This is a genomic window from Pedobacter suwonensis, assembly GCF_007833675.1.
GTDB lineage: Bacteria > Bacteroidota > Bacteroidia > Sphingobacteriales > Sphingobacteriaceae > Pedobacter > Pedobacter suwonensis.
Genome location: NZ_CP031708.1, coordinates 1,787,583 through 1,902,925 on the forward strand (window position 1 = coordinate 1,787,583; position 115,343 = coordinate 1,902,925).

The window sequence follows — 115,343 nt, forward strand, 5'->3', positions numbered from 1 at the left end:
GTCGGCACCTAATTTTCTGGCCATATCCAATTTATCGTTAGAAACATCAATCGCAGCAACCTGTAAACCCATGGCTTTTGCATATTGAACCCCTAAATGGCCTAATCCGCCAATGCCTGATATAGCAACCCATTCACCTGCTTTCACCTCAGTTTCTTTCAAACCTTTGTAAACGGTAACCCCTGCACAGATAATCGGCGCCATTTCTGCAAAATTTACGTGCGAAGGAAAATGGGCAACGTACCTGGAATCGGCGATTACATATTCTGCGAACCCACCATCAACACTATAACCGCCATTTTGTTGTTCGTAGCATAATGTTTCCCAACCTGTTAGGCAAAATTCGCAACAACCACAGGCACTATATAACCACGGAACGCCAACTACATCTCCTTCTTTAACAGTTTTAACATCATGCCCCATTGCGGCTACCAAACCGATGGCTTCGTGACCAGGTACCAACGGCATTTTCGATTTTACCGGCCAGTCCCCGTTACAGGCGTGCAGGTCGGTATGGCATACACCGCATGAAATTACTTTTACCAGAACCTCGTATTGATTGAGCGGTCTGACTGGCAGTTCTTCTATGGCCAGTGGTCCCCCATACTGGTGGACAACCGCGGCTTTCATTGTTTTAGGATACATATTTTTTTGTTTAGAATAGATTTCACAATTAAGTTTCAGAAAATCAAAAGGCTTTACATCGGAATGCGGTGTTCGGGTGGTAAAACCAGGAGCGGGATCTGAATATGATCAGACATGGTTAATGTATAGCTACCATTGAACAAGCGATAAAAAAATCCTTGTTTCCGATGTACCATCACCAGCATATCGATCTGACCATTTTCCACGATCCAGTCCAGGCCATCTTTAACCCGCTCGCTGTTTACATGCCTGTGATAGATATTTTTGTAGTTGACCCTATCGGCTACCCGATTTAAAAAATCTTCGGTTTTCTGTTTATAACCTGCCGGTTCCGATGCTGGATGACCGGTATGCATGATGAGTATATCAGCATTAAAAGGTTTTGCAAATTCGGCAAGTGAACATAAAACGGGGATATCGGTATGACTGAAATCGGTAGCGAAGGCAATTTTTTTTAGTTTCTTAAACTGATAACCACCAGGTATGAGCAAAAGCGGTATTTCGCGCTCAATCATTTTTCTGGCATTACTACCGACCAGAATTTTGGAGAGCTTACTTGCACTGTTCAAGCCGATTACAACGAGATTCATTTTACATTCAGTAAAATACTTACCGACCTCATCATCCACTTCGCCATAAACCAGTTTCGAATACACTTCTGGTTTAAGGCTGTAATCCTTATAGGCAGCTTCGTACCTCTTTTCGATCTTATGAAGCAATTTCTCCAGGGCTTTTTTAGCATCGTCTTCCATATGGCTGTATTCTTCAGATGGCCAAACCATCGACGTTGCTAAGGGTGGTACGATAGGAAGCTGAAAAACATGGATTAGTTCTAACCTTGCCCCAATATTGTAGGCCAGGTCAGTTGCATAATTTGCTGCATTCTCTGCTGTTGGAGAGAAATCAACGGGTACCAGGATTTTTTTCATATCGTGAGCTGTTTATTAAGCATAAATTTTGAAAGAAATCCATGTTAAAAATGTGAGCAGCATCAGCTATTTAAATGATTTTCAACGAAATGCAGTTAAGACTAGGCTTCCTATTGCTTGGCTTCAATAAAGATGGATTTATAATAGAAGATATAATGGCATGGTTATTCCCCGTAATCAAAAGATCTTTAGGAATTTTATTTTTAGTCCAATATTGAACAATCAATAAGCTTAACAAAAGCACAAGCCAGGCTTTGTACCAACTAAGTATATACCTTGCGCCAGATAGATAGAGACATGTAGACTATAGATAAAAATTTATAGGCTATGAATGTTAAATTCAATGAAACATTTTGCAATATCTTTGCATCATGAAAATCCATATCCTTGGTGCATCCTGTGCAGGCTCTACCACTCTGGGCAACGCTTTATCTGTGCAGCTCAACATCCCTTATTTTGATACCGATAGCTTTTTCTGGGAAAAATCTGCCGTTCCGTACACCGTAAAAAGAGACCCTTTATTACGCAATGAGTTGCTTAAAGCTGAATTAAGTCTATTAGATAGCTATATCGTTGGCGGCTCGCTGATAAGCTGGGGCGAGGAATGGAAACAACAATTCGACCTTGCTGTTTTCCTTTACCTGCCAAAGGAAATCAGGATGGAACGCCTCGTGCAAAGAGAAATAGAACGTTATGGAAATGCCATTTATGACGACCCGCAACGGCAACAGTTATTTCTTGATTTTATAGAATGGGCATCGCAATATGAAAACCGTTCTTTTACAGGTAGAAATATCGGAATCCACGAAAGTTGGCTGGAAAGCCTGAACTGCCCTGTAATTAAAATTGAAGGAGATACCACTGTAGCAGAACGGTTAAGGCGTATTCTTGAAGCTGTTAACCGTAGGTAACTGAAAGCAGAAATGCAAATCTTTAAAATTCGTGTAACCCTAACAAATAGCTATGTATCGCAGGTTACATCATCCCATTCGGCGTCTGAATACCGGATAAGCCAATTTAATGCATAATGCCGCTCATAAACCACACCGGGCTCAACAGTAGCCATAACCCGACCATTCAGCCGTGCATCTACGCAAGCCCAATCCAGCCGGTAATATAAATCATTGGCATCAAGTAGTTCTTTTACCGTTTTGCTCTTATTGGCTCCAAGGATAAAAAGATTAGGATCTTTATCTCCACCTACCGGGTATTCATCAAGAGGAATATCGTTAAGATTACACAGCTCCTGAGGGAAGCCAAGTTCATCTACCTTATCCAAAGCCCACAAGAGTGTCCAGATGCATTCACTTTTCCATGTTTCGGCAATTCGCTTTTCGGGAGTTGGGTTTAACAGAAAATCTTTTTCATTTGGGGTGGTATCATCCCAAAGTTTATATTCTTTCAAATAATCAATGGCACTTTCTGGGGAAATAACCTCAAAAGCCACAAAATTGGTAACAGCAAGGATGCAAACACGGGTAGCAATCTCTTGGGGTGTTCTGACGGTGATTTCGGCCTCAGATTCAATACAGGGCAAATAATTGTTAACTTTTATTTTCTTCTCTACAAGAAAGGCTTCGCTCGCTGCTTTCCGTTCAAGCTGTTCAGATGACACACCACTTTGATCAACATCATAATATTTGCTTTCAATCTGAACATCTAGTTTTTCAACCTCGGAACAGCCATCTGCGTCCAAAATCAGATTTAAATATTTATCAACAAAATGCTGGCTATCAGACCTGCTGATTAAAGTACCCGGTTGAGTAAAAATTATGGCATCGAAGGATAGTGCTAACCGTTCAATCAATGGTTTAAGTTTTTTGGTATCTCCCTCCTCCTGCCACAATGAATATTCACAGTTAATGGTCTCGATTTTACGGAGCAACAGATTCTTCACCTCTGGTTTCTCGGCCGGTAAAGATGATACATAATTATAGAGTCCATTTAAATTAACCGCTAATGCACTATTATCTTCGTTAGAAAAACGGTAGGAAATTTTTGCTTTTTCGCGATATGAAATGTTGATTTTCTGGTCGGCACGAAACAAACCACCTTTAATAATCAGTTCAGCATATTGGTTTTCGCCATCCTGACTTACGGATAAAATTCCTTTTGGATAAACTTCTTTTAAGATGTTGGTAATTTTATTGAAACCAATATGATGTGAGTAAAAAGTAGCGCTCATGCCGAAAGCTAATTATTCTTACACATTAATGCAAATAGACTCTTCAAAAAATCTCAAAAATTAGTTTAGATGCGCAGAAGGTAATTTAAAAAGATAATTTAGTAGAGAGATCTACTTTAATTGATCTCTCTACGTTGCATCTTCCAGACTAACTTTAGTCGGTAAAAACAGTATTAATTAACAGCCATTTGCTGATGGAATGGGCATTTACTGATATCTCCCCCACTCTTATCGGCTATTGCAGGCGCAGCAACGGCAGGCGTAGAAACCGGTCTTCTGCGGTGCTGATCCTGTGTAAGTGGGAACACCGAGGTAAAGAAGTTAGACCAACCGCCTGTACGTACACGCAACAGATCGAATTGCTCTGGCGAACCTACGGCCTGGCCATAGGTATCCGGGCTGGCTACGGTAATGGTCAATATGTTTGATGAATGACCTTGTGCAAATTGTTGCATAACCGCTACAATCTTGTCGGCAGGATAATTCTCATTGATATTATAATCTGTTGGCGCACCATCGGTCATCATATCAGTGCCTTTACCTTCAAAACCGGCAATCGAGGTTTCGAAACCTGCATATTGGTGGTCAATTGGTAAATCCATCGGACTTGGTGCCGAACTCAAATCTGAAGCTACGGCAGTGCCCAATCTGCGTCCATCGGCACTGGCACCGTTCCATGCACCCATTTCTACATGATTTTCAAAAGTACCCACCCCTGGCTGGATCTGGATCCCGAAAGGATATTCTTCGGTACCGTAACGTGCGGCAAGGTTTTGTAAAGCACTGTACATCTGTGGTAGCGGTTTGGTAAAGGTTTCTACCGAAATCCTGGCGATACCTTCGACAATGGTGTTACCAAAAGTATCAATTTCGTGGTGACCGCGGCCATAACGGGGCAAACTTAAGGCAATATCCCTTAAACGTTTAAAGCGATCAGAACGACTGGCAATGCGCGATTCGCCCGCCAAAGTACTGATAAAAGGTTCGGTCATTTTATAACCCCAATCGCAGCATAAACATTCCAACAGTTCCGGCAATGTGGTTACGGCATTTTTATCATCAAAAACCATGGTTTTAATGGCATATAAAGAGTTGATGGCCGAACTCAGGGAAATATAACACGGACCGTAAATATTATATTTGGTACCACCGCTGTAAAAATCGAGCCCACGACCTAAACAATCATCCATCAATACGTTTAGTATGGGTGAAGGACAAAATTTGGTATTGGCGCCAAAGCCCATTAGCTGACCATTAAACGCTTTTCGGTTTAACAGTTCAAAATGCTGGAAATAGATTTTAACCAGTTCATCAAAATTTTTGATCTGATCAGCAGGTTTCGAATTAAGGGAAACATTTTGACCAAAAAGATATGATTGCCCAGCTGAAGAATAAGTTCTGCCTTGGTTTAAAGCACACTCTAAAGGCTGCAGAGTAGAAAAACCACCTAATGAAAACCAGTTCTCGCCCGGAAATTGGGGTTCATAGCAGCCATCGCAGGCATAATTTTGCGCCGATTGCATGCTTACGTTAGAATACCATTTTTTATTATCCTGCGCAAGGCTTCCACCTACACCATCGCCACTGTGGTACAATCCCTCTATAATTTTTTCATCATTAAGCAATATTGGATGTGCGCCACCCGAAAGGATCGCATGCGCTGCTTTCTTCTAAAATATCTTTAGGAATATCTTTACGGGTACGCAAAGATAAACATGGTGCATTTAATGGCAGCCTGCCAGATGCGCGGATAAAAAGTTTTGTAACATGGTTATAAGCCGGTTTTGATTGCTCAAAATCTTCCGTTCCATCTGCTACAGTTCCACCTACGGTAATCTGCTGAATCCATTGCCCTAACGATGCCCCCTGTGGGTAAGGCCCAGAAGCGCCACCCATGGCCAGGTTACCAAAAGGCTGATGATCTTCCATAAAAATCCTGTTCTGTTGTACTTTTTCATCGAGTTTAATGTAAAAAGCATCAATAATTTCCTGGGCTTCATCTTCTGCAACATCGCCTTTTTTGTAGAAAGGATCCAGTAGCTGATCCATTCGTCCAATGGCGGTAGGTTCACCATTTAAGTGCAGGCAGGAATGCAAAGTGAATATAAACTGAACTGCTTCCACAAAAGTTTCGGGTTTATCGGTAGCGAGTTTTTTCATACGCGCTGCAATGGCCAGCAGATTGGCTTTTTCCCAGGCCTGTCCTTCGGCCATTTTATCGGCAGTTTCCCGCGCCAATTTTTCGTAATTGAGGATGTATTCGGTAATACCTAACAAAGAAAGATAAGAAGAACGGTAAAAATCCTGAAGTTCTTTTGTAGTTGCCTTTTGCTCGTAGGCCAATACCTCATCCATCATCTGCTTTAAACCCTTTTGTATGGCTTTTTCATAATGTGGTATCACGTGGCCAACGCCTGAGGCTTCGCTTAAATTGCTTAAAAAGCCATCCATACGTTCGGTTTCAGAAAGATATTTCATTACATAACGGCCTTCACCCAGCGATAGGTTTGGCATGGCACCAACAATAATTTCCTCCGGAGAAATCCGATAAGTGTCAGATCCGTATACACATTCGCCCTTCGACTCGATAAAGGCCGAATAGGCGTGCAAACTTCCATCAGGAAAGCGGATTTTACGTCCACGGAAACCATATTCAGGAGAGCTGAACAATTGCAGACTCATGCGTACCGCCCAGCCCTTCCTGATCATGATCGATTCTTTCATGATATCAGCGGGTTTATCGCTGCCATGGTAAGCATTGATATAATATTGGAGATCTTCTTTAATCTCTTCCTGTTTACGATTAAAGTACCAGTTATCCTGCCATAATGAGAAAATATTTTCCATTAAGCTCAATATCCGATTGCTGGGTACCTTAAAATACTGGTTATGCCTGTTGATACCGGTGGCCATGGTAAAAAGGTAATTTTGATGATTGTAATACATCAATCCATTTTCAGACGCGTTCTGGTAATGGCGGTCTAAACGCGACCAATCTACGCCCGGAAATCTCGACCAATCACCTTTATCAACATAAGTAAAATTGTTACTGTAATCCGGATGTTTCTCCAGCTCAAGATCTTCAATACTCGGGATGTAGAAAAAACCACCGAGATCGGATTTAAGGTGATTAAACAAACGGTCGTTCATAAATCCCTTATCGCCACCGATCTGGTTGCTCATAATATTCTCAAGAATAGAAGCCTCTTTGGCAAAACCGGCAAAATAAATGCCTTCTTCATCAGAAACAGTAACCGATTTCGGCGCCCTGAAACCTGCAGATGATTGTTTGGCACGGCCAAACGGTAAACCTAACCTCAATATTGGTGTAGTATTGCCATGTTCATCCTGTAATCTTGCCGATTTGATGTGACTTCGCGAATCGCGGTCAGGGATAATGGTATCGTCTGTTTTACGTCCGATCAGGTCTTCAATCTGATCTTCAGTCATCATATTGATCTGGTTCCAGTTAATCAAAAAACGTTGTGCCAATACAAATGAACCACCAAAATGATCCATGTCTTCGCCACCGATTAAGGTATGTTTGGCAATGGTAATTGGATCGGAAGGATTGTTGAGGTTCTCAGAGAAACGACAGCCCAGCACTTTGCCTTTATTGCCATCCTTACTGTTTGATTTTGAAGCCGCATCCTGAGCAAAATAATGTTTGGTTATTTCTTTAAGTGAATTTACTATCAGATCTAACACCAGTTCACAGGCGTTTTTGCTATCGCTCTTGATGTGAAACCAAAGGTCGCCCGCAGTATCATCAAATACACCTTTTGATGCATCAAAAACATCAGAAGTATAAGGATCGGCTGCGGTTGGAAAATTGAGGCGCATGCCCTTAGGCAAAGGCAACTTATCGTTATTGCAGATGGCGGCCCAGTTTTTAAAAGAAACACCTAGTACTACAGAGGTATTACGGTCTTTAAGTTCGGGGTGGGTATTGATTTCTTTCCTTACAGAAGCCATCAGAGCAGCCAATTGTTGGCGGCTAACCTGTGTTTTGGCCCAAAAGGTTGTAAAGATGGCGAATGGCGAAGGATAAACTAATCCCCGCTGACAGTGTTTCCATACTTCATCTAATCTTTCTTCCAGTTTTAGTGTAATCATTTTTCGAGCAATTTATATTTGTAGATGGTTAATTATGTCCATTGAAGGAATTGGACATTTATAGCTGGAAGTAACTAAATTTTTGTGGATTAAAATACCGTATAATCACCCTTATTTGTATAATCAGATAAACCCATTAAGCCAGGGGAAATAAAGACTTCTTCATCCGCACCGCGGTTCAGAAACCAGAATAGTCATTTACAAAAAACTTAACCTGATAAATCTTACGTTTTTTAGGATCATAATTGTTTAGTTAAAAAATAATTTGCGGTAAGAATGTAGTCTTTTTAAACAGACTAAAAGATAGCTACTTATAAATATTATAAGCGCACTAAGTTTTGCGGCAGAAAACAGAAAATTATTTGTGGGATATAAATATAATTACCTCAACTGTTGTAAAAACAAATTCAGATCTTCTTCTTTACCCAAACCTAACTTTTGTTTAATGCGGTAACGGCTCATACGGACACTTTTGGGCTCGATACCCAAACGAACAGAAACCTCTTTATTGCTCAACCCCATCAACATATAAGAACAATATTTTAAATCGAGCCGGGTAAGTGCGTGATTCGCTTTTTCTTGCAGGCGTTCAAAAAAAGCAGGATTGGTTTCAAAAAAATCTGTTTTATGTTCCTCAAACACTTTATCCATCTTTTTCTGCTGATTCACAATCCGTTTAATCTGCTCATCGAGCGAAAGGTGGCTTTCAGGATTTACCTTTTCAGTGATCAGCTCCAGCAGTTCATTTTTTTCCTCAATCTGTAAATTACCCGCCAATACTTCCTTCTCTAATCGCTCCTGACGCTCTTTAAGCAAAACCTGCTCGGTTTGAAGCTGCATAGCTTCTGCCTCTTTGAGCTGCGCCCTCAATTCTACCGCTTTTTTTTCCTGATCAATCAGCTCCTGTTTCCTGATCGATGCTTTGAGCTTATAATTATAAGACATCAGCAATAAAAGCAATGCGGCAATGCCTGTTAATCCCGAAATAATATAAAAAACGTTCAATTTTTTGGTATACTTGGTTTGCTGCTGCAAATAGGCAATCTCCTGCTCTTTTTTTTGAGATTGATACTGCGCCTCTATCCTAACGGTGCTGTTTATTTTTTCCTCATCAAAAGCTTTTTTATAATAATTGAAATACTGCTTTAAATAATTTAAGGCTGCCTGCTGATTACCCTTTTTTTCGGCAATATTAGCAAGCCCCTGATATATTCTGGCCTGCGTTAGCGGCATTTTTACCACCACACCAGAAATTTTATCCAGTCCCGTGAGGAGTATTTTTTCTGCTTCGTCGTAATTACCGTCACGCAATGCATATTCGCTCTTTAATCCATAGCAGTTTAACAAAACCTCCAGTAAATTCGTTTTTACTGCAATTCCCATGGCGATATCAACATATTTTTCAGCACTATCGCGATATGATGCCGGAAAATACTGGAAATAGATGTTGGCGGTATTTAAAGATGCTGCTGCCGTATTGCTATAGGTGAGCATACGGCCCGCCTGATCTTTCGAGAGCAGAAGTGACTTTTTATACATTAATAAAGCCGAGTCGAGCAAATTACGTTTTAATGTATCTACCTTAAAACGGTCGAAATAACTTTGTCCTATGGTAAAATACGCGTTATTCAACAGGTCAACCTGTTTGCTTTTCAACGCACTTAAGTAACATAATCTGGCATATTTCTGCTGCTTTGATGGATCATTGCCATAGCCATAAAAACTGGCCAGATAGTGATATATGGTACTTTCGTAATCATCAGCATGCTGATCTTTAAAAAAATCGAGGGCTTTGAGCAGTTTGGGCACCGATTTATCATTCTCGTCATTTACCAGGTCTAACCAACCGCTTCTAAACCAAACAAAGCCCAATGCAATGGGATTTTTTGTTTTTTGAGCATAATGTTGTGCACTATCCAAACTTGAATAAGCGCTTTTAAGGTCTTTTTTCCATACGTATAAATGTACCAGTGTAGCATAGGCGATGGCTTTACTTTTCCCATCTTTTAACCCTTCAGCAATTTTCAATGCTTTGTTAGCCTGTTGAAAGGAAAGCGGAAGATTTTGTTCAAAATTAGCCTTCGCTAGTCTGCAGTATATATTTGCTTTTTCTTCTTTTGAAATGCTATTCTGCGACAGCAGATGATTTAACGAATCAATATAGATCTTTTGTGCTTCAGCACTTTTAAAAAAAAGTAGAAGACAAAGTAAAATAATGGGTAATTTTTTCAGAGGTAGCGGCATAATCAAAAATAGAAAAGAAACATTTACAAGAACAGAATTACAACAATTAATTGAAAATAAGCGATTTTAAAGGCTTTTGTAGTCTCCTTGTAGACGGAATTTGATAAAATGGTAGTCGTAGTGTAGGTTCTCATTTCTTGGTTGAACATAAAGGCACAGATAACTTTGTATTGTTCAATTTATTAAATGATAAACTTATGAAACAGAAAACAATTGCAGTAGTTGCCTACATTACGCTCATCGGATGGATTATTTCTTATCTTGAATTTAAAAAATCGAAAGAAAAAAGTGCATTGGCCAATTACCATTTGGGGCAGTCGCTGGGCATTATTATTACCGCTATACTTTTAAGTATCTTAAGTAGTATTATCCTGGCCATAATTCCGTCGTTGGGCTTTGTATTTTACCTTATTTTATTACTCCCATTTATATTGATGCTATTGGGAATTGTAACGGCCAATAATGGTTTAGAAAAACCAGTTCCTTTAATCGGACGCCTATTTGAAAGGAAATTCAATTTCTCTAATTGAGTTTGTTATAGTTGTACAGATGTGAAAATGTAATAACTCACATTGTAAAATGGCAGAATCTTTGAAAGCATTTTAAACTTAATTAACCTGATCATGACAAGTGAGCAATATAAACAACAGTTTAAACCAGATGATAGCCCCGGATGGCAGGCGATAGATGATCAACTGGAAAAAATTTATGGCACCACCGAAGCCCGCCATTATCCACCATTGTGCGGAATCCATTATATAGCTGGCGGAACAGACCCAATAGATGGTGCCAGTATTTATGATAGTAACCACCAAAGCTTTCATCGGCACATTGTAAGCTATGGCATGAGCGAACTTTATTACGATGAAGAAAAAGCCGGCGGAGAATTTAGCAAGTGGGGTTTTGAATTTACCTTTAGGTTAGCACCATTTAAGGACGATGAAAAAGATCCTATCTGGGCCATTCAGGTCATGAATAATTTAGCGAGGTATGTATTTTCGAGTGGTAAATGGTTCGAGGAAAACCACTTTATCCCGGCTAATGGACCAATAAGACTGAATACCGATACGCAGATCACAGGTTTTGTATTTGCATTAGATCCGGAACTGGGAAAAATTGAAACCCCTCATGGCGAACTTAGTTTCCTTCAGTTAGTGGGCATTACCGATACCGAAGTAGAAGAACTGAAGAAAAATCCCTCCATTGGAGCTGTTGAATCATTGATCGAAAACCTAAAAAAGGATAACCCTTTATTGATTACCGACCTGAACAGGAAATAAAAAAGCTATGCGAAATATTCTTTTTATACTACTCATTTTTGGTTTAACCTCTTGCCAGTCAAGAAAAGCAACTCATCTAAATACAGTCCTTGTACGTGCAGAAAGGACTGTATTTAATATAATGGTGGGTAAAAACGGGCCTAATGAAAGGAAACTCCAATGCCTAATCGATGGCAATTTTAAATGCGCCATGCAGGCGATTGATGATAAGGAACAGGCCTTTAATGCGGTAATAAATGAGATAAGCTCGGTGGAAATAAATGATATAAAATATGGAAATGCTTTAAAGAAAGCTGCAATTAGCTATTATGATGCAGTTAAACAGGTGGAAATTTCAGACAGACAGGAAATCGTCCTGCAGCAGCTAAGCCAAGATAAAACAAATACCGTAAAGGTGCGCGATAGCGCGATGGCAAAACAGTATCAATTACTGAATAAAAAACAGGAAATGCGTCAGCTCATTAGTAAAAAGGAAAGCAAATTCGCCGAAATACAAAAACAGTTTAACTCAGTTAACCACCTGAATTAAGGTGAACATACTATCCCATATCCTGTAAAAACAGTTTCAGGTCTTCATCCTTACCCAAGCCCAATTTTTGCTTTATCCGGTAACGGCTCATGCGTACACTTTTGGCTTCAATATGCATCAACTGCGCAATTTTTTTGGTATCCATTTTTAAATGAAGGTAGGCACAGAGTTTTAAATCAAGAGGGGTAAGCTTCTGCTGCGCTTTTTGATTTAACAAAGAAAAAAACTCCGGATGAACTTGCTGAATCTGGAATTTAGCTTCCTCGAAATCATTATCCAACAGCAATTCTTCATTCCAGATTTTATTGATGTTGAGCTTTTGGTTATCACTAAGTTTTTCCTTAAGCTGAAACAGCACTTCCTTTTTATGCGCCAGCTGTAACTGACTGGCCATTACCTCCTTCTGCAATTGCTGCTGCTGGCTTTCCAGCAAAAGCTGCTCCGCTTTTAATCTGGCCTGCTCTTCTTTTTCGAATTTCATCTGCAGTTCGGCGTCCTGTTTTTCTAAATGCAATTGCTTTTCGCGCTGCAAAGAGTACCTTAACCTGAAGTGGTAAGAACGGAACATAAATATAAGGCCTAAAATGGAGGCAATAGCAATACCGATGTAGAGATACTTTTGTTGTCGAGCATATTGTTCGCGCTGCTTTAATAACTTTACCTCATTGTTTCTTTTTTCGGCCTCGTACTGTACCTCTAATTTTTGAGCATTTAAAGTCCGTTTTTCATCAAAATATTTGCTATTATATTCGGTTACCCGTTTCTGAAATTCCAAGGCCTTTTCATAGTTTCCCTGTTGTTCATAAACCTTAGCCAGAGCGGTTACAATATTGATTAAAGTGTAATAGGAAGGTACTTTTTGAGTTTTTAATATGCTATAGGCTTCTTGCAGATAGGCTTCAGTCATCACAAAATTTTTATTTCTCTTCGCATACTCACTTAAAATCCCCAAACTACTTGCCCTGATTTCTTCACCGTTAATGGCACCTTTCATAACTTCATTGGCTAAGCCAGCATAGCGGATGGCATTGGCTTTCGCAACCTCATCCGTATCAGAAAAATAACGCAGGTAATAATCTGCGCTATTGATACAGGCAATACCATAAGTTTTGCGGGCAACGTATTTAGGATATTGCTGATAAAGGTTTTGGGCTTTATTTAAATAGTAAATGATACTGTCCCGAAACACTGGGTTTTTAGTGCTGGCATAATTATAATCTGCAGCAACAGATAATGCAGTATAACAATTACCCAACAGATTATAATCAGTAGTTTTTAGGGCATTTTCGGTAGCAGCCTTCGCATATTTATTTACATTTTTAACATCATCCCAATGGGTGTTGATCATATAAAGCAGGTAATATATTTTGGCGCTAAGGTAAGGGTCGGCTGTTTTTTCCAACAACTTTAGCGCAAGTCCACAATATTTGGTAATCTGCTCTGAATTATCAATCGCATTATAGAACAAAGCCTGTGCATAATAAGCGTAGGCCATTGCGATGGACTGCCGAGATTGCTGCGCTATAAACAATGCACTATCACTAGCTTTTTTTGATAGAACAAAAGCTTTGGTTGTGGCGTATATGCTCGCCTGTATGGCATAGGCTTTTGTAACCTCTGTTAAATTTTTAAATTTTAAAGCTAAAGCTGCGCTCTGTTGAGCCTTTCGTATCGCTGCTTTATAATCGCCATTAATTCTATTTCGCTCGGCAAGTTGCGTTAGCAATGCCGGCTTATCTTTATCGCTCAACTGATTGAGTACAGTACTATCCAATAAAGTTTGGGCACTTGTCATAAAATAACTGGTGCAAATGCTAATTAATAGAAATATCTTTTTAGCATGTTGATGTTTCATAGGGTAAAATTAACATAAAGATTGATTTGGGTGATAATTGTAGACAAAATCGGAAAAACAAAAAACAAATAAAATACTGAAATACAGAATATTAAGATTATTTGTAGATGTATTGTAGACGTTTTTCAAAACGTTGTAGATGCTCTGTAGGCGTCAGATTCTTTTAGATGAAGATAGTTTATCTCAAATTTGATCTAAATAATTTTCAACCTAAAAAAACAGAAATCATGGACAACAAAACCCTTTCAATCGTTTCTTACATCACCCTTATTGGTTGGTTAGTCGCTTATTTTGTCGGAAAAGATAAAGCTGATACTTTACTTAAATATCACTTAAGACAATCGTTAGGACTTGCTATTGTAAGTATTATTTTCAACATAGCCTTTACTATCATTGCTGGCATAGTACCCAGTTTATTTTTTTTAGGATTTGTGGGTTATGCATTTATTATTCTTTGGATCATTGGAATCATCAATGCGGCCAATGGTGCATTAAAGCCTGTTCCATTTATTGGTAAATGGTTCGAAGACAAGTCTTCATTTGTTGGCAAATACTAAGCTGAAGTTATGCGCCTCAAAATTTAAAATGTCATGCAAATGGTGATGGCAAATGCCATCACCGCATGTTTTTGACGGTAGCCAAAGATTAAAATTCAAGTTATAACAAAAAGCACATGTGATCGTGATGAAGCACATTTCATAATGTAGATACCATAAAAAATGCAAACATTTAAATATTTTGAACAAGAAGGAAATACTTATAACCTAAAAGTACAAAAGGGACTATTATATATCCTAGCTGTTGGCTGTGTTGCAGCCATAGTAGCCATATTGATGTATAGCAACAGTAAGGCGACATTTTTCTATGTAGCTTTATTTGCTTTTATAGGCCTAATGTGCATCCTGCGTACCACAGGTACGATCACTTTCAACAGTCAAAACCGTGAGATAGAGCGTAAGCGCTTTTTCTTCAGTGCTCCGGCATACTATAGCTTTAATGATTTTGACCATTTTCTTATCGCAAAACAAAAAAGCTATTTCGTCACCGTAATGGTTCAGGCGATAATGGTCATGAGAAAAGATAATAAAACCAGGCATATTTTATTGGCACAAACCTTATTTACCACAAAACCTCTTCAACGACTTAGTGAAGAGATTAGTTTGATCATGGGCCTGCCACAAAATTAGAAACCAACAGATATGCCAGCATATAATGTAAAAATAGAAAATGGAAAACTCAGTTTTCAGCCTGAACGGGATTATAAAAGCAAAATTTTATTTTTTTGCTTCCTCGCGGTAGTAATATTTGTGGTAACGCCTATGCTTCACCTCTATCGGGATACATACTGGAGTGTAATGGCCATTGGGTTGGTATCGGTGCTAACAGCACTTTATGATTTTATCTTCCATTTTAACGTTACCTATATTTTCGACCAGTACACAGGTCAGGTATATAAAAAGATCCCTGGGTTATTTACCCGCAAAATTATGGCTTTTGAGGATGTATACATTCTTCATGTACAAGAAGATGGGCTATTGCATTATGCCTTATCACACAAACAGAATAAATATGGCAAAAGCTTTGCCATTAGCCAACCCTTTGGCAGCAACCGCAAAAGCCAGATCAGGCAAGCCACATTTGAAACAGAGATTTTGTCGGAAATTGAAAAAATTATCCATGCAAGCAGGTAAGCCAAGAACATCAAACATCATTATTAAATACGATTAAAACATTAACCTGGCCAATCTAAAAACATGAACAAAGGACTTTCGATATTCTGGATAATTTACATGCTGTTTTTTGCTATTCCGTTCCCTATGTTCATCTATTACAATACCAAAGACGACAGCATACCTAACCTAGTGAGCGACAATCCATGGTATTCGCTTTCTATACTTGTAATATCCATACTATTTTGGAGCATATTATTAATAGGTTATTACCAGAAATGGGTGGTCCGCACTTTTTCAATCAAACGTAATATAGAAAAACTTAAAACCGCTGGTGAACGCCGAGAAGCTAAAATATTTGAATCGACAAGAATACATCAAAAAGGCGCTGCTTACGATACCTATGAACTTACCTTGCAGTTTAAAAATCTATCGGGTAGCATGGTTATGCAAAAAGCCATGGTAAATGATTCAAAACCTTATGAACGCCGTTACGAAGGGGGTAAAACGGTTGGCATTTTGCTCGATAAAGAAGTAAAAAAAGTTCCTTATTTTATTTTTGCCTCTACAGAAGTAAGCATTAAAAAAATGACCATATTTCTGACTAACCTGGCCTGGCTTGCCTTTGCCTCCCTTGTTGTTTGGTATTATATTTATTCTTATAATGCAGAAAGCAACGGCATGGGCTGGCGTTTTATGGGTATTGGCCATCCTTTATTAACCTGTGCTTTTATGCTGCTTCTTTATCGCACTTTCGTCGCTTTTATAGCCAAAAAGTTTATAGGCAAACCTGATCAATTATTTCTGATTAAATTTAAAGGTACGCAGACTACTGCCCGCCTGATCAAAGCCAGCCAGACCGGTACGTATATCAACGAACAACCAATGATCGATTTTGAACTCGAATTTACTGATCAGTTTAATCAAAAGCATCGGGCAAACATCAGAAAAATTGTAGATCTGCTTGACCTGGATAGTGTTAGACAGGAATATTTTTCTATTTTTTACCTTAAAGAAAATCCACAAAAAATTGCCTTTGAAAGTGATCTTAACGAACTTAAAGGAGAATTTTGATGAAAAATTTCGGAAAGATCTGCTAAAATTAAGTAGCTGCTCCGTAGCATTTGCATGATGAACGCCCGAAAGTTCGAAGATAAGTTGTTTTTTAAAGAACGATCGGATGAGAAAGGTTTTTCCAAACTTCGTCTGCCAAAGATGGCTAAAATTTCTGATGAAGATGATTCGAGTACTTCTCCGAGTATTTTTCTTTCAGCAATTCTTCCGATGAGCAATTCCTTTTTCCTTTTATAAGTTAGCGAATAGATAAATCATTCGCAGCCAAAAAATAGTTAAAAATATAATTTTGGCTGCGGATCAAAAATAGTCAGTTTAAATATAACTGCGAAAAATTAAACGGTAACTCGTAACTCTGTGCCCCCGTGCTCTCTCTTCGTGTCCTCTCTGGTTAAATAATTTGCAGCTTTTTTTTTCGACGAACACACTGAAACCACAGAACATTCTTAAACATCCACCCAACTTAGTGCCCTTTGCGTTTGCTCTTTGCATCCTTTGCAGTTAAAAACTACAACAAACCCTTCAACACCACCCAAACATTTTCTGCTAAAATCTTATCCCCTTCTGCTGTAGGGTGAATCCCATCGGCCTGGTTTAATTCTGGAACGCCTCCAACTTTATCCAATAAAAAAGGGATCAGGGCCATTTGGTTTTTCTTTGCCAGATCAGGAAACATGTTTTTAAAATCGGCAGCATATTTTGCCCCCATATTCGGTGGAACCTGCATACCCGCCAATACCATTTTAGCATCCGGGTATTTAGCTTTTACCCGATCGATAATAGCCTGAAGATTTTTAGAGGTTTGCGCAACAGGCAATCCCCTAAGCCCATCATTAGCGCCAAGTTCAAGCACAAAAATATCTACCCGCTGTTTAAGTAACCAGTCAATCCGCGCTTTTCCACCAGCAGAAGTTTCGCCACTTAAACCACCGTTAATTACGTTATAAGGCATTTTTAAAGAATCAATCCGATTTTGGATCAATGCCGGATAAGCTTCAGTTGGGTCGAGCCCATAACCTGCAGTTAAACTGGTACCAAAAAAAAGAATATTCTTTTGCCCCGTTGTCACAGCAGCCTGCTTTTGGTCAGTTGAATCTAAAGTTTTATCTGCATTGTTTTTACTTTTCGGGTTTCCGCAGCTTATCACCACAAGGCTCAAAACAAATAGCCCCATTAATCGTTTTCGTAACATATCTAATTAATCTGTATCTAATTATCTTAACAGGCAGTGCCTCGTTATGTTTGGCAAAACCTATACGCAAACCCTAAAAATTCAGCTATTGGAAAGCATATTGAACATCCGAAATGTAAGCAAAATTTACCAAAGTGCCGGACGGCAACTCACCGTTCTGGATCATATTAATTTCTCGATAACAGCGGGTTCAACGGTAGCCATTACAGGGCCATCGGGGAGCGGAAAAACTACCCTGCTAGGTTTATGCGCAGGGTTGGACAGGGCCAGCAGCGGAACAGTTGAACTGAACGGAATTGCACTCGAAAAATTAAACGCAGATCAGCGCGCCGCCGTTAGAAATCAATATATAGGGTTTATTTTTCAGAATTTTCAGTTGCTACCTACTTTAACCGCCTTAGAAAATGTAATGGTTCCTTTAGAATTAAGAGGTGCAAAAAATATCCGTTCACATGCCTTAGAACTACTGGATAAAGTTGGGCTGGCCGATCGTTCGCATCATTATCCTATCCAGTTATCTGGCGGAGAACAGCAGCGCATTTCGTTAGCGAGGGCATTTTCGAACCAACCCGCCGTGCTCTTCGCAGATGAACCTACCGGAAACCTCGATGCCGAAACCAGTGAAAAAGTAATCAAATTGCTTTTTGATTTAAACAAAGACGCGGGAACCACTTTGATCATCGTAACGCATGACCTTGAGTTGGCTGCCAGAACGGAAAGAAACATTAAAATTAAAGGTGGCATCATCATTTCAGACGAAAATTCTACTTATGTCCAATAGCCTTCCAAAACAATCTGTTCCGTTTTCCTGGCTGTTTAAAATGGCCTGGCGCGATAGCCGGAAAAACCGCGCACGTTTGTTTCTTTTCATCTCATCAATCATTTTGGGCATTGCGGCTCTTGTTGCCGTTTATTCGTTTAAAGATAATCTGCAAAAAGATATTGATGCGCAGGCGAAAGAACTTACAGGAGCTGATCTGGTTTTAGACAGCCGTAAGGGGGTAAGCAAAGCCATGCAAAAAATGCTCGATACGCTTGGCGATGAGCGATCTCAGGAGAAAACTTTTGCCTCCATGATTTATTTTCAGAAAGGTGGGGGCAGCCGTTTGGTACAAATGAAAGCTCTGGAGGGAAATTACCCTTACTATGGCACCATAGAAACCATTCCGCTGGCAGCTGCAAAAAACTTTCAAACCGGAAGAAATGCCCTAGTTGATCAAACCCTGATGCTGCAGTTTAACGCAAAAGTTGGCGATTCGGTAAAAATAGGAGACCTTAATTTTAACATATTGGGTACTTTAACCAAAGCACCAGGTCAAACCGGTATTGGTGCCAGTATAGCCCCTACTGTTTATATTCCCTTGCAAATACTCGACAAAACCAACCTGATCAAAACCGGAAGCCGGATCAATAACAAATTTTATTTCAGGTACAATGATCCGTCCGGAATAGATGAGTGGGTAAAAAAGAATGATAGCAAATTAGAGCAGGAAGGCTTTGATGCCGATACCGTAGAATCACGAAAAGAACAGACCGGAAGATCGTTTAAGGATGTAAACCGTTTTCTGGCCTTATCTGGTTTTATCGCTTTACTGCTAGGTTGTGTTGGTGTAGGTAGTGCTATCCATGTATATATCCAGGAAAAATTAAGTGCCATTGCCACGCTAAGGTGTTTAGGATTAAAATCCCGTCATGCCTTTTTAATATACCTGATACAGGTATTTTTTATTGGTTTAATTGCGGCGGTATTAGGGGCAGCTTTAGGTACGGGCATACAGTTTTTGCTTCCATTGGTATTAAAAGATTTTCTACCGATCGAGATTACCATGCAAGTTTCGTGGCCTGCCGTAGGCCAGGGTATTTTGTTGGGGCTGATCATCTCGGTACTCTTCGCTCTTCCCTCACTTTTATCCGTTAGAAAAATTTCGCCATTAAATGCCATCCGGATATCTTTCGAAAAAGCAGGCGGAAAAAGAGATCCGCTAATCTGGGTAGTGTATCTGCTGATGGCGGCCTTTATTATGGCTTTTACCCATTTGCAGATGAAAACATGGCTGCAGACACTGGTATTTGCCGCCAGTATTGCCGTTGCTTTTTTACTGTTGATTTTACTGTCTAAAATCCTGATGTTTCTGGTGCGAAAGCTTTTGCCCAACTCATCCGGTTATTTATGGCGACAGGGATTTGCCAACCTTTATCGTCCGAATAACCAAACCTTAATGCTTACCGTTTCTATAGGTTTATCAACTGCATTTATCTGCACCCTGTTTTTTGTTCAGGGCATATTAATGAGTCGTGTTACACTGTCATCCGGTAATAACCAGCCCAACATGGTGATGTTCGATATCCAGAACACGCAGAAGGAAGGATTGGATAGTTTAACCAAAGCTTTTAAACTACCTTTAATGAACCAGGTGCCGGTAATTACCATGCGCATTGAGGAGATTAACGGAAAGAAAGCCAGTGCAGACACTACTAACAGGAGAGCTTACCGCAACGAAATTAGAGCGACTTACCAGGATACTTTAACGGCAGCAGAGAAAATTACAGCAGGCAAATGGACCGGAAAAATAAAACCTAATGAAACGGTTTATATTTCGCTGGATCAGCGTTATGCCCAATCTATTCATGTTGGCCTGAATGATAAAATCCTTTTTAACGTTCAGGGCATGATGACCCCTACAGTTGTTGGAAGTTTAAGGGAAGTAAATTGGAGCAGGATGCAGACCAATTTCAGGGTCGTTTTTCCTGCCGGAGTGCTAGAAGAGGCACCACAGTTTCACGTATTGATGACCAGAGTGCCATCGGGCGAAGTTTCGGCCCGTTTTCAGGGAGAAGTGGTTCAAAAATTTCCGAATGTATCGGTTATCGATTTAGACCTGGTTTTGAAACTTCTGGATGAATTGTTAAGCAAAATCGGCTTTGTAATCCAGTTTATGGCTGGCTTTAGCATGGTAACCGGATGGATTGTTTTAATATCTTCGGTATTAACCAGTAAAAACCAGCGGATAAAGGAAAGCATTTTATTGCGAACCATGGGTGCAAGCAGAAAGCAGATTTTAGCAATAAATGCGATCGAATATTTTTTTTTAGGTGCTTTTGCGGCAGGTGCCGGTTTAATTCTGGCCATAGGCGGGAGCTGGGCATTGGCTAATTATACTTTCGATGCGGCCTTTATACCTCCTCTTGTGCCAACCCTATTGTTGTTCGGTTCAATTGTATTGCTCGTAGTGGTTACAGGTGTGTTAAGTACAAGAAGTATTTTGAACCAGCCACCATTAAAGATTTTAAGAACCGAAAGTTAATTCAACCTAAACTATATCATAGTAACTTTTTTCCGTGAGATGATACTGCTATTGGTTTGTACCAAACAAGATTAACACAAATTTTAAATATCAATTAACCAAAACTTACCAGATTTTAGCGAGATAAAAAAAATGCACCTAGATAAATACTGTTATAAAAATCCGTATTTATCTAGGCGCATCTGTGGTTAAAAACCTTTACTTCATGAACCTGGCCTATGCAGCATCAATTGCCTCGCGAAGTGCTTTCGCAGCTGCAGCCGGATCTTCAGCGCCATAAATGGCAGCACCTGCTACGGCTACGATTGCTCCTGCTTTTATAACAGCAGCAACGTTATCAATATTTACCCCACCTGCAATTGAAACCGGAACACCAGCCCTTGCAGCCTCATCAATTAAAACCTGGATAGAATAACCAGCCGTCCACTGTTCATCTAAACCAGCGTGCAGTTCTACAAATTCTACACCTAATGCGGTCACTTCCTGTGCTCTTTTAACCCGGTCAGGGTAACCGATTGTATCTACAACCACACCTTTACCGTGCGCTTTTGCAGCTTTAACGGCTCCAATAATGGTTGCATTTCCTGCAGCACCCATTACGGTTACTAAATCAGCACCTGCTTTAAATGCGATATCAGCTTCCAGTTCACCCGCATCAGCAGTTTTTAAATCTGCAAATACCAGTTTGTCAGGATGTGCTGCTTTCATTGCGGTAATCACCGTCGAACCCATATTTTTGATCAAAGGAGTTCCCAATTCAATAATATCTACATAAGGCGCAACTTTTGCTGCTAATGCCAGTGCTTCTTCCGTTGTTAATAAATCTATTGCTACTTGTAATTTTGCCATGATGGTATTGATATATAATAATTAACTAAATTGTTATTCGAGATTGGCGTGTCTTTTCCAGAGTTCTTCTGCAGGTTGACCGCTTAATTTCCAAAGTGACTGAAAAACGGCATCATTAAGCAGGAGCAGAAATTGTTCGAAAAGGCTTCCGGCATATTGGGTAGATACCTTTTTACTGTGATCTTCTTTCTCTGCGGCCGGAACCAAAACCAGGTGATTGCATAATTTCGCCAAAGCCGATTCTGCATTGGTAGTAATGCCCACTACATTTGCGCCTGCTCCAATTGCTTTTTCTACAGCCCGCACAATAGAGCCGGTTGTTCCGGAACCCGATTCTGCAATCAATAAATCGCCGGTGCCAATGGCCGGACTGGTGGTATCGCCAACATAATATACGGTTAGCCCAAGGTGCATCAAACGCATAGCGGCCGATTGCATCGCAAAACCCGAACGGCCTGCAGCTGTAATAAAAACTCGTTTCGCATGCTGGATATGGTATATAAAAGGAATAAGCTGATCTAACTGTACTTTTTTAGCCAATTGAGTATTCTCTTCTATAATCTTATCCAGGTTCATTTGCAGATCCCAGGCCAATTGCTGATTATCCAGCTCATCTGTCAAAACTTCATTATTGATCATTTCTACTGATTCTTTTGATTCCATTCTGCTTTACATTAATGGCTCAAAGGTATGGTAGCCAGCTAAAACGAAGATTATACATTCCGCCATTTATATGGGACAATTTGGAAACGCTGATAAAATAAAGTCATGCATTAGCCATAATTAATGCACCTTTTCCGAATAGTCCACCACAATTATCATTTAATCCAATCGCAAAGAATTTAAGTTTTTAACTTTAACCATCATGAGTTTATCAACAGAAAGCACGCATCTGGAAAGGGCTATTATTTACATCCGCGATTTAAGCAATTGCCCGCCCAGCTACCTCAACGATCCGGGTAGAAAAGAATTCTTTGAAATTGTATGGCTTAAAAATGAAGAGCCTTTACATGCCCTGCAACAATCTGAATTTGACAGCAAAGGTGATTGGATTTATCTAATTCCGCCTTACCGTGTACATCAGCTAAATAAAGCAGGCAAAAATGGGGTATTAATCTCATTTAAAAGATCAGTATTGGAAGGGGAAGAAAAAGAATTTTTGCTTGATCTGTTCAAGATCTTTAATGTTCAGGGTGAATTTTCGTGCCTGAGGCTCAATACAGAAACAGCAGCAGAGCTGAGCAGCATTTACAGATTAATTGAAGATGAATACCAGAAAGCAGGCAACAACTTTATTATTACGAAAGCATTGTTAAAGGTGTTTTTATTAAAACTGATACAGGTTAAAGAACACGAATTTACCAGCCATGATGTACAGCGAAAAAGGGTTTATGAATTTTTGATGTTGCTCGAAAGCAATTACCAACAGGTTAGAAATACTGATTTTTATGCGGGCAAAATCGGAATCAGTTCTAAACGACTGAACCAGATTTTAAAAGAAAAACTAAACAAAACTGGCATGCAGATCATTCACGACCGCATTATACTGGAAGCTAAACGAAAAATTATCCATAGTGAGCAAACCATCAAAGAGATTGCCTACGAACTGGGTTTTTCAGACAGGCCCTACTTCAGCCGTTTCTTTAAAAAACAGACGCAACAAACACCCGAAGAGTTTCAAAAACAAGCCAGAAACCATATAGAATCAAAATTTAACACACTGGTTTAAAAAAACTGACATGTTTTGCGAATAATCGATACTTTTACTTTTATGATCAGATTAAACAGCGATACCCCTAACGATATTCTTCAGGATGTGAAAATCGGAGATATGGTTACTGATACTTTCAGCAAAACCGGCCTCGTAGAAAGCATAGAAATAAAAGATGACGGCCTGTACCGCATTTACGAATTTAACCTCGTTACCGGAAGAACCATCACAGTTAAAAAATAGCTGGGGTTAAAAAGCCTATATTTAATCACATTTACCAATATTTCTAGCCAAATGTCATTATTGATCCTGCTTTTCGGTATTCTATTGCTTTTCGTATTGATCTTAAAAAAGATTAATCCTATGATTGCCTTACTAGCTGTGGCAATTATTACAGGTCTTTTATTAGGAATGCCCGCTACTAAAGTGATGAATTCCATTAGCAATGGAATTGGTAGCACCTTAGGCAGCATGGTAATGGTTTTGGCCCTTGGCGCCATGATGGGGAAATTGATTGAAGATAGCGGATCGGCAAAAAAGATTGTTTTCATTTTGATCGGCGCTTTTGGAAAAAAGAACATTCAATGGGCTGTGCTGTTAACTGGCTTATTGGTTGGGATTCCATTATTTTACAATGCTGGTTTCGTGGTGTTAATCCCCTTAGTTTTTGCCATTTCAGCGGCAACAGGGTTATCAAAATTATATATTGGCATCCCCATGGCCACAGCACTTTCCGTTACACATGGTTTTTTGCCCCCTCACCCCGGTCCTGTTGCCTTAGCCGGAATTTTCCATGCCGATATTGGCAAAACCTTAATTTATGGATTAACTTTAAGCGTACCCATTGCGGTTATTGCCGGAATTTACTTTCCAAGATTAATTCTCAAACGGGATCAATCAGCAACAGTCCACAACTTTAGCATTAGTGAAGAAGAACATCTTCCTTCTGCCTCAAGAAGTTTTATTACCGCATTGCTGCCGGTATTTTTAATCATTGCAGGAACCGTTGGGAGCAGTTTTAAGATAGATTATATTGGTAAACCGATATTTATATTTTTGGCCGATCCTACCGCAGCCCTGTTAATTTCGGTTATTATTGCGCTGGCACTCCAAAAAACTTCCATTACAAAAGCAATGGAATCATGTGCCGAAGGAGTGAAAAGCATTGCCATGATTATCCTGATTATTGCCGCCGGTGGTGCCTTTAAACAGATTTTGATTGATAGTGGCATGGGCGAAACGGTGAAACAGCTTACCGGAGATTTAAATTTATCGCCATTACTGCTCGCCTGGTTAATTACGGCATCACTTAGGGTAACCCTCGGTTCGGCAACAGTGGCTGCATTAACGGCTTCGGGTATGGTACTTCCTTTAATTGGTCCCGGCGCATCGCCAGAGTTAATGGTATTATCTGTCGGTGCCGGAAGTTTAATGTTCTCTCACGTAAACGATACCGGTTTCTGGATGTTTAAAGAATATTTTAATCTCAGTCTAAAGGAAACTTTCAGCACCTGGACCATGATGGAAAGTTTGGTTTCTGTTTTAGGGCTTCTAGGCGTGCTGATATTGAATCAGTTTGTATAGAAAAGAGTCGTCAACTTTCAATAGCCGTTTCGTCTGTAAGTTGACAACTCTTCAAGTACCTATAGATTTATCCGGTATATGGTCTTCCAATCAGACTTTTGATCTTTTTTTGGAAAGCAGTTGCAGCAGCTTTTCGGTTAAAACAGCCCCGCTCCTGCTTTATCGCATCCTGCAATACGCAACTTGCTATATGCACAATGCTATCTCCACCCTGCTATCTGGCCTCACAGATTTTTTTGAGTAACTATCGGCCGTCATTTCGACTGTAGCGTAGCGGAATGGAGAAATCTTTGAACTTCGTTATAGCGAGCGTCTTGAACCCCTATCCGCCTATCGGCACCTTTCCCCTGAAAGGGAAAGAACTAAAAAAACAAATTATCGCATCCTGCAATACGCAACTTGCTATATGTACAATGCTATCTCCACCCTGCTATCCGGCCTCGCAGATTTTTTGAGTAACAATCGACCGTCATTTCGACTGTAGCGCAGCGGAATGGAGAAATCTTTGAACCTCGTTATAGCGAGCGTCTTGAACCCCTATCCGCCTATCGGCACCTTTCCCCTGAAAGGGAAAGAACTAAAAAACAAATTATCGCATCCTGCAATACGCACCTTGCTATATGCATCCTGCTATCTGCACCCTGCTACCCGGCCTCGCAGATTTTTTGAGTAACAATCGACCGTCATTTCGACTGTAGCGCAGCGGAATGGAGAAATCTTTGAACCTCGTTATAGCGAGCGCCTTTCCCCTGAAAGGGAAAGACTAAAAAACAAATTATCGCATCTTGCAATACGCACCTTGCTATTCACCCTGCTACCGGCCTCGCAGATTTTCGCCGGAAAAAGCACGGAAATCTTTGCACTTCCCCTCATAACCCACAGCCCAAGGCAGGATCAAAGCGAGAGCGGTGGAACAAAGCAAGGGCTAAGAGCCTCGATGCTGCTGCTATCAAGATTTCCGTAGGTTTTTACAAGAAAAGATGCAAGCCTTGATCTTTTGTTTCTTTTCTATCAAGAGAAAAGAAAGAGCCCTTCGGTGGCTAACTGAGGCAAGGCTGAGCTGAGGGTAAAGAATGACTAGCGCATTAAGATTAGCTTCGCTGAGCACTCCGTGGTTCCCGCCTGCGCGGGATCCGATAGCTCCTATGTTTACAATGTTTAATTTAGTAAGCATAAAGTGAAAAGGATCGAGAGTAGACCGATGGCAAAATAACTCATGAAGTATATTGACCGATAGATACTACCTCTTTCCTTTTTATCTCTTAGAGTTTGAACAGAATGTAAGGAATTATGTATGTCATGATATCCAGGATATCCAACCAGGAGAAAAAACGAAGGGAGGTTCATCACTTTATATTAAACTTAAAATGATGAAAAAAATATTGAAGGAAGTACTGGGTGTAGATGTTGCACAAAATGAGTTGGTAGTTACCGCCGGCAGGATGTTGGATGATCTGAGTATTGATCTTTATGCCCACAAGGTTTTCAAAAACAATGAGTCTGGTTTTTTAGCCTTATTGGATTGGACAAAAAAACTTTCAAGTGATGAGTTTAAAGTTCGTTTTGTAATGGAAGCTACCGGTGTCTATCATCAAAAATTTGCCTTTTACCTTTATGACCGTGGCCGTGAAGTAACGATTGTTCTACCAAATAAAATAAGTAATTACATTCGGACACTGGAAGACAAAACCATAACAGATAAAAGCTGTTCTGCGGCGATTGCACAGTTTGGGCTGGAAAGAAATCTTGATCAATGGCACAGGCCCAAGAAAGTCTTTCATGTGCTCCAACAACTCACAAGAGAGCGCGATCAGATTGTAAGTGAACGGGTTACGGTAAAGAACCAGATCCATGCGGAAAAGTCTGAAGTGGAGCCGAATGAACGCAGCCTGCAACGGTTATATGAAAGGATTAAACTGTTGAACAGGCAGGAAAAAGAAATAAAAGCTGATCTGAAAATGCTTGTCAACGGTGATGCTAATTTAACCGGAGAAATAAAACGTATCTGTAGTATCACAGGAATTGGGGAACTTACCGCTATCATCGTTTTGGCTGAAACAAATGGGTTCGAGCTGATCAGAAACAAAAAGCAGCTTACAGGCTATGCCGGCTTGAACGTGAAAGAAAAACAATCGGGAACATCAGTAAAAGGAAAGCCGAGAATATCCAAGAAGGGAAACAGGCATCTTAGAAAGGCAATGTATTTACCTGCCCTGGTAGCGGTTAGACATGATAAAAATTTTACAGAAATCTATCTTCGGATAGTTTCAAAACATGGAATTAAAATGAAAGCACTTGTAGCAGTTCAAAGAAAGCTGTTAGAAATGATATATGTGATTTATAATAGCAAACAGGAATATCAAAAAGAATACTCGGTTTTAAAAGAAAGTAGCGCACTAAACCTAAAGGATCAGCACGCTACACTGGCTAGTTCTTGACCGCCCATGAAACAAAAATAAAATATTTTATTTGCAAATTAACACAGAATCTATCGGATGACGACCGTATTATAGCGATCGCCTTAAACCCCTATCCGCCTATCGGCACCTTTCCCCTGAAAGGGAAAGGACTAAAAAACAAATTATCGCAGCCTGCAATACGCATCTTGCTATATGCATCCTGCTATCTGCACCCTGCTATCCGGCCTCGCAGATTTCCGCCGGAAAAAGCACGGAAAGCTTTGCGCTTCCTTTCATATCCCCACAGCCCAAGGCAGGATCAAAGCGGGAGCGGTGGAGATAAAGCAAGGGCTAAGAGCCTCGATGCTGCCGCAATAAAGATTTCCGTAGCTTTTTACAAGGAAGGATGCAAGCCTTGATTTTTGGTTACCTTTTTATCAAGAAAAAGGTAAAAGCCCTTCGGTGGCTAACCGAGGCAAGCCCGAGCAAAGGGCAAAGAAAAGTAAGCGTATTAAGATTCCCGCATGCGCGGGAATGACGACCGTATTATAGCGATCGCCTTAAACCCCTATCCGCCTATCGGCACCTTTCCCCTGAAAGGGAAAGGACTAAAAAACAAATTATCGCACCCCGCGATACGCACCTTGCTATATGCACCATGCTACCTGGCCTCGCAGATTTCCGCCGGAAAAAGCACGGAAATCTTTGCACTTCCCCTCATAACCCACAGCCCAAGGCAGGATCAAAGCGGGAGCGGTGGGATAAGCAAAGGATAAGAGCCTCGATGCTGCCGCAATTAAGATTTCAGTAGCTTTTTACAAGGAATTGCGCAGCAATCTTTTATACCGATAAAAACAACATTATCACATAAAAAACGATGCAAGCCTTGATTTATGCCTTCTTAGTTGTTGTTTTCATCGGTAGTCATGCTTTCGCTGCGCTCAGGTTTGGTTACCTTTTTATCAAGAAAAAGGTAAAAGCCCTTCGGTAGCTAACCGAGGCAAGCCAGAGCAAAGGGCAAAGAATCTACACTATTAACCTAACTTAAAAGATTTCTCCGCTACGGTCGAAATGACGGATTTATTCATGGAACAAATACCATATTAGAAACTATCTTATACACCCTGCTATCCGGCCTAGCAGATTTCCGCCGGAAAAAGCACGGAAAGCTTTGCACTTCCCCTCATACCCCACAACCCAAGGCAGGATCAAAGCGGGAGCGGTGGAATAAGGCAAGGGCTAAGAGCCTTGATGCTGCCGCAAATTAGATTTCCGTAGCTTTTTACAAGGAAGGATGCAAGCCTTGGGTTTTTGTTACTTTTGGGCCAAGCCAAAAGTAAGAGCCCCTCGGCGGCGGTGATCCGAGGCAAGCCCGAGCTCAGGGTAAAGGATAACTAGCGCATTAAGATTCCCGCCTGCGCGGGAATGACGGCCGTATTATAGCGAGCGCCTTAGCCTGCAATATGCTCCAAGCTATTCTACCCATGCTGTCTGCACCATGCTATCCGGCCTGGGATATGATGGAAGGAGATCCTTCGACTACGCTCAGGATGACAAAAAACCGGAGGAAATACATGGAAAAAGCACGGAAATCTTTGCAGTTCCCCCTCATACCCCACGGCCCAAGGCAGGATCAAAGCGAGAGCGGAATTTAACCGATTGCTTCTGCCTTCTTTCAAAGATTGCTTCCCCGAAAGTCGGGGGCAGTCTGTACCTTTATAATTACGAACGATCTAAAGCTTTAATTCTTCACCCTGTTCTTCTCGGCATCGGCGCCAGAAGATTCGTGTTTTTCAGGCGAAGAAAAGGTTTTCCCAAAACGATAGCTATAGCTTAAAACAAAGTTTCTTGAATCTTGCCTGTTTCTCCATCCGGCTTCTGTTGCGGCAAGATTATTAATTATTCCATTGTATATCCTGGTTCTAAAAATATCATTTGCAGTTAATTTCAAGGAACTTTTTGCCGAAAGCTTTTTTTGCACTGCTGCGCCAAAATTATGCACCGAAGCCAGTAAAAACTGAACGTTTGAAAGTTTACTCTGATAGCTCATATTCAGTTCTGCATTCCAGGTAGGACTGATTTTAAACTGAACATTAGGATTTGTTCTAAAATAACTGCCATTAGTCACTAGAAAACCGGTATAAAAATCTGTTTTCGACATTATTTTGCCAAACTCCATATAGGCATTTAATTTTGCCCATTTCGTAAGGTCAATCTCTGCATTCACCGAAACATTGGCTACCCTTGTTTTGCCTACATTGGCTGGCCGGCTATAATAGGTACCATCTAAAATTTCGATGGTTTCATTCACTTCATCTCTCACCCAACTGTAGCTAAATGTTGTAGTAATCTTACTTTTGTAGGTATGAGAAAGTTCGATACTTTGTGTAAAAGAGGGTTTTAAAAAAGGATTACCAACATAATAAGTAAATTTATCTAATGGTGAAAAGAAGGGATTAAGATCCTGATAATAAGGACGATCAATCCTCCTTCCATAATTCAACCCAAGTTCATTGTTCCCTAATGTATCAAGCTTATAAGAGAAATAAACTGTTGGGAACAAACTATTATAAGTTCTTTTAAAACTGGAATCAGGTTTGATTATATTGCCCAATTGATGTCCGTTAGAAACCGTGTTTTCATACCTCAAGCCGGCTTGGAGTGAAAACCGCTTCCCTTCCCTGCTCATGTTCAGGTAAATCGCGTTAATATTTTCCTTGTATAAAAAATGATTGCTCTTTTCGTAATCGGCACTGGTTTTTCCATTTGCAGTATTAGCGTAATCGGCAATATTATCCGTGTTGGTGTAAGCGGTTTTAACCCCTGCATCCAGCTTCCACTTATTTTCCAGTGGATGCGAATAATCTATTTTGGTCGTATAAATATCAATATCTGACGGTAGATTTCCGCGTAAGACATCCTGGTATTTTAAAGCGCCGCCTGGCAGATAACTAAAATTATTATAGGTTTGAGCCGTTCTATCCCGATAAAGCAGGTAATCGGCATCAAAGGTTAATTCACGCCCCGTCTGCTTAAATTTATGTCTGTAATTTAAGTTTACACCTGCATTCTGGTACTTAATCTGATCGATATTTTCAGCCTTGATTACCGAATCTAACTGCATGGAGGCATTAGATAAATTACTGGTATTGTTGTTCACCTGTTTGGAAATCCTGTTCATGCCGGTAAGTACTACACCCCATGTGGTGCGTTCTGATGCGTAATAATCAAGCCCGGTTTTCAGGTTAAAGGTATTGCCATGCCTGCGGAAATAAGAATTTTGATTAAAATAGGATTTGGCACTACCATCAGCATTTTTATATTTCCGATTCAGATCAAGATCGGTAAAGCTGTTATTGAGGTTATAGCTCAGGTTTCCAAAAACGTTAACCTTGTCTTTTCGGTAATTAAAGTTGAAACTATTATTCGAACGGCTTAATTCGCCCTGGTTTAAACTCAGATTAACCCCACCGTTAAACCCGGCGGTTTTGGTTTTCTTGGTTTTGATGTTAATTACACCGCCATTGCCGGCAGCATCATATTTGGCCGGTGGATTGGTCATCAGTTCAATCTGATCAAGCGATGAGGAAGGCAAGGAACGCAAATAGTTCTCCAGATCCGAACCCGATAAATAAGTCGGTTTATCATCAACAAAAATAGTCACCCCATTTTTGCCTTTCAACGAAATTACTCCGTTCTGATCCACATTTACGCCAGGCGATTTGCTGAGCACATCCAATGCAGTTGTACCTGCATTAGAAATCAAAGCATCCACATTAACAACAGTCCGGTCAATCTTCCGTTCAACAAAAGCCTTTTGTCCTGAAATATTCACCTCTTTTAAATTGGTTGCTCCGGTTTTGATTTTAATATCTGGCATCGCAATAACGGCATGGTCTGCAGTAAGTACCAATGTATCAGTTTGGTATATGGGCGATCCGACTACCGATATTTTAATCAGATATTTCCCATAACCCAGCTGATCAAAACTGAATAATCCATCCTTTTCAGTAAAAGTAGTTTTAACCAATGTAGAATCTTTGAGTAGAGCGACTGTTGCAAATTCTATATTTTTACCTTCGGCATCCAATACATGGCCATAAATTCTGGGCGGAGTGCTTTGCACCTGAGCAAAAGTAGAGGCAATATTTATCCATATGGCTAAAAAAGCCATGAGCTTGTATTTCATAAGATGTTGATTGGATTAAGCTTTTAGCGGTTGATTTTAGTTATTTTCAATCAGGAAATTATACATCAGCGAGTGTTTATCGTTCTTCAAAAACCGCTTTTTATACTTTTGCTGAACTTCGGTATTTTGTTTCACTCCATTTACAATCAGCTCATCTTTATTGAGTTTGTATGAAAGTTTATTGGTACTGCTGATGATGCCGTCTTTCATCAATTCCTGATTGATTGCATTGGTATAATCATGTCCATCGCCATTGGTTACTGTTTTCGAAGTCACTGTTCGCTGCGAACTGGTTTTGGTATTGCTATTTCCGCCATAAACAGGTGGTATTGGAGGCATAGCAGGTGTAGCAGGTGTAGCAGGCATAGCAGGAACAGCAGGTATAGCTGGTACTGCATATACAACTCCGGGTACGTTTGGTGTTTTAGGTACTTTAGGTGTTCTAGGCGGGCGGGGCACCCCTGGTACCATCTCATAGCCGTATGATTTATACACTTTAGCCGAATTTTTGTATTCTTTTACATCTTCAACAGCTTGTTTAGCGTCAATAATAGCCTGTTTCCTATCATTTTCGGCTTGCCTGGCATCAAAAATAGCCTGTTTTCGATCCAATTCTGCTTGCTTCGCATCTTCCTGAGCCTGCCTTACATCGTCCTGCCGTGTTTTTTCGTCCGCTTGCCTGGCTTCTTCATCAGCAAGTCTGGCCTTTTTATCTTCTTTCGTTTCTGGCAGCTGCTGGTTTTCATTCATCCTTTTTAGCTCGTTGTCTACCTTTGCATTGATCTCTTTTTCCATTTGGTCTGCAGATTTTCTTTCGGCAGGCTTGGCTTTTTTCCTGGTTGTATCCTGTAAGGTTACAACTGTAGTGGATGTTTTTTTTCTGGCAACTGTTTCGGCATGGCCAATACTTTTAAATGCGGCACTGCAAATCACTACCGATACCAGGGCGATGGTTAATATCGTTTTTTCCATTTTGTTTAAAGTTGAGTTGGTATTGAATAACATCCTGCTAGCTCTATGTAGCAGGCTGCTTTTAGTTCCGCTCATGGCCATGGCATAGGCAGGTGCACGCTGCTTAAACTCCTGGCATACAATGAGGGCCTGAACGTAATTTTTGCGATCGTTTACACAGGCGATGGCCAAATCATCGCAACAATGCTCGCGTTCTGTTTTTATTAATTGCGATACCCAAAGCACAGCCGGGTTAAAGAAAAATACAATTTCGATGAAACTTTGCAATATATTCACCAAATAATCCTTCCGTTTAATATGGGCCAGTTCATGAGAAAGAATGGCTTCTACTTCAGCAGTAGATAAACTATTAAGTAAACCCAAAGGAATGAGAATTAAAGGCTTAAAATGACCTACTACCAAAGGTACCTGCGCCATGCCCGATTGCATCAGCTTAACCTGTTGCGTTAAACCCAATTTTTGAACGAGTTCAGTTAATTTTTCATCCCACTTTTTCCCTGCAGCGTAGGTTTTATAATTACGCAGATGATATACACCATTTAAACCTACCATTAATTGGATACTTTTTCCGCAGATAATCAGGAACCAAACCAATACAATCTGATAGGCATAAGCATTCCACAAAGACAGGATGCGATTAAGTACCGAATACATGTCTTGCTGTACATTGGTAACCGCCTGTTGATCTGCGATAGCCTTCGGCAAATTAATCCCTGTTTGATGAACAACCTGCGATTGCGTATGGTGATCCGACTGCTGAAGCTCCTGATAAAAAGTAAAACCTATTGCCACAACAAACAAACCTAAACATACCGTAAGCAAGTTATAACGCCACGTAGCGCTTGCCTTACGGGAAGTAAACATCACCAAACCAGCTAGCAAGGCTAAAATAACACCAATCCACAAAGAGTGGAACAAGGTAGCACCCAGGGCAAGAAGCCAGTTATCGGGTAAAAGATTGATTAATTTAAATTCCATTATGGTGGTTCTTTAGCTTCTGTTCTGGTTAATTAGTCCATGTTATTCAATAGCCGCTTAATCTCTTCGATTTCTTTTTTTGATGTTTTTTCGTTCCCCAAAAGTTGCATCATCAATTTCGATGCAGAGCCTTTATACAAAGTGTTTACGAAACGGTCTAACAACTGTACTTTGGTTTTTTCCTCTGCTTCAACCGGGATATAAATGTGTTTCATTTGGCTTTCATCACGTTTTAATATCCCTTTTTCAGTTAAAATCTGCATCTGCTTTAAGGTTGAGGTGTAATTCACCTCTCTTAGTTCATTTAGCTTGTCGTTTACAAACCGAACGGTTGATGGTCCAAATTCCCATAATACCTGGAGAATTTCCAGCTCAGCTTTGGTTGGTTCGGGCAGATTGTTTTCAGTTTGAATACCTTTCATATCTTAAAGGTACGACAAATTTCGTACGATGCAAATATTAGTTTATTTATTTTTAAATAATTTATATATATTGCTGACTGTCATATTATTAAATATAGATTAAATTTGTGTATTTGTATAATTCGACCCTTTTCATCTTTAATTTGCTAGAAATTAATTACCAACGGTGAACCATATTCAAAGTATAGCTAATTAGCACTTCAAAAACAAAATGATATTATCCAGACACAAAACATCTGATGTTTAATTTAAACATCGTATGTTTGTATCGTTGATTTCATATTATGGCAAAAGAAAGCAGACTTTTCGAACAGGTATCCACCAAAATCAGAAACGATATTAAAAAAGGCAAATTTAGCGTAGAGGAAAAAATCCCTTCAGAACCAGCCTTAATGGAATTATATGGTGTTGGCCGCTCTACCATCCGGGAAGCTATAAAATCACTTACCTTATCAGGAATACTTACAGTACAGCAAGGTTTTGGAACAAAAGTTAATGCCACCCCTACAGAACCTATTGAGCAACGTTTGCGCAGTGCTGATTTTAAAGAAATCAACCAGGTCAGGGCTTTGCTCGAACAGGAAATTGTTCGTCTGGCTACTAAAAACCGTACTGATTCAGATCTGGAAGCGATTAAAGATGCACTTGAAAAAAGAAAATTGGCCATCGAGAAAGAATCGAGAACTGAATGTGCCAATGCAGATATTGCATTCCACCTGGCTATTGCCCGCGCATCTGGCAATCATGTACTAAGTGATCTTTATGAAAGTTTTACGGTAATCATCCGCGATTTTTTTACTAAACGCGCACCATCTGGCGTCACTCATTTTGCCATGAGCCATCACTTGCATGAGGCACTGTTTAATGCGATAAAAGCAGGTAATACAGATGCAGCCCTTTCTACAACCACCACCATTTTGAACAATAATCATTAATATCATGACCATTTTAACTTTTACCCTGATCCTAATCCTTGGCGCTTATCTGGCAGGGCTGATTGGATCGTTAACAGGCCTTGGCGGCGGCGTAGTCGTCATTCCATTGCTTACACTTGTTTTTCATGTAGATATCCGTTATGCCATCGGTGCTGCATTACTTGCTTCTATTGCCAATTCATCGGGTGCCGCCAGCGCCTATATAAAAGAAGGTATTACCAACATCCGCTTAGGTATGTTCTTGGAAATTGCAACCACGTTAGGAGCGGTACTTGGTGCATTAATCGCTATTTATACGCCCACCAATACTATCGCCATTCTTTTTGGCTGTGTTTTGCTTTTCTCTGCCGCGATGACCTTAAGAAAAAAAAATCAGCAGGCCTTAACAGAAGGCAGTAAACTTTCTTATGTATTAAAACTCAATAGCAGCTACCCCACACCAACAGGCCCGGTTGATTATAAACTTAAAAATGTTGGTGCCGGTTTTTCCATCATGACGGTAGCAGGGGTAATGTCGGGTTTGTTGGGAATTGGTTCTGGTGCATTAAAAGTATTGGCCATGGATACCGCCATGAAAATTCCTTTTAAGGTAAGCACCACCACCAGCAATTTCATGATCGGTGTTACCGCCGCAGCCAGTGCTGTAGTTTACCTGCAACGTGGTTACATGGATCCGGGAATTGCATTCCCTGTAGTGCTTGGCGTATTGGGCGGGGCTTTTACGGGAGCTAAATTACTAACCAAAATTAACCCTTCCACTTTAAGGATTATTTTCTGTATCGCGATCACTTTTGTTGCGCTGGAAATGATTTACAATGGTTATCATCACAAATTTTAAGTTAAAATAAAATGAAGAATATTATCTCAACCCATCTTATACAAGACCGTGATGTAGAAAAAATTGTGGGCAAGCTATTAAGATTTGGTGTAATTACCGCAAGTTTGGTGGTTTTACTGGGCGGCATACTTTTTTTGGTAAAGCACGGAGCACAAGGCAGGCCCGATTACCACATTTTTAAAGGTGAAGAAAACGACTTTATCACCTTTGATGGCATTTTTAAAGGACTTTTTACTTTTAAACCAATGGCCATCATCCAGTTTGGTGTATTACTTTTAATCATCACACCAATTTTAAGGATCATATTCTCGCTGTTCGCTTTTATATTGGAAAAAGATAAACTCTATGTTGTGATTACCTTAATTGTACTGGCCATTATATTAGGAAGTACTTTTGGAGGATTAAAGATTTAATCTACCCATTTTATGCGTTATACATGAAACTTATAAAGAGACCTATTAGTATTAATCGGATTATTACCTTTATCAATAAACAAGTAATAAAGGTACTTACTGGTCAAATACGTGTAAGCTGATTAACGGGTATGATACCATAGGAAATCATCAAAATCTCCTATGGGTATTATTTTCAAAATATTGCTCTACTCCTTAATGTGTTTGATCACTGCAATCAGATCTTCTTCTCCAAATTTGGCGGTAGCGGCCTTAAAAGTATCTAAGGCGGTCTTGGCCAGTGGCGATTCCAAACCAATGTCTTTAGCTAAATTTAAATCTTTTACAATATGTTTAAGGGCGAATGCTGCTTTATAATTATCAGCAATAATGGCATCGCCCTTTATTTTGGTAAAAACATTGGCTATAGCACCATTATTAAGCAAATTAAGCAGATCTTCAGTTTTAATCCCCTGGTGGTTAGCAAACAGTACCGTTTCGGCCAAACCCTGTGTATATAATGCCAATAGCGAGTTAATGGCCAATTTTGCGACATTTCCAGCACTCGCGTCACCTAAGTACACAGCCATTTTCCCTATTTTTTCTAAGATTGGTTTTACCTGCTCAAATGCGGTTTCATCACCGCCAGCCATAATCACCAGCTGTCCTGTTTCTGCTTGTTTCACACTTCCTGAAACCGGTGCATCTAAATACTGTCCGCCTTTTTCTTTGCATATAGAAGCCATCTCTTTAGAAATCGCCGGAGAAACCGTACTCATGTTAATGATCACTTTATTTGAAATATCGGCGCCGAAGAGACCGTCTTTATCATTAAAAACCTGATCAACTGCGGCATCATCAGATACCATAATGATTACCACTTCAGTAGCAGCAATTAACGCTTTAGGTGTTTCAGCAGTTGATGCCCCCATTTCTTTCAGCAAACTTTCCTTACCCTTGCTCCTGTTGTAAACCGTAACGGCATAATCCGCTTTTATCAATTGCGCTGCCATCGGAATTCCCATATTTCCCAATCCGATCCAGCCTATTTTTATTGTATTCATTACCTTATTTTTATAACAAACAAATGTGCCAAAGAAAAACCTTAAATTCTTATATGCAATGTAAAAAATAAGAAGATTAAATAATTAGCTGAACAAGCCACACAAATACTAATTTTTTTAGTAAATTAGCAGCGTATTAAAATCATATCTCCATGTATAATTACCGAAATTATGGCCATTTTGCTTAAAAATTTATATTCAGCTGCTTTTTATGATCGATTAACCACGGCGCTGGCAGCTACCATACCAGGTTTCGACAAAGGGTTATTCATTAAAAAGATTTTTGTACCCGAATTCGAATCTAAAGAACTGAAAGAGCGAATGAAACATACTACCAGGGTATTACACGATTTTTTACCTGAGGATTACCCTCAAACCATTACGCTCATTAAGAAAATCATTGGACAGTTAAGGATACAAGGCATTGGAGAGGATAGCCTGGCTTATATGTTTTTACCTGATTATATTGAAACCTACGGTATTGATGATTTAGCAAGTTCTGTTGAAGCGCTGGAATTCGTTACACAATTTGTAAGTTGTGAATTTGCCGTTCGTCCATTTATCTTAAAATACGAAAATGAGATGATTTTAAGAATGCAAGAATGGTCGCTGCACGAAAGCCTCAAAGTAAGAAGACTTGCCAGCGAAGGCAGTCGTCCGCGATTACCCTGGGCCATGGGTATTCCTTTTCTAAAAAAAGACCCGACATCCATTTTACCCATATTGGAAAATCTTAAAACAGATCCATCGGAATATGTAAGGCGGAGTGTTGCCAACAACTTAAATGATATTGCAAAAGATCACCCTCATGTGGTTTTAAATATGGCTAAAAAATGGTCGGGTTTAGGTGCCGAAACCGATGCAATTATTAAACATGGCAGCCGTACATTACTTAAACAGGGTCATGCCAATATTCTTAAACATTATGGTTTAGATGATGCAGGGATTTTATTGAAAGATTTCAAAATTTTAACGCCCCAGATCGGCATTGGCGAAAGCCTGGAGTTTTCGTTTTCTATTTTTAATAGCAATCCTGCTGAACAAAAAGTGAGACTGGAATACGCTATTTATTATAAAAAACAAAATGGGCAGAATACTAAAAAAGTATATAAAATTTCGGAAAGGATTTATCCCGCCGGTGCAACCATAAACATCATTAGAAAACAAAAATTTGTGCTGATTACAACCCGTAAATTTCATTTGGGCGACCACCAGATCTCGATCATTATCAACGGTGCCGAAAAGAACATTTTACACTTTGAATTAACGGCTTAACTTTAATTTTAATTCATCAAGTAAAGCAATCTGCCTTTCGTTAATGTAGGTAATGGCATCAGCGTAAGTAAACCAATTGGCTTTGTCTATTTCTGCAAAACTTTGTTTTTTACCCGATCGCGGAGGCCATTCTATTTCGAAGGTGTTGCTAACAATAGTTAAGGGATCAAGGTCTGCTTCAAATGCCCAGCATAATACTTTTTTACCTCCCTTTTGCACAATAGGGGTTAATTCGATGAAATCGCCAGTTAAGCTTTGACCTATTTCTTCTTTAAATTCGCGAATGGCTGCCATCAAAGCGTCTTCACCTTCATTTAATTCTCCTTTGGGCACAGTCCAAAAGCCAAGATCTTTTTTGGCGAAGAATGGTCCACCAGGATGAACCAGAAAAAATTCTATCTGCCGATCTTTTCTCCTGAAAAGTAGTATTCCTGCGCTTTGTTTCATTAATTTAAGATAGAAATTTGGAATTAAAAATGGATGATAAACTGGCTATTGTAGTTTTTACTAAAGATCCTGAAATAAATTCAGGATGACGATAGCTTCTTGGATAAATCTGATTCCATAAAAAAGCAGCAGACCTTTTTTAAGTCTGCTGCCCTATATCATCTGTTATGTGTAGTTTTTTGGGAAGCGTTTTACAACAATCCGTAAAGGCCATGTGCATAATTCCTTAAAGAGGATGATACCGTCTTCATTTTATCCGGCGATGGGCCTTTTACTTTATAAGCTTCCGGATGAAGTTCTAAAGGTTGTTCATTCACTTGTTCTAATGTGTTTCTATTGCTTAATGTAGCATGTTGTTCTTCGCTTAATTTTAAAGGTGCCATGATCTTGAATTTATACTATAACAACAGCAATAATGGGATTTAGTTTGCCATATTTTGTTAATTTTTGAAATTATTTCATGAGATCCGAAATCCAGTTTTTGGTATCAGAAATTTTAACCGGAACGGCTGAGGCCACTATTTTTAACCGCCCTCCTTTATTGATGTCCTCCTGTGTAATATAGTTCTTTTTGAAAGGCTTTCCGTTGAGGAAAACCGCCTTAATATATTTGTTTTTTGGGTCAAAATTTTCTGTTTCAATAGTAAAAGTTTTTCCTTCTGGCAGGTTGTAAGTTAGCAATGGAAATAAGGGTACGTTTAAATAATACACCGGCCAGCCTACGCAGGCAGGAGAAAAACCACTTGCTGCAAACACGTACCAGGCGCTCATCGCTCCGGCATCGTCGTCCATGGTGCGCAGATAGGCATTTGGCTGGTTTCTGTAAATTTTGCCAATGTAACTTCCAATTCCACGGCTATTGTCATTAAAGTAATTCTGGATAACGGTATCAGCCGCCAGCTGGTGCATCCAATATTGCGATTTATAACCAGACTTAGTCACATTATACATCAACGGAACTTGTAAATCCGGTTCATTGGCATGATTGTATAAATCGCGGGCAAAAAATTCATCAAGTTTCGCCAGATAAGATTCCTCCCCTCCATCTAGTTCGATCAATCCTTTGAAATCATAAGGTACAAACCATCTATATTGCCAGATGGTACCCTGATATAAACCACGGGCCTGCATCCGGTCCACATCATTTTTGGTCATATCCTTAAAATCCTTATTCCAATATTTTTTGTATTCCTGAGCCTTGTTAAGATAAAAATCAGATTTTTCCTTATTCTTTAAAATCTTAAAGATTTCTGCAAGTGCCCAGTTATCATAACTTGACTCTAAAGCTTTATCCGGCGACCTGTAATCCAAACCATCCACCTCTTTCACCAGTGAATCAGCTATTTTCCCAAAATCAACCGGATACCCTTTACGGTAAGCATCAAGCAAAACCACAATGGCATGTTCAGACCGCACGGTGTTTGAAGGCTCATGCTGTCCGGCGTAATCCTTTTTACCCGAGTTATACAGATCTGCAATAGAACTTACCATTCCCGCATACCGATCCTGCGCAATTATTGAAAGCAAAGGTAACTGCGTACGGTAATTGTCCCAAATGGCCCAACCGTTGTAGCGGATCTCTTTATCTTTCTTAATTTCACCCTTTGTATTGCGGTATGCACCATCAGCTTCAGATATGACATATGGCGATTGCATGGTACGATACAAAAGCGAATAAAAAAGCTTAGCGCTCTCCAGATCGCCGTTTACAGCGATTTTAGAGAGATTTGCATTCCAATCGGCTTTGCTTTGTTCTTTTACAGTATCGAATGAATTTTTATTGATAGAGGATTTTGCTGCTTCAACACTAACGGCAGAAAGAGCGATATTGATTCCTGTTGAAGTTAACTCTCCTTTGAGCATGGCTATCATTTTATGATCATCGACTACTTTCCATGATACGTTATCTCCGATCTCCATATAGTAAAACAACTTGTATTTACCTACACCACAAGTTGTTTTCGAAGTAATCCATCCGCTTACGGTATTGGCGTTTACTTCGTGCGCTTCATCTACAAAAGCACCATTAAAAGCATAAGCCAGGTCGATATAAAACCCTTTTGCTCCTTTCGGAAATTGATAGGCATGTTTACCTGCTTTACCCAATACGGTAAAACTGGCTTTAATTTTATTTTCAAAACCAACTTCATAATAACCTGGACTCGCTTTTTCAGAAACCTTAATCAACTCAGACGCCGCCGGATCACTACCTAAAAATGGTTTGATAAAGATATTGCCACCCGAACCCTGACAGCCCACTCCTTCAAAACGATTGTGGGTAAAGCCTTCAAATTTCTTGGCCAGGTATTCGTAACCGGTATGCGTTTTAGGGTAAGTCTGCGGGCCTATACTCAACATACTGAAAGGCGCGGAGGCGGCCGGCGACATCTGTCCATGATCGCCAGAAGACCCTAGAAAAACATTCACCTGATCAACAGGCTTTGCAGTTTTTATGGAAAAAAGTTGCGCTTTTTGTTGTGCTAAAACGTTTAACGAAAGAAGCGGCAATAAGAACAATAGTTTAAAGGAAAACTTCATTATTTTGTGTTTATTTTTAAATCGGCCTAAAATAGCACTTTAATAAGAAGTAGATATTATGTTTTAGGTTCGTTACAAAAAGGGAGAAAGGGTAAGTATAGTTTACTGAACAATAAATATATGATGATTTGGAGCGCAATGCCTGTGCACGGCAAGAAGTTTCTTCCCGTTTTCCGCTTTTACGCTTCGCTGCCTCGTATCTCGTTGCTGCAGGGTATCGCTGCAACCGGGGTATATGGCTACAGCAGCCTTTCATTTGTTGGGTTGCGGAGTGCACAAACCTCTGTTCCTAAACCCGATTGCAGCGAACACGAAGTGCAACGGAGTAAAGCGCAAAGCGGGGCTGCAAACCTCCAAGCACTACAGGCCACTCATTTCCTAATCCTAAACACAAATATCATTTAAAGCACAAGCCCCTACACGACCAGAAGTTCCTTTTCCTGAACTCGATTTACAGTGAACACGAAGTGCAACGGAGTAAGCGCAAAGTGGCCTGTTAACCTCCAAGCATTGCTATACGTTCATTTCCCGAAAAAAAGGACAAAAAAAAGCCGTTCCAAATATTAAAATGGAACGGCTTTCAAGAATTTAATCTAATTATTTAATGGTTACCGGAACAGAAATTTTATCCCATTCTAAAGCAAAACCGCTTTTGGTAATTTTATAAACCAAACGTTCTTGTGTTGCTTTTAATGCTTTGGTTTTAACATCAACACGCAGAGCATCTTTAGCCTCTTCGTATTTATAAGCTCCCCATTGTTTTGGTTCTTTGTTAAAAATAGCGGTCCAGGTTCCGCTTTCTCTAGGAATTAAAAAGAAACTGTATTTTCCTGCCGCCAAAGGTTTACCTTCAACCATAATATCTTTATCAGTTTCGAAAGTGGTCGCTTCATTTGCACCAGCGCGCCATACTTTATCAAAGGCTTCTAAACCGCCCCAGATTTTACGCCCTTTTACCGCCGGACTGCTGTAGTTAATCGTAATGGTTGCACCTTTAACTTTTCCTGTTGCAGTTGCCGCCGGACTTGGTTTAGGCTGCGCATCTTGTGCCATTACACTTACTGAAATGGTAATTGCCGTAAACAGCAATGTGATTGATTTAATCATTGTTTTCATAGTATTATATATCTGTTTCTGTTGTTTTATTTTACGAATTTATGGCTTTAACACGATAAAACAATACCCTTTAATAAATTGATACGGGAATGACGGTAAAGGTCAGGTATATATGGTAGCTTAATATATTGCCCACGAATTTAAGAATAGGCCTCTACGATCAATGAACAAGAATGGCATTTACAGCTTAAAGTTAACCAGCGAGTCAGAGAGGCGCTTATTCATTCGCTAATCCGTAGCGCCACGCCATTTCCGGATCTTAAAGGAGGTTTATTTCTTTCTTCCAACAAATCTGATTACCGAACCTAGTCCGTTATGAAACAAGCCTTCATTCAGTTCAATTTCTTTTTCTTCCAACACAATGATCTCGTAATCTTCGAAATCAGCCTTTATTTCTTCTATCGAAAACAGCATATCAATTTCTTTCGGCCCACCAACTTTTTCGTTTGCTGCAATATAATGAAGGTGTTTCTTGCTAAAAGCTTCGAAAATAACCAAACCGCCCTTGCATAGATAATGGCTTAGTGTTTTATGATAGGTCGATTTGATTGACGAAGGAAAGTGTGCATAAATCAAAGCAATGGCATCAAACTGCCCAGCTTTATAGTTAAGATCCTGAAGTTCGCCCACCTGATAATCGATGCTAACCTGATTGTGAATGGCGAGTTGAACAGCCTTGTTTTTTCCTTCAGTACTGATATCAAAGGCCGAAACTTTCCAACCCAGTTTAGCCGCAAAAACCGCATTTCGGCCTTCGCCTTCTGCCGGAAAAAGTATCGTTCCGGTATCCAAAGGTGTCAATTGCTCTTTTAAGTAATTATTCGGTTGTTCTCCATAAGCAAACTCATTGGTACTGTAGCGGTCATTCCACCTATCAACCCAGGCATCATCCATGTCGTTATTATTTAGAAAATAAAGGTATTAAATTTCCAGGCCTGCGCCCAGGAAAAAATATCTGCTTTGCGTAAAAAATCAGTCTGATTTGTCAGTCGCAACTTTTTGATTTGAAAACAACAGACCGATTACTGAGCAGATGATTACTGCGGCCGCGCCAATTACATTAAGCCAGAGAAATGAAACTATATCAAACTTATAGATTGCTACAACGGCAATTTCTGATAAGATAGCCGAAATAAACACATTTGGCCCGTTTATCTTTTTCAAATAAAAAGCCACTAAGAAAATGCCCAGAATTGGTCCATAAAAAAGTGAGCCCAGTACATTAACGGCCTCGATTAACGAACCCATTTGTGTAGCAAACATGGCTACTGCGATTGAAAAGATACCCCATGCTAAAGTATGCAAACGGCTATATTTTAATTCCGTTTCGTCATCAACTTCTTTTTTACCAAAAATAAGGTGTACATCTTTTAAGGAACAGGCAGCCAGCGAATTTAATGCGGCTGATATAGACCCCCAGCTGGCCAAAAATATGACAGCGAAAAGCAAGCCGATCATCCCCACCGGAAGTGTATTTTTCACAAAGTACAGAAAAATATAGTTGGTATCGGTTTTCTCTGCATTGTAATTTGATTTATTAATGGCTTCTTCTACCTGGCTATGTAACTCTTTAACCTGTTTTTGGGTTGCTTTAAAATTTGCTATGGAAGAACTTAGCGTTGGCGACTGCTTTTCTTTTTCCAGAAGAATATTTTTTGATTGCTGGTTAAATTTCTGTGCTAAGGCCTGGTGTTCTTTTTCAAAAGCTGCGGCCTGCCGGGGCTGAGTTTCTTTTAAATGCTGATAGGATCGTTCGTTAAAATAAATCGGAGCCGGTTTTAAAGAGAAAAAAGCAAATAATAACGCGCCGATTAAGAGGATCGCAAACTGCATCGGGATTTTAACCAATCCATTTAACAGTAATCCCATTTTGGCATTTGTATTATCTTTTGCCGTAATGTACCTTCCAACCTGGCTCTGATCGGTGCCAAAATAAGACAGCGCCAGAAAAAACCCACCGATTAAACCGCTCCAAATGTTGTATTTATCCTTCCAGTCAAATTCTGTGGTAATTACATTTAACTTACCAGATTTTCCGGCCAGGTAAAGCGCGTCTTTAAAACCGATTCCATCAGGCATATTCTGCACCAAAAGGTATGCAGCAAAAGCCATGGTGCCTAATATGATCAAAAACTGTAACTTCTGTGTATGCGCAATTGCCTTTGCACCTCCCACGTAAGTATAAATCAATAGTATTCCTCCGGTAAGGATATTGGTTAAATAAATATTCCAGTTTAATACACTGGAAAGGATAATACTTGGTGCATAAATACTGATGCCGGTTGATAATCCCCGCGAAAACAGGAACAGCAATGAGGTTAATACCCTTGTTTTTTTATCAAAACGGTTTTCTAAATATTCGTAAGCTGTATATACATTTAACCGCTGGAAAATGGGAATGAAGGTAATGCAGATCACGATCATAGCCAAAGGCAGGCCGAAATAATACTGAACAAAACGCATACCGTCGGTATAGGCCTGCCCCGGCGCTGACAAAAAAGTAATGGCGCTGGCCTGTGTGGCCATAATACCAAGCAGCACAATATACCAGGGCATTTTATTATCTGCCTTTAAATAGGAGGCATTGCTTTTCTGCCCACGACCAATAAAAACGCCATAGGCTACCACGGCAAGCAAAGTGAATATCAATACGGCCCAATCGACATTACTCATGCCCAGAATTTAGTAAACAAATAATAAAACACAAGCTGAAATACCAGCGCCAAAGCGAGTAATGCATACCAGGTATTCCAGTTTTTAAACTGATTTTTCATCACTTTCCGGCTGATAAAAAGTTAAAGAACAACCTGGCTGCGCCAACATTGCCTGCTGGCAACTGCCTGAAAAATGCTAAAGGCGTATAAATAAAATTCCCTTTACCATATTTAGCATAAAGGGTTGAACCCTGAAGTGGCTCCTCGCCCGTATCGTGCATTTCAAAAAGCGTTTCGTATCTGGGATCCCATTGGTCAGGGAAGTAAGCACCACGTTCCTGCACCCAGCCTTTAAAATCTTCAGCAGTGATTTTATTTGGATAGTTCAGTAATTTATGGTCAGGTTTTAAAAACTTAACCGCTGCATTTTCTTCGGTTACCCTTTTACCACTGATGCTAAATGGATAAATACCAAAATCCTGCAATGCCATATCCTGTGTGGTATTGTACTGCATGACAATGGTTCCGCCGTTTTCTACATAACTGCGTAAAGCAGTTTGCCAGTTTTTAATTCTCTTTTCGGTATTGATTACCCTTACGCCGGTTACCACGGCGTCATAGCTTGCCAGTTTGACCGGATTTAGGATATCTGCTTCTGTCAGCACATCAACCTGTAAACCGGCCTGTCTTAAAAATTCGGGAATAAGGTCGCCAGCCCCTTCGATATAGCCAATTTTTTTCGCCAATACTTTGATGTCTCCTTTAATTAACCAGGTAGTTGCCGGAACAAAATATTGGAGGGTTGGCAAATGCGGGTATTGGATCAATACCTGCCCTTTTGAATATTCATTTGTTTCTGATGAAAAAACTGCTTCTAATTTATTCTGGCTGGTTTTAATTTTAGCTAAATCTTCAACAGGGATAACGAAATTCATCGTGCTCAGCGTATTCTCGCCCAGGTTAATCCCCTGGAAGGTTTTTACAACCTGGTTCCCAATTTTAAAAGTAATTCTCCCGTAATTGATATTCTTATTGGCCCTTAAGCGAAGACCGACATTTAAAGCTTCTTTTTCTTTTGCAAAATAAACAGGTTCGCTAAAACTTAAGTCTAATGCAGGGACAATTCTCAGTGCTTCTACCACATCTCCCTTAACAGGATCTAATTTTTTATAGGATAAAGGCAAACTGACCGCGAATTTTTCAGATTCTATTTTCAGTGTCAACAACACATTAACCGGCGATTGCATTTCCGGAAGTCCGATCAACGTATCATTCGGCACGCTAAATGTTGCTGCGTTTTTTGCAGGCTTGGCCAGCCAATAAGGTTCAGTTGGCGCAGCATCTGCCGGAATCTGGATTTTTCGTTCAATGGTAATCAGCGAATCATTTGCCAGCGTTCTGTTTAAATGATCTGTCTGATTTAGCCAGTTTACACTTTCTACCTTTACAGGAGTAGCCGATCTTGAAATTAAGTTTAAACGGAAATTATAACTGTTGCCGGCAAGTGCTTCGGGCTGATTGGTTACTACTTCGCCCATAAACCCTGCACTGCTTAAGATGATATTATCGATCGCAGCAAGTTTATCTTTCCTTAATGCTACATCCTGCAACTCGGCAATTTTTCTTCTTAGCATCAATAGTCCGTGCAGGCTTTTGTCGGGCTGGTTATAATTAAATGATAACAATATAATATCGATGAGTTCATCAATATCGCCTACGCCTTTATCAGACCAGTTCATATTTAAGCCATCAAAAAGAGTTCTTTTGGCAGGATCGCCCAAAACATTGACAAAATATTCGGAACGTATACCAGCCACAGACTGTGTTCCGGCGCCCTGGCTTTTATGTAAACTTCTGCTTAATCCGGCCAGCTCTCCATAGCCCATTCCCAATTGAGCATCATACTGCCCAACGGCTACCTTTAATTGATTTTCGGCTGTTGTATTAACTGCACCAAACCTGAAGGTATTCCATAACAATCTTTTGGGCTGCCAAACAGCAACGTATTTCAGCTGTTCAGGAAACATATTTTTATCGGCGGCCACCTTAAATGCCTTTTCGGCAACAACTGCAGAAGCCGCATGTTGTCCATGTCCGGCAGCAGCAGTTGGCGGGAAACGGCAGATAATTACATCAGGCCTGAATTTTCTGATTACCCAAACCACATCTGCGGTAATGCTATCGGCATCCCACTGTTTAAAAGTATCGGTGGTGTTTTTAGAGAAACCGAAATCAATGGCCCTGGTAAAAAACTGTTGTGCACCATCCAATCTACGGGCTTCCAGTAGTTCGTGTGTTCTGATCAAGCCCAATGCTGCCCCTTGTTCGGTACCCAGAAGGTTCTGCCCGCCGTCTCCCCTGGTTAGCGATAAATAAGCTGTTTCTACATTCTGATCGTTAATCAACCACGACAGCAAACCCGTATTTTCATCATCAGGATGGGCGGCCAGATACAAAACCTTGGGTAGGTGTTTTAAGGTTTTAAGTTCTCTGTAAATCTCGGAAGATTTTGATGGACGAACCTGTTGCGCCAAACAAAACATTACCGGTAAGCATAGGGTGAATATGGCAGTTAATCTTTTGAACATAGTATTTGTTTTGCAAAATTCAAATATGCTCAAAAAGCTTTTATTTTGGTGCCTAAGAAACGAAAAAGGTACAAATTAAGTCGAGGATCAGGAGCCTTAAGCCAAAGTTTAAAATCCAAAGCCTTTTTCCGCCACCCATAGCCTGTGTTTCTACAACATAAAGCAGCCGAATAGAAGCTTACAACCAAATAGCTTATTTTATCCCCCTCATCATCTTTCGTTATTTTTATTACTTAATATTGCAGTATAATTTTAACCTATGAATGGGATGGTCCTCATCATTGATGATGAAAAGAAAATCTGCAGTTTACTTTCCAGGATTATAGAACTGGAAGGCTTTAAAACATTACAGGCCAATACCGGAAAAGAAGGACTCAAACTTTTAAAAAGCAATGAGGTAAGTATTGTCATCAGCGATGTAAAACTTCCTGACGTAAATGGTGTTGCACTGGTTAAAGATATTAAAGCTATAAAATCCTACGTAGAAATTATCAACCTCACCGCTTACGGAACAATTGCTGATGGGGTTCTGGCCATTAAAAACGGGGCATTTGATTACCTTGTAAAAGGCGACGATAATGAGAAAATCATCCCGCTTTTATACAAAGCGATGGATAAGTCTAACCTGCAGCGCAGGGTTTCTGATCTTGAAAACAAAATCGCAAAGAAACATAGCTTTGAAACAATTATCGGGCAATCTAAAACATTAAAGGAAGCTATTGATCTGGCTAAAAAAGTAAGCAAAACCGATACTACCGTTTTGTTGCTTGGTGAAACGGGGACTGGAAAAGAGGTTTTTGCACAGTCCATCCACTATGAAAGCCCTAGGGCAATAAAACCGTTTGTGGCCTTAAACTGTAGCGGATTTAGTCCGGATTTATTGGAAAGTGAATTATTCGGATATAAAGCAGGAGCCTTTACGGGGGCAAATAAAGACAAAAAGGGATTATTGGAAGAAGCCAACGGCGGTACTTTATTGCTGGATGAAATTGGAGAAATGAACCTGGATTTGCAAGCTAAACTATTACGCGTACTTGAAAGCCAGACTTTTATTAAAGTAGGCGATACCCAAACGCAACAGGTAAACGTCCGCATTTTAGCCGCCACCAATAAAGATTTAAAAGCCGATGCCTTATCAGGAAAGTTCCGGCCTGACCTGTATTATCGCCTTTCCGTTTTTACCATTACCTTGCCTCCGCTCCGAGAGCGTAAAGCCGATATCCCTGCATTGGCGACTTACTATCTGAAAGAATTTGCAGATAAGGTAAATCGGTCAGTACCAAAAATGGAAGATAAAATTTTATCCGTATTGAGCAGCCATAGCTGGAAAGGAAATATACGCGAGTTAAAAAATATCATCGAGCGTTTGGTTATTTTATCAGATGACAATGTACTAAGCGCAACTGCCCTCCCGCCTGAATTCTTTGATTTTACACCCGTAGCAAATGAATATAACCTGCAGCAAATAGAAAAACAGCACATTCAAAAAGTGCTGATCCACACCAAAGGCAACAAAACGGAAACATCCAGGTTATTGGGAATTGGTTTAACCACACTTTACAGGAAGATAGAGGAGTATCAGATTAAAGATGTTTGAGGGCTGGAAGGTTAAAATCCATCCGCTAAAATTCAATTAGAACCATTTTTAAGTTAGCACAAGCATCGAAATTTGGAAAGTTGAAAGATTTGGGCGCGAATGGTAGTGCCCATTATCAATCTTCCATCATCCATTTCACATCAGCCTTAAGCGCCAAACCTGATCCATTTATCACCTTCATGTCCGAAGATAAATGAACCGGGATGCAGCATTTCAGCAATATCTTCGATCAGGGAAACAGCATTTTCGGCGGTCCGTTCTCGTGCTACGTCGTCATTTAATAAAATAATACGGTTGTTTTTTACCGCAGGCCAGTTCGCATCCAAAACAGATGGTACTTCGCGCATTAAATCATTGAGCATTTTGCCAGGCTGATAATAAATGATGAAAACAGCACTTAAAATATCCGCTTCCAACATTCCGCCTGCCAAAGCAATCTCTTCTGAAAGCAGATAGATGGGAGAATTACTGGCATCGATACAGGCTACAGGCACTTTATCCATAAATTTAATCTTATGTTCTACCAGATCTAAACGCTCCTGCAATTCTTCCTGTTTAGCTTCATCGAGGCCAATAAATAAATCGTTTAAAAAAGACATCTGCATTAAATTTATTAATTTGTGCAAAAATAACATTCCTGATCGCATGAGAGGCTCATTTAAATATATATTTTGGTTTTTTTATGTAATCATCTGCATTTCATGTAAGGAAAATGCTCATCATAGCGACAAGAAAGTATTCAATATCAATCTCGATCAGGGTTTAACTTCAATTGACCCGGCTTTTGCGCGAAACCAGAACGCCATCTGGATGACCAACCAGATTTTTAATGGTTTGGTACAGATTGATTCATCCCTGCAAACCCTGCCCTGCATAGCCAAAAGCTGGACGGTTTCGGAAGATGCACTTACCTATACTTTTAATCTGCGTAGCGATGTTTACTTTCATGACGACCCCATTTTTAAAAATGGAAAAGGCCGAAAAGTAGTTGCAGGCGATTTTGTATATAGCTTTTATCGGTTGATCGATCCAAAAGTGGCTTCATCAGGCGGATGGATTTTTAGTGATAAGGTAAAGGACAAGGGCAATTTTATTGCACTGAATGATTCTACTTTCCAAATTAAACTGGTACGCCCTTTTCCACCCTTTATGAGCTTACTTACTACCCAATATTGTTCTGTTGTTCCCAAAGAAATAGTAGAGCATTATGGTAAAGATTTCAGGAGCCATCCGGTGGGTACCGGCCCATTTAAATTTAAATATTGGAAAGAGGGCGAGATACTCGTGCTGTTAAAAAACGAGCATTATTTTGAAAAAGATGTGAAAGGAATATCATTACCCTACCTTGACGCCATCAAAGCCAGTTTCATTACCGATAAACAAAGTGGTTTTATGAGTTTCCTGAAAAAGGACCTGGATTTTTACTATAATATAGATGGCAGTTACCGCGATGATATCCTGACCAAAAGCGGAAAAATGACCTCAAAATATAAAGGGAAATTTACGCTAACCAAAAGCCCTTACCTATGCACCGAATATGTTGGTATTTTGGTTGACACTAATCTTTCGATTGTAAAGAAATCGCCATTGCGTTTTAAAAAAGTCAGACAGGCCATTAATTATGCCATAGACCGTGACCGATTAATTAAGTACCTGAGAAATGGCATTGGTGTTTCGGCCACATCTGGTTTTATTCCTAAAGGCATGCCCGGTTTCGATAGCCTGGCCGTCCGTGGATATGCCTATAACCCAAAACTTGCGGCCAAACTATTGGTGGAAGCGGGTTTCCCTGAAGGGAAAGGGATGGAAGAGGTTACCTTAAATACCACTACAACCTATAAAGATCTGATCGAGTTTATTCAGGGCCAGCTTACCGCCGTCGGGATTAAAGTTAAAATAGATGTTAGCCCCAGCGCCAGCCTCAGGGATCTGATGTCTAAAAACAGTGTCAATTTTTTCCGTGGCTCATGGCTGGCCGATTACGGCGATGGAGAGAATTTCCTTTCTATGTTCTACTCGAAAAACAAAGTGCCTTACGGACCAAATTATACTGCTTTTTACAACAAAGAATTTGATCAGCTTTTTGAGAAGAGCTATTATGAAACCGATAACGAAAAACGCTTTGAGCTGTACCGAAAAATGGACCAGATGGTAATGGATTACGCTCCGGTTATCCCTTTATTCTACGATCAGTCGGTGGTGATGCTACAGAACAATATCAGCGGCTATTCTTTTAATCCGCTAAGCCTGATGATTTTAAAAAGGGTAAGGAAAATTTGAAAAAGCAAATGTATTTCTTAAAATTAGCTGTAAACATTCATTTATTTGATTGGAGTATAAACAGCTTTATTGTTAATAGCAATAATTATCTTTAATTTTGAGTATGGATGCATTAATAGTTTACCCGGAAAACAAGGAACAGCTTACCGCTTTGAAAGCAGTAATAAAAGCGATGAAAATCACTTTTGAACAAAAAAGTGAGGTAATCCCTCAGGCGGTAAAAGAGGGCATTAAAGAGTCTTTGCAACAAGCCGATTCAGGTGATCTAACACCATATACTGGCATCAGGGAAATGATCGGTAAATAATGGCTTTAAGTATTTTTTATACAAAAAGAGCAAAAGAAACAATTACCTTAGTTTATCTTTCCATACAACAGAAGTTTGGAGATCGTGTTGCTGATAAGTTCATCAAAAAAACGGAAAAAACGATAAAATTAATTTCAGAACAACCATATATGTTTAAAGAATCCTCATTCGAAATAAACGTTAGGATTGGTCTGATTACAAAACAAACTTCAATCTTTTATCGCGTTACCAATGATGCTATACATATATTATTTTTTTGGAACAATCTGCAAGAGCCGCTAAGTATTTAAGCGAAAATAAAAAAGCTTCCCGTTTTTGATCCTATCTTGCAGACACATCGTTATGTGTGTCCAACCTTATTTTGCTGCCCTGTTTTAAACCTGTGAATAAAACACAAAAGTCTACTTTTCACCCATCAACTTCCTTTTAAGGAAATCAGCCGTTGCTTCGCTTACTTTCAAACCATTTGAAAATTTCATCCAGTGGTGGGTATCATCCGGAATGGCCAAAAATTCAAAATCAAACTTTTTATCTTCAAAACGTTTAACGAGATCGACACTTTGGTTAAAAGCAACATTGCGGTCGTCATCAGCGTGAATAATCAATGTGGGCGAAGTCCAGGTATTTACATAGCTTGCCGGTGATGATTGTTCGGCTACTTTTGCTGCAAGTGCCACATCCGGAGCTGGTTTTCTTCCTTCCTGATCTAAAGTAGTAAACCGGTTATTTACACCATGGATATCTACACCTGCTGCGAACAGTTTAGAATCTTTGCCAAGGGCGAGGGCAGTGAGGTATCCGCCATAAGAACCACCATAAATCCCGATTTTATCTTTGTTGATACCAGGATGTGCAGCCAGCCATTCGCTGGCGGCTTTAATATCCTGATATTCTGACGCACCCTGTGCGCCTGCTTTTAAGGGTTTATGAAAATCATAACCATAGCCGATTCCTAAACGGTAGTTTACAGACAGCACAATAAAACCGATACTAACCAAATACTGATTTAACGCATAATCTATCGAATAGTAATCCATCGGATTCCAGCCTAAAAACATCTGCCTTTGAGGTCCGCCGTGTACATAAATAATCGCCGGTTGATTTTTACCCACTTTTTTTGGCGAAAACAACTGGCCATAAACACTATTACCATCTGCAGCTTTAAAACTCACATGTTTAGGAGTTACCATATCTTTCAGTGGAAAATCATTTGGAATGAGGGATTCTCCAATGAGTTCCAGCGCTTTTCCCGTAGTAATCAATGCAGGTAATAGTGGTCTTTCAGCAGTTGAACTCAGACAAAAAACTGTTTGATTGTCGGCTGCACTAACAGGATAGGCTTCTATTCCTTTGCCTATAGTTAAAGCCTGCATATTCGCTTGATTAACTGAAACTTTATAAATATGCCTCCTGTCGATGTCATCTGCATCTTCGCCCTTATTGGCGGCAAAAACCAATGTTTTCTTATCGGCACTTAATTTAATGTTCTCTACAGCGAAATTACCGGGCGTGAGCAGCATGCGTTTTGATCCGTCTGGAGTGATGGCATAGAGATGCGGCCAACCGTCCTCATAAGAGGTAAAAACAATTTTACCCTCGGCCCATAACAGGTTTGTGCCACCATCAATTGAAGGGAAAGAACCACGTAAAGTTTCGGGAGCTTTCCAGATCATTTTTCCCGCACCCGTATTTACGTTTACCGTCCATATGGCCCAGGGCTGATGTTTCTTGGTTAAAATGGAGTCGGTTTCCCCGCCAACACCGGGCGTTCTGATAAAAGCAATATCATTTCCATCCGGCGACCATACCGGCGTATTATCTTTAGAAAATGAAGGCAATAGCCATTTAACAGGTGTTTGCTGATCAGTATAAATCCCTAAAAAGGAGTGATCGCTCCGGTTTGAAATAAAAGCTATTTTTTTTCCGTCGGGCGACCATTTATAGGCTCCGTTTATTCCTTTGGCGTAAAACAGGTTTTTAGCCGCTGATGTTCCATCAACAGGACTGACCATCACCTGACCGTTTTTGGCAAAAATAACCTGGTCGCTATTGGGCGAAATTACCGGATTATCGCCTTCGCCTAAAGTAACTATATCACCTCCCTCAAAAGAAACACTAAATACCTGCACTTTAGGTGCAATTGGCGATGAGTTTGCATTAACCGGCCCGCCATCTCTCCCTCCATGATCTCCGCCACGTACAAATACAATCCGCTTTCCATCAGCAGAAATAGCTAAGCTGGTTAGCTCCTGCCCATCATCATCCATATAGTCTGTAATTTTTACTGCTTTATAACCTGGTGCCTCTGCTACGTAAATATTCCTTTTTCCCTGTTCGTTTGCCGCCCAGGCAATTTTAGCCCCTACAGGCGCGGCCACCAATTGGGTTGGAAAAGGATAAGATAAAACAGATTTTAAAGTGAAAGACTGGGCGAATAGATTGGAAGCAGAAAATAAAACGAAAAGGATAAGCGATAGTTTCTTCATTTCGTAACGGGTTTGGCGGTTAGCGCATTGTGAATAGCGTTTGGCAGAAGTCAGATTAACTGCTTTCTGCCAAACGTATTTTTAAGGGTTAAGCATTTGGCGAAGAAACGAACAAGCGTTTCACGCCAAATGCCATACGCTTGAATTACTGATCCCACCAAAGTTTGGTTGTTCTTGGAACATCGGCAGGCACATTTGCACCATTTTTACTTCTTTCTCCCTGTGGATAATCTAAACGGCGGATAAAATCCGGTAGCACAGCATTTACCGGAAGCGTAAAATCTTTGTATTTATAATCATATCTGCGGGCATCGTTCCATGCTTCCGGATTCAGATAAGTTGCAACATATTTTTCTTTTAAGATCAAATCTTTGGTTAGTGCAGCCTCACCGACAGCCACGCGTGGATCGGCCAGATAAATTGCTTTATCAGCAGCAGCTACCTGAAATTTATCCATATTTGCGCCAATTGCAGCTAAATAAGCAGCATAAGCCCTTGTTCTGTTAGTGGTTAACGCAGCCTCCGCCTCAATAAACTTTAATTCAGCGTAGGTTGCGATAAATATAGGGGATGTTGCGCTTGTCCAGGGTGAGTTGATAGAGATATAACATTCATCTTTAGTTGTATTTCCAGCTGTGCCACGGTTACCTGCGCCGTTTACTGTTCCTATGTAAACGTTATTAATGGTTTTATCCGTTATTTTAGCAATCCTAGGATCGACTACACCGTATGTAGTTCCATTAAGCTGATCAATCAGTTGTTCAGAAAGCCATCCACCTAACGATTGTGATGCATTTGCAATGGCTACGCTTGCCCAAAAATTTCTGATCACAAAAGTCCCCATTGTTGCATCGTCGGCATTTGAAGCAAAAGAGTCACTCACGGCATTAAGTACTGCCGTTGGGTTATAAGCTGATGTTTTACTTACTTTATTTAACAGCCTTGCTTTAAGCGCATATGCAAATTTTAACCAGTTAGCGCGTTCGTTCGCAGCATTTGCGCCATAAATGAGGTCGTTTGCCGGGCTTAATTTAACCGTTGCATTTGTTTTTGCAAGTTCCGCAATAGCTTCGTCTACAAGAGCCATGCTTTGATTGTAAATCTCTTGTCCGCTGTCATATTTAGGTGTAAAGTTCGTGACGTCAAAAGCTTGAGAAAAAGGAGCATTACCCCATAGATCATTTACCATTATGAGGTTATAGGCAATAAGTACGTCTGCAACTCCCTTGTATTCACTTGATCCCTGAGATATCGCCAGTTTTTTCATTTCATTAGCATCGGCCATAGCAAAATAGAGGGCATCCCAGGTGGCGCTGAAATCAATAGATTGATAAGTGTCACCTGCTCCGCTTGCCGCGGGGTTTGCAGTATATTGTACATAAGGTACTATTACGCTGGCAACATTATAATTATTTATGCCTGCCTTTGCAGTTGAAGTAGCCAATAAAGATGGTAGTGTTGGTACGGTAACCTGATTGGGGTTAGCAGCCAGTTTATCAAAGTAGCTATCCTTACAACTTTGCAAACCTAGTATTGCTATTAGAGCTGAGCATACTGCGTATTTTATATTTTTTTGCATCTTATTTCCTTTTAAAAACCAACATTAATAGAGAAAAGGATGGTTCTGGCACTTGGATAAGTAAAACCTGCAGAACCATCATTATTACTTCCCGAATCAAAAGAGCTCGATTCCGGATCTACACCATAGTATTTTGTCCATAACCAAAGGTTATTTCCTGTTACTGATAAACTTGCCGATTTTATTGTTTTAGCAGGAAGCCATTTTGCCGGAAGTGCATAACTTAAACTCGCAGAACGTAAACGCACCCACGAAGCATCGGAAACAAATGGCTCAGAAACGTTTCTATAGTATACCCGGTAATAACCTTCTCCATAATCTACGCCATCTACCGTATTTTGTCCTAACCATACCGGTTTAGTATTTGGTGTTCCATTGGCCAACACACCATCAAATACCTTATACGATCTTCTGTCGGCAGTATAATCAGGTAATCCGAAAGCCGAATAAAAATCTTCCAGCCAGTTGTATTTTTCAAATCCCAAACGTGCATCAAAAAGTACATTTAAACTGAATTGTTTATACCTAAAAGTATTACCTAAACCGATAACGTAATCAGGCTGTGAGTTACCAAGTAAGCGCTGCTGTCCACCAGAAATTACAGGAAAACCGTTTGCTCCAATCAATAAAGGAAGATTTTTATCCAAGAATACCGGATCCTGCGCCTGAGTAGAATATCTGGTAAAATAACTTCCGTAAATATTCCCATATGGCTGACCTTCAATCAATTTCATAGTCACACCAGCATTCCCATATCCCCTGGCAGCACCATAAACCAGTTCTTTTATACCATTTGGCATGGTTAATACTTTATTCCGATTGGCCGAAAGGTTGAGGTTTACATCCCATCTAAACTGCTCATTTACAATCGGTTTTCCGTTAATGACAAGTTCTACTCCTCTATTTCTTATATCTCCTGCATTAATAAAAGACGAAACATAACCTGTAGCAGAAGACACCTGTGCACGTACAATCTGATCTTTGCTTAGCGAATAGTAATATGTGAAATCGAATCCTAAACGGTTTTTAAGGAACGACATTTCTAAACCAGCCTCAAAAGAATTGGTAAATTCAGGCCGGAGCGTAGGGTTTCCAAGATTTGGAGAAATGGTTAAGCCAGTTGTACCTGTCGGCAGATTGACATAATTTGTAAAACCGGAAGAAGTTGCGTATTCTGAAGCATCTTTCCCGATCTGCGCATAGGACAATCTTAATTTAGCCTGGCTAATTGCTGTTGGAAGCTTAAACTGATCCGAAAACACATAACTCAAACTTGCCGACGGGTAAAAGAAAGATCTGTTGTCTTTTGGTAAAGTTGAAGTGATATCATTCCTACCGGTAAGGGTCAAGAAAAGATAATTATTGTAGTCGAAAGTGGCCTCTCCAAAATAGCCAACCAATCTTTTCTCCGTTATGGTTTGAGACGGTGTTAATACTTTGGCATTCCCTAAATTGAAGAAATTATAAATACTCAACTGACTTCCAAGTACACCTACATCCTTTACGCGCTTATCGTACACTTCTTGGCCAACCCTTAAAGTGCCATTTAGCCCCTCGGCTATTTTCGTGCTTAATGTTGCTACCAATGTGCTATTCAAAGTTCTGAATTTGGTATTATATTCGCCATAGAAACCAAATTCGTTATCGTAAACATTTTCACTGGTAAACATCGGCCCCCGGGCTGTTCTTATCCTATTATCATTATAAGTATCTACGCCAAAACGATAGGCAAAATTCAACCACTTAACAGGCTCATATACCAAGCTTGCGCCACCAATAAAACGGTTTACATCACCTTTCAGTTTATTGTTTGCAGTTCCCCATATTGGATTGTTGGTCCCCAGATAAACTTGTGTACCGTCAGAATTTTCCGAATTAGCTACATCATACCGTGGTGACCAATAGGCCAAACCTTCACCAAACCTGTCCGCACTATAAGTATAACCACCAGAATTGTTAAAATTCATATTTACCGAAGCTTTAAGTTTAGGGCTGATGGTAAAATCAGTATTTAACCTTGCCGAAAAGTTTTTATAATCAGTATTCGGCATCATACCTTTTTGATAAAGTTGAGATACTGATGAAAAGAATTTAATTGCTTCGCTTCCACCTGCAGCTGAAATTGAGTTTTTAATCTGTTGCCCTGTTCCAAATGCCTGTTTATAATTATTGAATAGCTGGTCTGGATGTGTCGGATCAATTAGTTTTGCCTCGGCGATAGTTGGTCCCCATGCCGGTCCGATACCTGCAGGCGGATTAGTATAAACACCTCTAACACCCTGCGTATATTCTGTCTGAACGTCAGGACTGATCAATACATTATCAAAGCCATAAGTGCTGTTAAGATTGATATTAAATCCGCCAGCCTTGCCTTTTTTTGTGGTAATTACCACAACTCCATTAGCTCCCCTTAAACCATATAATGCAGTTGCCGCCCCACCTTTTAAAATATTGATGGTTTCAATATCTTCAGGATTCACATCCGAAGCCCTGTTGCTTACACCTCTCGCACCATAGGCTGTTCCTCCTGGATTAGCGCCTAGTGTTGAGGTCGTGTTATCAATCTGTACCCCATCAATTACGTATAAAGGATCACTTGGAATATTGGGATCTATTGAATTAATCCCCCTGATTTTAATGCTTGCTCCCTGACCAGGGCCACCACCCGTACTAGAGATAGTTGCTCCTGCCACTTTACCTTGTAAAGCATTGATCAAGTTTGGCTGGTGATTAAAATTAAGGTCTTTATCATTAACCGTTTGTGCGGCATAACCTAACGATTTTGCCTGCCGGGTGATACCTAAAGCAGTAGAAATGGTTACTTCCTGTAACTCTTGCGCATCGGAAGCCAGCACTGCATTAACCGTGGTTTTATTGCCAACGGTAATTTCCTGGGTTTTATACCCGATTAAACTAATTACGAGTACCGAGCTTGGCGAAGGTGCCTGAATGGTAAAAGCACCATTACTATCAGTTGAGGTACCTGTTGCAGTTCCCTTAATTTTTATACTTACTCCGGGTAACGGACCTCCGTCATCAGATGAAGTGATTTTGCCTGTTATGGTTTTTACCTGGGCCAAAGTAGGTAATCCAGTAAGTAAGATGCAGAGAAAAACAAGCGAGGTAAAGAGTTTTTTCATATGTGGATTATTTAGGATAGTGATTGCTAGTTAATTGCAATATAGGTTTTTAACCAAATAAAAATGCATTAAAACAGACAGCAACACCTAATTTAAAGTATTTTTTACATTACAAATTGGCGTACCTCGCACAAACAAGTAGAATACGCATTCAAAAACAGTAAAAACTCACTTAGAAATGAAAAATAAGTTAAGAAACACCTAAATAGAAGCTTAAAAACCAACAATACGGCAGTATAGACATAATTTGAGCAATCACTCGGCTAAACTGGCGAAAAGCCATAGCGTATTCATGTAGCGTAGGATATTAATTTATCTACGCATCATCATTGAAATAAAGTATCAGTTATTACACCGCCTGATCAACCTCAGATCATTTAAACCATATGCCAATAGCCCTGTTTGAAAGCTGGTGGCTTCCCTTTAAAGAAAAAAGTCTTTCCGTTAATTCGGAAAGACTTTAATATATATTTGGATTGAAATTTTTATTGCTGAACGCCACCACCCATCGCACCGCCTTGTTGCTGGTCTTGCTTGATATCGTCGTTTTTAATCTTTTTCTTCTCTGTATACTTAAGCTTGCCGAAAGAGTAACTAAAATTAACACCAAAAGAACGTAATGGATAATAGATATTCTGACTTTGAAAGACAGTTTCATTAGCCGTAACAGAATTATTTACAGTTTGGATGTGAAGATCTTTTGTAAAAGGATTTAATGTATTAACACCGATTGAACCTTTTTTATTTAAGACATCTTTTTTGAATGATGCACCATAAAAAACCATCGCATCTGTTTTGCCTTGATATGTTCTTCTTGGCGAATTTACTACACCAAATAATTCAAAATTGTAACCTTTACCAAAGCCATAAGCTGAACGGATAAACAGATTATAGTTTACAAAAGTACCGGTATTAAAATTAATTACTTTGTTATTCACTTCGTAAGTATTTAATCCAAAATTACTCATTAAAGTCCATTTAGGCTTAGGATTGTATGAGCCAAAAACATTGAAACCATAAGTTTGGCCAGTACCAACATTGATATAAGTGGTTAACGGTACATTGGCCGCAGTTGTAGTCAGCGAGCTTTCAATTATCCCACCTGTACGGCGATAGAATACGGACGCATTAATTACTGATCCTTTTATAAAAGTACTGTAACCCAGTTCCAAGTTATCGCTTAGTTCAGGATCCAAATACGGATTCCCCTGCTGTAAGCTAATTGGGTTACTGTCGTTAAGGAAAGGATTCAAATAATTCTGACCGGGCCTTTGTAAACGACGGTTATAACTTAATTTCAACGTGGCGTTGCCTTTTAAGGTTTGAGAAATAATGGCACTTGGGAATAAATTTAAATAATCATTTTTCTGGATTCCATTTGCTTTCGTATTAAAACTAATCGCAGTATACTCCGTTCTTAAACCACCTTTAAACTTTAATTTCTTGGCTAAGTTGAAGTTGATTACTCCATAGGCTGCAGCAACGTCCTGATTGTAATCAAAATCTTGAGAAGAAAAATCGAATTGACTTTTAATCTCACGGAAAATCCCTTTTGCTCCTAGTTCTAAAGTAGTCGATTTAGAAAATGGGTAAGTATAATCTGTTTGAACGGTATACTCATTATTTTTACTGGTATTATTTCGCTCAGTAGTTTTCCCTGTTGAAGCGCCCTCAGGAATAAACGTATTACTAAATCTTTGAGGGGTACGACCAGTGGATAGTTGCGCAGATATAGAAAACTCTTCTCCTTCTTTTTTGGAAGTTTTTTTATAATCGACATTCCAATCCATATTACTGAATGTCATATCCATATCGCTAATATTTTTTTGACGGATACCATTAGAAATAAAATCTGATTCGCCTGGTCCGCCATTCGAAAAACGGTTAAATTTTACATTAGAGCTAATGTTATTATATGCATTAAAGTCGTAATCAACACCTAAGCTACCATTCAAACCATCCCTACTCCATCTGGAGTATCCATCTTGTGACGTGTTGATGGCGTTTCCATTATTTAGCTGCGTATTGTTAACAATTACAACCCTTGAATTCTGGGCATATGCAAAGTTACCTCCAAGGGCTGTATTAACACTTAAACGGCCTGTCTTGGCCGTCAAATTGAAAGCACCGTTGTTTTGTCGTGTGCCAGCAGACGCATTTACAGAACCACTTACACCTTGTGCATTGGATTTTTTGGTGATAATATTGATAATACCACCAGAACCTTCAGCATCGTATTTTGCTGATGGACTGGTAATGACTTCTACACTTTTAATCTGTTCTGCCGGGATCATCTTTAACGCATCAGCCACGCTACTGGCCATCGTACCAGAAGGTTTACCGTTAATTAACACACGTACCGCACCACCGCGCAGCTGAACATTTCCATTCATATCTACAGATAACATGGGTACCTTACGCATTACATCTGTTGCATCACCACCGGCATTTGTTCCGTCAGCCTCTGCATTATAAACCATTCTGTCGATTTTATTTTCGATAACCGCCTTTGTACCCTGCACCTGCACATCAGCCAAAGTATTTTCTGTTCCCACAATATAAATCGTCCCGATATTGTTATCCGGTTTAGATGGAGTGGTGGTAACCAGAACAGATTTTGTTTTATAGCCCATAAAACCAATCATCAGCTTATATGAATCTGGAGAAACATTTTGTAAGGTAAGTTTTCCTTTTTCATCGGTTACGCCACCGTTTACCGATTTATTGTTTTTCACACTAATCAAAGAAACCGTTGCGTAATCAATTGGCTTTTTAGTTAATGAATCGAGTATAGTGGCCGTGATCCGTCCGGTAACTGTTGATTTTTTGGGTGCTCCACCAAGTCCGCCAGTAGGAAACTGGGCATGTGCACTAAAAAATATACCAAGGATAAAGCTTAATAGTAAAAGTTTTTTCATTTCAAGAGTTTGTCTTTTTTAGTTAGTCTGCGCAAATTGCATTTTGTTACAATAATACGCTATACTTTTTGCACCAACTCTATCAATTACCCGGCGAAGGCCACACTTTTATCGGCAAAAAAACATGGAAGAAGTAAAATGTGTAATGGAAGATAAGAATTTCACTTCTCCATCTTACATCCTCCATTTCACATCATCCTTACCTCGAAATATTGTTAGGTCTGGAATAAACCATTTGCATCACATTAATATTCCGCATGGCAAAAGCAGCTTCACAATAATTCAGGTAATAGTTCCACTTGCGGACAAAGGTTTCATCAAAACCCAATGCTTTCACTTTATTCAGGTTTTTGTTAAATTCAACAAACCATAAATGAAGTGTGCGGGCATAATCCAAACCCATATCTTTTAAATCAACCATGGTTAAATCACCGGTTTCATTTATAGCTTTGTTAATGGCTGCTACCGAAGGTAAAAGCGAACCCGGAAAAATATGCTTCTGAATCCAATCTACGCCATTTCTCAATTTATCGTACCTACAATCAGGAGACGTAATGACCTGAAAGGCAAAAATTCCATCAGGTTTTAATAATTGCTGGCATTTTTCAAAATAGGTTTCCAAATATTGATGTCCTACAGCCTCCAGCATTTCGATTGATACGATTTTGTCAAAAACACCTTCAATTTTGCGGTAGTCCTGGATAATGATCGAAACTTTACCGGCCAATCCCTCTTCATGCACGCGTTCCATCGCTAATCTCTGTTGTTCCTTAGAAATGGTTACCGAAGTAACTTTACAGCCGTAGTTTTTAGCCAAGAAAATGGCATTACCACCCCAGCCACTTCCGATTTCCAATACATGATCGGTCGACTTGATTTTTAACTGCCTCGCCAGGCGATCGTATTTGGCATATTGCGAGTCTTCTAAACTTAAATCATCGGGATTAAAGTAACCACTCGAATAAGTCATGGTTTTATCCAGGAAAGTGGCGAAGAAATCATTATTCAGATCGTAATGCTCTGAAATATTTTTCTGCGATCCTGCCAAAGTATTTGCCCTGCGCACGTGGTAGATTTTGTTTACCCATTTAAAAATATTCAGCGCTATGGAATTTACCTTACTTCCGGTTACTGAGGGTGCATTTTCAATATTCAGGATGACCCATTTAATTACGTTGGTAATATTTGTGGTATCCCAAAGGCCGGAGGTATAGCCTTCACCAAAACCGATATCGCCATAAAGTGCGATGGATTTAAAGAAATGAGGGTGATTTACCTGTATGTGCGCTTCTATTTGATGTTCACCATTTCCAAAAACAAGTGTTTCGCCACTTGGCAATGAAAGTTCCAATCTGCCCAAGGTCATTTTAGAAAGTGCATTCAATACTGCTCTTTCGAAAAAGCCCTTTGATGTTCTGGCGGCGGTAAGCGTATTCATAGTGTCTGATCTATTTAATTTGTGGTTTGTAGGGTTTATATACGTTACGTTGCAATTCAGGGTTTTCGGCTTTTGGATGAAAAGGTATTTTTTTAATCCAAAGTTTGAAGGCCTGCCAGTGGATCATGCCCATGATCTGCAATGGAATGAAGGGGATAGAAAAAAAATAACGAAGCAAAGCCGTGTTGGTTAATGACTTCTTTTCTCCTGTCAAAGTACTGATAAAAAAGCGATTGCCCTGCTTATCTATATCGTCAATTTTGATATCAAGTTTATCAGCCGGAACCCTCAACTTAAAATCGAAAGCATCGTCGTGGTCAATAAACGGTGAAACATAAAAATATTTAGTAGTGATTTTGGTAAAGGTATCCCCATGCAATTCGTCTTTTCCAAAGAAAAAAAGTTTCATTTCCCGGTAAGTGTTGCTGATTTCGGCCACACAACAAACCGGATTGCCCTGCTCGTCAAAGCAATAATAAAAGGAAACAGGATTGAAGTTGTAACCCAGCACATTGAGGTTGGTAAGCAGTTTTATTTTAAGTCTGCTACCGTCAATACCATTTTCCTTTAAATAACTTTCTACATGCTGACGTGCGTTTTTGGTTTGATCGGGATTTTCCTTTGGTAACTGAAGGTGCTCCGAATCACGAAAAGAAAAAAGGTTAAATTTATTCCTGCTGAACCAGCGCAACTTTTTATCCAACAGATCCAATTCATCCAGGTCGATATAAAACATATACACGCTATACCAAAAGGAATGTTTTTTGGGCGCCAGGCGGTGGTGCATGACTTTTGCGGTGTAGATAGATGAGTTGATTTGCATTAATATTACAATTTACAAAATTTATGATGATTTATCATTCTTAACGTGCTGTCATTCTGAGCGCAGCGAAGAATTTTTTATAATAGATCGTTAAAAAGAAAAGTCGTCATCTCGACTGGAGTGCAGCGAAATGGAGAGATCTATCTGGCAAGATTTCTCGACTGCGTTGCACTCCAGTCGAAATGACGTATTTTAAGAGATATCCGTTACATCATCCCACACAAATCCACCGCACTCTTATAAGCATCTTCATGAAAACCATATTTAAAATAACTTCCGCAATAATAAACAGGACCGGTTTCATTTAGCCTGTGCAAATGCTCCTGCGCCTGCATTGCCGGAACATCAAACAATGGATGATGGTAGTCAATTTCTTTGATAATCCTATCTCGATTTAACGTTTCGGTGGGATTAATGGAAACAAAGTAATTCTGCTTTTCAGAAACACCTTGTAAATTGTTCATCCAATAAATAGTACTTGGCAATAACTTATCACCTTGCTGTTCTACACGGTAATTCCAGCTGCTCCAGGCCAGTTTGGCTTCAGGCATCTGCTTCTCATCAGTATGCACAACAGCTTTGTTTAACTGGTATTTAAAGTTGGAAAGCAATTCAGATTCCAGCGCTGTTTTATCTTTTACGATCTCAAAAGTCTGGTCGGCATGGCTGGCCATAATTACTTTATCGAATTCCAATTTCTCACCTTTTTGGTTTTCTACTTCAACTTTACCATTCTCCAACCGTTTTACCGCTACAATTTTGGTATTGATCTTAATTCTGTCGCGAAACGGGGCAATCAGTTTTTCACGGTAAGCCTGACTACCGTTTTGCAATGTATACCATTGATGCTGGGTATTCAAACCTAAAAAACCATGATTTTTGAAGAAACGGATCAAGGTGACTGCCGGAAAATCCAGAATCTGTTCCATCGGTGCGCTCCATACCGCAGCACTCATTGGGATGAGGTATTGCCAGAGCATATCGCCACTGTAGCCAAATTCCTTAAAAAACTGCCCGATCGAATAATCCTGGTATTCAGGCTTATCTAAAATTTCTACACTTTGTTTGTTGAAACGGTTAATCTGCATCAACATTTTTAAATACGGAATATTGAATAAATTCTTCCGCTGGGCAAAAAGATGATTCAAGCTTGAGCCGCTATATTCTAACTTTTTGGGGAGAAACTGCACGCTAAAAGACATATCTGTCTTCATTACGGGTGCGTCAATCTCTGCAAACATCTCTGTCAGGTTTGGATAAGTCTGATAGTTAAAAACCATAAAGCCGCTATCCAGATAAATGGGTTTACCATCCTCTTCAAGCGTTATCGTATTGGTATGTCCGCCAATATAATCTGCTTCTTCGAAAATCGTAAGATCATATTGATGTTGCAGTTTATGGGCACAACCCATGCCTGCTATTCCTGAGCCAATAATGGCGAGTGTTTTCATGATGTATGATGGATAATGTAATATGGAAGATGTCAGACGTGAGACATGAGATTTGAGACGGATAAACGATATACCTTAAACCCTTTACCTTAAACCTTTTCAAACAAATAATGGCATACCATCCATTCGTTTCCCTTGTTGTAATTAAAAAGTTCTGCGCACGACATGTAAAATAACCTCCAATATACCCACCATTTCACCGCCTGATCTTTCCCGTAAGTCGTTTCGAAAATAGGCATGATTTCCTTTTTATGCTTATCCATATTGCTTAACCAGGCTTCAGCCGTTTTTCCATAATTAGTTCCATTTACCACCCAATGTTTATCAATTTTAAGGTCGTCGTTAAAGTAGAAGAACAAATGGTTGGATGGCATAATCCCGCCGGTGAAAAAGTATTTGCTCATCCAGTCGGTTTCGTCAATCACTTCAAATTTGTAAGCCAGGGTTTTGTGCGTAAAAATATGTACGAACAGCTTTCCATCAGGTTTCATAAATGAGGCCACCTTGTTAAGCAAAAATTTATAGTTGCGCATGTGCTCAAACATTTCAACAGAAACCACCCGGTCAAATGTATCGGCAATGGTAAACGTATTCATATCGGCAGTTAAAACCGTTAGGTTTTGGATTCCGCGTTGCTTAGCCGTTTCATCAATGAAAATTTTTTGTGTAGCAGAGTTAGACACTACGGTAAAAGTGCTTTCCGGATATCTAGCTGCCATATACAGTGACAGCGATCCCCAGCCACAGCCCAATTCTAAAACATTCTGTCTGTTTTGTAAATCGGCCCTTTTACAGGTTAGTGCCAGCATATCTTCTTCCGAAGTATCAATATCCTTAACGCCAGGTTTCCAGTAACCACTGCTGTATTTTAAGTTTTTGCCTAAACAGTACTGAAAAAATTCGGTTGGAAGCTCGTAATGCTGTTCATTCGCATCAGCAGTATTTACCGCAATAGGCGATTGCTTCAGCTCAGCCACCAGGTCCATAAATTTTTCCTGCTGCAATTCTTCATTGCCCAGCGTTTCATCATCCAGGCGCTGTTTGCACAATTTTCTAATGCCTATACGCAAGGCGGTATCCGGAAGTTTGTCGTTTTCTAAAAGTTTATCGTACCACATTTTGAGGTTGGAAGGTTAAAGGTTGTAAGGTTGAAGGTTTACGTGTAATAAAAATGTATGATTTAAGGTTTAGGTTAATGTACGATGTGAAACGGTTGATGGATTTGCAGTTTGCATGGACCTTATCCATATCACATTTTCCATTTTACCTCTTTTTACTCCACGGAAAAAAAGCGCTCGTTGTTTCCTGATATCTTTTATAAGCTATAGGTTTGCTCCTTAGGTTTTGTTCTTCGTTATTCGGAACGCCGGTAACCCTCGTTAATAAGTACAAAATCACCGCCGGGCTAATAATAGCCAGAATTCCCCATGGCGATGCCAGCGCAAAAATGAAATAAGCTATCCAGGTTAGCCATTCAAAAAAATAGTTCGGGTGACGGCTATAGTACCACAAACCGGTGTCGCATACTTTGCCTTTATTAAGCGGATCTTTTTTAAAGGCCGCAAGTTGTCTGTCGGCAATCATTTCTCCAAAAAATGCGATTACCCAAACCAATGCACCTGCATACTCAAAAAAGGAAATAGCCTGCGACTGATTGGCGGTGATGATAAAAAATGGAATGGCCAGTATGACATTTGATATGGCCTGAAATTGAAAAAAAACAAAGAAATTTCGATCGGCTTTGTCTCCCCATTCTTTACGCAACTGTACATACCTGCCTTCTTCTTCATCCAGATGACCAATAACACGTTGCCAAAGATGAACACCCAAACGTAACTCAGCCAGTAAAAACATCCCACAGATTAAAATCTTCCGGGGTTCGTAGCCCTCAGATAAAAAAAATGTGATAATGGTAATTACAGGAAAATTCAGTGCCCAAAAAACATCAACCACACCTGCGTTTTTGATTTTCTTCGCCCAAAGCCAAACCACAGCCATGATAAAACAGCAGGCTATAAGCGAAAGGAGTGCGATAGATAAAAGATGTCCTGTTTGGAGCGGCATAAGTTTAAAGTAAAAGGTTTAAGGCCCAAAAGCCAGTTAGCTTTGCTAAGAAAAACCGTTAAGCCATTCTGCAACCTAAATCTTACACCTCACGTCTTAAAAGTAATTCCTTAACACCTTCACCATCTTTTAGTTTAAATAAATACACTAAAACATAAGCCAGGGTTGCAATGCTGCCTAAACATACGAACAAAATAGCAATAGAGATTTTAAGAATAATGCTTTTTTCTTTATAAAACATCCAAAGTGTAATAATAAAGATGTTGGCATAAAAATCCCAGAGGGTAGCACGCATCCACGGAATGCTGCCCAGGAAATTCCATTGTTCGAAAAGGTTACTTTCTAACGAAGTGCTGATTACTTTATAACACATAAAAACCAACAGTACGGAGAAAATAAATTTGAGGAGGTTGATCATATGATAGTTTAAGTTTTGAAACAGATTAGAATATATACGTTAAGACAGGCAAAAAGGATTTTATGGTAAAATTCTTGCCTTTACCATTCGACTCCGCTACCATTGACAGGCTCCATTAACACGACCGTCATTGCGAGGAGGAACGACGAAGCAATCTTTCATACCATTAATCCTTGCCATAAAAGATTGCTTCGTCGGCTGAAAAAACCTTCTTATAATGACGATAATCAGAGGAGATTTTATTTACTATTAAGTTCTCCTGCCATTTATTTTTATTTCATAAATTATACCCCAGGGTTGATCAAGCGCGGGATGTGCTCCGTGTTTCCGTGGCAAAAAATAATACGTTTTTATGAGAAAGCAAGGTTCTGTTCGTTTCGGTTAACATAGTCCTGCCATTTCCTGTCCGTACTGCAAGCGGGTGCTTCAATCTTTGTGGGGTGCTATACTACTTTGTGCTGGTATGTTTTTCATAGCTTGCAGATGCTTCGTACCTCAACATGACAGGGTATTTGAAAGTTACTGCAAGCAAAAAGGATCTTCGCTGCTGTAAGGTTTAATTAACAGACAACAGTGGAAAAAGAAATCTTTAATGGTCTGTGAGACACAGACCATGGAATATCGAATATAGGCTTTAAACCTTTCTGATTTTGATAATCTTCATCCAGTGCAATACTTTCATTACCGGATAGGTTGGATCAAACTCCCACCATTTAGTAGCAAAATTTGGACTATTTGGTTTTTTGTGGTGGTTGTTCTGAAAAAGCTCGCCCATCAATAAAAAATCCCAGGGTAAGGAGTTTTTACTATGATCCTCATTATCATGGTTTGAATAACCATACTTATGTCCACACCAGTTTACAATTGCCCCATGTAATGGGCCCATTAAAAAATGGATCGGTAACAGTAAATACATCCACCAGTAATTGGCAAAAGCAATGTAAAAACCGATATAAAACAAACCACATGCAATTCTCCAGGCCCATGAATTTCCGATCTTATCAACCAATGGCCATTCAGGATAATTTCCCTGGAAAGCAGGTTCCGGCTGTATTTTATATTTCAGGTAATTCATGTACATATTCTTTGTTGCAATCATCATCCCGAAAACATCCTTAAAAAAATGTGGAGAATGTGGATCCTTTTCGGTATCACTATAGGCATGGTGCATCCTATGCAGGATGGCATAAGCCCGCGGGTTTAAAAATGATGAACCTTGCGAGATCAGTAATACCAGATAGAAAAACCGCTCCCAAAAACGCTCCATTTTAAACATCTTATGTGAAGAGTAACGGTGAAGGAAAAAGGTTTGGCTAAATAGGGATAAAAACCAATGGCAAAGAAAAAAAATGAGGATAATCATGTATGAGTGTGTATACTATATAAACGTAGCTTTAAGACCTTTAGTTTTCATACCGTACAAAAACTATACTGGCCTAAACGTTTAGAGAAACATTATCCTGTTCTAAAACGTGGAACAGGATAATGTTTTATTATTTTATTATCTACCGAAATCGTCTTGAACGCGTACGATATCGCTTTCGTCTGATGGGTTTGAAGCATCGGTATGTTGCCAAATCTCAGCAACTACTCCCCAATCTTCTAAGCCGATTAAACGGTGGCGTTCACCTTGTTGTAATTTAATCTGATCTTTTGGTGCATATTTTTTTACTTCACCTTCTTCATCAGTCTGGCTGGTTTTGATGCCGACCGTGCCGGTAACCACTTGCCAGATTTCTGCCCTGCGGTGGTGATATTGCCATGACAGGCGTGTATTTGGCGCAACGATTAAGATTTTCGGACTTAATTTACCACCAATTTTAAGGTCTTCAACATTTAATCCATCAAAATAAGTATCTGCAAATTGTTGTGCCTGCGCTTCATCTATTACAAAGAAACCACCCCAGGGACGTGTTTCATCGCGATTTACTACATTAAAACCTTCAATTTTTAAACGTTGCGCTACGCTTTCGAATATTTCTTTTTTGTCGTTTGTCATGGATTAAATATTAACTTTCAAATAGTTGTCGAGGTGCACAGGAATTTGTTGATCTCCTGTGTGGTTCTATAATTTGCTGCAAAAATAAGCCTAATTAATTAAAAAAAATCCTTTCAGGCCTTTTTATTTTTTACCCATTTTACAAATTGCCATAAGCGCCATTCTCTGGTTATATGGTTTGGTTTAATAGTCTGCCCCTCCAAACAAAAAACAGGTATCCGAATATCGGACACCCGTTTTGTTGAAAATATTGATGGTCAGTGTTACGGCGACCATCCTATAACTGCTAATAACCTGGATTTGGCGTCAGGTTAGGATTATTCTTGATTTCAGGAGTAGGGATCGGGAATAGCAAATGTTTGGTTTGCAATGGTTGGTTTACACTTTTATTAATATGTCCGACAAAATTATCAAAACCATTGGTGGTTTCATTGTATACTTTACGCAAGCGAACCATATCAAACCATATAATGCCCTCATAACACAGCTCATGCCAGCGCTCTCTCCAAACGGCTTCTTCAAACTCTGTTTGGCTCAAACCTGCAAGATCAGTCAATTGTGCTCTTTTACGTATGGCATTTACCGCAGCATAGGCAGCAACATTCGGACTACCATCTGCCCTGTTCTGTGCTTCAGCATAAATTAATAAGGTTTCGGCATAACGGATCTGTGGAATATTCAGATCGCTCCTGCTGGTTCCCTCTACCCCAAGTGTTCCATTTGCAATCAGATCGAAGTGTTTAAAAATATAAGGTTTACCACGATTAACCAGCGGCATTTTAAATCCATCTGTATAATAATCGGTAAAGAAATAACCTTCCCGGTTTTTAGCCCTTAAATCTCCCGCCTCATACGAACCATAAAAACTTGTAGTCGGAATAGCCGTTCCAATTCCATCAATTTTAGAAACCAATGGCTGGTGCAAGGGTAAATAAGATGACTGTAAGGGGTTCCCCGATCCGGCAGCATCATTGTACTGGATTCCAAACAAATGCTCTACTTTATTGTCATTCTTTGCATCATGCAGCGCTCCGTAATTGGTAAACAAGCCAAGTGATGATGGATTTCCTGCTGAATAATCAATTACCTCTTTGGCTTTATCCGCAGCTAATCTATAATAAGCTGCTCCTTTGTTAAGGGGTTGCCCGGCCATGGTCAGGTATACTTTTGCCAGTTCAGTTTTAATTCCTGCTGTAGAAACACGTCCGCTGGCATCCGTATAAGGCAAGCCGGCGGCTTCTGCAGCAACCAGGTCATCAACAATCAATTTGTAAACCTGTTCCTGTGGTGTACGGGAAGGCGCAAAATTAGGATCGTTAGGACTGGTAACCGGCTTAGTAATTAAAGGCACATCGCCCCATAAACGCACCAGGTAAAAATAGGCCCAGGCACGGACAAACGCAGCCTCTCCCAAAATTCTTTTTTTCTGTGCATTATCCATTGGATTAATACCCGGAACTTTATCCAACACCAGATTAGCTTGTGCTATTACTTTATAAAGTCCGTTCCAGTTTTGGTTAACATGCAGATTTGTACCGTCATAAATGAGGGAATACAAATTGTTCAGATCGGAGTTTTGTGCAGTTTCGGTTGACTGTATGCCCGTTGGCGCATCAAGCATCTGCCAGTTGTTGGAATAAATACCCGCACCATTCCCTATAAACCGAAGCTCTGCATAAACAGCAGCAATACCTGCTTCTGCGTGTTCGGGCAAAGTATAAAAACTATTTGGTGAAAGATTGGTGGGATCTGTTTCATCTAAAAATTTCTTACATCCCGAATTCCCGATGATAGCGCCGCTCAGCAAAAACAAAACAGCGATATTTCTTATGTTGATTTTCATGTTAATATCCTTTCTTTTTTAATATTTATAATCCAATGTTTAAGCCTACCATGAAAGTAGTTGGCTTTGGATAATCGAAAAATGTCTGACCTTGTGCAAATGCATTTCCGTAGGTAGTTACCTCAGGGTCGTTACCCGTGTACTTGGTTGCCAGGAAGAAATTCTGAACAGATGTATAAACACGTAGTTTGCTTAAGCGTAATTTTTCAACAAGTGCTTTATCAAAAGTATAACCCAGCAACAGGTTTTTACCGCGGATGAAAGAGCCATCTTCCAACCAGTGCGTATCTACATTGGTTACATATCCCGCAGCCTGATCCCTGATGGCGGCAATCGGTGTATTTTGATTCTGCGGAGTCCAGGCATTTAATACGCTGGCAAAACTATTGGCCTGTACCTGTCTGTCTTCACCCGAGTGATGGGTCATATTCAACACATCATTGCCATAAGAGTATTGCAATTCTACAATCAGTTCTAAGTTTTTATAGCGAAATGAGTTACCAAAGGATCCCCAGCCTTTTGGCATTCCGTTGCCAATAATCTGGCGATCGGCATCGGTAATGGCATGATCACCGTTTACATCCAAATATTTGATGTCGCCCGGAAGCAAGGTTTTACCACCACGGTAACTCACAAATTTAGCTGCTTCTGCCCTTTCGGCCTCGCTCCAGGTGCCTAAACGTACCAGCCCCCAGAATGATCCTACCGGCTCACCTACCCTGATAATACCGGTTTGATTGGTAAAATTTGGGTTACCCACACCAAAAATATCATCAGGAGTGGCTAAAGAAAGTACCTTGTTGCGGTTAAGGGAAATATTGAAACTGGTTTTCCAGGTAAAATTATCAGTTTGTACGTTTACCGTATTGATCCCTAAATCTAAACCTTTGTTCTGCATCGATCCGATATTTTTTCTGATCACCGCGTATCCTGTGGTACGCGGAACCGGGGCATCCAATAACATATCGGTTGTTTTTCTATAATAAAGATCGGCTTCTAAATTAATGTGGTTGTTAAACAAGCCTAACTCTAAACCTGCATCAACCTGTGCTGTTTTTTCCCAAACCAGGTCTGGATTGGCTAACCGGCCAATACCGATACCCGTTACCCTGCTATCGTTAATGATAGCGGCATTATTCACCAATGTAGCCAACGACTGATAGGCTGGCAGTTCCGAGTTACCACTTAAACCATAACTGGTTCTTAGTTTTAAGTTAGAGATGGTTTTGTTTCCTTTAAGAAAATCTTCATCTGAGGCTTTCCATGCCAGTGCAGCCGAAGGGAAAAAAGCGAATTTATGGTTCTCTCCGAATTTGGATGAGCCATCTACCCTGCCCGTAAAAGTAACCAGGTATTTATCTTTAAAGGCATAATTTAATCTTCCGAAATAAGAGTTGAAAGCCGATCTGTTACGACTGGAGCCTACTGTAATCGATTTACTTCCGGAGCCCATGTTATTGTTTCCATAAAAATCGGTTACAAAATTCTCAGCATGGCTGGTATTGCTAAAGAAATTGGTCGCCTGCCAAGAAATACCTAATAAGGCATTGATGGCGTGCGACTCGGCGAAACGTTTATTATAGGTTAAATAGTTTTCCAATGACCAGAAGGTTTCCCGATCGTTGGTTACGTTCGCCGTTCCATTCTGCCCGTCGGAGATACCGTATAATTGTTTGGCATTGTATTCATTAATGTTACGGCTTACAATATTGGCTCCTAATTGGGTACGAAACTCTAAATCTTTAGTAAAGCTAATGGTAGAATAAATACTTCCCAAAGCCGTTTGGGTAACCATGCCATATTTTTGATCGGTTAAAATATGTACCGGATTGGAGCCTCCTTCTGCCCATGGGATCAGTTTATTATCGCCCCATTTGCCATCAGCCAGTTTAATGGGTAGAAAAGGGAATGCTTCTGTAATCATACGCACTGAATTTAGGCCGCCCGTTCCCTGATCTACTATGTTTTCATCTTGATTATTGTAGCTCAAATTACCGCCTACCTTTAACCAGGGTTTAATTTTACTATCGAAATTAAACCGGCCCGAATAACGTTTTAAATAAGAGTTTAGCAAGAGTCCCTGGTCGTCGCGATAGCCTGCAAAAACACCATAAGTATTATTTTCATTGCCACCGGTAAAACCCAGCTGATGATTTTGGGAAAGTTTGTTCTGAGTAGATTCTTTTAACCAATCCGTATTATATAATGGATTTCCGTTGCTATCAAAAAACTGAGGTAAAGCAATTCTGGCAGCCTTGGGAACTGGCGTAGAGGCATAACTTCCTGCTGCCCAACCTACCGGATCGTAAACTTTGATATTTTCATAAGCTAGGTCCTGCACTTTTACATACTCGAAAGCATCAAGCATCTTAACATGGTGTGCGGCTAGGGTATTTATGCCAAAATCTGCATCATAAGTAATGCGCTGGGCATTTGCAGTTCCTTTTTTAGTGGTAATTAAAATTACCCCGTTTGCACCCCTTGCGCCATATATGGCCGTAGAAGAAGCATCTTTTAGCACCTCTACTGAAGCGATATCGCTTGGATTGATGTAATCAATGGCATTACTATTCTGTGTTTGCGAGCCCACCGGCAAAGCCACACCATCTACCACATAAAGAGGATTGTTACTCGTATTGATTGAACTAAATCCGCGGATTTTGATGTTGGTTTGTCCGCCAGGCCGACCTGAGTTGGTATTTACCTGTACCCCGGAGATACGGCCGGCTAATGCCTGGTTGAGGGATGAAGACGGACGTTCCTGAAGTTCACTTGCTTTAACTACGCCAACAGACCCCGTCAGGTCGGTTTTTTTCACCGATCCATAACCAATTACCACCACCTCATCTAACTTATTGGCTTCAGCAGGTGTCATCTTAACGCTGATGTTGGCTTCGCTCCCTACTGTAACATCCTTATTTTGATAGCCAACATAAGAAAAACGGATCACATCGTTTACATTGGCCTCAATGCTGAATTTACCCGCATCATCAGTTACTGCAGTTTTACCTGACGAAAGGTTTTTGATGCCAACTCCAGGGATAGGCATATTTTTTTCGTCTAATACGGTGCCTGTAATTACTTTTCGATTTTGAATATGCACCAGAGGCAAGTTAGGGCCGGAAAACCCCTTGGGTTTTTCAACAACCGGATTCATCGAAAAAGCAGGACTATTGAGCAGAAAAAGCGCAGAAAGCCCCGAAATCTTGAGTAGATTGATTTTCATTCGTTTAGGTTTAGTAAATGGTTAGTTAATAGTGTAAAATTTCTACTGCTAGCAGCTAAAACGCTTTATCAATTCTTTCAATCAGACCGCTTAAGTAAGCAATTTTGTAATAAGGGCTCCCATATAGATGGATTAAAACTACACAAAAGCAAACTACACAGACATATATTACGCACAGGGTACAATAACGCCATCAGCTCATCTTATATTCGGTTATTCATAAATCGTTTTATGTATTCAATATTAAGTATTTTATTAGGAAATCAAGAATATTGTTTCGGAGACTAGAAATACATTATCGTATAAATTAAATTACGGTATAATTACTTTGACAAAAGCTGAAATTTTTGACTGAATATTTCAGGTGAATGAGAAACCACTGCATCTTAAACAATTAAACCTCAAATATTTAGGCGTATTTTTAAGAATTTGATAAAAAAAACTAGCTTATCGAGTAAAGTCTATTATTTTTTTTGAAGGAGAAGTAATCAACATCGACAATGTTGCGACCGAATAGGCACCGTATATAAACTAGAAAGCCTCATATTTCTATGAGGCCAATTATTTTGTTTTATTTGCATCCACAGAATAAAACTAAACCAAACAAACTAATGAGAATATAAGACAAATGAGTTTGGGAATTGTTTTAATTATTTTTTAAATTTTTAAAAATCTAATTCTAAATACGTTTCTTTAGATTTATACTTAGGAATTTTCGTCATCATATCGTATTTTGCCAGAGATGTGTACTTTCGCCAGAAGTTATATTTCCTTCCGTTGGTTAATACATGCATACGACCGCCCAAATTATTACACTTAATCCGGTTTTCGATAAGATCAGCCTCACTAACAAGTTCCGTATCTAATAATTTTTTGTGTGTGATCATGTGTGGTGCAATTTTTAAGCTGTACCGCCAAGGCTCGGTAAAAACATATCTGATTTCTTGCTCGCGGGTTTTAACATTGTACAATTCAACCTGACTAAAACACGCTTTTTCCTGTTCGGTGAGACCTAAATTGCTACTTTCCCATAAATATGGCGTAAGTACCCGAAGCGAGTGCTTTTTAATTTCATAGCCATATCTTCCTCTACGGCGCTTTTTCCTTTTAAATGTTTTATCGTGATGGTATTCAACCGTATTGATCTTCGCAAGTAATGTTGCATAAAATTCAGCCCTTATGCTCACTGCAATATCAGATCTGAGTACAAAATATCTTTTCCAACCACTTTGATAAGGTTTTTCAAGAGGGACCTTGGGCAGCGCTCGTATTTGCTTACAAAGTTCGGATCTTCTTTTACTTAATTTTATTAATTGTTTGTCACGGTCTGTCTTTACCAACCGTTTTTTCTGCCGTGAAGTCCTAATTCTACACGGCAATTCGTATGTGTCCATCGGACTTCCATTAAATTTTCTTTAAAAATGAATGAGGGTCGCTATTCATCCTTGATCAAGGATATACCCCTTCTTCTGAAAATAAAATATTGTATAATATAAACTGAACAGCCCTTGAGGCAATCAATCAAATTAATAACAAATTACAGCAAATTATCGCCTGTCAGGCAATTTGTGAAGGGGATGATATGTAGATATATTCTGTCATAATTCCTAAACATTAAAAAGATTGTTCATCAGGAATAGGACAAAGCTAATAAATTTTTGAGATTTTAAAGAAAAGAAAAAGCTCAAAACTGTTTTTACATCATAAAAATGCCCCGGAAAGTATCTAACTTTTTAGGGGCATAGCAAAAATTCTTTAGAGCCTGTTTAAAATTTACATCAGATATTGGAAAGCATTTTGCTGTTTACGCTAAGCGCAATCAGATTACTTTTAATAATGTGTTGAAGCGTCTTCGACTACGCTCAGACTGACATACAATTAATTTGATTTTGTCTCTAAACAGGCTCTTAAACTTTGATTTCTAATTAATCAGATCAAAGCGATCTAAATTCATTACTTTATTCCAGGTGGCCACAAAGTCTTTCACAAATTTTTCTTTTGCATCAGCACTTGCGTAAACCTCTGCAATAGCCCTTAATTCGGCATTGGAACCAAATACCAGATCAGCACGGGTTGCGGTCCATTTTGGCTGACCAGTTGAACGGCTGCTTCCCATATATAGCTCTTTATCCTCTGCAATAGCTTTCCATGCGGTTTCCATATCTAATAAATTGATAAAGAAATCGTTGGTCAACTGACCTGGTTTTGTAGTTAGCACACCGTTTTTAGATCCATCGAAATTCGTATCCAATGCACGCAATCCACCTACCAATACCGTTAATTCAGGCGCGGTTAAAGTAAGCAACTGGGCTTTATCGATCAGGAATTCTTCAGTAGGAACAGGTGATTTAGCTTTACGGTAGTTCCGGAAACCATCTGCCGCTGGCTCTAGATAACCGAATGATTCGATGTCGGTCTGTGCCTGCGAAGCATCCATCCGGCCGGGTGTAAATGGTACTAAAATTGAATGTCCCGCATCAGCAGCTGCTTTTTCTACTGCAGCAACGCCTGCCAACACGATTAAGTCGGCCAAGGAGACTTTTTTACCATCAAACTGCGTCGCATTAAATTCATTTTGAATCCCTTCCAATACATTCAATACTTTTTGCAACTGCGGCGGATTATTAACAGCCCAGTCTTTTTGTGGTGCCAAACGGATCCTTGCGCCATTTGCCCCGCCACGTTTATCGGAACCACGGAAGGTAGAAGCTGAAGCCCATGCCGTAGAAACCAGTTCTGAAACGCTCAATCCTGAAGCCAATACTTTTGCTTTTAATGCAGCTACATCACTTTCACTGATTAACACATGGTCAACAGCGGGTATCGGATCCTGCCATAACAATTCTTCCTGTGGTACTTCTGGCCCCAGGTAACGTGCCACCGGCCCCATATCGCGGTGGGTTAATTTAAACCAGGCCCTTGCAAATGCATCTGCAAACTGATCAGGGTTTTCTAAGAAACGTCTTGATATTTTTTCATACGCGGGATCGAATCTTAAAGCAAGATCGGTGGTTAGCATCGTTGGCAGGTGTTTTTTTGATCCATCAAAGGCATCTGGAATAATGGCATCTGCATTGATCGCTTTCCATTGGTGTGCACCGGCAGGACTTTTCGTTAATTCCCACTCAAATCCAAAAAGGTTTTCGAAAAAATTATTGCTCCATTGCGTTGGTGTAGTGGTCCAGATTACTTCCAGTCCACTGGTAATCGCATCAGCACCTTTGCCAGAACCATAACTGTTGTTCCATCCAAAACCCTGGTTTTCGATATCGGCAGCTTCAGGCTCTTTGCCCACATGGTCTGCCGAAGCAGCTCCATGGGTTTTACCGAAGGTATGGCCGCCTGCAATTAAGGCCACAGTCTCTTCATCATCCATCGCCATGCGACCAAAAGTATCGCGAATATCTTTGGCCGCGAGAATCGGATCCGGATTTCCATCCGGTCCTTCAGGGTTTACATATATTAAGCCCATCTGCACCGCTGCAAGGGGTTTTTCTAAATTACGGGAGTGTATATCGCCATCAGCATCATCATCTGTAACCACCACGCCGTGTACCTTATCTGCGCCATCAGAACCATGCCCATAACGGAGATCGCCACCTAACCAGGTGGTTTCTGAACCCCAATATACCGATTCATCAGCTTCCCAAACATCCTCACGACCACCAGCAAAGCCAAAGGTTTTAAAACCCATCGATTCTAAGGCAACATTACCGGTTAAAATCATCAAATCTGCCCAGGAAATTTTGCGCCCGTATTTTTGTTTAATTGGCCAAAGCAACCTACGCGCTTTATCAAGACTTACATTATCCGGCCAGCTGTTCAGCGGCGCGAAACGTTGCAAGCCGGCACCAGCACCACCACGGCCATCGCCTACCCTATAGGTTCCGGCGCTGTGCCAGGCCATGCGGATAAACAAACCACCATAGTGACCGAAATCTGCCGGCCACCAATCCTGCGAATCGGTCATCAGTGCATGAAGATCTGCCTTTAAAGCTGCCAGATCTAGACTTTTAAAAGCCTCAGCATAATTAAATCCATCATCCATTGGGTTAGATAAGCTGGAATGCTGACGTAAAATACTCAAATTTAACTGTTTAGGCCACCAATCCCCATTTCTAGTGCCACCGCCTGCTACATTACTCTTCATGCTGCCGTTATGGAACGGGCATTTGCTGATATCGTTCGATTCTTTTTCCATTATGTATAATATTTTGTTAGTGAAAATCTGATCTGTTATTAAAAATTAACCGATGATTAAAATTAGAGAATTGAAATAACTAATCACAATCATTTAATTCTATAATGAAATAGTTAGAATCTATTAAGCTGATAGATCAGGGATTTACAGGAGATGCAAAGACATGGTGCCGTAAAATTTAGGCCGATGTTAATCTTAAAATAAAATGCTCTTTATAAGGTTTGAGATTTTAAATGATATTTTCCAAATAAGATCAAGCCATTCAAAACTTCTGAATTACCTAATAATTTAATTGTCCATTATTTGTAAAAATAATTAATCTGGTAATATTTTGTAGTCGTGTATATTATATTTACAACAACAAAAAAATAATAAAAGCTATGAGACAATTAACATTTGCATCCCTACAAGTAAAAAATTTAGACGCTTCAAAAGCCTTCTATGAGAACTTTTTGGGTTTCGAAGTCGGCAACTCGAATCCGCAAGCCTGTGTTTTTAAATATAACCAGGGCGAAGCAAGTTTTGCTATCCGTACTCCTCTTGAACCACTCGAAGACAGAGAACTGGGTGTTGGGGTGGCCATTTGGTTCGCAGTTGAGGAAAATGTTGAAGAACTGAAAGAAAAGTTTATTGGGAATGGGGTTACAACTACGGGAGAAATCATTGAAACGCCATTTGGCCGTGCATTTCATGTTAAAGATCTTGATGGCTATAAATTGACTTTCCTGAATGCTAAATAAACCAGCATATGCAATTCACATAAACGACAAAACAAATATTAAAATAGATCTGATATGGAATTAGCTACGGAATTTTTAATTTTATCGATATAAGAAGAGAATGAATATTTTGATTAAAAAGAGGATCCTGAATGATGTATGAAGAAATTGAATTTCATTTTAAAAGCCCGGCAGATAGTCCAGGTTATCTGTTAGGGCAAGTCACTATGCTTTGGCAACGAAAGCAAAAAAGGGTACTTGATCCTTTAAATTTAACACAAACCCAATTGGTATTAATGGCAGCCTTAGCATGGCTTTCGAAAAAAAGTGATGCCGTAACCCAGGTAGACATTGCCAACCAAAGCAATGCAGACAGAATGATGGTATCAAAAGTATTGCGTACCCTCCAGGAAAAAGGCTTTATCACCAGGCAGGAACACAAAACAGATACAAGAGCAAAGACGATTAAGTTAACAACTGATGGAGGCCGCGTTTTGCAAAAAGCTTTGATTGAGATTGAGCGTGCCGACCTGGCATTTTTTAATACCTTAAAGGATGATGTTTCGCTATTCAACAAACATATGATGCAGCTCATCGAAAAAAATAAAGATATTTAGGCTATACTATCTGTTAAAAGAGAATTCAATACTTCATTTATTGCAGATTAATGAATGATCTTTGTAAAAAAACCCTGCAAACATTTGATTTGCAGTGTTTTCTGTTTTAACATTCAATAATGTGGAGCCGAAGGGAGTCGAACCCTTGTCCAGTTGTGAGATAAATTATACCTTCTACATGCTTATTTTTCAGTTAATTTTCGGGAAATAAACGGGCTGAAAACCGACCTTATTTATATCCTTAGATACTTTGTCTCACTTTAAGTCGTATCTCCTTAAAGCCAGCTTTGTTGTTTCGATGCCCCAGATTCTAACCCAACAATGCAGCAGTTAGAGGGACAAAAGTTATACCGCAGTCGATGAGAGTTTAGGTAGTTTTAATTGGTGTAGGAAAATCTATCTCTTTTCTAGGGAAAAAGAATCCTTTAATACAATTAAAATTCCTGATGCAAATTTGGATATGACTTTTAGCGTATATTCCGGCTCCAGTATATGCTAAGCCACCTTCAGTAAAAACACCTCTTGTAGAGTCAAAAACTTTGATGTTCGAATAACCTGTGTTTAGAATATCTTCGTTATATTTCTGGGTTATCTCTTTATGCATAAATTCTATTGTAGCACAATCTAACATCCTTAGTAAGCGATCATTATGTGGATCTACAGTCGCATTTAAGTTTTCTGGTAATTTTTTTCCGGCTTGTTGATATTGACTTTCCATCAATTTATGATAGACAGAAATCGTCCTAATGAATTTGGTATCTAGGAAATCACAACATTGTCCGAGCTGTAAGATGGCTCCAACAACCGCAGCTTTTTTTATTTTTCCCTGTGCTTTTTTGTGTGTAGCCCATTCTAAAGCTCTGTCGTAATTATTTTCCCAAAAGTACAACCCATGACCAAGCCAATCGTAGTTTTCTTTACTAAATGAAATCGTATCTGGATCGTTTACTAATTGATTTGCTTTACTTTCATCACAGCCATGAAAGCCAATAATCATATTAGGCCTTTGATCATACATTAATGATATGTTTAAGCTGGTTCTTCCTCCAGTTCAGAATAGGCACTCATCAATTTGCCTTTTTTTGTCAAAATACCAGCGTCGTTCAAAGATAAAATAGCTTCTGTCTTTGACATATTTTCTACTTCAGCAAGTTTTTTCTCTGCAAGCTCAATTAGTAATAATATGTCTTTTTCGCTCATTTTATAAATATTGAAATCAAATATAAAAATAATTGTCCAGTTTATAAGTTGTCAACGTAAATAAATCAAATATGTTTTTAATAAAAGAAGCGATATTAGAATCAAAAGGTGCTTATAAAAAATCTGCAAACAGATTAGAATAAAAAACCTCTATTTTAATAATTTGCGAAGTTGCTAATCAATCAAATAGAGGTTTTTTTGTGGAGCCGAAGGGAGTCGAACCCTTGTCCAGTTGTGAGATAAATTATACCTTCTACATGCTTATTTTTCAGTTGATTTTCGGGAAATAAACGGGCTGAAAACCGACCTTATTTATATCCTTAGATACTTTGTCTCACTTTAAGTCGTATCTCCTTAAAGCCAGCTTTGTTGTTTCGATGCCCCAGATTCTAACCCAACAATGCAGCAGTTAGAGGGACAAAAGCTAAGCTAGTTCTAAACTAGGCAGCTAAGGCGTAAGTATTTTCGCCAACTAAAATTTGATCGTTCACTTTAAGTGCTCTCCGAACAACGCACTGCATGCTAACATAACTTTCGCCACCCCGTCAAATCCAAGAACGGCCCCAGAGAAAGTTTTTCCGGTACAAATACCAGACCACAAATATACGAAAAACTGTGTTAAATCACAATTTCCTTCATTTACCTATATCAGGTTATGCTCCAAATCAACATGGATTTGATTGTTACCGGAACCCGAAAGGCATCACCACAACGGCAACGATAAAACCCATCTTCCTCAAATAAAAAAGAATTACAATCATCTACCTGCAAAGCGAATCAGGAAAATTCACAGCGACCACCATCTTTTTGTCTTTAAATTTTGGGCGTTGGTCGATTGGCTCCCCAGACTGGTATAATGCCCTGATTTACGCTGAAACGTTTGCCGGGTCTGCACGTCTTATAATCAGAACAATCAATAAAAACATTATAAAAACTTAAAATTTAAAGCATATGAAAACTTTACTTAAAACATTATTCGCATCATCTTTAGCATTGGTGTTATCAACTTCAGCAGTAGTATCAGCTCATGCAACTGAAACCATTAAACCAGTTCATGCTTCAAAAGTGTTGAACTTCAAACGCATTAAAGTAAAAGGAAATGTAGAGCTGACCATTATACAGGGAAAACGTACAGGCATTAGCTATGCGGATGAAAACAGCGGAGAAGTTAAGGTGATGCAAAGCGGAGATGGTTTAGAAATTTCCGCTGCAGACAATAACACTGCGAGACTGACCATTTATGTAAATGATATTTACCGAATCCAGGCCATGGATAATGCTAAAGTAAAAACACAAGGTAAGATCAATGCGCAATACCTGCAGGTTTTTTTAAGCGGAAATGCATCCTTAGACTTAAACTCACAAACTGAAGGATTGTATACAGTGATTGAAGATCATGCTGACTTAACCTTAAGCGGCTCAACCGGCGACCATATGCTGGTAATGGGCAAAGAACAAAAGTTAACGATGGACAAATTTGTTGCCGCTAATACGAAAACCAGTTTAAACACTGAAAATTCACTTGCCTTGCTTGGCAAATAAAGAAAAGGAATTATACTTGATTCAGGCGGTTCGTTTACGGACCGCCTTTTTTATTGGTTAAAAAAGCCGAGAACCAGGTTTAGCGCTGCAAAAGATTGGCTAACCATTTACCTCAATGGCATTAAACATTTCTGCTATAAAACTAAACAATCTGCGCAACCCCAAATAGATATATCCATTATCTTTAAGCAATCTGCTTAACGCTTCCTCTACAGGGCCAGGCGGACTACATAACTTAATCAACCAAATATGATGAAATTCAAATTTATGATAATTGCTTTGGGAACAAGCCTTAGCTTTGGTATATGCCAGGCTCAAAACAATCCTGAGGCGATTAAAGATGACTTCAAACCCGCTGTAACCAATCAGCCGGGCCAGGAGTTTCCACAGGTTAATTCGCAAGGCTACGCCAGGTTTCGCATCAAAGCACCGCAGGCCGATAGTATTAGGGTAAGCCTAGGTTTGGGAGGACAAGGCGGAACTAAACTCACCAAAACGGCCGACGGTTTTTTTATCGGCACCACTGCCGGGGCAATGGACGAGGGTTTCCACTATTATCACCTGACCATTGATGGCGGCGTATTTAATGATCCTGGCTCAATGAATTATTTTGGCTCAACGCGCTGGGAAAGTGGAATTGAAATCCCGGCCAGGGACGAAGATTTTTACGCCAATAAAAATGTAGCCCATGGAAATGTGCAGCAAATACTTTTTCCATCAAAGAGTACCAACTCTTCACGCAGGGCATATGTTTACACGCCACCAGGTTATGGTAAAGATAAACAACGCTTTCCGGTACTGTATCTGCAACATGGATGGGGCGAAGACGAAACGGCCTGGAGTAATCAGGGCCGAGCGAACCTGATTATGGACAACCTGATTGCAGAAGGAAAAATTAAGCCGTTTATCATTGTGATGACCTATGGGATGACCAATGAAACTAAATGGGGACGTATGAAAGATTTTAAGATTGATGGCTTTCAAACCTTATTAACGGAAGAGCTGATCCCATATATCGACACCAACTTTTCAACGATAAAAACCTCAAATGGCCGTGCTATGGCCGGACTGTCCATGGGCGGTATGGAGACACATACCATTACGCTTAACAGACCGGAACTTTTTGGCTACTATGCATTGTTGAGTGGAGGAACATTCACCCCTGCCGAACTGAAAGACAAGCCAAAACCGCGATTGATTTTCATAAGCTGTGGAAGCAAGGAACGTCCTGAAGGTGTAAAAAATGCTGTAGCAGCATTAAAAGAAGCAGGCTACAATGCCGTATCTTATGTTTCAGAAAATACAGGTCACGAATTCCAGACCTGGCGCCGAAGCCTTCGTGAGCTTGCTCCGCTATTGTTTAAATAGATTATTCTGGTAACCTGCATAAAAGTCAATTCGTGAAGAATCGTCATTGCGAGAAGGCTTTTTCAGCCGACGAAGCAATCTATCATACTTAAAGATTGCTTCGTCGTACCTCCCCGCAATGACGACATTTTTTTTTAGTCTGTCAACAGTAGCATGGTAAAAGTGCTTTTATTAACAGGTTAAATAGTCTTCGGCTACGCGCAAACTGACAGACCAAATAAATTTATTTAATTTTTAACAACTGCTAATTATCAAACATGAAAGCTAAAAATATTATTGTCCTTTTTACCAGCTGTTTAGTTAGTCAGTTTTGTTTAGCCCAAACTGAACAGACATCTGATTTAAAAACATTCAGACCGGCTGAAAGCAATCAGCCTGGCAAATTATTTCCGCAGGTAAATAGGGAAGGCAAAGTAAGGGCAAGCTTATATGCACCACATGCATCTAAAGTCCAGTTGGACCTGGGTGGGAAAAAATATGAGATGACAAAAAATGAAGCAGGCCTTTGGATGGGTGAATCAGACCCAAAGGACGAAGGGTTTCATTATTATCAGCTTAATGTAGATGGGGCATCAATTCCGGATCCTAACAGCCGTTATTTTTACGGTGCGGGAAGGTTGGGCAGCGGCATAGAAGTTCCGGCTGATGATGAAGCATTTTATGCCTTGCAAAAGGTACCACATGGTCTGGTGAGCGAAAATATTTACTACTCTGAGTTAACAAAAACCTGGAGAAGGTGTTTCATCTACACACCTGCAGGTTATTACGAAAACAACAAATCGCGTTTCCCTGTACTTTACCTTCAACACGGAAGCTTTGAGGATGAAACGGGCTGGGTTAACCAGGGAAAAGCAAATTTAATCCTGGATAATTTAATTGCAAAAAATGAGGCAAAACCGATGATCATCGTTGCGGATAATGGCTATGCATTTAAAGCAGAAGATAATGCGATACCTTCAAAAGGACCAGGCATTTCAATTTTTGAAGATGTACTGATTAAAGAAGTCATCCCAATGATTGATCAACGTTTCCGCACCCTGGCTGATCGTGAACACCGCGCTATTGCAGGGCTTTCAATGGGGGCAAACCAAACGATGCGTATCGTCATGAAAAATCTGGACAAGTTTGCCTATTATGGAGGCTTTAGCGGTACCTCAAATTATCCCAGCACGGATGCAGTCGATCCGAATGTATTTATGGATGGAAAGTTTAAAAATGGTACTGAAGTAAACCATAAACTCAAGCTGCTTTGGCTCGGACTGGGTACCAAAGAACCTGCCCCTTTCCCTAAATCCGTTGGCGCATTTAAGGCAATGTTAGACCAGCAGGGAATTAAGTATACTTATTATGAGTCTCCGAAAACAGCGCATGAATGGCTTACCTGGAGACGCAGTCTGCAAAATTTTGCGCCTTTGTTGTTTAGGTAGGGTTTTAAATAATTAATATACACATGCTACTTTTGCAGCTGGATAGCGATTGATACCCAGTCTGTTTTAAATATTCGGCCGGACATTAAATTTTCATATGTTAATTCAAATAACCATGAGACTGTTTAAATTTTTCATAACCAATATAAATTGTCTTTTGTTGTCAAGCTAAGGGATAATTTATTTAATAAAAATCAATGGGAATAACAGGGATTTTAATTAATTATAGGCCGTGACGAATCGTCATTGCGAGAAGGCTTTTTCAGCCGACGAAGCAATCTTTATAACCTGAACTCGATAATTATTTAATTAAAACACTGCCTTATAAACGACCCACCCCTGGCCGATTCGTGATGCTGAACTTGTTTCAGCATCTTTTTAGCAGGAAAGACCCTGAAATGAATTACCTTCGGTGAGCTCGCTAAGGCTCGGTTCAGGGTGACGCCTCTTAATCAAAGAACCGATATAAGCTAACGAGAGACAATATTAATAATCGAACTCAGGTTTATAGTAAGGCTTATTAGTATGATAGATTGCTTCGTCGTTCCTCCTCGCAATGACGACCATTCTATTGATATCCATCAATAATAACGAAATCGATTGCTTTTATTAATGCGTTGAAATAGTCTACTACGCTCAAACTGACACACGAATTAATTTTATATAACTTTTAAACAGACTCTATCTTAATATCTTATTTTCTATCGGCCCGAGATAACTATATGGCAATTTATCTTTATAGATGATTATTTTTTCCAGAACAACTGCGGGATCAACCATCCATATTTTTACGGTGTGCCTGCCAGTATTTTTAAAAGGAATGTGAAGAAGTAAGCGTTCTGGCATTATCCTTTACCGCGTTTGCCCAACTGGCATCAGATCCTGAGGCACTGGGCTTAGCTATAATGGTCAGGATTTGAGGTGCTGCGCCATCTACAGAAATTCCAACCCTTAAGCCTTCGGGCGAGAAATTTACCGTTGGTCCTACCACCAAGTCAATTTTAGCCTCACCGCTTTTGGCAAAGAAAACAGGATATTCTAACACAGGCGTACCAGGCTGATCAAGCGAAGCAGAGGTGACCGGAAAAACCGACATACCAGATTTTCCTCTTCCATAACCCGGTATGGCTTCCCAGCTGATCCCATTTCCGGATACTTTTTTACTGGCCTGGAAAGCCTCAAATGCAATTGGCGCACCTAAACTGGCAAAGGTTCCTTTTGCTTCTGCCAATTGCTTTGGCGTTGCCTTATTGGCTTTCACATTAATGACGACAGTGGTCGTGTCACCAGATATCTGGATTTTACCTTCGTGTTTTCCACTGCCCAGTTTGGTCCAGTCGATATCAACGAATACACGGTAATCATTTGTACCGGGAACACTATCCTTTTTCAAACGAATCCACTGATCGGCTTTTAACTGGAAATTGATCGCCGCAGCCCCCTTTGCAAAAACTTCAAAGTAAGACCCCGATTTATTTAAAGATTCGAATGCCGGAAGCGTGGGCGCCGCAGCGCTTGAGGGCCAGCTATCAAATGAACCATCTATGGCAACACCAAAGCCCGATGCTGAAGGCACCTGGATTTCATCTGTTTTCGGCATGATATTTTTCTTCGGATCGTTCCAACTCGTATACCCAATTCTTACCTGGTCCATCATATGGTTCCATTTGCCGCCAGCTAATTGATGGTTATACTCATCGCTAAGCTGTTGATCCTGTTTAAAAAGATCGAGCGCAAGGTTGCGTTGAAGATTGGCCGCAGCTCTCCCCTGCTTAAAATAAAGTCTGTTTTTACCAACCGCAATGTATAAATCGGTAACCGTTTTCATCGCCTGGATGGGATAATAGACCAATTGGTAAAATGCATCTTTATATTGCTGAGGCAATTGCTCATTCACCTGTGTTGCCCTGCTGTTTAATGCGCTCCATTCCATACTTACACGTTGCGCTTCGTTGAAGTTTGCCAAACTAAAAGTTTCAGGACTCAGTAGTTCAGGTTTGCGCCTGGTGGTATATTTAGAGTAGAGGCGCACTAAATCTGCAATTTCTTTTGCCTGGCCCGTTCCAAATTCGCATGTTGCCCAGTGTTCAAGAAAACCTGCCAGCTTTTCACGGCTCATCGCGTTGGGGTTCCAGGCCATACGTAAAAAGAACTCGATGGGAATCTCCATGGGTTTCAGGTCGCCAACATTTACCACCCAAACACGGTCGGCGCCATACTGATAAGCCAGATTCATTTGCTCCCAAACTTTTGGCAGGGAAGTGGTATTTAGCCATTTATAATTTCTGGGTGCGCCCACATAATCAAAATGATAGTAGATTCCTGATCCACCGCTCCGTTTGCGCTCCTGCGCAGTGGGCAAATGTCTTAAGTTGCCCCAGTTGTCATCGGCCCACAATAAGGTAATATCATCAGGAACTTTCATTCCGAAATCGTAATAATCTTTAACTTCTTTATATATGGCCCAAAGCTGTGGAATCTTTTCTACAGGCTGATCCATATTTTCTGTAAGAATTTTGCGTTGATCCGTAATAATATTCTCCAGCAACTTCACGTTGGATGCCATATCTCCACCTTCAACCATGGGTTCGTCTCCATCTCCACGCATGCCCATCGTAACCAGGCTTTCATAGTTTTTGTTTCTTTTAATTCCCTCCTGCCAGAAAGCGTTTAACCCCTGAGGGTTTGTTGCATAATTCCAGGCGCCAACCCCGTGTTTTTTCCATTCCTGTTGCGCGCGGATCATCGGTTCATGATGGGAAGTGCCCATAACAATGCCATATTCGTCGGCCAGACGTGGATTTTCAGGATCATCTTCATTAAATGCGTTACTCCACATGGCTGGCCACAGGTAATTTCCACGCAGACGAAGCAGCAGCTCAAACATATGGGTATACATTTTACTGTTCATCCCGCCAAACTTCTCTTTGGCCCAACCTGTCATGGCCGGGGCTTCATCATTAATAAATATCCCCCGGTATTTTACCGCAGGTTCACCAGAACTGTAAGTCCCGGAAAGCGCAAATGCACTTTGGCGGGGTTTGGGCGGAACATCGGCCCACCAATACCATGGCGATACGCCTAATTGTTCTGATACTTCGTATATGCCATATATGGTTCCTCTTTTGTCGCTCCCTGCAATAACCAATGCCTGATTGACGCCGGGAAACGGATTTTTAACAGTTGATATAACAAAACTCTCCCATTTGCCAGAAATGGTAGCGCTACTCAGCTTGCCTGATGAGACCAACTGATCAATGAGTTTGCTTTTACCAAGGGTTCCGATTATAATAACAGACTTGCCAGCAGGGTTCATGCTTTTTAATTCCGGCTTAAGGCCCGATACGCGGAAAAAATCCTGACTTAAATCGCCAATTGCCCTTATTACGCCTTTATAATCATTCCCATCATAAAAAATATTTGTTGCGGTTCCTTTTTCTATCAATGCAAAATCTTCTTTATTCTTTCTGGTTTCTTGAATAAATTGCTTTTCCAAACCTAAACTTGCCTGGGCTTTAGTATAATTAATCCAAAAAGAGAAAAGGATAAGGAACGTAAAAAAAATATGGCTTTTTTTAAAAAAATTTACTGGCATTAGGGAAAGAAATTAGGTTCTTGATTGATCTTTATTTTTTTTTAAGCTAGCCGGTATTTAAGCTATTGAAGTAACAGGTTAGCAAGTGGGATTTTTATTTCGGAATAGTGATTTTATTTGCCCAAAATCTTCTGGTCGCAAAAAAGGCAGGCACTTTTATAAAAAACGAATGAGCGACATCAATTGACGCCGCCCACCCAACTAAACCAAAGTATTATTAATATCCAGGATTCTGGTACGCTTTCTTTTCATCTGCACTCATCTGCATTCCGTCTATTTGCGCCTGAGGGATAGGACGTAAATATAAGTTAGGCGTAATGGTACGGGTTACGGTTTGTGGCGTGTGATCGCCGTATGCAGTTCCTGCGATGGTATAGGTAGCAGCAAGCTCGCTCCATTTCTGGGTACGGATCAGATCGTACCTGCGGTAACCTTCAGCATAATACTCTCTTGAACGTTCGGCCAAAATATAATTAATATCTATTGTAGCCGGGGTAGCCGCAACCATCGCTGCACTATTATCTGCAACTTTAGCCACATTTCCGTTGTTATCGAAACGCCATTTACCAGCTCTTGCACGAATTACATTAATGAGTTCGCGTGCGCTTTTACCAGCTTTGGTTGTTGCTCCTTTCACCGCTGCTTCGGCTGCAACAAAATAAAGCTCGGAAAATTTAGCTACCGGAAACGGGCGCGTACTACCTGCGTTTGGTTGTCCTAAACCTGTGCCATTATCGGTACGGTAAGGACCTAATTTCCAAAGCCCAGGGTAAACAATTCTGCTGATTCCGCCAGGAGCAATCACATAATCAGCTCTTCCGGGCAGAATACCGGCGCCTACACCACTCACTCCAGCACCCGTTGGGTAAGCGATTGTGGCATCATCTGTATTTAGAAAACTTAGTACAGCATCTCCCGGAACTACAGATAATCCGTTTGCGTTAACCAATGATGCGGGTGCACTTGAAGGTGGGTTGTAACCCTTAGGCCAGTTACCCCTGTAAACCGTGGTGAAAGTACCATCATATCTCGAATCGAGTGTTTTATCGGCAAAGGTATTTTTCAATACTTCAATGGTTGGTGCCATACGGTTCCATGGACGGCCTAAGTGCTGTTCTGCCTCGCGCTGAACGGAACTGATACCTCCGCTACGGATATTGGTGTAATTCCAGGTCATCATCCAACCTGCAAAATTATCTGGCGCACCACCGCTTCCAAACGTTAAGCTACCACCGTTAAATTTTTCGCTTGTTTGCGTATGGTCGGCATATAATAATGTTTCCTTGTTACGGTCATTCACCGCCCAGTTAACATCATAATAGGTATCCATCAGCCCAAATGTACCTGGATTTTCGATTGCTGCAGTAGCAATATCGTAAGCCTGCTGAAAATAATAATTAGCATCATGCCCATCAGGGTCAGTCCTTGCAGATGCAGGATAGGTTGGAATATTATTTGGATTTTGTAACCACCATGCATAAGTTAAATAAGCTTTTGATAAGAATAGCTGTGCAGCTACCTTAGTAACACCACCGGTAACCCTTCCTGTTGCAGGCAGGTCCGCAATAGCTTTTATAAGATCGGGAAATACCGCTTTTGTATATACAACCGGTACCGTATTTCGTACGGAAGTTCTAACCGGATTGGTGTTAAATCTCAATTCGCCGGCACCCAGGTCAAGCGGAACGCCACCGAAAGTTTGTACCAAAAGAAAATAGTCGAAGGCGCGGAAAAATCTGGCTTCGGCCACCAAGGCATTTGATATCCCTGCTGCACTGGCATTTTCGATGATACCACTGGCATTGTTGATGTTTGGAAAGGCTTCACTCCACAATATACTGCTCGGAAAACTAGTTGATAGGATGGAACCCACTCCAGAGCAGTCCATATCTTTAAAGTTTCCGTCAGCATCTTTGCCCCAGGTAGCCTCATCGGTTCCGGTGATTAAAGAATTGTAAAAATAAGCCTGCCCATAAATATTTCTTAAGTGGGCATACATTGAAGTTAGTCCACCGTTTACGCCTGTTACCGTTTTAAAATAATCGGGTGTAAAAGTGCTGCGTGGTTCTTCTTCCAAAATTTTAGAACAACCTGAAAAGATCACCATCAGTAACCAAACAGCTGCGACGGTTTTTAATTGTATATTTTTCATATCCTGTTTATGCTAAAATGTTAAATTAAGACCTGCAACGTAATTGCGGGTTGAAGGTGTATTGGTACCAATTGTTAAAATTCTTCGCTGATAAGAATTTACTGCCTGGTTTTCATCTCCATATGAATTTGTTTCCGGATCCATACCCGACTCCCTATGGTAAGGAGAGAACATGACGAAAGGATTTTGTACGGTTAGATACGCGCGAAGCCTTACATTTGAATTTTTGATCAGGTCTCTGTTAAAATCATAACCAAGAGAAATCGTCCGTATTTTAAGGAATGAAGCATCAAAATATCCCAATGTGCTTCCGTATTTAGGGTTATCGCCACTGGCTATACCTCCTGGTTTAGGATACTTGGCATCTGTGTTATCAGGTGTCCAATAATCTACCTTAACATTATTTCTACGACCAGTTAGTAAGTTCAGGTAGCCTGCTGATCCATAAAGTGTACTCACCAATGTTCCGCCGCTTTTAAAAAGTCCGACTACATTCAGGTCAAATCCCTTATAGGCAACCCTGGTATTAAAACCACCGGTAAATTTTGGGTCAATATCGATAATTTGTCTGTCTGCAGCGCCTATGGCTCTTGTTGGAACTCCGTTTGCATTATAGTCTCCGGTGTACTTCACTTTAATCATCCCTACGTTTCCACCTGGTTCAAGCACATTTAAGTAAGGATCACCTGCCTGCCATAATCCGATTTTTTCATAGTCATAAATGGCATTGATATTATGACCAACAAACCATGCATTTCCTTCATCGCGGGTCTGTCCGGATGCCAGGGCGGTTAGTTTGTTCCTGTTTGCGGTAATATTGAAGCCTACATCCCAGGTCCATCCACCTTGATTTTCAAGGATGACCCCATTAACACTCAGCTCCCAGCCTTTATTCTGGGTTTGGCCGATATTAGCGGTATAGCTGCCTACCCCCGCAGTTGACGGTAATGCCACGCTAAGCAAAATATCTTTAGTTTTGGTGTCATAGTATTCAAATGTTCCGGAAATACGGTTTTTTAAGATTGAAAAATCCAATCCATAGTTCCATGTTTCAGAATATTCCCATCCTAAACCAGGACTTGGAAGCTGAGACACATAATATCCGGTTGCATAAGTATTATCGCCAAAATTATATGGGCGGGTACTCAACAGTCCGAGCGTTTGATATGGAGCAACGGCCTGATTGGAAGTTTGTCCGTAACCAACACGTATTTTTAATTTATCAATTACGGAAATGTTTTTCATAAAAGATTCATTCATCATGTTCCATCCTACAGAAACCGCAGGATAGGTATGCCACTTGTGGCCCGGCGCCAAACGCGATGACGCGTCAGACCGAAGGGTGGCACTTAATAAGTACTTATTATCGTATGAGTACATGATCCTTCCCATGTAAGAAATCAAACCGGTAAGGGTATAGTTACCGTTGCCAATTGTGATTTCGCCATTGGCTTGTCCCAGGTTATAAAACTGAAAAGCTTCAGCAGGAATATCCCTGGCACTCATAGATGAAGAATTGAATTTATTTTGCTCCGCAGAATATAAAGCAACCGCATTGAAAGTATGTTTTCCAAAACTGCGATCGTAGGTCAGTAAATTCTCCAATGTCCAGTGGTAGGTTTGCGCGTTACTTACTCCGGCAGTAGAAGGTGTAGTGGCTGTAGTACTGCCCACCCCAACACCAGTAAAGTTACCATTGTTGCTCTGGATAAAATCCAATCCCAGGTTGGCACGGTACTTCAATCCTTCAACCCAAGGAATTTTAACCTCACCATATAATGAATTATAGGTAGCAAAACCACGCGTTTCATTCAACCATTTGTCATGCAAATCCTTTACAATACCATTGGTATAAACAAAAGCTTCATCTTGAGGCATTCTAACGGTGCGTTTTAAACTACCATCTGCATTATAAGGATTTGAGATCGGAGTGTTACTCAAGTTGCCATAAATACCAACCTGATTACCTTCACTGATATTGTAGTTATTGTTGGTGGTAAATCCAACACGAAAAAGCTTGCCGATTTGCTGATCAAGCGATGCTTTCATCGAATACCTGGTGTATTGCTGCGTTGGAATTAAACTCTGGTTTTTGTAATACCCACCACCAAAGCTATAGTTGCTGGTTGCAGAACCACCGGTTACACCTAAATCATGACTGGTTACAATAGCACTTTTGTTATAAAAAAGATCCTGCCAATCGGTATTTATATCATTGGATTCATCCACACCAAGCGTTGTAAATAGCCCTGCGGCTTTCCTCAATGCAACAAATTCAGGTCCGTTCATCATCGGATATTTTGCAAACAAGGTTTGTAAACCGGTATAGGTGTTGTAAGAGATCTTAGCTGGCGCTCCAACCTGCCCCCTGTTGGTCGTTAATAAAATTACCCCATTGGCACCTCTGGAGCCGTAGATAGCCGTTGCAGATGCATCTTTCAAAATATCGATACTTTTAATATCGTTAGGGTTAATATCACCTATCGAGCCCGGAAATGGAATCCCATCCAACACCACAAGCGGATCATTACTTGCCGAAAGTGAACGCTGACCACGGATCAGGATCTGCATGGTTGCACCTGGTTTGGTTGAAGTTTGGGAAATATTAACACCTGCCAAACGTCCCTGAATAGCCTGAGCAATATTGGGTGCCGGCACTTCACGGATTTTTTCTCCACCAATAGAGGCTACAGAACCTGTAACAGCTTCTTTGCGTTGAGTACCATAACCTACCACAACCACCTGGCCCAACTCTGCTGCGCTCGGCTGAAGGGTTACATTTATGGTGCTCTGACCTTTTACCGGAACCTCCCTAGTGGTATAACCTACATAGGAAAATACTAAAACGGGGTCTGCCCCGGTAGTGGTGATGGAAAAACTTCCATTACCCTGCGATGAAGTACTGGTATTGGTTCCTTTTAAAACAACACCAACACCTGGCAGTGGATTACCTTGTTCATCCACAACCTTACCTTTTACCACAGTTTGTGCCTGTGCAATAAAAGCTGAAAATATCATTGTTGCCAATAACATCACTTTGGGGAGATACCTGAAAAATTTCCAGCGCGACGTTACACAAAATTGTAAAATTTCACTTCTCATAATTTATGGTTTATAATGGTTAAAGAATAAGAAAGACAGCTCCATCGATCGAAACAATCAACAAGTGTAATGTCAAATTCACTCGCCAAAAATCAGGGGACGACACCTTGTCTGGTCAGTTCTTACTTATGCTGTGATAAAGTTATTTACATTGCCCATCCGGTCCTGATTTGAATGTGCATATTAATAGAATAAATGTTCAAATTGAGAGGGCGCTATTACGACCATATAAGACACAAAAATCAAATACAAAAGCAAATCATTTATAAGACAAAAATTTGCTAACGAAGTGAACCCTCGTGTTTAACCATTGGAAAGTCGATTTAAAAACCGCCTTTAAATATTAATAAAGCCAGTTTTAATCCAAAAAAAGATCTGATTACACTTGTTTGAAAAGCAGACTTAACCTTTAATTAAGCGTGCTAAAATCCAGAAAAATGGCTGATAAAAGGTTACAAATAGGAGAAAACAGGATAAAAATCAATCTTATGCAATCGGTTGAATTTTTATTTTTATTTTAAAAAAAAAGATAACTAAATAACCATATTATTACTATAATCATCAAACTTATCCTACAATCACACAGCCCTATATAATGGTCGTCCTCTCGACCGAAGCCACGCGAAGTGGAGAAATCTTTGTACTAAACTATTAAAATCAGATTTAAAAGATTTTGCTTCGCAGAGCCTTCGGGTTCTCCACTGCGGTCGAAATGATTTTTTCTATGAGAGATTCTTTAGCAACCTGGTGCCATTAATCATTCACATTAATTTATAAAATAAATTATCCCGCAGTACGACAGCGAGATGCTATGCATATTTCTGATAAAAATTTAAATAGGCTAATTCTTAAAGTTCATAGCCACGCTACGGCCAGAAACAAAAGAATTTCCACAACTAAAGCTAACCTTTGCTATCGTTCCGGGCAGAATTTTCAGTTATACATATGCTATTTATTCACTTCCGCTTCAAAAGGTGAAGCCGGCAAACCTGCTTTATTGTATAAATTAGCGCGATCCGGATTATCTGCCCACGCATAGCGAACAAAGGCTGGCTTTGAAACCATGGGGCTCGAAAGTACAACGGCGTCTCCTGCAATCCTGGCCCGGGCCCAATAAAAAACCTTATCTTCTCCTGCAAGGGCGAAACCGATCAGTTTGTCGGCTCCTTTTATCATTAACCCAGGTGAACTGTGGTCAAAATTTATGGTTAGGTCAGATCCCTTTAATTCATTTGATTTATAAATAGGGCCTGAATAAGTAAGCTGATCATGGTAAGCTAAATGTTCGGCCCATAGTGCCAAACGTTCACCCACGTCTTTTTTATCGAGCGGATGGATATCATTCCATTCGCCGGCATCAATGGTTACCGCCATTCCCGTATTGGGTACAGAAAGTGTCTCCAGCTGACTTTGCCTAAACTGTGCCCAATTACTTTCTTCGGGCAAGTAGTTGGCTTCCATAAAATTAGGAAGCTGTGCATAAATAAAAGGCAGATTACCCTGCTTCCATTTATTACGCCAGTCTTTTATTAGCGCAGGCAATAATTGCCTATATGCTTTCGGATTTCCGGTATTCGTTTCTCCCTGATACCAAACAAAACCTTTTATTGCAAATTTTACTGCGGGTGAAACCATCGTATTAAATAATCCGGTTGGCTCGTTCTGTGCAACCAAAGGCATTTCGGCATCGGCGCGGAAACCCTGGTTTTGCTTTGGTTGGGCATAGCCCACTTCAAAACTCCATTCTCCACGTAAGTCTATTTTTTTATCGGGCGTTAACAAAGAATAATTTTTATCGGGTACAAAGCCGCCTTTGCCACTGTTGCTGATGACTTTAACAATAAGAATATTTTTTCCTGCTTTTAACAGTCCTGCAGGAACAACATACCTGCGGGGTGGATATTGATAGGTGGTATTGCCAATAAATTGACCATTAAGGAATACCGAATCTGCATCGATAATGCGGCCCATATAAAGCTTAGCCTGCTTTCCGCTCATTTCTGCAGGGATTTGCAGTTCTTTTCTGAAATAAAGAATTCCGTTGATGTTCCGTATTCCCTGATCTGCCCAGTAACCTGGCATCCAAAATTTTCGCCAGCCGCTGGCATCAAAATCCGGATCAATCCATTTTACAGGGCCTGATAATCCTTCATCAACTATTGTAGCTGATGTTGATGGCCTGGCTAGGTTTTTCTCTTTAAGTTTTTTCTGGTAATTGGCCATAAAAGCCGAATCCCTGAAATTATTTATTTTTCTGAGTTGTTCAGGATTCGTCAAAAATGCATCACGACTCATCCAGGCCTCAATAGGAGTACCGCCAACGCTCGAATTGATGATGCCAATAGGAACTTTGTATTTTTGGAAGAGCGTTTTGGCAAAAAAATAACTGGTTCCCCCGAAACTTAAAATATCCGCTCCTGTAGCTGGAAGCCATTTTCCGGGAGGAAGATCGGCAGATTCTCCTGAAAGGTTTGCTTTGGTTGGAACGAAAAAATTTCTGATCATTGGAAAGTAATCCTTCTCAATCACCTGCGGATAAGCTTCTTTTAAACGCTCCATGGGTAAGGCCATATTAGACTGCCCTGAACAAAACCAAACATCCCCCAACATAATATCTTCCAGGATTATTGTATTTTCACCTTTGATCATCATTTTAAAAGGGCCGCCAGCTTTCATTTTGCCCATTTTAACAGCCCATGAGCCCTGATCATCGGTAATAGTCTTGTATGTTTTTCCGTTAAAACTGACGGTTATTTTTTCTTTTGCTGCCGCCCAGCCCCAGATCGTTAGATTGGTTTCGCGCTGGAGCACCATGTGGCTGGATACCAATTGTGGTAAAGTAATTTTGGCAGAAGCCGGAAAACTGAAAAGCAGTAGCCATACCCAGCTGCATAAAATGAATTTTGTTCTCATATTCTAATCAATTTCCAAAACTATCTAACCACGTCTAGCTTTTTTTTGCCATTTGCGTATAATACAGCCAATAATGTTCAAAATTGTTTATCCCGGCAGAAGTAGATCCACATCATATCTTTAAACGAGCTGGCCTAGTTAACCTTGATATGGAAATAATCAAAATCTGCGTGCCCGCCAATTTGTTCCGTTGCATAATTGAAAAGACCAAAGCGATAACCCATAAAGTGCGGAATGGTGTAAGCCATTTTTAGTTTTTCGCCAACGGTATTCCATGATTTACCATCTAAACTGTAAGCGAAAGAAGCCAGGTCACGACGATCCGTAAAATCACAACTTACCCTTAAATAAATTTTTTGCTGTTTCAATGGAATTTTGATGCTTTCAGTCGGCTGCGTATCGTTTACTGTATTCACTACGATAAATAAGCCTTCTTTTAAAGATTTAACGCCAATCCAGCCATACTTTTTCTGAAGCAGTAACATCCCGGTGCAATCGCCAACCTTCATATTTTTCAGATCGATGCTGGTTTCGGCTGAACTTCTCGGCCCTACGGTTCTTTGGGTAAGCGTATTTCTGGCAGAGAGCACGGAGGTATCAATCCTGGAGGTTTGAATGGTTAAATAACCTTTCCTTTTGGTGAGCGACCAATTGGCATGATCCGGATTATGATTCCATTGCCAAACTTTTTTAAGCCCCTTCTCTTCTCCTTTAACGTCAAAATCATCAGAATCTATAATACCAGGAATCAGGCTTTGGTTTTTAGCCAGCTGAAGTGTATCCGGAACTTTCGAATTTACGCCCAGAACCGGCCAGCCCTGTTCCCATTTTACCGGCACAAGATAAGGAATCCGCCCTACTGCACCATAATCGCGAAAAAGGTAAGAAAACCACTGTCCTTCAGGGGTACTGATCAACCCACCCTGTGCAACACCTTTGTCCTGAAGGCCGATTTTTCCCGTGTATGGCCCCATGAGTTTGTCGGCCTTATGGATAATTACCGTACGCATACTATTTCTTGGCCAGGTAATATTAAACAGATAATATTGGTCTTTTACCTTAAAAAGTTGAGAACCCTCAGCAGGCAAACCAGGATTGTTACCAGCCACCTGAGTGGCATTTTCGATCAATACCTGAGGGCTCGTACCAGTTTTTATGCCGGATAAATCGGCATTTAACTCGGCAAGCATAATTTTGCCTGCGCCATAAACCATAAATACCCGGCCATTTTCAAAAAACAGGGAATGATCGTGAAGTGCAGGACTAAAGGCAGACCTTTTCCAGGGACCTTTTTCAATATCTGTAGTAGAATAGATGTAGGTTTTGTTGGTAGTACCAGAAAAAGTACTTACATAAAACCGGCCTTCATGATAACGTAAACTACTTGCCCATGATCCTCTTCCATAATCATTTTTGCCGTTAGTTAAATTTAGCTGGTCAGTATTTGCAAGGGTATCATATACATAAGTTACCATCTTCCAGTTGACCAGGTCTGCAGACTTCATAATCGGAAGACCCGGACTCATGTGCATGGTGGTACTACTCATGTAATAGGTTTTTCCAACGCGAATGATGGATGGATCGGGTACATCGGCAAAGATGATGGGATTTGTAGCAGACTGACTATGGGCTGTAAAACAAGACAATCCACTTAAAAGTACAACACACAGATAAAATACAAGGTTTTTCATAACTGGGGTAAATGAATTTATTGAAGAAGCTGAATCATATAAAAATATGCTTAAATAAGTCTTTTTTCAAACTATTAAAAAAAGTGTTCGTCATCTCGACCGAAGCAACGCGGAGCGGAGAGATCTTTTGAACCCTGTTAACAAGGTTTAGTTTCGCTGAGTAAGATTCCCGCATGCACGAGAATGACGATTTAACTTTTGGGTGATATATCTCAAAAGATATCGTCATTCCCAACCAAGTCGGAAATGACGATTCTTCGGGGAGAGCTATATCGTTAATGCTTTTGCATAAAAACTATGAATGGCAAAAAGCTTATTTGCCTTTAAGGGCTTCTGCAACACCTACGTAAGCGGGTTTACGTACAAAACCTCCTGTCCACAGTCCAATTGGCTCATCAGGTCTCCAAAATGAACTGGCTGGGCTATCTAACGGACTCCAGATGGTAATGCCATAACGTTGAGCAGGCGGAATAATCTCAAAATACTTATCAATCACATATTTATACATATCTGCCTGTGCTTTGTATTCTTCTTGTGTCACAGCAGCTGTCTTTTTATTCGAAACCCCGAGATCCAGTTCAGAAATCTTAATTAATTTACCTGTGGCCGCCAACAGTTTAAACATTTCGACTATTTTCGTTTTATCGTTTTCGGTACCCATGTGCATTTGTGTACCAATACCGTCCACCTTCGCGCCTTTGCTTTCAATATATTTTACATACTCAATCAATCCCCTGCATTTATCAAGGCTAGTTTCTAAACCGTAATCGTTTATAAAATGAATATCAGTTGCATTACCATATTGGCGTGCAAGTTTAAAGGCAGTCACAGCATAATCTTTGCCCAAATAATCCTGCCAATAAAATTCATCAGCAGCTATATTCGTTTTACCTACACCTGTCTTCAACAGTGAGGGGTCCGGCCAGTCAGACATTGGCTCATTAACCACATCCCATGCTTTTACGCTGGCTTTACTAACGGCGAGCATTCCGGCGATCCATTTATCAAGTGCAGCTGTTAAAATAGCTTTTTTCTCATCAGCTGTTTTTTCAATGATCTTATCGCCCCCATTTGGATTTACCCTGTTAATGGAGATTTTATCCATAGAAATTTTGCCGGCATAGGCACCGAAGCTAAAAACCAAACGTGTTCTGTCACCGGCGGTAATGGTTTTTTCCAATTGTACAAGTTTCCAATCCGTTGAAATATTAAAAGAGCCAAAATCATCTGCTCCATAACTTTTGGTTTCCTGTGCTGCTACTGAGGCTGCTCCGGCAACACTGCCTTTAACATAAAAGCTGAGTTTATAGGTTGAAGCGTTTTGAAATGGAGTAGTGAAATCCATGGCCGTCTGTGCCTCCCAGGAATTAACAACCTTAGGATTAGACATATTGAGTGCATAGCCCGTGCCGCTATAGCCATCACCCTTTGCCGAAACTTCCCTAACAGAACTATTTCCCCAGCCAAACCAACCTGAAATATTTCCCGATTCAAAGTCACCATTGCTAATCAGGTTGTCCTCAAGTGCCGGTCCGCTGGTTCCTTTAATAACTGTAGGTGCAATTAAACTATTAAGGTACTTGGCATTTTGATTGGCATGCCAGCAAAGCGTATGCCCATACACTTCCATATTTGAATTTTTAGCATTTTCCAGTAATTTCTTCGTATTATCAAAATCCATACTGCCATCATCTTTCACAATGGCGCCGTGTTTCATTTCATAACCGATTACAATCTGGTTGAAATTACTGTTCGCCAGGCGATACAACACCCCTTTGTTATTGTATTCGGTAAGTGATGTGGCTACCCCCAGTTTAAAATTCGGATTGGCAGACCAGTTGAAATAAGATTTTAATGCACTATAAGAATCAATCTGTTCCTGCGCAGCTATTGATGCAGGTTTTTCAACAGAAAAATCAAGTGCTTCATGCTTTTTGCATGATACCGATAAAACCGGAATACCGATGATTAAGGCAATTTTATAAATATTTTTCATCTTGATTAACATTTTATTTTTTAACCGGATTAAAGGTTTCCATGGTTACGCCGCGGTTACGCATCACGAGTGTATCAGTAGTGGCTACAGACATGTCCGTAAGATCAATGTTGTAATTCAGATAAAGGGCATCCCGATCGGTATTTCCCCAGCTGTTCTTTTCTCCCCGCTTGATAAATTTACCATTTCCGCTGGCTGTAAACGTGTTATCGGCAGCAGATACTGTACAGTTGCCTGAATCATCGAAAGTAAGCAGCAATTTGCAGGTGATATTCCTGTTATCTTTATCTTTAAATACGGCATTAAACGTATTGGACTTTAAGGAAGTAGTTACCACCTGATTTACCTCATCACTTTCAACAAATGTCATGTGTCTGCTAACGGTTTTATTTAAACTGGTATTGCCGTTTTTACCGGTAATTACATCTTTACCTCGGCGCAGGTAATAGCCATGCCAAGGGTTGATGTATTTAATGGCATATAAGGTATAGTTCTTGGCCTCCAAAATCTTATCAGCATTTTGCACCGAAGTCATCCGAAGCGGAATAACGTACGTATTTTTCAGCGCAAGCGGGTCGGCAAAAAATGCATCGGTAAGCTGTACCTGCACCCCACCGGTAATTTTACCTTTAGGTATGGTGATGGAACCACCCTGAATACTGTAGTAGTTTGCAGGCATGGCCACCACGTTTCCGGCGCCGCCAAAAGTAAGGTTGCTGGCCAAAGAATTATCTACGGCCACACCAATACTTACATCATTTTTAACTTCATACACGCCACCTGTGGTTGCCATGATTTCGCAACGGTGCTGGTTGTCAAGAGAAGTATCATATAAATCTTCACCAAGGGTAATGGTACGAACAGGGCTCTGGTAGGCAAAATATACAGTTTGGGTTCCGTAATCAGGAAATTCCCACTCCTGATTTTTGCATGCTCCTAAAAACACGGCCATTGCCAGCAAAAATTGGATTTTCTTTTTCATTTTCTTTAAATTTTAATCCTGGTATTGAGAACTACCAGCCTGCGTTCTGGATAAGGTTATTATACTTTAAAATTTCGCTATACGGTACCGGTCCATAAATCATGTAAGGCTGATACACGCGATTTTCTACATTAATCGGGGTAAATGTTGTTCCGGTAATGCTTGCTCCCTGGGCCACCTCATTCAGGCTGGCATTCCACCTGCGCAGATCCCAGAAACGGAAGCCTTCAAAACACAGTTCCAGACGGCGTTCGTTGCGGATCAGTTCTCTCATTTTAACCTGATCTGATTTGATCGATTCGAGGTAAGCATCGTTATTATTGGTACCTACACCTGCTCTCCTGCGGATAGCCTTAATTACATCGTAAGCTGAATAAGCATTGGTGCCGCCATTTAAAGGCCCCCAGGCTTCATTCGCAGCCTCAGCATAAGAAAGGTAAATTTCTGTATACCGGATCCGTGGGTTATAATGTTTCTGATTGGTGGTTGATGAAGGGTTCAGGTTCACATCCTGTCTGAGGAGTTTTCGCATGTAATATCCGGTACGGGTAGAAGTTTCAACTTTATTCAAAGCATCATTCGTAGGCCCGTTAAGCGTTGTATTAATAGCGCTACCAGCAGTTCCTGCTGTACCACCATTCACCAGGATGTACAATTTCAACCTTGGATCGCGGTTATCGTAAGGATTGGATGCCGAAAAACCGCTATTGGCGTCTGCTATCGGATAGCCGTTGGCCATTGGGAATGCATTCACCAGATTTTGTGTCGGATTGATCCGGCCGCTGCCAAAGAGTGTTGGGGGAAAGTTGTTTCTTTCCAGGTCATTGCTATTGCCCACATCACTCCGCCATAAAATTTCAGAAGGGTTTACACCCGATGCCAATCCATCAATACCGGCATCTTTATCATACCATTTAATGTCGTTCGCAGTCAGGTTTACCAATCCACCCCTTAAATTGATTACAGCGGCAGCATCATTTGCTGCTTTTTCCCATTTGGCAAGCGTTGAAGGATTAAATGCCGGACTTGCAGCCAGCAATGAGGCTTTAGCGCGGATGGCTTTTGCTATACGTGCTGTTACACGCCCCCTGAAATAATAGCCAAAAACCCGGTTATAGTTATCTTTTCCTACTCCCGAATATTTAGCAGGTACCTGAGCATCACTGGCGATATCCTCAAAATCAGTAGGCAGCAGTTGCTCAGCCATATCCAGATCGCGATAAATTTGCTCCATAGTTGCATCAAATGTGGCTCTGGGTTTATTGAAATCGGCATCCTGGCTTTCTGGTTGCAATACAACAGGAACACCAAGCAATTGCCCGTTATTTCCTTTACCGGCATGCGCCTGCAGAAGGTAATAATTAAACATGGCACGGAGTGCATAACCCTCTCCTTTCATACGATCGTTAAACATGCGGTTAATATTGGGTTCAACGGCCCATTTCACCTGGTCTGTTACCGAGAAAAACAGGTTGAGGTATTGTATAGCAGCACGCGAATTGGTCCACTGGGAAAGTGGATTGTTTATCGCCGTCCATTGCCCGGTAGCAATTTTCAGGTAAGCATTATTGCGGTCATTGCTTACGGCATCATCAGTCGCTACATCATTAAACGACCAGCTATTAGTGGGTATGCGGGCATAACCGTTCAGCAGTAAACCCTGTGCATAGGTTGCATTGTTGTAAGTGCTTTCCAGATCGAGATTGTTCTCGATTTCAGGTTTTAACATATCCTTGCAGCCAACAGAGAAAAGCAGTACTGCCAAACCGATCAGAAGTTGTATTTTTTTCATATCTATTTGTTATCAGGGTTAAAACAAAGCCTTTACACCGAGGTTATAAAACCGGGTTTGAGGTGAAGTATTGACATTGAGTTCCAGTATATCACGTTCCGGAGAAATGGTAAGCAGGTTCATACCACTGGCATAAATACCTAATTCCCTTACGAATCCGTTACGGAACAGGTTGGCCGGAAACTGGTAAGATAACTGCACTTTCGACAAATCAAAACGGTTCGTACTGTACAGCCAGAAGTCTGAAGAGCGGAAATTATTATCGCTGTTTGCTGTAGTTAACCGTGGATAGGTCGCTGTAGCTTGCGTTTCAGGAGTCCAGCGGTCTCTAACTACTACGGAATATTTATCCTCGCCGTCTACCCAGAAATAACTACTGTTTTTCATGGCTTTGGCGCCATAACGGCCGGTACCCAATACAAACAGGGTTAAATTTTTCCATTTCGCAGTCAGGTTAACACCCAGAGTCATTGGTGCTCCCATCCATCCACCTTTACCCAGGTAAACTTCATCCCTTGTATCAATAATACCATCACCATTCTGGTCTTTGTATTTTAAATCTCCGGGTTTAACCTGGCCAAAAGACTGGGCAGGCGAAGCAGCAATATCAGCAGTGCTGGTAAAAAAGCCCATACTTTGCAGCCCCCAAAGCGCGTCGAGTGGTTTTCCTGTACGGTTCAGGTAATCAAACTGGTAAGATTCAGCACGTTTGGTGGCTTTGGTATCGTAATAGGTGCCGGTTACCCCCAGAGTCCAATCTATCTCTCCGGTTCTTTTATTCATCCTGATGCCAAAATCGAATCCTCTGCGCTGATCGTTATCGTAGTTTACAAACGGGATATCAGAATATACCGGAAATCCGGTAGTCAGGTAGGAAGGATAAAGTACACCCGGCTGTACTACATTGCCGCGCATTTGACTGAAAAATGCAGAAGCGGTAAAGTTGATCAGGTTTTTGTAGAACGATCCTTCCAGACCGATATTAATCTCTCTTCTCTGCGGAAACTTTAAATTAGGGTTATCTCCTCTTCGACGGTCAAAAGTATGTACCAATCCGCCATCACGCCAGCTGTACCAGGCCGCATCGTTATAGGTAAAGTAGCCCTGGTAAAGGTTATAGTTGTTGATGTCGAGGTCGGTATTCAGGATTCCTGCAGAAGCCGTAACCTTCAACTGATCAACGATTTCTGAATTTTTAAGAAACGCTTCTTCACTAAGACGCCATCCTAAAGATAATGTTGGCGAGAATGCGCCACGGTTAGCTATTGGCAATTTTGCCGAATATACATATGCACCGCTGAAATCGGCATAGTAACGATGATCATAGTTGTAACCCAACTGCAAACCCAGATTGGCGTTGTTGGTAGCATGATAAACCGAAGATTCGCTGATGTTAAAACCATAACCCAACAATGATCCGGTAACATTATGCTTTTGTTTAAAAGTACGTGCATAATTAAACTGACCTGAAAAAGAGATGGTTTGGCGATAGGCACTTCCGCTCACGTTCTGTACGCCCGATCTGGCATCAATACCATACTTTGTTAAACTCGAAATCTGGTCAATGCCTGCATAATTGTTCCATGTTGCTTCGTAAACCGAATAGGTATTATTATACGATTGATTAAAAGCACTTGAATAATCAACCGCTAGCATGGTTTTAAAGCTCAGTCCCTGCATCAGGCTGTTAAGGTCAAAATTTATCCCGGTATTAAACTGGAACTGGCGGGATACGTTACGGTTGTAACCTCCTGCATAAATACTGGCAAAAGTATTCGTCTGGTCCAGCTGGCTTCCGCCCAAAAGATAGCTGCCATTGATGATATTATTGCTGTTATTGGCCTGTGCCAGCGAAGCCACATCGCCAGGCTCGATCATACTGATGGGAATAAGCGGCGCAAAACGATACGGACGAACCGTAGCTGCGCTGCCCCAATAATCTGTATTTACACCTTTTCCGGTATAGAAACTGGCCGTAGCATCCACATTTAAGGAAATGATCTTATTCAGTTTTACATCAATATTTCCACGTACATTAAACCGGTTGGCACCACTGTTTTTTACGGCTTCACCAAAATTCAGCAGCGAACCAATCGACCAGTAACCCAGGTTGGTGTAATAACGTGTGCGGTTGTTTCCGCCTGAAATTTCTGCGGTAAGGTCGTTTCGTCCATAGCTGTTTCTCAGATAATCTGAAGAATAGTAATCTACGTTCGGGTAGCGGTAAGGATTTGCCCCGGAGGCATAGTTGTATATGGTCTGCTGGGTATAAAGGTCTGGCAATCCATCATTGCGGCGCGCTTCATTATACAAGGTCATATATTCTGCAGAACCCAGAAACTGTGGATAGCTTTTAGGAATATTTAAACCTGTATTGGCCCTTACATTTACTTTTTGTTCATAATTACCTCCTCTTTTAGTGGTAATGTACAATACGCCTTTAGCTGCACGGCTACCATACAATGCTACCGCATTAACACCTTTAAGTACGGTAACCTGGTCAATTTCCGTTGGCATAATGTTGTTGATGTCTCTCGGAATTCCGTCTACCAATACGAGGTAGCCGCCCATTCCCCAAATGTTACCGTTAAAACCCGGCAAAAGGGCATCAAGGCCTTCAAGGCTGGAGGTAGTATAGTTTTTTTCCAGCATTTGAGATAGATTTATGGCCGAAACATCACCTAAAAGGTCGCGTTTAGCCACTTTTCTGAATGCAACCTGTACAGAATCTACCTGAGGCATTACAAATATGGTATCTTGTGACTGGCGTTCTTCGCTTTTATTAACGGATTTATTATTTTTTCTGGCCTGCCTGTTGGTTTGCGCTGATCCTGCTGCCGGCAGTAAAAAGGCAACGGCAAGGCATAAGGCTGATATTATCTTGATCTGTTTCATTTCATTCGTTTGAATTAGTTTACGCCCTTACCAGCCTGGATTTTGTTTAAATTCCATATACATGTTTACATCGGCATTTTTGAGTGGCAGCCAATAATGTTTCTGACTAAACTTCCGCTCCAGAATAACCACTTCTTTCAGGTTAACAACCCGGTTAGCTGTAGGGTCGGTAGTGCTGAAAGTTCCGCTACGATCAAACTCAACCGATGTTTTCAACGTGTATGGTTTTTCAATCAATAGCAACCAGCGGCGCAGATCGTTAAAGCGGTGGCCCTCAAATGATAATTCTACGGCGCGTTCTCTTCGTACTTCACCCAAAAATCCATCTACCGAAGTCAGGAACTTAGCTGCCACATTAGCTACTCCGGCCCTGGTACGGATCACGTTGATGGCATCAACCGCTGTTTTGGAAAAACCAGGATCTTTACCTGTAGGCGAATTGTAGCCCATCAGCGCAGCTTCAGCATACATCAGGTAGATATCGGCCAAACGCATATAAGGAACATAAATGTGAAGGCTATTGCCATACGAATAACCATTATCATATTTGTTAGCCGTAATCGGAATAAATTTGCGCAAAACATAACCGGTTCTGCTTCCTGTACTTACATCGCGGTAACTTCCGCTGGTGTATAAATTGGCATATCTGTTTTTCTCATCACTGGCACCCATCGCACCTTGTACAAATTTTACACCGTCATAAACGATGTCATTATAAAACCTTGGATCTCTACCTTTCCATGGATATTCAGGATTGTAACCCGATTCACTGTCGGCCTTGGTAATATCCTGGATCGGCAAGCCATTGGCCATACCGTAATAATCTACATAATTAGCCGTAGGCGTAAACTTTAAGTCGCCTTCTGAAATCACTACCGGTGTATATTGCTTACTGGTTCCCCAGTTGGAATTATTGGCACTGAAAAACGGACCGCGGAATATGGCTTCGGTGCTTCCGGGTAAATCCCAGTTTTGCCCGCTGGTGTAAAAATTACGATAATAGTTTTTGAATTCTACCAGGGCATATTGCGTAGTACCACTTTCGGTAAGGGTAAGCAGCTCGGCAAATGCAGCTGCTGCTTTTTTACAGTAGTCGGCATCGTAGGTCTTGCTACCGGTGGATTCGAAATTCATCAGCGGACTTCCTGCCCACAGGTAATTTTTACCCAGGTAACCCAAAGCCATGATTTTATTGATGCGCAATGCGTTTTTTCCCAGGCTACGTTTACCCGCTGTGGTATTGTCCCAGTTAACCGGTAAAATATCTGCAGCAGCCCTAAAATCTGCAGCAGCTTTGTCGGCACACGCTTTATAGCTTAGGCGTGGAAGGGTGAGTTTTGAATCGGTAGGCAAAACGGTATCTATATAAGGTAAGCCACCAAAATATTCCATCAGCCTGTGGTGAAACCAACCGCGGAAAAACAGCAGCTGCCCCTTGATCAGGTTTCTTTCCTCATCCGTAGCATCTGTCATCTTATCCATATTGGCCAGGCCCATGTTCACTTTACTGATCCCATACCAGGCCGCTTTCCAAAGGTCCTTGTTAAAACGATCGTTATTAGTGCTAAAATTATTGTGGTTCATCCAACCCGAGCCCCAGCCATCAAATTCAGCTTGCCAGCCCCAGAAATTTCCATCGTCTATTTTATGGATAAAATGAAAGTTTCCGGCGGTTGAAGTAATCTCATCCTCTCCCCAATTCCAGGAGTTGGTCCAGTAGTTTGTGCTAAAATTTACAATACAGTTGTAGAGTTCTTCGGTATAGCCCTGGAAATTAACAAAATTCTTAAAAGCCTCTTTTTCCGAAATCACTGTTTCATCGGCTTTATCCAGGTATTTTTCACACGAAGAAAGGGATACTGTCGACCAGATAATGGTACAACATACTAAAGTTTTGATATATTTTTTCATGATTGTAGCATTAAAAAGTAATGTTAGCCCCAATGTTAAATCGCTTTACAGTTGGATAAGCACCTTGTGATGCCCAACCTGTTCCGGCAAAATTGGACTCCCGGTCATCAGGCATCTTGGTCCATACGTACAGGTTATTTCCGTTTACATATACCCGCAGCGATTCCATGCCGATACGTTTGATGAAACTTTTACTTTTTTCGAAAGTGTAAGCCAATTCTGCATTTTTTAACCGGATGTAAGATCCGTCGTACATGTAGCGGTTACCGGAAGTATAGCCACTGGCCGTAGATAGCCACCGTGGTAGCGGCACATCGGCATTTGGGTTATCTTTGCTCCAGTAAGATCCCTCATTATATACCAAATGATTCTGGCCGGCTAAACTGCTAAATACCACCTGGCGGGTTACATTGTTTACGCCATAGAGCTGAACAAACAAACTGAAACCTTTCCAATCTACGCCAAATGTAGCGTTGTAGGTGTTTTGAGGGTTTGATGGAAAACCATAAGGAATATTATCTTTTGAATCGATAATACCATCGCCGTTATAATCGATGATATAATAATTCCCCGGTAACTTTTGCCCGTCGTTATTGTCGTGGATAGTGCTGCCATAAAGTTCATCCCAGGTATTGTAATTTCCGGCACTCACGTAAGAATAACTCTGGCTGATTTGTTTATTGGCCCTTTTCTGATATTCGGGTAACAATTGGGCATCATCAGCTTCGATCACTTTATCTTTTGCATGGGTATAGTTCAGGTTGGCCCAAAGTCTCCAGTTCTGTCCCAATCTTTTGTTAAAGGCCAGTTCCAGCTCATAACCCTTGTTTTCTACAATACCGAGGTTGGCCACCGGTGCATCAACACCGAAATAAGAAGGGATGGCGCGGTTAGCACCGAGAATCAGGATGTCGGTACGGCGGTCGCGGAAAAAGTCAGCCTTTCCGGTAACCATACCTTTAAAGAAACTATAATCAATACCAAAATTGGTTTTCTTTACCTTTTCCCAATGTACATCAGGATTGCCAAGCGCTGATATTTTATACCAGGTGTACGGACTTAATTCAGAACCCTCGCCGGTTACGCCAAGTTTGGTCTGACCGCCGTACGCCCACTGTGTAAGATAAAGCCAGCGACCGCTTACATTATCATCACCAATGGCTCCGTACGAAGCACGCAATTTAAGCATATCAATGAACTTCAGCGGTTTCATAAATTTTTCCTCACTTAACATCCAGCCCAGTCCTCCTGATGAAAAGAATGCGAAACGGTTTTTCGTACTGAATTTCTCAGAACCATTGTACGCACCATTATATTCGATCATGTATTTATTGGCATAATTGTAGGTGGTACGGAAAACCCAGTCTTCACGGTAGTTTGGAATCTCACTTCCTGTTGCTACTTCATTCCGGTTGAAAAGTCCCATAGCTGTAATGTTGTGGTTGGTACCCAGTTTTACAGCATAATTGAGTTGGCCCTGGTAGAACAACCTGCGTTGGGTAGACCAATCCTGCACGGTACCTCCACTTGTGGTCCAGTTGATCCCATTCTGAAAATCGAAGCGGTTGGTTCCGTCAAATGCCTGCTCATAAGTAGTTAATCCGGTTTTTGGATCGATCCATTTGCTTTGAATACCATTGTACAAATCATTAATCCCCCTGTTTCCTTCTATAAAAGAATTATCCAGCGCAATGGTACCTTTGAAGTTTAAGCCCTTTACCAGCGATCCCAGGTCCTGGTCAAGTGTAAAATCGGTTGTAATCCTGCTCGTGGTGGTATAGCCTACCCCACTAACGGCCAGGTTCCGGGCAGAGTTTAAACCTTTTTGCACATTTGGTGCATAATAACCCCATGTACCATCCGAATATTGCGGCATAAATACATCAGGAGCAGTAGAATAAGCAGAAATCCAGTAAGAATAATCGCTGTTGGAATTGCCCCATGGGCTTTTCTTCACCCCTCTGGAACCTGATAAATTCACTTTAAAAAGGGTGGATTTACTCAGTTGAAAATCGAGGTTACTTCTCACATTTAACCTGTTAAATCCGTAACCTGGCTCGTAACCACGATCATTTTTAAAAGTGCGGAACAAATCGCCTTCATACAGGTAATCAGCATTGGCAAAATATTTAACTTTAGCGGTTCCGCCCGAAATGTTTAGGTTAACATTGTTGGACAGGGCATAATCTTTAAACAATACCTCGTCCCAGTTTACATTCGGATAGCGTTCTGATTCTGCTAAATTTGCAGGATAACGGTATTTATTAATCGTAGCCTGCGGCAGATAATCTGCCCAGCTTTCGGGCTTAAGGGAAAGTTCATTTTCAATAGCCTGGTTTTTTATGGTCAGGGCATCATAAGAATCATATTTCCCCGGTAAACGTGATGGAGATTTAATTACATTATTGATGGTACCCCTGATAGATGCCTGTCCTTCGCGGCCACGTTTGGTGGTAATCAGGATTACGCCATTGGCTCCCCTTACCCCAAATACTGCTGTTGCAGAAGCGTCTTTCAACACCGATATGGTTTCTACAGAACCGATATCCACACTATTCATTGTCCGTTCAATACCATCTACCAGGATTAACGGACCGGTATTGTTCCATGTACTACGACCACGGATCAGTATTTGAGGATCTTCCTCGCCGGGCATTCCTGTACTGGCAGTAGTGATCACCCCCGGCACATTACCGGTTAATGCAGCACCTATGCTCGATACCCCACCGGCACGTTCCAGTATCTTACCCGTAGTTTGCGCAATGGCGGCTACCACACTGGCTTTTTTCTGTGTACCGTAACCGATTACCACTACATCATTAAGGGCAGATTGATCTTCTGAAAGGACAATTTTGAGGTTGTTTTTCCCTTTTGTAGAAACTTCCTTAGTTACCATACCCACATAACCAATTACCAGAATGGACTGATCGCCAGGTACATTAATCACAAACCGGCCATCAGTGTCCGTTTGGGTACGGATCTTTGTGCCTTTAACAGTAACTGTGGCACCTATTATTGGCGTTTGCTTATTATCGGAGATGGTTCCGGTTACCTTTGTCTGCTGTGCAAAAGTGATTTTAATCATCAGCATTAAGGTTAGCATTGTTAAACAACATCTTTTAAAGAGTTGTCTTTTCGGGCCCAGGTTATCCCCAGCAAAATGCAATAGTATAATTCTTTTCATTTTTCGAAATCATTTATTGAGCATGATGGGTAAAATTGATGACGTCTGTTTGATATGGCATTCCGGAACATTTTATTCCCGATAAGACGTTTCGAAAGGAAGTAGTTTTCCTAAATGGAATTTTAAGTAAATCTCTTAGCATTATTATTTGGTTAGGGTTTTTAAATAGGAAGAAAAGTTGATTTTAATTCTTTCTTCAATAATGATCAGCTTCACGATGTGGTAACGGTTACTCTCCAATTTAACTGGTACAGACAGGCACGCTATCTTTTGAGCATGATTTTATCATTTGGCTATTAATTGTGTAATCAGTTAAGCGCATACCGAAGCCTTAAAAAAGTTACTATGTTGGTGGTTTCATCCAATTGCGTTTTAGCATACCTATTTTTGTAATCAGCATTTCCGGTCTGGGTAATCTAACTTCCGTTTGTATTTTGCTTGTAAATGCCACCTGGCATCTACCTCTCATCGTCGGTAATTTTTAACCAAAGCAATAGTGCATTTAGCTTTGATGAATTTCAGGTCGACTTGTTATGGCTCAATACCTGCATGTAAATGAAAGTCATTTTTCAAATTATACAGCAAGCCATTGCTTAGCCATTACAGCGCTTGTTCTACCTATCGCTCAATGGAATTAAAAGTGGGTAAACCGAAGTTTTGGATTGGTATTGATTTGACATCGCCGGCAGATTTGTCCCTTTTTGCAGGGCCAGATTGCTTAAGCCTTCCTCATAGAAGTTGATCAGTTGATTAGTCATGGTTTATAAGTTTTATTTGGTTAATCCAAACATAGCCCAAAAACGAATTTAAAGGTTAGAAGATTTGTGCATAAATCAGATACAAATGTTCTATCAACTCAAATATTTGAAATACAATCATTTAGATAAGCAAAAAACCGTTATTTATACTAATACTCGAAATATTATATTTGATAAAACGATTTTACCAGTGCAAAACAATCGATTGCATAATAGTAAATTTCAGCTAATTGCCCGCATCAGGAGCATGATCATGCTTACGGTAAAGGTTCAAATATTCTGAGGGTTGCATACCAAATTTTGATTTAAAAGACTTGGCAAAATAGTTTGGTGTAGCAAAGCCTACCAGGTAAGCAATCTGCGAAATATTCAGGTCGCTTTTTATGAGTAAAGCCGCAGCTTTATCAAGCTTTACCGAGCGGATATACTCCACCGGCGAAAGCCCTGTTAATTCCAGCACTTTGTGGTAGAGCGAGCCACGGCTCATCCCTACATTTTTGCTTAAATCTTCTACAGATAATTGTGAATTATTGATGTTATCCTCAATGTACTTCAAGATATTCTTAAGCAACTTATCACCATGCGATTCAACCGAAATCTCCGCTGTTTCCATTTTGATCTGTTTGGTATAGGTATTTTTCAGGGTACGGTTAAGGAGCAAAAGGTTTTTGATTTTAATATTGAGGATATCAATATTAAAAGGCTTGGTGAGGTAATCGTTTGCACCAATTTCGAGCCCCGTCAATTGTTCCTGTTCTCCTGTAAGCGCAGTTAACAGAATAACCGGAATATGTTTTGTTCTTTTATCTTCCTTTATCTTTTTACAAAGTTCAATACCTGACATATTTGGCATACTGATATCGCTTACGATAAGCTCAGGATGGTTTGCCAGTGTTTTTTGCCAGCCCTCCTTACCATCTGCCGCTTCTACAATACGGTAATGTGCTTTCAAATTATCTTTCAGGTATTCCCGAAGGTCCTGATTATCCTCTACGAGCAGAATGGTGTGAATTTCTCCATCCGTTTCGCTCATGGCTTTAGCTGAAACTTCTTCCTCAGTCTGTATTGGGGTTTCGGGGCTGGAAAAATCAACGTTAAGTTTTTCGATATGGTCTAGCAGCGGTAAAGGCAGGGCAATCATAAAATGTGTGCCCTTTCCAACCTCGCTTTGCAAATCAATGGTCCCACCCTGTATTTTGACAAACTCTTTGATGATGGAAAGCCCGATTCCACTTCCCTGGTTCAGGATAGATACCTCGGTATCGGCCTGAAAAAATCGTTCGAATACTTTCTGCTGCTCTTTTTCGCTGATGCCAATGCCCGTATCGCTTACCGTGATCAGGACAGTCTCTTCCTGCCCGTTACGAGGTGTTCTTTTTAAATCAACGGTGATGGTACCACCTGATGGCGTAAACTTAAAGGCATTGGAAAGCAGGTTGAATAAAATACGTTCCAGCTTGTCATGGTCAAACTCCGTTGGATAGCTATCGAACTGGGTCTGGAAAGTAAGACTTATCGATTTCCGTTCGCTTAAATCGTTGAAAGATTCGATTACATCGGCAATAAAGGAAACCAGTTCACCCGGGGCATTATTGATCTTGAGTTCATTTTCTTCAATTTTACGAAAATCGAGGATTTGGTTCACCAGGTTGAGCAAGCGGCGGGCATTCCGTTTTACTATTTTAAGCGATGCGTTTTTGGTCTCATCGCCCTGTTGCGAAAGGAGTTTCTCGACCGGCCCCAGGATAAGCGAA

Annotated in this window: 82 protein-coding genes and 1 other RNA gene (2 of these 83 cut by a window edge); 28 read left to right on the forward strand and 55 right to left on the reverse strand. The window is 40.4% G+C overall.

Features of this window, described 5'->3' with window-relative positions; translation table 11 throughout:
- Both adhP and DV942_RS07385 read right to left on the reverse strand, forming a co-directional pair.
- Window positions 1–645 carry the 5' portion of an alcohol dehydrogenase AdhP gene (gene adhP / locus DV942_RS07380; RefSeq protein WP_145856456.1) on the reverse strand. Its footprint begins 393 nt before the window's first position, so the window shows 645 of its 1,038 coding nt (coding positions 1–645); it begins with the start codon at window positions 643–645; the stop codon falls past the left edge of the window.
- Between the two features lie 53 nt (window positions 646–698).
- Entirely contained in the window at window positions 699–1,574 is an 876-nt protein-coding gene (locus DV942_RS07385; protein ID WP_145856458.1) for a universal stress protein, read from the reverse strand.
- A gap of 371 nt (window positions 1,575–1,945) precedes the next feature.
- Here DV942_RS07385 and DV942_RS07390 point away from each other — a divergent pair, with 371 nt between their 5' ends.
- On the forward strand, window positions 1,946–2,485 hold the full coding sequence (locus DV942_RS07390; RefSeq protein ID WP_145856460.1) for a P-loop NTPase family protein: 540 nt from the start codon (window positions 1,946–1,948) through the stop codon (window positions 2,483–2,485).
- A 50-nt stretch (window positions 2,486–2,535) separates the two neighbouring features.
- Here the strand turns inward: DV942_RS07390 and DV942_RS07395 are convergent, their stop codons facing one another.
- From DV942_RS07395 to DV942_RS07405, 4 genes are all read right to left on the reverse strand, one after another.
- Window positions 2,536–3,759 (reverse strand): DUF4272 domain-containing protein, encoded by a 1,224-nt coding sequence (locus DV942_RS07395; RefSeq protein WP_145856462.1) that lies wholly within the window; start codon window positions 3,757–3,759, stop codon window positions 2,536–2,538.
- Window positions 3,760–3,932: 173 nt separating this feature from the next.
- Window positions 3,933–5,384 carry a pyruvate formate lyase family protein gene (locus DV942_RS23665; protein ID WP_244950843.1) on the reverse strand — a complete coding sequence of 484 codons (1,452 nt, stop codon included), beginning with the start codon at window positions 5,382–5,384 and terminating at the stop codon, window positions 3,933–3,935.
- Window positions 5,377–7,875, reverse strand: a complete 2,499-nt coding sequence (locus DV942_RS23670) for a Dyp-type peroxidase (protein WP_222431170.1) — start codon at window positions 7,873–7,875, stop codon at window positions 5,377–5,379. Before DV942_RS23670 ends, DV942_RS23665 begins: the two co-directional genes overlap by 8 nt.
- Before the next feature lie 381 nt (window positions 7,876–8,256).
- Window positions 8,257–10,119 carry a LuxR C-terminal-related transcriptional regulator gene (locus tag DV942_RS07405; RefSeq protein WP_145856464.1) on the reverse strand — a complete coding sequence of 621 codons (1,863 nt, stop codon included), beginning with the start codon at window positions 10,117–10,119 and terminating at the stop codon, window positions 8,257–8,259.
- Between the two features lie 197 nt (window positions 10,120–10,316).
- Here DV942_RS07405 and DV942_RS07410 point away from each other — a divergent pair, with 197 nt between their 5' ends.
- The 3 genes from DV942_RS07410 to DV942_RS07420 all read left to right on the forward strand — a co-directional run bounded on the left by DV942_RS07410 (window position 10,317) and on the right by DV942_RS07420 (window position 11,928).
- Complete coding sequence (locus tag DV942_RS07410) at window positions 10,317–10,649, forward strand: DUF4870 domain-containing protein (protein ID WP_145856466.1); 333 nt, start codon at window positions 10,317–10,319, stop codon at window positions 10,647–10,649.
- Between the two features lie 93 nt (window positions 10,650–10,742).
- Entirely contained in the window at window positions 10,743–11,399 is a 657-nt protein-coding gene (locus DV942_RS07415; RefSeq protein ID WP_145856468.1) for a suppressor of fused domain protein, read from the forward strand.
- Between the two features lie 7 nt (window positions 11,400–11,406).
- Window positions 11,407–11,928, forward strand: coding sequence for a hypothetical protein (locus DV942_RS07420; protein ID WP_145856470.1), 522 nt, complete (start codon window positions 11,407–11,409; stop codon window positions 11,926–11,928).
- Window positions 11,929–11,938: 10 nt separating this feature from the next.
- On the opposite strand, the gene DV942_RS07425 is transcribed toward DV942_RS07420, so the two are convergent.
- Window positions 11,939–13,783: a helix-turn-helix transcriptional regulator gene (locus DV942_RS07425; RefSeq protein WP_145856472.1), complete on the reverse strand. Its 1,845-nt coding sequence runs from the start codon at window positions 13,781–13,783 to the stop codon at window positions 11,939–11,941.
- A 227-nt stretch (window positions 13,784–14,010) separates the two neighbouring features.
- Here DV942_RS07425 and DV942_RS07430 point away from each other — a divergent pair, with 227 nt between their 5' ends.
- The 4 genes from DV942_RS07430 (at window position 14,011) to DV942_RS07445 (ending at window position 16,527) form a co-directional block, all read left to right on the forward strand.
- A complete protein-coding gene (locus DV942_RS07430) occupies window positions 14,011–14,340 on the forward strand; it encodes a DUF4870 domain-containing protein (protein ID WP_145856476.1) in 330 nt (109 codons plus the stop codon).
- Between the two features lie 162 nt (window positions 14,341–14,502).
- On the forward strand, window positions 14,503–14,970 hold the full coding sequence (locus DV942_RS07435) for a hypothetical protein (RefSeq protein WP_145856478.1): 468 nt from the start codon (window positions 14,503–14,505) through the stop codon (window positions 14,968–14,970).
- A 12-nt stretch (window positions 14,971–14,982) separates the two neighbouring features.
- Complete coding sequence (locus DV942_RS07440; RefSeq protein ID WP_145856480.1) at window positions 14,983–15,474, forward strand: hypothetical protein; 492 nt, start codon at window positions 14,983–14,985, stop codon at window positions 15,472–15,474.
- Between the two features lie 63 nt (window positions 15,475–15,537).
- Window positions 15,538–16,527 (forward strand): hypothetical protein, encoded by a 990-nt coding sequence (locus DV942_RS07445; RefSeq protein WP_145856482.1) that lies wholly within the window; start codon window positions 15,538–15,540, stop codon window positions 16,525–16,527.
- A gap of 508 nt (window positions 16,528–17,035) precedes the next feature.
- Here DV942_RS07445 and DV942_RS07450 read toward each other — a convergent pair.
- A complete protein-coding gene (locus DV942_RS07450; protein ID WP_145856484.1) occupies window positions 17,036–17,719 on the reverse strand; it encodes an arylesterase in 684 nt (227 codons plus the stop codon).
- A gap of 46 nt (window positions 17,720–17,765) precedes the next feature.
- Between DV942_RS07450 and DV942_RS07455 the strand changes: the two genes are divergently transcribed.
- The gene (locus tag DV942_RS07455) at window positions 17,766–18,500 is read left to right on the forward strand and encodes an ABC transporter ATP-binding protein (RefSeq protein WP_244950844.1); all 735 of its coding nucleotides are present in this window, start codon (window positions 17,766–17,768) and stop codon (window positions 18,498–18,500) included.
- Window positions 18,490–21,024 (forward strand): ABC transporter permease, encoded by a 2,535-nt coding sequence (locus DV942_RS07460; protein WP_145856486.1) that lies wholly within the window; start codon window positions 18,490–18,492, stop codon window positions 21,022–21,024. The genes DV942_RS07455 and DV942_RS07460 overlap by 11 nt, the downstream gene beginning before the upstream one ends.
- A gap of 216 nt (window positions 21,025–21,240) precedes the next feature.
- On the opposite strand, the gene hxlA is transcribed toward DV942_RS07460, so the two are convergent.
- Window positions 21,241–21,873 (reverse strand): 3-hexulose-6-phosphate synthase, encoded by a 633-nt coding sequence (hxlA, locus tag DV942_RS07465; protein ID WP_025142572.1) that lies wholly within the window; start codon window positions 21,871–21,873, stop codon window positions 21,241–21,243.
- Between the two features lie 33 nt (window positions 21,874–21,906).
- The gene (gene hxlB, locus DV942_RS07470) at window positions 21,907–22,536 is read right to left on the reverse strand and encodes a 6-phospho-3-hexuloisomerase (protein WP_222431171.1); all 630 of its coding nucleotides are present in this window, start codon (window positions 22,534–22,536) and stop codon (window positions 21,907–21,909) included.
- Window positions 22,537–22,738: 202 nt separating this feature from the next.
- Between hxlB and DV942_RS07475 the strand changes: the two genes are divergently transcribed.
- The 4 genes from DV942_RS07475 (at window position 22,739) to DV942_RS07490 (ending at window position 27,606) form a co-directional block, all read left to right on the forward strand.
- Window positions 22,739–23,602: a helix-turn-helix domain-containing protein gene (locus DV942_RS07475; RefSeq protein ID WP_145856488.1), complete on the forward strand. Its 864-nt coding sequence runs from the start codon at window positions 22,739–22,741 to the stop codon at window positions 23,600–23,602.
- Window positions 23,603–23,644: 42 nt separating this feature from the next.
- A complete protein-coding gene (locus DV942_RS07480) occupies window positions 23,645–23,827 on the forward strand; it encodes a hypothetical protein (protein WP_090499373.1) in 183 nt (60 codons plus the stop codon).
- Window positions 23,828–23,878: 51 nt separating this feature from the next.
- Window positions 23,879–25,168, forward strand: a complete 1,290-nt coding sequence (locus tag DV942_RS07485; RefSeq protein WP_145856490.1) for a gluconate:H+ symporter — start codon at window positions 23,879–23,881, stop codon at window positions 25,166–25,168.
- A gap of 1,226 nt (window positions 25,169–26,394) precedes the next feature.
- Window positions 26,395–27,606 carry a transposase gene (locus DV942_RS07490; RefSeq protein WP_244950845.1) on the forward strand — a complete coding sequence of 404 codons (1,212 nt, stop codon included), beginning with the start codon at window positions 26,395–26,397 and terminating at the stop codon, window positions 27,604–27,606.
- A gap of 1,702 nt (window positions 27,607–29,308) precedes the next feature.
- Here DV942_RS07490 and DV942_RS07495 read toward each other — a convergent pair.
- The 3 genes from DV942_RS07495 to DV942_RS07505 are packed head-to-tail and all read right to left on the reverse strand — an operon-like array spanning window position 29,309 to window position 34,128.
- On the reverse strand, window positions 29,309–31,756 hold the full coding sequence (locus DV942_RS07495) for an outer membrane beta-barrel protein (protein WP_145856491.1): 2,448 nt from the start codon (window positions 31,754–31,756) through the stop codon (window positions 29,309–29,311).
- Between the two features lie 36 nt (window positions 31,757–31,792).
- A complete protein-coding gene (locus DV942_RS07500) occupies window positions 31,793–33,706 on the reverse strand; it encodes a M56 family metallopeptidase (RefSeq protein ID WP_145856493.1) in 1,914 nt (637 codons plus the stop codon).
- Window positions 33,707–33,738: 32 nt separating this feature from the next.
- Complete coding sequence (locus tag DV942_RS07505) at window positions 33,739–34,128, reverse strand: BlaI/MecI/CopY family transcriptional regulator (RefSeq protein ID WP_145856495.1); 390 nt, start codon at window positions 34,126–34,128, stop codon at window positions 33,739–33,741.
- A 284-nt stretch (window positions 34,129–34,412) separates the two neighbouring features.
- Here DV942_RS07505 and DV942_RS07510 point away from each other — a divergent pair, with 284 nt between their 5' ends.
- Genes DV942_RS07510 through DV942_RS07520 form a run of 3 tightly spaced genes read left to right on the forward strand, consistent with a single transcriptional unit; the run spans window position 34,413 to window position 36,314 of the window.
- Complete coding sequence (locus tag DV942_RS07510; protein WP_145856497.1) at window positions 34,413–35,063, forward strand: FadR/GntR family transcriptional regulator; 651 nt, start codon at window positions 34,413–34,415, stop codon at window positions 35,061–35,063.
- Window positions 35,064–35,067: 4 nt separating this feature from the next.
- Complete coding sequence (locus DV942_RS07515; RefSeq protein WP_145856499.1) at window positions 35,068–35,901, forward strand: sulfite exporter TauE/SafE family protein; 834 nt, start codon at window positions 35,068–35,070, stop codon at window positions 35,899–35,901.
- Window positions 35,902–35,912: 11 nt separating this feature from the next.
- On the forward strand, window positions 35,913–36,314 hold the full coding sequence (locus DV942_RS07520) for a DUF1634 domain-containing protein (protein ID WP_145856501.1): 402 nt from the start codon (window positions 35,913–35,915) through the stop codon (window positions 36,312–36,314).
- Window positions 36,315–36,502: 188 nt separating this feature from the next.
- Here the strand turns inward: DV942_RS07520 and DV942_RS07525 are convergent, their stop codons facing one another.
- Window positions 36,503–37,357 (reverse strand): NAD(P)-dependent oxidoreductase, encoded by an 855-nt coding sequence (locus tag DV942_RS07525; RefSeq protein ID WP_145856503.1) that lies wholly within the window; start codon window positions 37,355–37,357, stop codon window positions 36,503–36,505.
- Between the two features lie 171 nt (window positions 37,358–37,528).
- Between DV942_RS07525 and DV942_RS07530 the strand changes: the two genes are divergently transcribed.
- The gene (locus tag DV942_RS07530) at window positions 37,529–38,632 is read left to right on the forward strand and encodes a DNA alkylation repair protein (protein WP_145856505.1); all 1,104 of its coding nucleotides are present in this window, start codon (window positions 37,529–37,531) and stop codon (window positions 38,630–38,632) included.
- Here the strand turns inward: DV942_RS07530 and DV942_RS07535 are convergent.
- The 3 genes from DV942_RS07535 to DV942_RS07545 form a co-directional block, all read right to left on the reverse strand.
- Window positions 38,621–39,079 carry an NUDIX domain-containing protein gene (locus DV942_RS07535; protein WP_145856507.1) on the reverse strand — a complete coding sequence of 153 codons (459 nt, stop codon included), beginning with the start codon at window positions 39,077–39,079 and terminating at the stop codon, window positions 38,621–38,623. The genes DV942_RS07530 and DV942_RS07535 overlap by 12 nt on opposite strands.
- Before the next feature lie 191 nt (window positions 39,080–39,270).
- Entirely contained in the window at window positions 39,271–39,462 is a 192-nt protein-coding gene (locus DV942_RS07540) for a hypothetical protein (RefSeq protein WP_090499394.1), read from the reverse strand.
- A 70-nt stretch (window positions 39,463–39,532) separates the two neighbouring features.
- Window positions 39,533–41,617 carry a glycoside hydrolase domain-containing protein gene (locus DV942_RS07545; RefSeq protein WP_145856508.1) on the reverse strand — a complete coding sequence of 695 codons (2,085 nt, stop codon included), beginning with the start codon at window positions 41,615–41,617 and terminating at the stop codon, window positions 39,533–39,535.
- 120 nt (window positions 41,618–41,737) lie between these two features.
- Here DV942_RS07545 and DV942_RS07550 point away from each other — a divergent pair, with 120 nt between their 5' ends.
- The gene (locus DV942_RS07550; RefSeq protein WP_145856510.1) at window positions 41,738–42,022 is read left to right on the forward strand and encodes a hypothetical protein; all 285 of its coding nucleotides are present in this window, start codon (window positions 41,738–41,740) and stop codon (window positions 42,020–42,022) included.
- Between the two features lie 192 nt (window positions 42,023–42,214).
- Here DV942_RS07550 and DV942_RS07555 read toward each other — a convergent pair whose 3' ends face one another.
- From DV942_RS07555 to DV942_RS07570, 4 genes are all read right to left on the reverse strand, one after another.
- Window positions 42,215–42,724, reverse strand: coding sequence for a DUF2911 domain-containing protein (locus DV942_RS07555; protein ID WP_244950846.1), 510 nt, complete (start codon window positions 42,722–42,724; stop codon window positions 42,215–42,217).
- Between the two features lie 279 nt (window positions 42,725–43,003).
- On the reverse strand, window positions 43,004–43,627 hold the full coding sequence (locus DV942_RS07560; protein ID WP_145856515.1) for a class I SAM-dependent methyltransferase: 624 nt from the start codon (window positions 43,625–43,627) through the stop codon (window positions 43,004–43,006).
- A gap of 78 nt (window positions 43,628–43,705) precedes the next feature.
- The gene (locus tag DV942_RS07565) at window positions 43,706–45,406 is read right to left on the reverse strand and encodes a sodium:solute symporter (RefSeq protein ID WP_145856517.1); all 1,701 of its coding nucleotides are present in this window, start codon (window positions 45,404–45,406) and stop codon (window positions 43,706–43,708) included.
- Between the two features lie 100 nt (window positions 45,407–45,506).
- Complete coding sequence (locus DV942_RS07570; protein ID WP_145856519.1) at window positions 45,507–47,975, reverse strand: PIG-L family deacetylase; 2,469 nt, start codon at window positions 47,973–47,975, stop codon at window positions 45,507–45,509.
- 259 nt (window positions 47,976–48,234) lie between these two features.
- Between DV942_RS07570 and DV942_RS07575 the strand changes: the two genes are divergently transcribed.
- Window positions 48,235–49,572, forward strand: coding sequence for a sigma-54-dependent transcriptional regulator (locus DV942_RS07575; protein WP_145856521.1), 1,338 nt, complete (start codon window positions 48,235–48,237; stop codon window positions 49,570–49,572).
- Window positions 49,573–49,718: 146 nt separating this feature from the next.
- On the opposite strand, the gene DV942_RS07580 is transcribed toward DV942_RS07575, so the two are convergent.
- Window positions 49,719–50,171, reverse strand: coding sequence for a substrate-binding domain-containing protein (locus DV942_RS07580; protein WP_145856523.1), 453 nt, complete (start codon window positions 50,169–50,171; stop codon window positions 49,719–49,721).
- A 46-nt stretch (window positions 50,172–50,217) separates the two neighbouring features.
- On the opposite strand from DV942_RS07580, the gene DV942_RS07585 reads away from it, so the two are divergent.
- The 3 genes from DV942_RS07585 (at window position 50,218) to DV942_RS07595 (ending at window position 52,449) form a co-directional block, all read left to right on the forward strand.
- On the forward strand, window positions 50,218–51,852 hold the full coding sequence (locus DV942_RS07585; RefSeq protein WP_145856525.1) for an ABC transporter substrate-binding protein: 1,635 nt from the start codon (window positions 50,218–50,220) through the stop codon (window positions 51,850–51,852).
- 103 nt (window positions 51,853–51,955) lie between these two features.
- The gene (locus tag DV942_RS07590) at window positions 51,956–52,159 is read left to right on the forward strand and encodes a DUF2683 family protein (protein WP_145856527.1); all 204 of its coding nucleotides are present in this window, start codon (window positions 51,956–51,958) and stop codon (window positions 52,157–52,159) included.
- Window positions 52,159–52,449 carry a type II toxin-antitoxin system RelE/ParE family toxin gene (locus DV942_RS07595; protein WP_145856529.1) on the forward strand — a complete coding sequence of 97 codons (291 nt, stop codon included), beginning with the start codon at window positions 52,159–52,161 and terminating at the stop codon, window positions 52,447–52,449. Before DV942_RS07590 ends, DV942_RS07595 begins: the two co-directional genes overlap by 1 nt.
- Before the next feature lie 111 nt (window positions 52,450–52,560).
- Here the strand turns inward: DV942_RS07595 and DV942_RS07600 are convergent, their stop codons facing one another.
- The 16 genes from DV942_RS07600 to katG all read right to left on the reverse strand — a co-directional run bounded on the left by DV942_RS07600 (window position 52,561) and on the right by katG (window position 79,745).
- Window positions 52,561–54,645: a S9 family peptidase gene (locus DV942_RS07600; protein ID WP_145856531.1), complete on the reverse strand. Its 2,085-nt coding sequence runs from the start codon at window positions 54,643–54,645 to the stop codon at window positions 52,561–52,563.
- Window positions 54,646–54,790: 145 nt separating this feature from the next.
- Window positions 54,791–56,224, reverse strand: coding sequence for a SusD/RagB family nutrient-binding outer membrane lipoprotein (locus DV942_RS07605; RefSeq protein WP_145856533.1), 1,434 nt, complete (start codon window positions 56,222–56,224; stop codon window positions 54,791–54,793).
- Between the two features lie 11 nt (window positions 56,225–56,235).
- Entirely contained in the window at window positions 56,236–59,364 is a 3,129-nt protein-coding gene (locus DV942_RS07610) for a SusC/RagA family TonB-linked outer membrane protein (protein ID WP_186462442.1), read from the reverse strand.
- Window positions 59,365–59,849: 485 nt separating this feature from the next.
- A complete protein-coding gene (locus DV942_RS07615; protein ID WP_145856534.1) occupies window positions 59,850–62,282 on the reverse strand; it encodes an outer membrane beta-barrel family protein in 2,433 nt (810 codons plus the stop codon).
- Between the two features lie 199 nt (window positions 62,283–62,481).
- Window positions 62,482–63,720, reverse strand: a complete 1,239-nt coding sequence (locus DV942_RS07620; protein ID WP_145856536.1) for an SAM-dependent methyltransferase — start codon at window positions 63,718–63,720, stop codon at window positions 62,482–62,484.
- Window positions 63,721–63,730: 10 nt separating this feature from the next.
- A complete protein-coding gene (locus tag DV942_RS07625) occupies window positions 63,731–64,543 on the reverse strand; it encodes a DUF1365 domain-containing protein (protein ID WP_090981767.1) in 813 nt (270 codons plus the stop codon).
- Window positions 64,544–64,749: 206 nt separating this feature from the next.
- The gene (locus DV942_RS07630) at window positions 64,750–65,994 is read right to left on the reverse strand and encodes an NAD(P)/FAD-dependent oxidoreductase (RefSeq protein ID WP_090981765.1); all 1,245 of its coding nucleotides are present in this window, start codon (window positions 65,992–65,994) and stop codon (window positions 64,750–64,752) included.
- Between the two features lie 89 nt (window positions 65,995–66,083).
- Window positions 66,084–67,112, reverse strand: coding sequence for an SAM-dependent methyltransferase (locus DV942_RS07635; RefSeq protein WP_145856540.1), 1,029 nt, complete (start codon window positions 67,110–67,112; stop codon window positions 66,084–66,086).
- A gap of 145 nt (window positions 67,113–67,257) precedes the next feature.
- Window positions 67,258–68,058 carry a DUF1295 domain-containing protein gene (locus DV942_RS07640; protein ID WP_145856542.1) on the reverse strand — a complete coding sequence of 267 codons (801 nt, stop codon included), beginning with the start codon at window positions 68,056–68,058 and terminating at the stop codon, window positions 67,258–67,260.
- A gap of 82 nt (window positions 68,059–68,140) precedes the next feature.
- On the reverse strand, window positions 68,141–68,476 hold the full coding sequence (locus tag DV942_RS07645; protein WP_145856544.1) for a DUF1475 family protein: 336 nt from the start codon (window positions 68,474–68,476) through the stop codon (window positions 68,141–68,143).
- A 634-nt stretch (window positions 68,477–69,110) separates the two neighbouring features.
- Entirely contained in the window at window positions 69,111–69,839 is a 729-nt protein-coding gene (locus DV942_RS07650) for an acyl-CoA desaturase (protein WP_090981758.1), read from the reverse strand.
- 138 nt (window positions 69,840–69,977) lie between these two features.
- Complete coding sequence (locus DV942_RS07655) at window positions 69,978–70,475, reverse strand: cupin domain-containing protein (protein ID WP_025142534.1); 498 nt, start codon at window positions 70,473–70,475, stop codon at window positions 69,978–69,980.
- Window positions 70,476–70,761: 286 nt separating this feature from the next.
- Window positions 70,762–72,318: a RagB/SusD family nutrient uptake outer membrane protein gene (locus DV942_RS07660; RefSeq protein ID WP_145856546.1), complete on the reverse strand. Its 1,557-nt coding sequence runs from the start codon at window positions 72,316–72,318 to the stop codon at window positions 70,762–70,764.
- Between the two features lie 25 nt (window positions 72,319–72,343).
- Window positions 72,344–75,544 (reverse strand): SusC/RagA family TonB-linked outer membrane protein, encoded by a 3,201-nt coding sequence (locus DV942_RS07665; RefSeq protein ID WP_145856548.1) that lies wholly within the window; start codon window positions 75,542–75,544, stop codon window positions 72,344–72,346.
- Window positions 75,545–76,209: 665 nt separating this feature from the next.
- The gene (locus DV942_RS07670) at window positions 76,210–76,938 is read right to left on the reverse strand and encodes a hypothetical protein (protein WP_145856550.1); all 729 of its coding nucleotides are present in this window, start codon (window positions 76,936–76,938) and stop codon (window positions 76,210–76,212) included.
- 527 nt (window positions 76,939–77,465) lie between these two features.
- The gene (katG, locus tag DV942_RS07675) at window positions 77,466–79,745 is read right to left on the reverse strand and encodes a catalase/peroxidase HPI (protein WP_145856552.1); all 2,280 of its coding nucleotides are present in this window, start codon (window positions 79,743–79,745) and stop codon (window positions 77,466–77,468) included.
- 380 nt (window positions 79,746–80,125) lie between these two features.
- Here katG and DV942_RS07680 point away from each other — a divergent pair, with 380 nt between their 5' ends.
- Window positions 80,126–80,485 carry a VOC family protein gene (locus DV942_RS07680; RefSeq protein ID WP_145856554.1) on the forward strand — a complete coding sequence of 120 codons (360 nt, stop codon included), beginning with the start codon at window positions 80,126–80,128 and terminating at the stop codon, window positions 80,483–80,485.
- Window positions 80,486–80,616: 131 nt separating this feature from the next.
- Window positions 80,617–81,081 (forward strand): MarR family winged helix-turn-helix transcriptional regulator, encoded by a 465-nt coding sequence (locus tag DV942_RS07685; protein ID WP_244950847.1) that lies wholly within the window; start codon window positions 80,617–80,619, stop codon window positions 81,079–81,081.
- A gap of 367 nt (window positions 81,082–81,448) precedes the next feature.
- Here the strand turns inward: DV942_RS07685 and DV942_RS24210 are convergent, their stop codons facing one another.
- The 3 genes from DV942_RS24210 to ssrA form a co-directional block, all read right to left on the reverse strand.
- Window positions 81,449–82,099, reverse strand: a complete 651-nt coding sequence (locus tag DV942_RS24210; protein WP_450091369.1) for a hypothetical protein — start codon at window positions 82,097–82,099, stop codon at window positions 81,449–81,451.
- An 11-nt stretch (window positions 82,100–82,110) separates the two neighbouring features.
- Window positions 82,111–82,281, reverse strand: a complete 171-nt coding sequence (locus DV942_RS23440; protein ID WP_186462443.1) for a hypothetical protein — start codon at window positions 82,279–82,281, stop codon at window positions 82,111–82,113.
- A gap of 198 nt (window positions 82,282–82,479) precedes the next feature.
- Window positions 82,480–82,846: a transfer-messenger RNA gene (gene ssrA, locus DV942_RS07695) on the reverse strand.
- A 386-nt stretch (window positions 82,847–83,232) separates the two neighbouring features.
- On the opposite strand from ssrA, the gene DV942_RS07700 reads away from it, so the two are divergent.
- The 3 genes from DV942_RS07700 to DV942_RS07710 all read left to right on the forward strand — a co-directional run bounded on the left by DV942_RS07700 (window position 83,233) and on the right by DV942_RS07710 (window position 86,618).
- On the forward strand, window positions 83,233–83,823 hold the full coding sequence (locus tag DV942_RS07700; protein ID WP_145856557.1) for a GIN domain-containing protein: 591 nt from the start codon (window positions 83,233–83,235) through the stop codon (window positions 83,821–83,823).
- A gap of 249 nt (window positions 83,824–84,072) precedes the next feature.
- Window positions 84,073–85,191 (forward strand): alpha/beta hydrolase-fold protein, encoded by a 1,119-nt coding sequence (locus tag DV942_RS07705; RefSeq protein ID WP_244950848.1) that lies wholly within the window; start codon window positions 84,073–84,075, stop codon window positions 85,189–85,191.
- Between the two features lie 257 nt (window positions 85,192–85,448).
- On the forward strand, window positions 85,449–86,618 hold the full coding sequence (locus DV942_RS07710; protein ID WP_145856559.1) for an alpha/beta hydrolase-fold protein: 1,170 nt from the start codon (window positions 85,449–85,451) through the stop codon (window positions 86,616–86,618).
- Between the two features lie 681 nt (window positions 86,619–87,299).
- Here the strand turns inward: DV942_RS07710 and DV942_RS24135 are convergent.
- From DV942_RS24135 to DV942_RS07770, 14 genes are all read right to left on the reverse strand, one after another.
- Window positions 87,300–87,464: a hypothetical protein gene (locus tag DV942_RS24135; RefSeq protein ID WP_186462444.1), complete on the reverse strand. Its 165-nt coding sequence runs from the start codon at window positions 87,462–87,464 to the stop codon at window positions 87,300–87,302.
- Window positions 87,430–90,213 (reverse strand): glycosyl hydrolase 115 family protein, encoded by a 2,784-nt coding sequence (locus DV942_RS07715; RefSeq protein WP_145856561.1) that lies wholly within the window; start codon window positions 90,211–90,213, stop codon window positions 87,430–87,432. Before DV942_RS07715 ends, DV942_RS24135 begins: the two co-directional genes overlap by 35 nt.
- Window positions 90,214–90,430: 217 nt before the next feature.
- On the reverse strand, window positions 90,431–92,365 hold the full coding sequence (locus DV942_RS07720; protein ID WP_145856562.1) for a RagB/SusD family nutrient uptake outer membrane protein: 1,935 nt from the start codon (window positions 92,363–92,365) through the stop codon (window positions 90,431–90,433).
- Between the two features lie 12 nt (window positions 92,366–92,377).
- Window positions 92,378–95,467, reverse strand: a complete 3,090-nt coding sequence (locus tag DV942_RS07725; RefSeq protein ID WP_145856564.1) for a SusC/RagA family TonB-linked outer membrane protein — start codon at window positions 95,465–95,467, stop codon at window positions 92,378–92,380.
- A gap of 948 nt (window positions 95,468–96,415) precedes the next feature.
- Window positions 96,416–98,380: a sialate O-acetylesterase gene (locus tag DV942_RS07730; RefSeq protein ID WP_145856566.1), complete on the reverse strand. Its 1,965-nt coding sequence runs from the start codon at window positions 98,378–98,380 to the stop codon at window positions 96,416–96,418.
- A 134-nt stretch (window positions 98,381–98,514) separates the two neighbouring features.
- A complete protein-coding gene (locus DV942_RS07735) occupies window positions 98,515–100,071 on the reverse strand; it encodes a glycoside hydrolase family 43 protein (RefSeq protein ID WP_145856568.1) in 1,557 nt (518 codons plus the stop codon).
- A gap of 313 nt (window positions 100,072–100,384) precedes the next feature.
- Window positions 100,385–102,067, reverse strand: coding sequence for an endo-1,4-beta-xylanase (locus DV942_RS07740; protein ID WP_145856570.1), 1,683 nt, complete (start codon window positions 102,065–102,067; stop codon window positions 100,385–100,387).
- Window positions 102,068–102,080: 13 nt separating this feature from the next.
- Complete coding sequence (locus tag DV942_RS07745) at window positions 102,081–103,049, reverse strand: DUF5627 domain-containing protein (protein WP_090981725.1); 969 nt, start codon at window positions 103,047–103,049, stop codon at window positions 102,081–102,083.
- Between the two features lie 31 nt (window positions 103,050–103,080).
- Window positions 103,081–104,841, reverse strand: coding sequence for a RagB/SusD family nutrient uptake outer membrane protein (locus DV942_RS07750; RefSeq protein WP_145856572.1), 1,761 nt, complete (start codon window positions 104,839–104,841; stop codon window positions 103,081–103,083).
- An 18-nt stretch (window positions 104,842–104,859) separates the two neighbouring features.
- Window positions 104,860–107,736 (reverse strand): SusC/RagA family TonB-linked outer membrane protein, encoded by a 2,877-nt coding sequence (locus tag DV942_RS07755; protein ID WP_145856575.1) that lies wholly within the window; start codon window positions 107,734–107,736, stop codon window positions 104,860–104,862.
- 27 nt (window positions 107,737–107,763) lie between these two features.
- On the reverse strand, window positions 107,764–109,647 hold the full coding sequence (locus DV942_RS07760) for a RagB/SusD family nutrient uptake outer membrane protein (RefSeq protein WP_090981719.1): 1,884 nt from the start codon (window positions 109,645–109,647) through the stop codon (window positions 107,764–107,766).
- Between the two features lie 10 nt (window positions 109,648–109,657).
- Window positions 109,658–112,732: a SusC/RagA family TonB-linked outer membrane protein gene (locus DV942_RS07765; RefSeq protein ID WP_244950849.1), complete on the reverse strand. Its 3,075-nt coding sequence runs from the start codon at window positions 112,730–112,732 to the stop codon at window positions 109,658–109,660.
- Window positions 112,733–113,445: 713 nt separating this feature from the next.
- Complete coding sequence (locus DV942_RS23450; protein ID WP_186462445.1) at window positions 113,446–113,589, reverse strand: hypothetical protein; 144 nt, start codon at window positions 113,587–113,589, stop codon at window positions 113,446–113,448.
- A 226-nt stretch (window positions 113,590–113,815) separates the two neighbouring features.
- Window positions 113,816–115,343, reverse strand: partial view of a hybrid sensor histidine kinase/response regulator transcription factor gene (locus tag DV942_RS07770; protein ID WP_145856579.1) — the end only. 2,648 nt of this gene lie beyond the right edge of the window; 1,528 of the gene's 4,176 nt are visible here — the last part of the coding sequence; its start codon lies beyond the right edge, outside the window; the stop codon is at window positions 113,816–113,818.

Excerpts from the sequence above, each read along its gene's own strand:
- DV942_RS07385 (WP_145856458.1), bottom strand. The coding sequence starts at position 1,574 with ATGAAAAAAATCCTGGTACCCGTTGATTTCTCTCCAACAGCAGAGAAT.
- DV942_RS07390 (WP_145856460.1), top strand. The coding sequence starts at position 1,946 with ATGAAAATCCATATCCTTGGTGCATCCTGTGCAGGCTCTACCACTCTG.
- DV942_RS07395 (WP_145856462.1), bottom strand. The coding sequence starts at position 3,759 with ATGAGCGCTACTTTTTACTCACATCATATTGGTTTCAATAAAATTACC.
- DV942_RS23670 (WP_222431170.1), bottom strand. The coding sequence starts at position 7,875 with ATGATTACACTAAAACTGGAAGAAAGATTAGATGAAGTATGGAAACAC.
- DV942_RS07405 (WP_145856464.1), bottom strand. The coding sequence starts at position 10,119 with ATGCCGCTACCTCTGAAAAAATTACCCATTATTTTACTTTGTCTTCTA.
- DV942_RS07410 (WP_145856466.1), top strand. The coding sequence starts at position 10,317 with ATGAAACAGAAAACAATTGCAGTAGTTGCCTACATTACGCTCATCGGA.
- DV942_RS07415 (WP_145856468.1), top strand. The coding sequence starts at position 10,743 with ATGACAAGTGAGCAATATAAACAACAGTTTAAACCAGATGATAGCCCC.
- DV942_RS07420 (WP_145856470.1), top strand. The coding sequence starts at position 11,407 with ATGCGAAATATTCTTTTTATACTACTCATTTTTGGTTTAACCTCTTGC.
- DV942_RS07425 (WP_145856472.1), bottom strand. The coding sequence starts at position 13,783 with ATGAAACATCAACATGCTAAAAAGATATTTCTATTAATTAGCATTTGC.
- DV942_RS07430 (WP_145856476.1), top strand. The coding sequence starts at position 14,011 with ATGGACAACAAAACCCTTTCAATCGTTTCTTACATCACCCTTATTGGT.
- DV942_RS07435 (WP_145856478.1), top strand. The coding sequence starts at position 14,503 with ATGCAAACATTTAAATATTTTGAACAAGAAGGAAATACTTATAACCTA.
- DV942_RS07440 (WP_145856480.1), top strand. The coding sequence starts at position 14,983 with ATGCCAGCATATAATGTAAAAATAGAAAATGGAAAACTCAGTTTTCAG.
- DV942_RS07445 (WP_145856482.1), top strand. The coding sequence starts at position 15,538 with ATGAACAAAGGACTTTCGATATTCTGGATAATTTACATGCTGTTTTTT.
- DV942_RS07450 (WP_145856484.1), bottom strand. The coding sequence starts at position 17,719 with ATGTTACGAAAACGATTAATGGGGCTATTTGTTTTGAGCCTTGTGGTG.
- DV942_RS07455 (WP_244950844.1), top strand. The coding sequence starts at position 17,766 with ATGTTTGGCAAAACCTATACGCAAACCCTAAAAATTCAGCTATTGGAA.
- DV942_RS07460 (WP_145856486.1), top strand. The coding sequence starts at position 18,490 with ATGTCCAATAGCCTTCCAAAACAATCTGTTCCGTTTTCCTGGCTGTTT.
- hxlA (WP_025142572.1), bottom strand. The coding sequence starts at position 21,873 with ATGGCAAAATTACAAGTAGCAATAGATTTATTAACAACGGAAGAAGCA.
- hxlB (WP_222431171.1), bottom strand. The coding sequence starts at position 22,536 with ATGGAATCAAAAGAATCAGTAGAAATGATCAATAATGAAGTTTTGACA.
- DV942_RS07475 (WP_145856488.1), top strand. The coding sequence starts at position 22,739 with ATGAGTTTATCAACAGAAAGCACGCATCTGGAAAGGGCTATTATTTAC.
- DV942_RS07480 (WP_090499373.1), top strand. The coding sequence starts at position 23,645 with ATGATCAGATTAAACAGCGATACCCCTAACGATATTCTTCAGGATGTG.
- DV942_RS07485 (WP_145856490.1), top strand. The coding sequence starts at position 23,879 with ATGTCATTATTGATCCTGCTTTTCGGTATTCTATTGCTTTTCGTATTG.
- DV942_RS07495 (WP_145856491.1), bottom strand. The coding sequence starts at position 31,756 with ATGAAATACAAGCTCATGGCTTTTTTAGCCATATGGATAAATATTGCC.
- DV942_RS07500 (WP_145856493.1), bottom strand. The coding sequence starts at position 33,706 with ATGGAATTTAAATTAATCAATCTTTTACCCGATAACTGGCTTCTTGCC.
- DV942_RS07505 (WP_145856495.1), bottom strand. The coding sequence starts at position 34,128 with ATGAAAGGTATTCAAACTGAAAACAATCTGCCCGAACCAACCAAAGCT.
- DV942_RS07510 (WP_145856497.1), top strand. The coding sequence starts at position 34,413 with ATGGCAAAAGAAAGCAGACTTTTCGAACAGGTATCCACCAAAATCAGA.
- DV942_RS07515 (WP_145856499.1), top strand. The coding sequence starts at position 35,068 with ATGACCATTTTAACTTTTACCCTGATCCTAATCCTTGGCGCTTATCTG.
- DV942_RS07520 (WP_145856501.1), top strand. The coding sequence starts at position 35,913 with ATGAAGAATATTATCTCAACCCATCTTATACAAGACCGTGATGTAGAA.
- DV942_RS07525 (WP_145856503.1), bottom strand. The coding sequence starts at position 37,357 with ATGAATACAATAAAAATAGGCTGGATCGGATTGGGAAATATGGGAATT.
- DV942_RS07530 (WP_145856505.1), top strand. The coding sequence starts at position 37,529 with ATGGCCATTTTGCTTAAAAATTTATATTCAGCTGCTTTTTATGATCGA.
- DV942_RS07535 (WP_145856507.1), bottom strand. The coding sequence starts at position 39,079 with ATGAAACAAAGCGCAGGAATACTACTTTTCAGGAGAAAAGATCGGCAG.
- DV942_RS07540 (WP_090499394.1), bottom strand. The coding sequence starts at position 39,462 with ATGGCACCTTTAAAATTAAGCGAAGAACAACATGCTACATTAAGCAAT.
- DV942_RS07545 (WP_145856508.1), bottom strand. The coding sequence starts at position 41,617 with ATGAAGTTTTCCTTTAAACTATTGTTCTTATTGCCGCTTCTTTCGTTA.
- DV942_RS07550 (WP_145856510.1), top strand. The coding sequence starts at position 41,738 with ATGATGATTTGGAGCGCAATGCCTGTGCACGGCAAGAAGTTTCTTCCC.
- DV942_RS07555 (WP_244950846.1), bottom strand. The coding sequence starts at position 42,724 with ATGATTAAATCAATCACATTGCTGTTTACGGCAATTACCATTTCAGTA.
- DV942_RS07560 (WP_145856515.1), bottom strand. The coding sequence starts at position 43,627 with ATGGATGATGCCTGGGTTGATAGGTGGAATGACCGCTACAGTACCAAT.
- DV942_RS07565 (WP_145856517.1), bottom strand. The coding sequence starts at position 45,406 with ATGAGTAATGTCGATTGGGCCGTATTGATATTCACTTTGCTTGCCGTG.
- DV942_RS07570 (WP_145856519.1), bottom strand. The coding sequence starts at position 47,975 with ATGTTCAAAAGATTAACTGCCATATTCACCCTATGCTTACCGGTAATG.
- DV942_RS07575 (WP_145856521.1), top strand. The coding sequence starts at position 48,235 with ATGAATGGGATGGTCCTCATCATTGATGATGAAAAGAAAATCTGCAGT.
- DV942_RS07580 (WP_145856523.1), bottom strand. The coding sequence starts at position 50,171 with ATGTCTTTTTTAAACGATTTATTTATTGGCCTCGATGAAGCTAAACAG.
- DV942_RS07585 (WP_145856525.1), top strand. The coding sequence starts at position 50,218 with ATGAGAGGCTCATTTAAATATATATTTTGGTTTTTTTATGTAATCATC.
- DV942_RS07590 (WP_145856527.1), top strand. The coding sequence starts at position 51,956 with ATGGATGCATTAATAGTTTACCCGGAAAACAAGGAACAGCTTACCGCT.
- DV942_RS07595 (WP_145856529.1), top strand. The coding sequence starts at position 52,159 with ATGGCTTTAAGTATTTTTTATACAAAAAGAGCAAAAGAAACAATTACC.
- DV942_RS07600 (WP_145856531.1), bottom strand. The coding sequence starts at position 54,645 with ATGAAGAAACTATCGCTTATCCTTTTCGTTTTATTTTCTGCTTCCAAT.
- DV942_RS07605 (WP_145856533.1), bottom strand. The coding sequence starts at position 56,224 with ATGCAAAAAAATATAAAATACGCAGTATGCTCAGCTCTAATAGCAATA.
- DV942_RS07610 (WP_186462442.1), bottom strand. The coding sequence starts at position 59,364 with ATGAAAAAACTCTTTACCTCGCTTGTTTTTCTCTGCATCTTACTTACT.
- DV942_RS07615 (WP_145856534.1), bottom strand. The coding sequence starts at position 62,282 with ATGAAAAAACTTTTACTATTAAGCTTTATCCTTGGTATATTTTTTAGT.
- DV942_RS07620 (WP_145856536.1), bottom strand. The coding sequence starts at position 63,720 with ATGAATACGCTTACCGCCGCCAGAACATCAAAGGGCTTTTTCGAAAGA.
- DV942_RS07625 (WP_090981767.1), bottom strand. The coding sequence starts at position 64,543 with ATGCAAATCAACTCATCTATCTACACCGCAAAAGTCATGCACCACCGC.
- DV942_RS07630 (WP_090981765.1), bottom strand. The coding sequence starts at position 65,994 with ATGAAAACACTCGCCATTATTGGCTCAGGAATAGCAGGCATGGGTTGT.
- DV942_RS07635 (WP_145856540.1), bottom strand. The coding sequence starts at position 67,112 with ATGTGGTACGATAAACTTTTAGAAAACGACAAACTTCCGGATACCGCC.
- DV942_RS07640 (WP_145856542.1), bottom strand. The coding sequence starts at position 68,058 with ATGCCGCTCCAAACAGGACATCTTTTATCTATCGCACTCCTTTCGCTT.
- DV942_RS07645 (WP_145856544.1), bottom strand. The coding sequence starts at position 68,476 with ATGATCAACCTCCTCAAATTTATTTTCTCCGTACTGTTGGTTTTTATG.
- DV942_RS07650 (WP_090981758.1), bottom strand. The coding sequence starts at position 69,839 with ATGATTATCCTCATTTTTTTTCTTTGCCATTGGTTTTTATCCCTATTT.
- DV942_RS07655 (WP_025142534.1), bottom strand. The coding sequence starts at position 70,475 with ATGACAAACGACAAAAAAGAAATATTCGAAAGCGTAGCGCAACGTTTA.
- DV942_RS07660 (WP_145856546.1), bottom strand. The coding sequence starts at position 72,318 with ATGAAAATCAACATAAGAAATATCGCTGTTTTGTTTTTGCTGAGCGGC.
- DV942_RS07665 (WP_145856548.1), bottom strand. The coding sequence starts at position 75,544 with ATGAAAATCAATCTACTCAAGATTTCGGGGCTTTCTGCGCTTTTTCTG.
- DV942_RS07670 (WP_145856550.1), bottom strand. The coding sequence starts at position 76,938 with ATGGACACATACGAATTGCCGTGTAGAATTAGGACTTCACGGCAGAAA.
- katG (WP_145856552.1), bottom strand. The coding sequence starts at position 79,745 with ATGGAAAAAGAATCGAACGATATCAGCAAATGCCCGTTCCATAACGGC.
- DV942_RS07680 (WP_145856554.1), top strand. The coding sequence starts at position 80,126 with ATGAGACAATTAACATTTGCATCCCTACAAGTAAAAAATTTAGACGCT.
- DV942_RS07685 (WP_244950847.1), top strand. The coding sequence starts at position 80,617 with ATGATGTATGAAGAAATTGAATTTCATTTTAAAAGCCCGGCAGATAGT.
- DV942_RS24210 (WP_450091369.1), bottom strand. The coding sequence starts at position 82,099 with ATGTATGATCAAAGGCCTAATATGATTATTGGCTTTCATGGCTGTGAT.
- DV942_RS23440 (WP_186462443.1), bottom strand. The coding sequence starts at position 82,281 with ATGAGCGAAAAAGACATATTATTACTAATTGAGCTTGCAGAGAAAAAA.
- DV942_RS07700 (WP_145856557.1), top strand. The coding sequence starts at position 83,233 with ATGAAAACTTTACTTAAAACATTATTCGCATCATCTTTAGCATTGGTG.
- DV942_RS07705 (WP_244950848.1), top strand. The coding sequence starts at position 84,073 with ATGATGAAATTCAAATTTATGATAATTGCTTTGGGAACAAGCCTTAGC.
- DV942_RS07710 (WP_145856559.1), top strand. The coding sequence starts at position 85,449 with ATGAAAGCTAAAAATATTATTGTCCTTTTTACCAGCTGTTTAGTTAGT.
- DV942_RS24135 (WP_186462444.1), bottom strand. The coding sequence starts at position 87,464 with ATGCCAGAACGCTTACTTCTTCACATTCCTTTTAAAAATACTGGCAGG.
- DV942_RS07715 (WP_145856561.1), bottom strand. The coding sequence starts at position 90,213 with ATGCCAGTAAATTTTTTTAAAAAAAGCCATATTTTTTTTACGTTCCTT.
- DV942_RS07720 (WP_145856562.1), bottom strand. The coding sequence starts at position 92,365 with ATGAAAAATATACAATTAAAAACCGTCGCAGCTGTTTGGTTACTGATG.
- DV942_RS07725 (WP_145856564.1), bottom strand. The coding sequence starts at position 95,467 with ATGAGAAGTGAAATTTTACAATTTTGTGTAACGTCGCGCTGGAAATTT.
- DV942_RS07730 (WP_145856566.1), bottom strand. The coding sequence starts at position 98,380 with ATGAGAACAAAATTCATTTTATGCAGCTGGGTATGGCTACTGCTTTTC.
- DV942_RS07735 (WP_145856568.1), bottom strand. The coding sequence starts at position 100,071 with ATGAAAAACCTTGTATTTTATCTGTGTGTTGTACTTTTAAGTGGATTG.
- DV942_RS07740 (WP_145856570.1), bottom strand. The coding sequence starts at position 102,067 with ATGAAAAATATTTATAAAATTGCCTTAATCATCGGTATTCCGGTTTTA.
- DV942_RS07745 (WP_090981725.1), bottom strand. The coding sequence starts at position 103,049 with ATGAAAAAGAAAATCCAATTTTTGCTGGCAATGGCCGTGTTTTTAGGA.
- DV942_RS07750 (WP_145856572.1), bottom strand. The coding sequence starts at position 104,841 with ATGAAAAAAATACAACTTCTGATCGGTTTGGCAGTACTGCTTTTCTCT.
- DV942_RS07755 (WP_145856575.1), bottom strand. The coding sequence starts at position 107,736 with ATGAAACAGATCAAGATAATATCAGCCTTATGCCTTGCCGTTGCCTTT.
- DV942_RS07760 (WP_090981719.1), bottom strand. The coding sequence starts at position 109,647 with ATGAAAAAATATATCAAAACTTTAGTATGTTGTACCATTATCTGGTCG.
- DV942_RS07765 (WP_244950849.1), bottom strand. The coding sequence starts at position 112,732 with ATGATTAAAATCACTTTTGCACAGCAGACAAAGGTAACCGGAACCATC.
- DV942_RS23450 (WP_186462445.1), bottom strand. The coding sequence starts at position 113,589 with ATGACTAATCAACTGATCAACTTCTATGAGGAAGGCTTAAGCAATCTG.